The organism is Qipengyuania sphaerica, assembly GCF_019711595.1.
Classification (GTDB): Bacteria; Pseudomonadota; Alphaproteobacteria; order Sphingomonadales; family Sphingomonadaceae; genus Qipengyuania; species Qipengyuania sphaerica.
Genome location: NZ_JAIGNR010000001.1, coordinates 384,414 through 497,618, shown reverse-complemented (window position 1 = coordinate 497,618; position 113,205 = coordinate 384,414). Strand labels below are relative to the sequence as shown.

Genomic DNA, 113,205 nt, shown 5'->3' with positions numbered 1-113,205 from the left:
GAACGAACAGCGCGAGATCCGCCTGATCGACACCGCCGGCATGCGCAAACGCGCCAAGGTCACCGAGAAGCTGGAGAAGCTATCGGTCGCCGATGCGAAGCGCGCGATCGACTTCGCCGAAGTCGTGGTGCTGCTGCTCGATGCGACCAAGGGGCTCGAACACCAGGACCTCAAGATCGCTTCGCAGGTGCTGGAGGAAGGCCGCGCGCTGATGGTCGCCATCAACAAGTGGGACATCGCCGAGAACGCCTCCTCGCTTTTCAACGGCATCCGCGAAGCATTGAATGAAGGCCTCAGCCAGGTCCGCGGCGTGCCGCTGTTCGCCGTATCGGCCAAGACCGGCAAGGGCCTCGACACCATGCTGTCGGCCGCCTTCGAAATCCGCGAGGCGTGGAGCCGCCGCGTGCCGACCGCTGCGCTCAACCGCTGGTTCGACGACGCGCTTGCCGCCAACCCGCCGCCCGCGCCCGGCGGTCGCCGGATCAAGCTGCGCTACATCACGCAGGCGAGCACCCGCCCGCCGCGTTTCGTGGTCTTCGGCACGCGGCTGGACGACCTGCCCAAGAGCTACGAGCGCTATCTCGTCAACGGCATCCGCGCCAAGCTCGGCTTCGATGCCGTGCCGGTGCGCGTGGTGCTGAAAAGCCCGAAGAACCCCTATGACGCCAATCGCGGCGGCGGCGGCAAGTTCAGCGGCGGTCAGGGCCGTGATTGACCTGCTGCTGGTGATACCCGGTTTCGAGCTGCTCGAACGCACCAGCTCCTCGATCCGCGTGCAGAACGTGGTGCAATTGTCGATGGCTCCCGCCTTCCTGCTGGCGGGCATCGGCGCGGTCATGAACGTGATGACCAACCGGCTGATCTGGGTCGCAAACAAGATCGAGAAGATCCTCAAGGCGACCAAGGAAGACGAGGCCAACGAGCTGCTCGTCGAACTGCCCGCGCTGGAAAAGCGCCGCATCCATGCGCAGCGTGCGGTGATGCTGAGCACGGCGGCAGCTTTCACCATTAGCATCGTCATCATGCTGCTGTTCGTGAGCGCTTTCGTGAAAGCCCCCCTCGGCACGCTGGTGGCTTTCACCTGGGTCCTGACGATGGGCCTGCTGATGGCTGGCCTTGCCTCTTTCCTACTCGAAACGCGCGTGGCAGCACGGCGTAACCGTGAACGGATGGAAGAGCGCAAGTATGGCCCCTGATTTGGCCGACTCGTACACGGGCTGCTAAGACCAAAAGAAAACAGCCGTTTCATGGGTCGCCCACGGAGACCGACCATGAAAACCACAGCCACTCTGGGCCTTGCCCTTGCTACCCCCCTCGCCCTTTCAGGTTCGATGTCCACGCCGACATCCGCCGCGCTGAGCGATGCCCAGCTCGCGGCGCTCGATCCGACTCTGCCCGGCCGCAACGCCTGCCGCGGCTTCTTCACCGGGGCCGACGCGCTCGACAAGCGGCTCGCGCTCGCCGAAACCTATGGCGCAAGCCAGCTCGCCATGTCCGCCAGCATCGGCCTTATCGGCAATACCGGGCGCTTTGACATCCCCGCCACGGGCCTGACCGGCGAGGCACGAAGCTATTTCGACCAAGGCCTCGCTTTGACCTACGGCTTCAACCACAAGGCCGCCATCCGCAGCTTCCGCGAAGCCGCCCGCCTCGCTCCCGACTGCGCAATGTGCTGGTGGGGCGTGGCGCTTGCCAACGGGCCGAACATCAATGCCGGGATGGACGCGCAGGCCAACCGCGATGCGCTTGCCGCGCTCGACCGCGCGACCGAGCTTGCCGCCGATGCCAGCGCAACCGAGCGCGCCATCATCGCTGCGCAGCGCCAGCGCTACTCGGCAGATGGCAACCGTGCCGCACTCGACGCGCAATATGCCGATGCCATGGCCGCGCTCGCCAATGCCAATTCGGGTAACGACGATCTGCAAATCCTCGCAGCCGAAGCGGCGATGAACACCACGCCGTGGAACTACTGGACCGAGGATAAGCAACCCCAGCCACGCATCGGCGAGGCGGTCGGACGCATCGAGACGGTGCTGGCGCGCAATCCGCAGCATCCGCAGGCCTCGCACCTGCTCATCCACCTGCTCGAAAACGGACCCGACCCGAGCCGTGCCGAAGCAGCCGCCGACGAGCTCAACCGGAGCGGCCCTCGCGCACTTGGACACCTCGTCCATATGCCCGCACATATCTACTATCGGATCGGGCGCTATTCGGATTCGATGGAGGCGAACATCGCCGCCGCGCGTGCCGACGAGGCCTATCTCGCCAGCGCACCGCAGGATGCGCTCTATCGCTACGGCTACTATCCGCACAACGTCCACTTCCTGCTGACCAGCGCGCAGATGGTCGGAAATCTGGGCGCAGTGGCGAGCGAAACGGCGCGGCTCGAGGCCATCCTCGACGCCGATGTCGCCAAGGAGCTGGCCTGGGTGCAGGCGATCCATGCAGCGCCGCATTTCGCGCTGGCGCAAACGGGTTCGCCACAAGCCATCCTGGGGCTGACGCGCGAGAAATCGGAACTCGCCTATGTCGATGCTATGCGGCTCTATGCCCGCTCGGTCGGCCATGCACTGGCGGGCGACACAGCCAGCGCCGAGGCGACTATTGCCGAGATCGATGGAATGGTCGATGCGCCCGGCGTGGTCGCTATGACCGAGCAGTTTTTCCCCGCACCCGATCTCGTCAAGCTGGCTTCGGCCGCCGCGCGCGGACGACTCGCACTGGCCAATGGCGACGCAGCCTCCGCCGTTCGCTACTTCGAACTGGCGGAAAGCATTGAGGCGACCATCCCCTATTCCGAACCGCCTTTCTGGTATTACCCGATCGCGCAATCGCGTGGGGCTGCCCTCTACAAGCTTGGCCGGCACGAGGAGGCCGTGGCCGCCTTCCGCAAGGCGCTCTTTCAGGCGCCAAACAATGGCTGGGCGCTCTATGGATTGTCGAAGGCGCAGGCTGCAGCGGGCAACCGGATGGAGGCCCGGGCCGCCAAGGCGAAGCTGGAAGAAATCTGGCAGGGCGACACAGGCTGGCTGTCGATGGACAGGCTCTAGACGCTTGGCGGGGGCGATGAGCTACTCATCGCCCCCGCGTATTGCTCTCGGACGGATCAGTCGAGATCGATGGTCAGGCCGCGGAGCAGGTAGGTGCCCTTGATCTTGCGGATATTGTTATAGACCTCGCGAACGGTGCGGGTGCTGTTTTCTTGGTTGGCGTTGCCCCAGGCATCCATGAACCGGTCGTATTGCTCCTTGCTCGTATTGAGCGCGGCCATGTTCGGATATGTCACCCGGAGCACGAGGTTCACCTCGTTGGAGCCGTAAGGAACCGTATAGATGCCGTAGCTTTCCACGGTGCCGAGCGTCTTGTTGACCTCGTGTGCCTGCACCCACGTCTGTTTGAGGCCTTCGAGATAGGTGTCGAGCTGCCCCTCATCGACCTTGACGTAGGTCAGTTCGACAACGTTCTCCGCAGGTGTGTAATCTTCCCAAACGCGCAATTGCGCATTCGCCGAGGTGGAAGTGGTCATAACAGCAGCTGCCGCTGCCAGTCCGGCGTATTTCAGAATGGTCTTCATATGCAGTCCCCCAATTCGTTGGTGCTAACGACCCACGATACCGGGAAGGTGCGATCCATCTTGAAATCCCGCCCTGGTCCCCCTTGGCTGCGCCCTCGCGAACAGGGAGTCAATGGCAATTGCGTGTCGCGAAACGGGCGCGAGCGCGGTGAAAGGCAGTGTCGGACGACACGCTTTGCCGCAATATCTGGACCTTACCGCGACAAGACGACCCTACGGTAAGACCGCAGGAATGCGGTTATCTGGCGTTCAGATATCGCTGCGCACTTTGTTTCCAGGCATGAGGAGAACTTCGATGACGCGACTTCAGCTTGCTTTGGAACTGCGCCACTCGGTCCATGGGGATGTCGTGAGGATGGGCGCAATCGATGTCCACACGGCCCTCGCGATTGCTGACATCAATGTCGAAAGAGGAAGCGCCGAATTGTGGGATGGCGAACGCCGTCTTGGCCGCTTGACCAAGCACGGCGGCGATCACGCGACATTCTGGGAGATCGTACCCGACCAGCCCCGTGGCTAGCCCTCCTCGCCCTCGCCCGCCGGTTTCGACTGGAGCTGGACGTAATTCTGCAATCCCATCCGCTCGATCATGTCGAACTGCGTTTCGAGGAAATCGACATGCTCTTCCTCGCTTTCGAGGATGCGCTCGAAGATCTCGCGGCTGGTGTAGTCGCGGACCTCTTCGCAATGCGCGATCGCATCCTTCAATAGCGGGATAGCTTCCATCTCGACCGCCAGGTCGGCCCTGAGGATTTCCTCGACCGTTTCGCCCACCTTCAGCTTGTGGATCGCCTGAAAGTTGGGAAGTCCGCCAAGGAACAGCACACGTTCCGCCAGAACATCGGCATGCTTCATCTCATCGATGCTCTCGTGCCGCTCGTATTCGGCGAGCTTGGTAACACCCCAATCGTTGAGGACGCGGTAGTGCAGCCAGTACTGGTTGATCGCGGTCAGCTCGTTGGTGAGCGCCTTGTTGAGGAATTCGATGACCTTGGGATCGCCCTTCATGGCTTGCTGTCTCCGCTGCAATTCGAGTCGCCGCCTTATGCGCTCCGACACAGTAGGCGGCAAGGGCAGAGAGCGAGAAAAACCGCGGAATTCCGCCAGTTGCGAGCGATTTTCAGTAGCGAAAACTAGGCGGCGACGCTGGTCGGCTCGAACGCCATTTCACGCTCTTCGAAGATGATGTCCTCGGCGTCATCCAGGCAGGTGCCGCAGGAAGGGCGCTTGCCCAGCGCGGCATAGCAAGCCTCGGCATCGCCGGGGCACCGGCGCGCGACATTGCGCAGCTCGTTTTCCCTAATGGCGTTGCAGATGCAGACGTACATGCGCTTCTAGCTCCTTTGCGAGTGATTCGCAAAAGCAGATGTAATGCGAATTATTCTCAATAGCAAGGAATCAGCGACGGAGTTCGAACAGGCGGCCGTAGGTCAGGCACCGCCAAAGCCATTCGAGCGGGCCATAGCGGTAGCGATCTAGCCATGGCTTAGACCATCCGAGCATTACCGCCCATGTCGCAATCACGGTCATATAAAGCTCTGTCCGGCCAAACTGTCCGAACAGGTCGAGGCCCCAGTTGCCGAACACCAGCAGCATGATGAGCGAAGTCCCGAGATAGTTGGTAAAGGCGGCCCGTCCCGCTGCGGAAACCCGCGCGCCGAGCCATCCCCCGGCACGCGGCGCAAAGGCGACGAGGAGCGCGAGATAGCCCAGGGTCATCATCAATTGCGGTATCATGTTCCAGCCGACCAATGCGGCATAGGTCCCGTAATATGTGAGACCCGCAGCCTTCGTTGCGAGCCCGATCCAGAGGGTGAGCGCACCTCCGCCGAGTATTGCAAACAAACCGTACCGCAGCATCGTCCTTCGCTCAAAACCCCCGTTGAAGAACCCGGTTCGGTACAGGGCCATGCCGATGAGCATCAAAGGCAGTGTCTCGAATGGAAAATTGAGAATTTCGTAGAATGGGTCACGCCCGTGTTCCTTGAAGACATGCGCAACCAGTTCGCCATAGCTACCGTCTTGCCTGATCGCGGTCTCAAGCTGGCCGTCAGCGATGTCGGCCTCGGCCATTTCGACAAACGCGGCGCGCGTTTCGGCCTGCATCGCATTATCCGGTACGGGCCCGTCGGCCATCTGCTGCATGAATATGGTCGACAGGCCATAGAACAGCACCCCGCAGACATACCCGAGGAGCCCCAGGACGAGCTGCTGGCGCGGCGCCAGGTCGAGGCAGAACAGCACCGCGATCAGCCCGCTCACCGCATAGGCGAACAGGATGTCGCCCTGCCACAGCAGGTAATAGTGAAGCAGCCCGAAGAGGCCGAGCCACAGGAGCCGACGCACCTGCAGCAGGCGCGTGGCACCTTTCTCCCATACTTTCTCCATGAAGAGATAGAGCCCGGCACCGAACAGAATCGTGAAAAGTCCGCGCATCTTGCCGTCGATCAGCACCAGCTGGGACACCCACATCCAGTCCTCTGCCGGCGAATGGCCCGAAGTGAACGCGCCGGGATAGGGATAGGCGGTCTGCGGCTGGCCCATCGAAACGATATTGGCGACGAGGATGCCCATCACCGCGATACCGCGGACAAAATCGAGGCTCGCAATTCGGCCGCCCGCCAGTGCAACAGGCTGCGGGCCATCGGAAGTTCCCGCATTATCCTCGACGCCTGCGCTCATCGGCTCGTCCATACTTCCTTAGCTTTGTCGTGGCACACCTAGCGTCTCGAAAGCGAAGGCCCATAGCTGGCAATAAGAAACCAACAGCTTTGGACTTCGCAGTTGACGGGATCGCCAACCGCAAACGGGGCGTGGAAAACGGGCAATGAGGCCCCTTGCCCACTCACCTTAGGGTTCAAAAGTTTCGCGGTGTTAACCCTAAATTAGGGGTAGTCTGCGATCCCCCAGTTCGAGACCGCCGCGACAACAAGCGGCATGAGTATGGATACAGGCGCTAATAGGGGGACCTAGCCTTGCGTGTACTGGCTTTGGCATCGCAGAAGGGCGGATCGGGTAAAACCACGCTCTCCGGACATCTGGCCGTTCAGGCCCAGCGAGCGGGCGCTGGCCCGGTCGTCCTGATCGACATCGACCCGCAGGGGTCGCTCGCCGACTGGTGGAACGAACGTGAAGCGGAATTGCCCGCCTTCGCCCAGACCACCGTTGCACGGCTTGCGGCCGACCTTGCGATCCTGCGCCAGCAGGGCTTCAAGCTTGCGGTCATCGATACGCCGCCCGCAATCACCATGGCGATCCAGTCGGTCATCTCGGTTGCCGAGCTGATCGTGGTTCCGACCCGCCCGAGCCCGCACGATCTTCGTGCCGTCGGTGCGACGGTCGACCTGTGCGAACGCGCCGGCAAGTCGCTGATCTTCGTGGTCAACGCGGCAACACCCAAGGCCAAGATCACTTCGGAAGCCGCCGTCGCGCTCTCGCAGCACGGTACGGTCGCCCCGATCACGCTTCACCACCGCACCGATTTCGCCGCCTCGATGATCGACGGCCGCACGGTGATGGAGGTCGACCCGGAAAGCCGCTCGGCAGCCGAGGTCACAGCTCTCTGGAAATACATTTCGGACCGCCTGGAAAAGCAGTTCCGCCGCACTGTGTTCGCTGCGCCGAACCAGCAGGCCGCTACGCACCAGCAGCCCGGAATGCATCGCCCGGCCGGTGGCTTCGGTCGCCGCGTCGCACAGTAAGAGTAGCTTTTAGGACAGGCGAAAGGCCAGCCGGATGTCAGACGCCAATTTCGCATCTCTCTCCTCTACCCTGCTTGCACGCAAGGGCGGCGCGAAGCCTGCCATGCGTCCGCAGTCGGCAGTGCTCGGCCCCGTCGATGGCGTGGCTGCTGCGGCCAATCTCGAGGACCTGGGATGGAACGACATGGGCGAGGATGCTCCCGCCCAGCAGGCAGAGCAGGTGCAGGCGCCCGTACGCAGCGCCAACTCGGCCTCGCTTGCCGAATCGGGCCTGATCAAGAAGCCCGCCCTGCCCCCGATCGACGAGCGCGACGATTACGACGCGGAAGAAGAGGATGATACCTCGGCCCGCGTGGTTTCGATCAACCCGCTCCAGAGCAAGGACAGCACTGGCGGACAGAACCAAGTTCGCGAATCGCTCGACCGGATTGCCGATCGCCTCGAAGGTAAGGCCCCGTTCGCAGCCGATAACGAAGACGACGAGGAAGACTTCGAGGAATACGAAGCGCCGGTCGTCCTTCCCAAAGCCATCAAGCCTGCCCCGGCCCGCTCGAAAGCGGCGGCCAAGGGCAAGCGTGCAGCCTTCACGCTGCGTCTTGATCCGGAGCGTCACCTGATGCTGCGCCTGGCCTGCACCGTTCGCGGCAGCAGCGCCCAGCAGCTGGTTACCGATGCTCTCGACGGCCTGCTGGCCGAAATGCCGGAAATCGCCATGCTTGCTGCACAAGTGCAGAAGCGACCGAATTGAATCTTCAAGGACGTGGGATCGCCTTTTGAGGGGTAAGAAAATGAAGACCAGGAACACCACTCTGATCAGGCTGGCCGTTTCGACGGCGCTGGCGACCACGGCACTGGCGGGCTGCACCGGCAAGGTTGCACCCACCGCTGCCCACTCGGCAGGCAAGGCCGAAACCGCGCTCGCCAAGGGCAAGGCCGACAAGGCCGTGACCCATGCCGAAGCCGCCGTTCTCGCCACGCCTCGCGATGCTTATACGCGCACTCTGCTGGGCAATGCCTATCTCGAAGCGGGTCGTTTCGCGTCGGCCGCGCAGACCTTCGAAGATGCGATCCAGCTCGGCGACAATTCGCCGCGCACCGCAGTCAGCCTCGCACTTGCCTATACCGGCATGGGCGACCGCGCTGCCGCGATCTACACGCTCGAGAAGCATGAAGCCGCCATCGACGAAGCCGATTTCGGTCTCGCGATTGCGCTCGCCGGTCAGCCGCAGCGCGGCGTGCATGTCCTCTCGAATGCGATCCGCAGCGGCAACAACACCGCCAAGACCCGCCAGAACCTGGCCTATGCTTATGCGATGAGCGGCCAGTGGCGCGAAGCGCGCCTGATGGTTGCCGAAGACGTTCCGGCGGACAAGGTCGGCGAACGCATGTCCGAATGGGGTGCACTGGCACAGCCCGAACTGTACCGTCACCGTGTCGCCAACCTGCTCAAGGTCGACATCGTTGCCGACCAGGGCCAGCCTGCACAGCTCGCGCTGTCGAACAACCCGAGCACCCAAATGCTCGCGGCTGAAAATATCGACGAACTGCCGCAGGTTGAAGAACCGGTGGTCGAATTCGCCGTCGCAGACGAAGAGCCGAGCGCCCCGATCGAGCGCGTGGTTTTCGATGATCCGTTCATCAATGAGCGTGGCGATATTGCCGAAAGCGATGCACCGCGCGCGGTCATCGTGGCTGCCCTGCCCGAGGAAACCACACCTGCTGCCAAGCCGGCACCGCGTGTAGCACAGGCACCGGTGGCTGCTGCGAAGCCTGCCCCGAAGGCAGCTCCGGCTCCGCGCCTCAACCTCGCCAGCGGCGATTACAACATCCAGCTCGGCTCGTACTTCTCGATGGAAGACGCGCTCGAAGGCTGGCGCCAGTTCCAGGTCATGTATCCCGAACTCGCCGATGCAGAGCGCGTGATCAGCAAGGCCCGCGTGAACGGCAAGCTCTACTTCCGCGTCGCGGCAGCCAATTATGCCAAGGACAGTGCCAGTGCCATGTGCTCGAGCGTCAAGGGCAAGGGCGGCGGCTGCATCGCCTACGCCCAGAGCAACCCGCTTCCGGGTGCTCTTGAAAACGGTACCGTAAGGGTCGCAGCGCGCTAACAGGCGCGACAACCAATACCACCGAGCCTCGGGCCTCTTCCGGATCCGTCCGGAAGGGGCCTTTTCTTATCTGCTAGAGATCGACCGGCACCCCGCCCTTCCACAGGGCCAGGACGCGGCCTTGCGTGGGCTGCCCGTCGAAGGGTGTATTCCCGGCAGTGGCTGCCATCCTGGCGCTCTGGATGATCCAGGGCTTGTCGGGATCGATCAGAGCGAGGTCGGCCTCATATCCCTCGACCAGCGCGCCGGCCTCGACACCAAGCAGCTTGGCCGGATTGGTCGCGACCAGTTCGAACGCGCGCGGCAGGTCGATCACATCGTCGAGCACCAGCGCAAGCACCATGGCCAACAGCGTCTCCGCCCCCGCCATTCCAGGCTCGGCATCGGCGAATGGCAGGCGCTTGTCTTCAGGTCCGCGGGGATCGTGTCCGCTGGAAACCACGTCGATTGTTCCGTCGGCGATCGCTTCGCGTACGGCCTGCCGGTCATCTTCGCTGCGGAGCGGCGGCGAAAGCCGCGCGAAGGTACGGAAATCGGCGGTGGCGAGGTCCGAGAGCATGAAATGCGCAGGCGTCACGCCGGCGGTGACCTGCTGCCCCTGCGCTTTTGCGACGCGGATCATGGCGAGCCCGGCACGCGTCGTGACCTGCCGGAAATGAATGCGCGCGCCCGCCATGTCCGCCAGCGCGAGGTCGCGGGCGATAGCGATGGCTTCGGCTTCCGCCGGAGCGCTCGGCAAGCCGCGGCGGGTGGCGTATTCGCCCGCCGTCGCGACGGCATCGCCGACCAGCGCCGCGTCCTCGGCATGCGTAATGACCGGCATGTCGAGCATGGCGGCATATTGGAGAAGCCGCAGCATGACGCCGCTGTCGGAAATCCACTTGCGGCCTGTGGCGATGCCCCTGGCACCCGCTTCGCGCATGAGTGCGATCTCGGCAATCTCGCGGCCTTCCAGGCCGCGCGTCGCGGCCGCGAGCGGATGGACCCAGAAATCGGGCTTGCCGCTCTTGGAAATGTAGGAAACGCGGCTCGGCAGGTCGAGCGGGGGCGACTGGTCGGGCATCAGCGCGGCGCGGGTAATTCCGCCGAAGTGGAACGCCGGCTTGTCGACTGCAAAAACGCCCAGATCGACGAGACCGGGCGCAAGCAGCTTGCCCTTTGCATCGACGGTCTCACCCTCGCCTTGATCCCAACCGATGGAGCCGATGCGGCCGCCTTCCATCCGCAGCGAACTCTCGCGAACGCCTTCGGGGGTCACCAGTCGCGCGTTGGTTAGAGTGACGGGACTTGCCTGCTTCATGCCGCGTCTCCCCAACCCTCGACCCCGCGACCGCGACGGGTCAGCACATCGAGGCAGGCCATACGTATGGCCACTCCCATCTCGACCTGACGGGTAATGATCGAGCGGTCGATCATGTCGGCCACCTCGCTGTCGATCTCTACTCCTCGGTTCATCGGGCCGGGATGCATTACGAGCGTATCGTCACCCGCCTTGTCGAGCCGCGCCTTGGTCAGGCCGTAGAGGTGGTGGTATTCGCGCGCCGAGGGAATGAACTGGCCGCTCATCCGCTCGGTCTGCAGGCGCAGCATCATCACCACATCCGCCCCTTCGAGCGCGGCGTCGAAATCGTGGAAGACCTCTGCGCCCATGATCTCGATTCCCGTCGGCATCAGAGCGGGCGGTGCGCAAAGCCGCACGGTCGCCCCAAGCGCCTGTAGGCAGAGCAGGTTCGAGCGCGCCACCCGGCTGTGCAGGATATCTCCGCAGATTACGATGGTGCGGCCGGTGAAGTCGTCGCCATTCTCGCCGCGCTCACGCAGCGCATGGCGCAGCGCCAGCGCATCGAGCAGTGCCTGCGTGGGGTGTTCGTGCTGCCCGTCGCCCGCATTGAGCACGGGGCAATCGACCTTGTCCGCGATGAGGCCGGTCGCCCCGCTCGATCCGTGGCGGATCACGATGGCATCGGCGCGCATGGCATTGAGCGTTATGGCCGTATCGATCAGCGTCTCACCCTTCTTCACGCTCGAGGTGGCGGCGTGCATGTTGACCACGTCCGCGCCCAGCCGCTTGCCCGCGATCTCGAAGCTCAACAGCGTGCGGGTGGAGTTTTCGAAGAAGGCATTGATGATCGTGAGACCCGCCAGCGCATCGACATGCTTGGTCCGCTGGCGATTGAGGTCGACCCATTGTTCCGCCTCGTCGAGCAGGAACAGGATTTCGTGCCGCTCCAGCTGGCCGATGCCGAGCAGGTCGCGGTGCGGAAAGGCCTGCGCACCCGCTGGATAGCGGGCCGCATGGGGCGATGTGTCCGATCGTGTCATTAAAGCCACGCCCTTAGTCGAGACCTATCGCACCCTCAAGCATATTCCTGTGGCACTTCGCCCCGCGCTCGCCTAGGTCTGGAGGGAGACAGGATTAGGGGACGTATCCAAATGCATTTTGCGGGCAAGGTCTGGCGTTTGCTGGTCGGCATCAAGGACGGCCTCGTCCTTTTGTTCATGTTGCTGTTTTTCGCTCTGCTGTTCAGCATTCTTTCGGCCCGGCCCAGCCCGGCGCAGGTGCGCGACGGAGCGCTGTTGCTGGAACTCGACGGCGTGATCGTCGAGGAGCGTACACCGGTCGACCCCTTCGCGGCCCTGCTGTCGGGAACTGCGCCCATCGGCGAGTACCAGTCCCGCGATCTCGTGCGTGCGATCGACGCGGCCGCAAAGGACAAGCGGATCACCGCCGTCGTCCTCGATCTCGATCGCTTCCTTGGCGCAGGCCAGGTCCACCTCGCCGAAGTGGGTGAAGCGCTCGACCGCGTGCGCGCTGCAGACAAGCCGGTGCTGACCTATGCCACCGCCTATGCCGATGACGGCGTCTTCCTTGCCGCCCATGCGAGCGAGGTCTGGGTCGATCCGATGGGCGGCGCGTTTGTTGCTGGCCCCGGCGGCAATCGCCTCTATTTCGCCGGCCTCCTCGACAAGCTCAAGGTGAACGCCCGCGTCTACAAGGTCGGCACCTACAAGAGCGCCGTCGAACCCTTCACCGAAACCGGCATGTCGGATCCGGCACGCGAGAATGCGGCCGCACTTTACGGCGCGCTGTGGGAGGAATGGCAGGCCAATGTGAAGAAGGCCCGCCCGGCAGCCGACCTGGAATTGCTGATCAAGGACCCGGTCGGCTGGGTCGAAACGGCAAACGGCGATTTCGCCACGGCTGCCAGGAATGCAGGGCTCGTCGACAAGCTCGGCACTCGCACCCAGTTCGGCGAGCGGGTTGCCGAAATCGTCGGCGAGGACGACTGGGACGATGCGCCCGGCGCCTATCCCTCGACGCCGCTTACTGCCTGGCTGGAAGCCAATCCTTGGCCCACCGACGGCAAGAAGATCGGTGTCGTCACGATTGCCGGGAATATCGTGGACGGCGATGCCGGCCCCGGTACGGCCGGTGGTACGCGCATCGCCGACCTTCTGGACGAAGCCTTGGACGAAGAGTTCGCCGGCCTCGTGGTTCGCGTGGATTCGCCCGGCGGTTCGGCGCTCGCCTCGGAAGAAATCCGCAACGCCATCCTGCGACACAAGGCGCGCGATATTCCCGTGGCCGTGTCGATGGCCAATGTCGCGGCGAGCGGCGGTTACTGGGTCGCGACGCCAGCCGACCGTATCTTTGCCGAACCCGAAACGATCACCGGGTCGATCGGCATTTTCGCCATGATCCCGACCTTCGAGGATGCTGCCGCCAGCATAGGCGTGACGAGCGATGGCGTGCGCACGGGACCGCTTTCGGGTCAGCCCGACATGATCGGCGGTTTCACACCCGAAGTGGACCGGATCCTGCAGGCAAGCATCGAAAACGGCTATCGCGATTTCCTCAGCCGCGTCTCGAAGTCGCGCCAGATGACCATGGAGCAGGTCGACCGTGTCGGCCAAGGCCGTGTCTGGGACGGCGGAACCGCTCGTCAGTTGCGCCTGGTCGATGAATATGGCGGCATGGAAGAAGCCCTCGCCTGGGTCGCCGGTCAGGCAGAACTCGGTGAAGGCGAGTGGTCGGCCGCCTATCTCGGCGACGATGCCAGTACCGCCGACACGATCCTGCGCCAGCTGCTGATCGGTGACGAGGATGCGGGCGGCCGCGATGTCTTCGCCCGGATTGCCGGCGACCGTCAGGCGCTTACGCTTGCGATGTTCGCAGATGCCCGGCGGCTGCTCGGGTCCGAGGGCGTTCAGGCCTACTGCCTTGCTTGCCCAACGACGCAAAGCGCGAGCGTTCACCAAGGACGCAGCCTCGAAGGTTTCCTTGCTCGCATGGTCTCGTTCTTCGCCGACTGAGGCGCTTGCATTGACCCGATTCGCCGCGTAAAGGCGCGCCCCTGTCCGGCAGCAATGCCCCAAGGACGGGCGCGTAGCTCAGTGGTAGAGCACACCCTTCACACGGGTGGGGTCGCAAGTTCAATCCTTGCCGCGCCCACCATGGCACGAAGAAAAAGGGCCGCCCTCAAAGGCGGCCCTTTTCGTTTTCGAGAGCTTGTGATCAGGCTGCTGCGGCAGTCTTGGTCGGCTCCGAAGTTTCATTGACGATGGTCTGGGTGCCATCCTTCTTCGCTTCATTGCGCTCGTAGAGCTTCTTGGCGATGTATCCGCCAGCGCCCAGCACCAGCATAGCGGGCAGGCTAAGGCGGCGAAGTGCCGTTGCTGCCACCACGCCGAGTGCAGCGCCGCTGGCACCGCCGATGCCGCTGGTCTGTTTTGCGAGCTTGTCGCCTGCATAGGCGCCGATAATCTTGCCGATCATGTCAAATTCTCCTTTGCCGTATCAACGGTTTGGAGACGTAAGCGTTCCTATCTGCTGGCCGCACCGACACCCCGTTCCAACAGGATATTGGCCGCCTTGGCGACAGCGGCAGCATCGGGATCGCCATCACGGTGCCAGATTGCATAACGCAAACCCAGGAAGACGTTCATTCCCATCAGCGCCCATGCTTCGATCTCTCCGAGATCGTCCCGCATCTCGCCGCCTGCAGCGCCGCGCTGGAGACGCTCCACGATACGTTGCCCCACCGTCTCATAGTGCATGCGGTAACTGTCGGGATCGACGAATTCCGCCTCGTCGATGATCCGGTAGACTTCCTTGTGATCGGCAGCGAATTCGAGAAAGGCCTGAAGTGCCGCGCGCTCGATTTCCAGCGCGGGCATTTCCGGTTCGATTGCCTCGCGTGCGGCATGTTTCACCGCCTCGCTCATATCGGCAACCAGCGCGCGGAAGATTTCGTCCTTGCTGTCGAAATAGGTGTAGAAGGTCCCGAGCGCGACGCCTGCACGCCGGGTTATCGAGCTAATCGAAGCCTCGTGAAATCCCAGGTCGCCAAACTCCCCCGCAGCCGCATCGAGCAACTTGCGCAGGGTCCTGCGCCCCCTTTCGGTGCGTGGGCTCTTGCCGACTTCGGGTGCGTTCGTGGCCATCATTCTCCCCTCCACTGCTTATGGCTAGGCCAAGATTTCCACGCAATGCAAGAACAAACTTGAAAGGTGGTTCAGTTTTCAATATTGAGCGGTGCAGAGAGATATTTCGGGAGGGAGTTTGATGAAATTTCACGCCACGCGTACGCTTGCAGCACTGCTGGTCGGAACCGCATCCGTCTGCTGGGCACTGCCCGCCGCCGCGCAATCCACGCAGGAAACCGTCGCCGATAGCGACAGTGGAACACCTGCCGATCCGGACGCCGAAGAAAGCGATGTCATCATCGTGACGGCCCGCCGCCGGGAGGAGCGCCTGATCGACGTTCCTGTCGCGGTTACAGCACTGAGCGGAGAGCAGCTGGAACGCAGCGGCGCGCTGGACCTGACCGATGTCGGCCAGACGGTCCCGAACGTCACGCTTGAATCGAGCCGCGCGACCAATTCCACGCTTTCCGCCTTCATCCGCGGGATCGGCCAGCAGGATCCGGTCTCCGGGTTTGAACAGGGCGTCGGCATCTATCTCGACGATGTCTACCTCAACCGACCACAGGCCGCGGTCCTCGACATATACGATGTCGAGCGGGTCGAAGTCCTGCGCGGTCCGCAGGGTACGCTGTACGGTCGCAACACCATCGGCGGTGCGGTCAAATATGTGACCAAGCGCCTGCCGCTCGAACCCTCGTTCAAGGCCCGTGCGACCTATGGCACATACGACCAGGCCGAAGGTGTGGTCACCGCATCCCTGCCCTTGGGCGATATCGCCCGTGTCGGCGGATCGCTTGCCCGCCTTTCGCGCGGCGGTTTCGGCGACAATCTCACGACCGGCCTTGAAAACTACAACAAGGATATCTGGGCGGCCCGCCTGAGTCTGGAAGCTGGCGGATATGGCGAACCCGGCTTCATCCGGATCCAGGGCGACTACACAAAGGACAAGAGCAATCCCCGCGGTGGACACCGCCTCATTCCCGGACTCGTCTCGGGCGCTCCGATCCTCGACAACGAATTCGACACACGCGGCGGTATCAACGATCCCGCACAGTTCGTGGAGGCATACGGCCTTTCGCTGCATGCAGAGCTGGAAATCGGCGATGCCGTCACGCTTCGCTCGATCTCGGCATTCCGCAAGGATGACACCGAAACGCCGATCGATTTCGATGCCCTTCCAGCAATCGATCTCGACGTACCGGGCGCCTATTACAACGAGCAGCTAAGCCAGGAATTCCAGGTCCTCTGGGACAACGGCGGCCCGCTGACCGGCCTGCTCGGCTTCTATTATCTCGACGCCAAGGCAGACACGCTGTTCGAATCGCGTCTCTATACGACGCTGCCTGCACTCCTCCCGCAGCTTACCGGCTACACGGCGGCGCTGGTGGATACGGAGACTTCGGCGATCTTCGGCGACTTTACCTTCGACGTTACCGACCAACTCAGCCTCTCGGTCGGCGGTCGCTACACTTGGGACCAACGCTCGGCCGACATCACCAAGCAGAGCTACATCCTCGGCGGTCCGGGCACTTTTGGCGACGCAGGCTTCCTGATCGCGACCGACACCGATTTCAACGGTTCGGAAAAGTTCAAGAAATTTACCCCGCGCGCCTCGGTCAGCTTCAAGCCGACGCCGGACCAGAACATCTACGCGAGCTATTCCAAGGGCTTCAAGGGTGGCGGTTTCGACCCGCGCGGTGCCGGCTCCAATGCCCCCGACCTGAATTCGGACGGCATCCAGTCCGACGACGAAATTGCCGCCTTCCTGAGCTTCAACCCCGAAGAAGTCGACAGCTACGAACTCGGCTACAAGGGCGCGCTCGGACCGATCAACCTGGCCGCTGCGGCATTCTATTCCGATTACAAGGATGTGCAGATTCCGGGTTCGGTTGCCTGCACCGTGGGCGGAGCGCCCAACTTCTGCGGCGTCGTGTCCAACGCTGGTGCGGCCACCATCAAGGGACTGGAACTCGAAGCCAACACGCGTTTCGCCGGTGGTTTCAGCCTGTCCGGTTCGCTGGGCTACATCGATGCGCAATATGACGAATACGTCACCAATATCGGAGGCACGCCCACCGAGGTTTCGGACTCGAGGAAAATCCAGAATACGCCGGAACTCACCGGCAGCCTGACGGTCGGTTACGATACCATGCTGGGCGCTGGCGACCTCTACATCGGCTCGACGCTGTCCTATCGCAGCAAGACCAACCAGTTCGAGATCCCCAATCCCTATATCGACCAGGACGGTTATGCCCTGCTCGATGCCAATATAGTCTACACCGCGCCGGGCGGGCGATGGAGCTTCGGCATCCATGGCAAGAACCTGACCGACAAGCGCTACAAGACCAGCGGCTATACCTATGTCGTCGCCGATGCGGTTACGGGTGAAATCGCGCTGGACGCGAACGGACTTCCGATCCCGGCACTTGGGCCCGAAGGTGTGCTGACGGCTTTCTACGGCAACCCGCGCCAGGTCTTCGCGACCGTAACGCTGAATTTCTGATTGCGGCCATAAGAAGCGGGGCGGCAGCCGGGCGACCGGTTTGCCGCCCCTTTTCTATCCGGCGGCGATGCGCGGCCGGGTGACGCCTACCCGGTTATCGACCGGCACGTCGTAGGTGCGGATATAATCGGCGAAGCGTTCGTAGACCTCGCCCTCGGTCAGTCCGAACTCTTCCAGCGAATAGGCATGTGGAACCCGTTTCGATGCCGCCGTGCGCGCAAGATAATCCTCCATGCCCGGCAATGCAGGCGCGATATCGAAGCCGAGGAAATCGTAGACCTTCTGCATCGAGCCGCGCCAGTCGTTGTCCATGTCGTCATACTGGATGTCGATCATGCGATCTTTCGGGATGCTGTCGCGCGCGGTCCGCATCCGCTCGATCATCAGTTCGGTCTTGCGGAGCCACTCCCGCCCATGCGGCTCCGGACGAACATCATCCGAATAGATGATGGTCTGGTTCCAGGCGAGCGATGCAGCGCTTCCTACTACCGACTTGGGATCGCGGTGGGTGAAGATCAGGCGCGCATCGGGAAAGACTTCGAGCAATGCTGGTAGGTCGAGCATGTGCTGTGGTGTCTTCAGAATCCACGGACGCAGCGAGCTTTCCTGCTGCGACCAGCCGATCAACCGCAGCAAGTTCGCCATATGGCGGTATGCGGGCACCGCGATCTCCTGCTCGCACCAGCGCGTGAAGCTGGGAATGCGCCACTGCGCCTCGAACTTCATGCCGTAGAAACTGGCGGCGATAAGGCCGAGCTCCTCTTCCGGCTCGTAGGCTCCGGTCGGATGGATCGAAAGCGTACGCGGGTTGGCGAGGCGCGCGACCTTGAGGATGCGGGCTGCCAGCGTCGGCCGGAAATCCTCCTTTTCTCCAGCCATCACTTCCTCGAAGTCGGGCCGGGGAACCGGGCTGATTGTCTCGAAGCTGCGCAAGTGGGCAAAACGGCGGTCGGCCGACAGCAGGCGATGCAAGCGCGTCGTGCCCGAACGCATGGGCCCGACGATCACGACCGGGTTCTTGATCGGGCGCGCCAGGATTTCAGGATGCCGCTTGAACCACATCTGCGCATAAAGCCGGTCACGCAGGAGGTGATGAAAGGTCTTCATCGCCGAAAAATCGCCTGCGGCATTGAGATGCGCTTCGGTCTTGGCGGAATCGAGCAGCAGGTCGAGCGGGCCGGTGAACCACTCGTCGCCGAAATCATCGAGCCCGTAGGCCTGGGCCACCTCCGCCATCATCGCTTCGCGGCTCCACTGCGCCCTGTCGACGAGGCCGAGCTTGCGACCCGCCCTCACCCCGAGATCGACTGCATCGATAAAGCGGCTGCGACGGGGCGGCGTAAGTGTCTGTTCCGGCAAGTCTCTCGGCCTCATGTTCGTCATTGGCGGTCGGGAGGAGCGCCATAGTGGGTCAAATGATCGGTTGGCCAATCGGTGCCTGCCGCTTTTCCCCACTGGAAAAGCGCACCCGCAATCGGCATAGCGCGCCCCCATGCACGATATCGCTTTCATTCGAGCCAATCCCGAAGCCTTCGACGCCGCGATGAGGCGGCGCGGCGGCGAGCCTGTCGCCGACAAAATCGTCGCGCTCGACGCCAAGAAGCGCGAGGCGCAGACCCGCGTGCAGGAAGCGCAGAGCCGCCGTAACGAGGCTTCCAAGGCGATCGGCCAGGCCATGGGCCAGGGCGACAGCGACAAGGCCGAAGCGCTCAAGGCAGAGGTCGCCGAGATCAAGGCGAGCATGCCCGAATGGGAAGAGACCGAGCGCGCTGCCGGCGAAGAGTTGCAGGACATGCTCGCCCGGCTTCCGAATATTCCGGCGGACGACGTGCCCGAAGGCGCGGACGAAGACGACAATGTCGAAGTTGCAACCTGGGGCCAGAAACGCGAGTTTGCTTTCGAGCCGAAGGAGCATGCCGATATCGGCCCCGCGCTGGGGATGGATTTCGAGACCGGTACAGCGCTTTCGGGTGCCCGCTTCACCTTCCTGCGCGGCGACATCGCCCGCCTCCACCGCGCGCTCGCGCAGTTCATGCTCGACAGGCAGACGCGCGAAAACGGCTACACCGAGTGCAACCCGCCGGTGCTGGTGAACGATGGCGCCATGTACGGCACCGACAAGCTGCCCAAGTTCGCCGAGGATAGCTTCCAGACCACCGACGGTCGCTGGCTCGTGCCGACATCGGAAGTGCCCCTGACTGCCTCGGTAGCGGACCAGATCATCGACGAGCCGGTCGAACCCATTCGCCTCACCGCCCACACGCTCTGTTTTCGCAGCGAGGCAGGCTCGGCAGGCAAGGACACGCGCGGCTTCATTCGCCAGCACCAGTTCGAGAAGGTCGAGATGGTCAGCATTTGCCGTCCCGAAGACAGCGAGGCCGAACACGAGCGAATGACTGCCTGTGCGGAAGGCATCCTGCAGGCGCTCGAACTGCCTTATCGCAAGGTGCTGCTGTGCACCGGCGACATGGGCTTCGGCGCGCGCAAGACCTACGACCTCGAGGTGTGGCTGCCCGGACAGGGCGCCTACCGCGAAATCAGCTCCTGTTCGAACACGGGCGACTTTCAGGCGCGTCGGATGAACGCGCGTTACAAGCCCGAGGGCGAGAAAAAAACGCGCTTCGTCCACACGCTCAACGGCTCGGGCCTCGCCGTGGGCCGCACGCTGGTGGCGGTGATGGAGAATTACCAGGAAGAGGACGGCAGCGTGCGCGTCCCGCAATGCCTCGCCCCCTATATGGGCGGCGTGACCAAGCTCGAGCCTGCCAAGTGAAAATCCTCCTCACCAATGACGACGGCGTTCATGCCCCCGGCCTCGAAGTGCTCGAAGCCATTGCGCGGCAATTCTCGGACGATATCTGGATCTGCGCGCCCGACGAGGAGCAGTCGGGAATGGGCCACGCGCTCACGCTGACCAAGCCGGTACGTTTGCGCAAGCACGGCGAACGACGCTTCTCTGTTACCGGCACGCCGACCGATTCGGTGACCATGGGCCTGCGCCAGGTCATGGACGGTGCGCCCGATGTCATCCTGTCGGGCGTCAATCGCGGCGCCAACCTTGGCGACGACATCACCTATTCGGGCACCGTCTCGGCCGCCATCGAAGGCGCGCTGGCGGGCATCCGTTCGATCGCCTTGAGCCAGGTCATCGGCCGCGACGATGCGGGCCACGACATGTCCTTCGCCGCTGCGGAGGCATGGGGCGCGAAAGTCCTGGCCCCGCTCCTCGAAGCGCCCTTGCCCAACCGCACGCTGGTGAATGTGAATTTCCCGCCGCGCGCACCCGAGGACGTGAAAGGCATCCGCGCGGTGGCTCAGGGCTTCCATGACTATTCGCGCGGTACGGTGGTCGAGGGACGCGACCCGCGCGGGTTCAAATATTACTGGTTCGGCCTGCAGGCGATAGAGCACACGCCCGATCACGGCACCGATCTGGAAGCGATTGCAGACGGTTATGTATCGGTCACGCCATTGCAGCTCGACCTGACGCATCACGCCTCGCTGACGGCGCTCGGCGAGCGTTATACCGATTGAGAATGCTTGACCGCCGCCCTGCCCTCGCCCACTTGAGGAGCGGATGAGCGAAGCCAAGCAAATCGACCGGATCGTGCCCGACAAGCAGCCGCGCAGTTATCGGGGGCCGAAATTCCGCCCCCTGCGCCGGGCAACCAAGCTCCCCGTCTGGGGCGATCTGGGCATCAGGCTGGGCGCGGCGCTGTTCCTGATTTTCATCGTCATCATGGTCCACTGGTGGGACCGCGAGGGCCTTGTCGACAATCTCGACGGCGAGGTCAGCTTTCTCGACGTGATCTATTTCACCATGATTTCGATCACCACCACCGGCTTCGGCGACATCGCGCCGATCAGCGACCGGGCACGTCTGGTCGAAGCGGTTATCGTAACCCCGATCCGTTTTGCCGTCTTCTTCATCTTCGTCGGCACCGCCTACAACTTTATCATCAAGCGCAGTTGGGAGAAATTCCGCATGGCCCGTATCCAGGAAAAACTCTCAGGTCACATCGTGGTGCTGGGCTTTGGCATTTCAGGTTCCGAAGCGGTCGGCGAACTTGTCGAGCGCGGAACCGATCCTTCCTGCATCGTCGTGATCGACCCCAGCGAGGAACGGCTCGCCGATGCCGAGGCGCTTGGGTGTAACGTAATGGCCGCCGATGCCACGCGCGACGAAACGCTGAAGGCAGTGCGCATCAGCGAGGCGCAGAACGTGCTGATCTCCGCAGGCCGCGACGACACGACCATTCTCATCACGCTGACAGTCCGCGCACTTGCCCCGAATGTGCCGATCAGCGTGGTGGTCCGCGCAGACGACAACGAATCGCTGGCGCGGCAGGCTGGCGCGAACAACGTCATCAATCCGGTCCGCTTCACCGGCCTGCTTCTCGCGGGCAGCGCCAAGGGCGAGCATATTGCCGAATACCTCGCCGACCTTGCCAGCGTATCGGGCCGCGTCCAGCTGGTCGAACGCGAAGTGACCGACGAGGAATGCGGCTGCGCAATCAGCGAGCTCGAAAGCGGTGGGCGGGGCCTGCGTATCTACCGCAATGGTCGCGCGATCGGATTCTGGGAGGACGAGTGCCAGAACCTCCAAAAGGGAGATGTCATCGTCGAAATCGTCGCCACCCCGAATGGCACCACGAAGGGCGACGGCCATGTCAAGGACGACACCATCCGACAGGGAAGCTAGGCCCAGACCGTCAACTCATGAACGCGTGCACGGCCCCCATGGCGGTGTAGAATAACAGCCAGTAGCCGCCGTCGATCCAGTAGAGCGGCCGCTTGGCATCCTGGAAATTGTAGTTGGTCCAAAGAGCAGGCAGGATAAAGCCTAGCGCGACGCCAAAAGCTGTCAGGATCTTCACTGTAACGGACAGGTCCTGGGCGTAAGTCGCGTAGGTATGCGCCAGCGTCCAGCTGGCCAGCAAAGCAAGCAAGAAGGTGATGCCGTAGGTCTTTAACGGATTGATGTTCTTAAGATCGTCCTCGGTCTTGCCGACCGCAGCCATCCAGCTCTTGCCCATAATCGGACCGTACCAAAGCCCGCCGACCACAAAGCCCGCGAGCGCCGCCAGCACTACAGCCAGCCAGTTCACGTCCAGAATGTTCATTTCCCCTCTCCCCTCTTGCCGACCCAAGCGGGTGCTAGCGCAAATCGCAGAAGGGGTGTAGGGGCGCGCCCAAATCCACGGACATTGATATGAATAGCACCACCACCGCGATCCCCGACCAGAAGAAGGTCGGCATGGTTTCCCTCGGCTGCCCCAAGGCGCTGGTCGATAGTGAGCGCATCCTCACGCGCCTGCGCGCCGATGGCTATGCGATGAGCCCCGACTATGCCGGGGCCGACGTGGTGCTGGTGAATACCTGCGGCTTCCTCGACAGTGCGAAGGAGGAAAGCTTGCAGGCGATCGGCGAGGCTATCGCAGAGAACGGCCGCGTCATCGTGACCGGCTGCATGGGTGAAGAGGCCGATGCAATCCGAGCAGCGCACCCCAGCGTGCTGGCCGTGACGGGCGCGCACCAATACGAGGCGGTGGTCGAGGCCGTGCACGAGCATGCTCCCCCAAGCCAAGGCCCCTTCATCGACCTGATCCCCCAGCCCGACGTCAAGCTGACGCCCCGGCATTACAGCTACCTGAAGATTTCGGAGGGCTGCAACCACTCTTGCGCCTTCTGCATCATCCCAGACCTGCGCGGAAAACTTGCAAGCCGCCGGATCGACGCGGTGTTGCGCGAGGCGGAAAAGCTGGTCGAGGCGGGCACCAAGGAACTGCTTGTCATCAGCCAGGACACCAGCGCCTATGGCGTGGACACGCGCCACGAAAGCAAGCCTTGGAAAGGGCGCGAGGTGCGCGCGCACATGACCGACCTTGCCCGCGAACTCGGGCAGCTCGATATCGGTGGCGGCATGCCGCCATGGGTGCGGTTGCACTATGTATACCCCTACCCCCATGTCGACGCGGTCATCCCGCTGATGGCGGAAGGCCTGCTTACACCTTACCTCGACATCCCGTTCCAGCACGCCAGCCCGAAGGTGTTGCGCGCGATGAAACGCCCGGCGAACGAGGCGAAGGTGCTCGAACGCCTGAAGGGCTGGCGCGAAATTTGCCCCGAGATCGCCATCCGCTCCAGCTTCGTGGTCGGCTTTCCCGGAGAAGCGGAGGAGGACTTCCAGTATCTGCTCGACTGGCTCGAGGAAGCGCAATTGGACCGCGTAGGGGCTTTCCGCTTCGAACCTGTCGAAGGCGCACAGGCCAATGCCCTGCCCGATCCCGTTCCGGAGGAAATCAAGGAGGAGCGCTACGCCAGGATCATGGAAGTGACAGAGCGGATCAGCGCGGCGAAATTGCAGGCAAAGGTCGGCAGGACCATTTCCGTGATCATCGACGAAGTCGGTGAACCGGACGAGGATGGCGACATTGGTGCAACCGGCCGAAGCCAGGCCGATGCGCCCGAAATCGACGGCGCCGTCTACCTTCGCAACGTGCCCGAAAGCACCGGCCAGGGCGACATCGTCGAAGTCCGCATCGAGGATGCCGACGCCCACGATCTCTACGGTTTCATTGCCTGAAACAAGCAGGAAAGAACCTGCTAACCATTTTCATATACCGGCTTTCGGAACCGATAAGGAATTGTTTGGGAAGAGGAATTCTTTGCATCCTCGGCTTGCTGCCAAGAGTTTTCTGAACGGTTCTTCACCTAGAGTCCTACCGCGCTTTTAACCATCGGACTCCGCAGAAGCGCGCCTTTTCGGGAAAAAATCAGAGCCCGCGTCAAAACATTCTTAATCCTAATCTGAGCATACGGGTGCGCAATGAACGCAGTTCGCGCCCTGACCAGTGCCGGAACGCGGCTCAAGTCGCTCGTCGACTTGCCAGCCGAAGTCTTCGAGCGCCTCAAGAGCCTTTTTTGGGCGGGACTGCTCGCGTTCGTACTGTTCCTGATCGCACTGCTCGAACCGGTCGACCAGGTGGCATGGATGCTGCAGTCGCGGATTGTCGACCGGGCACCTTCCGGAGATATCGTCTTCGTCGCCGCCGAACGCGACATGGCCGATCCCAATTTGCCACAGCGCCGCGAAGAACTGGCCGAAGCGCTGACCGAGCTGGAGCGGCGGGGCGTCGGCAAGGTCTATCTCGACATCACCATCCCCAAGGCATCGTCATCGTCCGATGCCGATCGCGAACTCGGCGACGCAATCGCGGCACTGGGTCCGCGCGCTGCAGTCGTTAATCGCCTGGACTATGTCTACTCTGCCGATGGCGAGGTTTCCACGACCCTCCCGGAGATCGCAGGCTCCGCGCGCCAGGTCGTTTCAGAACGTCGGAGCAACTTCATGGGCTTCGCCTGGACCCGCGACTACGGACATGAGATCGACGGACGTCGATACCCGTCGCTGGCAGCTTCGCTTGGCGGTATCGAAGACAGCCCGCCCGGCGAATTCCAGATCGATTACGCAATACCGTTTGAAAAAATCGAAGTCATCGACCTCGCGGATGTCTCCCCTGACAGCGAGTTGACAGATCTTGCGGGCAAGACGGTCATCATCGGCGAAGGCGCGGTTCTCGGCGAGGGCCAGCAGCGAATTCCTGGCAAGTATTCCGTCCCGTACAGCTACGTGGCGATTTATGGCGCAGAGACCCTGAAGGCCGGACGCACGCGGCATTTGTCCGCCCTCCCGGCCCTGGTGATCTTCCTGCTGCTCCTGGCGGCAGGCATTGTCGCGGCGAAAACACCAAAGCGCCGCGAAGCCGCTTACCTGGTAATGGGGCTGAGTATCCCGGTAACGCTCTATGTGGGCGCCTATATCGGGGTTCGCATGGATCCCGCATATTGCGTTGCGACCTTGCTTGCATACATCGCGATCCGCTCGCGTGCGCGGTGGAAAAACCGTATCGCGCTGGTCGATAACGAAACGGGGCTGCCGAAACTACGCGCGCTCGAATTGAAAACGTCGCAGGATATCCATGCGCGCGGTCACCTGGTGGTCGCCCGCATCCATGGCTACGAGCATGTGCTCAAGACTTTGCCCCGCTCCGAGCGGGCGCAATATATCCTCAAGCTGGTCGACAGGCTTCGCGCCACCGATGGCAATTTGACGATCTACTCCGAAGGCCATCACCTTGCCTGGCATTCCAAGCAGGATGACAGCGCGATATTGGCAGAACATCTCGAAGGCTTGCGCGCGATGTTCGCCGCGCCGGTCAATGTTGCCGGATCCTCGGTCGACGTCGGTATCAGCTTCGGCGTCGCCAAGCTCGACGGCGATCCCGCAGCGCGCCTCGCAGCTGCCGTCGCTGCGGCCGAGGAAAGTTCAGAGGCACTGCAGCCTATCAAGATCGCAGAAAGCAGTTCGCGGTTCGACGAGCTATGGGACATTTCGCTTCGCGCCCGTATTGACGAAGCCATGTCGGCCGGCGAGATCTTCTGCGTCTACCAGCCCAAGATCGATACGCGCAGCGGCACAATGACCGGCGTCGAGGCTCTCGTACGCTGGCAGGACCCGGCGCGCGGTTTCATCCCGCCCATGCATTTCATCGCCCAGTGCGAAAAGGCCGGTCGCATGGAAGCGCTCACGGACTATGTGTTCGAACACGCACTGGCCGCAGGCCGCCTGATGCATTTCCGTGGCCGCTCGATTTCGATGTCGGTCAATATCTCGGCCACACTGCTGGCCGATATGCGTGTTGTTGGAATGGTCCGCAACGCGCTGCAGGCGACCGGCTTCGATCCGCGCTTCCTGATCCTCGAAGTCACCGAGACTTCGCGCATCGGCAATCTCGAGACGGCAGAGATGGTGTTGAACGAATTGCGCGGTCTGGGTGCACGCATTTCGATGGACGATTTCGGCGTCGGCGAAACGAACTTTGAAACGCTGTTCGAGCTACCTTTCGACGAGGTAAAGATCGACCGGCTGTTCATTGCGAACATGGCTAAGAGTGCGAAAGCAAAGGCAATTGTTTCCAGCATCGTGACCATGGGACGCGACGCGCGAATCGGGGTTGTGGCGGAAGGCGCCGAGGACAACGAAACGCTCAAAATGTTAACCGAAATTGGCTGCACACACGTCCAGGGCTATGTTTTGGCGCGACCGATGAGCTTGGATAATCTTATGGAATTCAATAACTTGAAGGACGGCGGCGCCCAGCAAGCATAGTTAACACTTTACAAACATACATGGTTAACAGATGGTTACCTCCTGTTCCGTCAACAGGAGGCGAATCATGTGGAAATTTTGGGATTGGCTGTTCGGCAGTGAAGGTGGCAAAAAGTAAGCCACACCGGACATAGTCCAAATAGATCAAGGGACCCCTCGCGGGGTCCCTTTTATTTTGTCTGAGACAGATTCCACGAAACACTGTGCGCGCTTTCTCGTTGGGCAGGTATGTCCATCCAGATCGACACCCGATTTTCCTTCAAGCTTCCACGCACCACCGACATCCTGCTGCAATTCGAAGCTGCCGCGATTCCGGAGCAACGGATTGTTTCGAGCAATACCGACCTGACGCAGTCCGAGCACTGCGCATGGGTGCCAGCACAGGACGAGATCGGCGAACGGATATGGGTCCGGGCGCAGGGCCAGTTCGAAGTCGCTTACAACGCCGAGATCGTGCTTGAGCGCCAGTTGGTCGAATTGGAGAAGCTGGAACGCCTTGCACCGCACGATATGCCAGGTGAGGCGGTCCAATATCTTTTCGACAGCCGCTATTGCGCTGCCGACCGTTTCCAGAGCTTCGTCGATGAACAGTTTGAGGGGACGGACGGCGGAGCGAGGATTGCCGCCATCCGCGACTGGATAGCGGGCAATTTCACCTACTCGCCCGGCGCCTCTGGGCCGCAGACCACGGCCGTCGACACGTTTATCGAACGCCACGGCATTTGCCGTGACTATGCCCATGTCCTTATCGCCCTCGCCCGGGCCAGCACTATCCCGGCCCGATATGTCGCCTGTTACGCTCCTGGGGTCGATCCGCCCGATTTTCATGCCGTAGCGGAGGTTTTCCTGACCGATCCCGAAACCGAAGGCGGCGGCACCTGGCAGCTGGTCGATGCGACCGGGATGGCGGACCCCGCTCATACCGTGAAGATCGGCGTTGGCCGGGATGCTGCGGACGTCAGCTTCCTTACCAGTTTCGGAATGAACGAGTTCGGAGACAAGCAAGTTACGGTCACCGCCGATTAGCGGTCGCGCAAGAATAGGAATGCGGCACACTGGCGTTGCCCGCACCCCGCTGATAACGCGCGACGCCAAGGGAGAAGATTTGCCGATGTACGGTGTATGCAAGAACTGAGTTTCAACGCCGACCGCCTGCTCCTTTTCGGGGCAACGGGGGACTTGTCGCAGCGAATGCTGCTGCCCTCGCTCTGCGCGCTGCATGCCGATGGACTGCTGGACGAGGACCTGAAAATCGTCGCCACGGCCCGTTCGCAGATGAGCACGAAGGAATTTCGCCAGTTCGCGCGCGAGGCACTGGAAAAATACCTCCCCAAGAACCGGCGAGGCCCGACGGCCGATTTTCTCAACCGGATCAGCTACGTCCCGGTCGATGCGACTACGCCCGAAGGCTATGACGAACTCGCCAAGGAGGTCGGCGACTACAAGGGTCTGGCCATCTTCCTGTCGACCGCTCCCAGCCTATTCGAGCCGACGATCGCGGGACTGGAAAGGGTCGGTCTGACCCAGGGCAACAGCCGCATCGCGCTGGAAAAGCCGCTCGGCGAAGACCTCGAGAGCAGCTGCGAGATCAACGACGCAGTTGCCAAGGCCTTCAGCGAGGACCGCATCTTCCGCATCGACCACTACCTCGGCAAGGAAACGGTGCAGAACCTACTGGCGCTGCGCTTTGCCAACATCCTGCTCGAGCCGGTGTGGAATTCGAACTATGTCGACCACGTCCAGATCACCGTTGCCGAAACGGTGGGGCTGGAAAGCCGCGTCGCCTATTACGACGACAGCGGCGCGCTGCGCGACATGGTGCAGAACCACATGCTCCAGCTGCTGGCGCTGGTCGCCATGGAGCCGCCGACCAGCTTCGACGCGACGGCAGTACGCGACGAGAAGGTCAAGGTGCTGCGCGCGCTACGCCCTGTTGATGCCAAGGAAGTCGTGACCGGTCAGTACCGTGCAGGCGCGGTCGATGGGCAAAGCGTGCCTGGCTATGACGAGGAACTGGGCAAGGAAAGTAACACCGAAACCTATGTCGCGCTTAAGGCGCATGTCGACAATTGGCGCTGGCGCGGGGTTCCCTTCTATCTGCGTCATGGCAAGCGGATGCCGCGCCGGGTGACCGAGATCGTCATCCAGTTCAAATGCATCCCGCATTCGATTTTCGAAGGCCGCGGCGCGAAGACCGTGCCAAACAGGCTGGCGATCGAAATCCAGCCTGAAGAAAATATCCAGCTCACCATGATGGCCAAGGTCCCGGGCCTAGGCAGCGACGGGTTGCGCCTACGCCCGGTCCCGCTCGATATTGCGATGCCCGATGCCTTTTCCGATGTCGTGCGCCGGATCGCCTACGAGCGGTTGCTGCTGGACCTCGTCCATGGCGACCAGACGCTGTTCGTTCGCCGCGACGAGGTAGAGGCGCAGTGGGATTTCATCGACCACATCCGCAAGCTGTGGGCGGAAAACGATACGCAGCCCAAAACCTATGCCGCCGGCACCTGGGGGCCGAGCTCGGCCATTGCGCTGGCCGAACGCGACGGGGTGACCTGGCACGATGACTAAGCTCAACGAAACAATCCACCGCGTGACAGAGCGCGTTATCGCGAATTCGCGAGATAGCCGCAGCGCCTATCTCGATCTCATGGATCGTGAAGGAGACCGGCAGGTCAACCGCGGCACCATGAGCTGCTCGAACCTCGCGCACGCCTATGCTGGCGCAGAAGAAGACCAGCAGGCCATCATGGCAGCGCGCGGGCCGAACCTCGGCGTGGTCACTGCCTATAACGACATGCTCTCGGCGCATCAGCCCTACTATCGTTATCCCGAACGGATGAAGATCTGGGCGCGCGAAGTCGGCGCAACGGTCCAGGTCGCAGGCGGCACGCCCGCCATGTGCGACGGGGTTACGCAAGGCGAAGACGGGATGGAACTCTCGCTCTTCAGCCGCGACACCATCGCTTTGTCGACCGTGGTCGCATTGAGCCATGCGATGTACGACGGCGTGGCGCTGCTCGGTATTTGCGACAAGATCGTGCCAGGCTTGCTGATGGGCGCGCTGCGCTTCGGACACCTGCCGGCGATTTTTGTGCCTTCCGGTCCCATGGGCACAGGCATTTCGAACAAGGAAAAGCAGAAGACCCGCCAGCTTTATGCCGAGGGCAAGGTCGGCCGCGAAGAATTGTTGGCGAGCGAGATGGGCAGCTACCATTCGCCCGGAACCTGCACTTTCTATGGCACGGCCAATTCGAACCAGATGATGATGGAGATGATGGGTCTCCATGTTCCCGGGGCAGCTTTTGTCCAGCCCGGCGCGAAGCTGCGACAGGAACTGAGCCGGAAGGCCACGCATCGACTGGCGGAAATGAACAAGGACGCTGATTTCCGTCCGTTGAGCAGGGTCGTCGACGAGAAGGCCATCATCAACGCGGCGGTCGGCCTGCTCGCCACGGGCGGTTCGACCAATCACGCCATCCACATCCCGGCCATGGCGCGCGCGGCGGGTATCAGGTTCGACTGGACCGACCTCGCCGAGCTTTCCAGCGCCGTGCCGCTGGTCGCGCGCGTCTATCCCAACGGCTCGGGCGACGTAAACCATTTCCACGAGGCCGGCGGCATGGGCTATGTCATCGGTACGCTGCTAGACGAGGGGCTGGCGCATGGCGACATCCTGACCGTCTGGGACGGCGGCTTCGAAGCCTATTCTAAGGAGCCGGGCTTGGATGGCGACGCGCTGACCTGGCGCGACCCCGGTCCCTCCGGCGATCCAGAAATGCTCCGTCCCGCTTCCGACCCGTTCCAGGCCGATGGCGGCATGCGGCTGGTGCAGGGAAATCTGGGGCGCGCCTGCTTCAAGTCCTCCGCAGTCGAACGCGAGCGCTGGACGATCGAGGCACCTTGCCGGATTTTCCAGACGCAGCACGATGTCGCCGAAGCGTTCAAGAAGGGCGAGCTCGACCGCGATGTGGTGGTGGTGGTCCGTTATCAGGGGCCGCGCGCAAACGGCATGCCCGAACTCCACAAGTTGACCCCTGCGCTCGGCGTTCTGCAGGATCGCGGTTATCGCGTCGCGCTCGTGACCGATGGGCGCATGTCCGGCGCTAGTGGAAAGGTGCCCGCTGCCATCCACTGCACGCCGGAAGCACTGGGCGGCGGCCCGCTCGCGAAATTGCGCGACGGCGATATTGTGAAGGTCTGCGCCGAAACCGGCACGCTTTCGACCACCGCCGATCTTGACACGCGCGAGCCTGCAGCAGAACCGGCTTCCGATGGCGGTATGGGCCGCGAAATTTTTGCCATGTTCCGTGCCAATGCAGACGGCGCCGAACAGGGCGCATCGTCGATGCTGGCGATGGCCGGACTGTAATGAATATCGAGGCTCAAAAGGGCCCGAGGGGAGGACAATGGAACTCGTAAGCGTCGATATCGGCGGCACACATGCACGTTTTTCGATCGCGACCATCAACGATGATGGCACGATCACGCTGGATGAACCCGAGACGATCCACACCAAGGATCACGCGAGCTTCCAGACTGCCTGGGAGGATTATAGCGACCGCAAGGGCGGTAGCCTGCCCCCTCGTGTCGCCATGGCCATTGCGGGGCCTGTCGGCGGCGAGGTCATCCGCTTCACCAACAACCCATGGATCATCCGGCCCGCGCTGGTGAAAGAAAAGCTGTCCGTCGACAGCTATTGCATCGTCAACGACTTCGAAGCGGTGGCACACGCCGTCGCGCGGGTCGGCGACGACCAGTTCATCCACCTGACCGGCCCGGACAAGCCGCTGGCACCGACCGGCCGCCTTTCCGTGCTCGGCCCAGGCACGGGCTTGGGCGTTGCCCATCTCTATCGCGAACCCGATGGCACCTATCGTGTCTCGGCCACCGAGGGCGGGCATATCGACTTCGCCCCGCTCGACCAGATCGACGATGCGATCCTCGCCCGTCTGCGCAAGCGGCACAATCGCGTGTCGGTCGAGCGCGTTGTGGCGGGCCCTGCGATCTCCGACATCTACCAGACCCTCGCCTCGCTCGAGGGCAAACCGGTGACGGAAGAAGACGACGTGGCGATCTGGACGCGCGGGCAGGACGGCAGCGACAGCCTTGCCGCCGCCGCAGTCGACCGCTTCTGCATGTCGCTCGGCAGCGTCGCGGGCGACATTGCTCTGGCGCAGGGCGGTTTTGGCGGCGTCGTGATTGCTGGTGGCCTCGGCTACCGTATCCGCGAAACGCTGGTGAAATCCGGCTTCGCCGAACGCTTCAAGGCCAAGGGGCGTTTCCAGGAGCTGATGGCAAGCATCCCCGTCAAGCTCATCACCCACCCGCAGCCGGGCCTGTACGGCGCGGCTGCCGCTTATGCGAGGGAATACGCATGACCCAAATCGCCGACATCATGCAAACCGCGCCGGTCATCCCGGTGATCGTGGTCGACGAGGTGGAACACGCCGTGCCCCTCGCCCGGGCGTTGGTGGCCGGCGGATTGCGCGTGCTCGAAGTGACCTTGCGCACGCCTGCCGCGCTCGATGCGATCAAGGCGATGAAACAAGTCGAAGGTGCCATCGTCGGCGCGGGCACTGTGGCCAACCAACAGGACCTTACCAATGCGATCGATGCGGGGAGCGAGTTCATCGTCTCGCCGGGCCTCACGGAGACGCTCGGCAAGGCGGCAATCAGCGAAGGCATCCCCTTTCTCCCCGGCATCGCCAATGCGGGCGATATCATGCGCGGCCTCGACCTTGGTCTGACGCATTTCAAGTTTTTCCCCGCCATGGCAGCAGGTGGACTGCCTGCCCTGAAAGCGTTGGCCGCGCCCTTCGGTCAATGCCGCTTCTGCCCGACTGGCGGGATTACGCTCGAGAATGCGCCCGACTGGCTCGCATTCGATCCCGTGCTGTGCGTCGGCGGAAGCTGGGTTGCTCCGCGCGGAGCGGTGGACGAGGCCGAGGTGGAGAAAATCGCGCGCGAAGCGGCGGCGCTGGGAAGCTAACCGGTCTTGCGCGGGTTCTCCGGCGCGAAGGTCCAGACCATTTCATCGTACTCATAGCTGGGGACTGCATGAACGCCGCCGATGTTCAGCGGCTGCTCGTCCATCAGGGTTTCGGCCATGCGCACCGCATCGCTCCGGGTGATCTTGCGACCCAAGTCGTCGAAGATCATGACGATGATCTCTCCCCAGACCGCGGGTCGATAAATTTGGGAGCGCTCCAGCGGTCGGTAGCAAGTCGTTTCACCGTCAAAGCTACCGGCCAGCTCCAGATCTTCAGCGGCGAGGCCAAGGATGCTGTCCTCCATCTCCGCAAGCACCTGGGCGGAGCGGGCGACCCCACCGCGGTCGATCCAGTCGGCATCGGCCAAAGCATCACGCATCCGAACGCGGTCATATTTGGGGTCGGTATTGGAAGAGTCCTGCACCGCGTCGAAACCGCTGCCGGCAAGGATCCGCTCCAACGAAGCACGGTCCCAGCCGAGCAGGGGACGGATCAGGATCACTTCGCTGTCCGGGACTAATCCGGCAGCACGAACCCCCGCGAGGCCCGACAGCCCGCTTCCCCGGTTGAGCCGCATCAGGAAAGTCTCGACCTGATCGTCGCGGTGGTGTGCAGTGCAAATCGTATCGATGTCGCGGCGCTCGGCCCAAGCCGAAAGCGCTGCGTAGCGCGCTTTCCTGGCCTCGCTTTGTGTATTTCCTTGCGGGACTTCGATCCGCAAACCTTCGTGCGGCACCTGCAATCGGGCGCATACGCCGGCCGCGTGTTCTACTTCGGCAGCGCTTTCTGGCCTCAATCCGTGGTCGACGCTCGCGGCCTCGACCCTTCCGGGCAAGGCCTCGGCGGCCAGAAGCAGCAGTGCGAGACTGTCGGGTCCGCCCGAAAAGGCGACACCGAGTTTCGCATCCGGCTCATCGAAATCGAGCCACAGCGCCTCAAGGTCCGCCCGGAACCGCTCTACCAGTTCCGGATCGAGCGCCATGTCAGCCGCAGGTGACTTTGCTGCGTGCTGTCGCGTATTGGCCGCTCAGCCGGCCCGTCGCGAGCGCGGGATAGGTCTCGGCGAATTCAGCGAGTGCAATGCAGGCCCTGTCGGTGTCTTTCAGGGCAATCATCGATTCCGCGAGGAAAAGCAGGCTGTCGCCCGCACGCGCTCCGGACTTGTCCGCCTGGTAGTTGCGCAGGAACCAAGGAGCCGCCTCGGTCGGCTTGCCATCGTCGAGATAGGCACGGCCGAGCAAATTGCGGCCAAAACTGGTGCGCGAATGGCTGGGGTATTTTTCGACGAACATCGTCAGTTGCTGCTGCGCTTCGGGATAGAAACCGGCCTCCCACAAGCGGAAGCCGTACGAATATTCGTCATCGCCAGCGTCGTCGGACTGCGGCTTGGTGATGGCCTGCACTGCGGCAAGGCGGGCAGGATCGGGCTGGGAGACAGGCTCGGGCTTCGCCGGCGAACCAGCGGCGGGCTGGACCGCGGCGGGCGGCGGCGCTCCAGCCGTTTCGAGCTTCTCGATCCGCTCTTCGAGCAGACGCATGGCGTTGGTCCCCACCTCGTACTGGGCGGTTAGCCGCTGGAGCTGGCTTTCGAGTGCATCGAGGCGTGCGAGGATGTCGGTGACCGCTGTGGTCGAGGGCGCGGCAGTGGTGGCGGGACGCGTGGCAGGCTGCCCGGTGATTTCGGGCTCGAAATAGCGCCCGTCGCCTCCCGGGAAGACCTTGCGCTGAAGGGCGCGAACCTCCGCCTCCAGCTTGCGGATGCGCGCTTCGTCATTGTCCTGCGCGGCGGCAGGCATGGAAGTGGCGGCAAGGGCCATGGCGATGGTTGCAAGTCCGAATGCGCGTGCGCTGCGTGCGGTCATGTGAAGTTTCAGCTCCTTGGCTGGAATGAATTTCGATCCGAAAAATGCCCTACCCCCGCAAAGCTGTCGAGGGCATGAAGGCGGATATCCGCCGTCGGATGAGAGCGCGATCAGGTGGAAGTTTGCGAAGGTGCAGCAGCGGGCGGGGTAGTTGGCGTCACAGCCGGAGCCTCGTCACGAGCGAGCAGCGCTTCGGCGGTCACCGGCACATCCTTCACCACCGTGTCTTCCTCGGTCAGCTTGGGGACCTCACGCCCACCGATCGTGATCGAAAGCGCGTAAGGCCTGCCGGTCCAGATCTGCGGGCCATCGGCATCTTCGGGGATGGTGTAGGTATCGCCCTTAGCCATCTGCGCTTCGTAGAGCCGCGTGCCGCTGGCATCGTAGAACTTGACCCAGGTATCGTCCATTTCGCTTGTGAAGACGACCGGGCCACCCGTCGGCTGAGGTGCGGGCGTCGCGGCTTGCTGCGGCGCCTCGTTTACCGCGACCTGCTCACTCGGATCCTCGAGCGGTGCGGGGCCCATCCCGGGTGCAAAATAGCTCGAATAGAACGCGTAGATACCGCCCAAGAGAAGGATCGCTGCGAGAACCGCGAACCAGGCTAGGCCGCGACCAGGCACACGGGCTGGATCGCCGGGCTCGAACTTGGCGGGCATTTCGCGAAGGGTCGGGTCGCTTTCGGACAGTTCCTCGCGGACCTGGTCGAGCACTTCCTTCTCGTCGAGGCCCAGCGTGCGTGCGTAGGTCCGGCTGAAGCCGATCGCATAGGTGCGCGCCGGAAGTCCGGCGAAATTGCCTGCCTCAAGGGTTTCCAAATGGCGTTGCGGAATGCGCGTTTCGGCGGCGACCTGTTCGATCGACAAACCCTTGGCCTCGCGAGCCTCGCGAAAGCGCTGTGCAACGCGCGGGCGCGCCGCGACATCCTGTTCGACGATTGCGTCTTCTTCTTCCATGCGTATCCCGAATTCCTGAAACCCCGCGGGCGTTCCCGCTCCCGTGTGCGCCGTAGAGAGAGCGCGGGGCGATTCATGTCAATGGCGCATCACCTGCCCCATCGCCGGGAAACCGACGAATTGCGCCGCACCAGCGACGAAATCAGTCGAGATCGATGTCGTTCGCCGCCGCCCATTCGGCCAATGCGACACGCATGCTTGGTGGCGGGCTCAGCATCCATTTCTGCATCTGGCTGGTTAGGTCGGGCAGGTAGACCTTGCGCACCAGTTCCTTGATCGGGCCCACGGCGGCCGGTGTGATCGAGAAACGCGTATATCCCAAACCCATCAGGGCCAGCGCCTCTAGCCTCCGGCCTCCCATCTCCCCGCAAACACCGATCCGCACTTGGCTGCCGACCATCTGGTTCGCAATCCGCCCAAGAAACCTCAGGATAGATGGGCTGAGCCAATCGTAGCGCTCTGCAAGTTTCGGATTGGCCCGATCAGCGGCAAACAGGAACTGGGTCAAATCGTTCGTGCCGATCGAGATGAATGACAGCTTGGGCAACAGAATATCGAGCACCTCGGCCAGCGAAGGCACCTCGAGCATGCAGCCGTATTCGATGGACTCGGGCATCAGCTTGCGGCGATCGCGCAGGAACTGGGCCTGTTCTTCGAAAATCTCTTTCGCCGCGTCGAATTCCCACGGTTCGGAAACCATCGGGAACATGACCGAGAGCTGGCGACCGGCCGCCGCTTCCAGCAGCGCTCTTGCCTGCGCCTTCAAAAGCCCTTCCCGTTCAAGGGAAAGTCGCAGCGCCCGCCAGCCCATGGCGGGGTTCTCGTCCTTCTCCGCGGTGTCGTTGTCGAGATAGGGCACCGCCTTGTCGCCGCCGATATCGACCGTCCGGAAGATTACCGGCTTGCCGTCGGCCGCATCGAGAACGTCGCGGTAGAGGCGCATCTGCCGCTCGCGCGCGGGCAGCGTCGAAGAGACAAGGAACTGGAACTCGGTACGGAACAGCCCGATCCCGTCCGCGCCCGTCAGTTGCAGCGCACTGACATCGTCGCGCAGCCCTGCGTTCATCATAACCGTGATGCGCGTGCCGTCGCGCGTGAACGGTTCGACATCGCGCAATTCGGCATAGGCTGCGGCGCGTTCCTTGCTCTTGGCGAAGCGCGCATCGAAAGCCTCGAGCAGCGGCTGAGAGGGGCGCAGGGTGACGGTGCCCTTGTCAGCGTCGACCAGCACCTCGTCGCCTTCGGAAACCTTGCCGCGCACGCGCGCCACGCGCCCGAGGACCGGAATGCCCATCGCCCGCGCGACGATCACGACGTGAGCAGTAAGCGAACCTTCCTCCAGCACGACACCTTTGAGGCGCCGTCGGTCGTATTCGAGCAGTTCGGCCGGACCGAGATTGCGCGCAAACAGGATCGTGTCCCGCCGCAGACCTTGCGATGCAGCGGTGCCGAGCTGGCCGGACACGATGCGCAGCAGCCGGTTCGACAGATCCTCCAGATCGTGCATCCGGTCGGCCAGCAGCGGATCGTCGATCTCGCGCATGCGCATGCGAGTGCGTTGCTGGACCCGCTCGATTGCCGCCTCTGCGGTCAGTCCGCTGTCGATCGCCTCGTTGATGCGGCGGCTCCAGCCCTCGTCATAGGCGAACATCTTGTAGGTCTCGAGCACCTCGACATGCTCGCCGCCCTTGCCGAATTCCGGTTCGCGGCCCATCGCATCGATCTGGTCCCGCATCTTGTCGAAGGCGCGATAGACGCGCTGGCGCTCGGCCTCGATATCCTCGGCCACGACCTGATCGATCTCCACGCGCGGCTGGTGGAACACCGCCTGCCCCGCCGCGAGGCCTTTCACTAGGGTCAGTCCTTCGAGCACCTCGGTTTCGGTAGAGACCTCCTCGAGATCGAGCGCCTCCGCATCGTCGACCAGTTCTTTGTGCGCGATGAGTTCAGACAGCACCATTGCAGTGGTCTGGAGCGCCTCGATTTCCACGTCCTCGTAGCGGCGAGGTTCGACATGCTGGACGCACAAGACGCCCACCGAACGCTCGCGGTAAACGATGGGTACGCCTGCGAAGGAATGGAACTTTTCCTCACCCGTTTCCGGGCGATAGAGAAAGTCGGGATGCGCCTTGGCCTCGGCCAGGTTGAGCGTCTCAATGTTTTTCGCGATCGTGCCTGTCAGCCCCTCGCCGATACCCATGCGGGTGACGTGGACGGCCTCTGGGTTGAGGCCATGCGTGGCGAAGAGCTCGAGCTCGCCGTCGCGCAGCAGGTAGATCGAGCAGACCTCGCTCGTCAGGCTGTCGGCGATGATATCGACAACGCGGTCGAGCTTGTGCTGGGCGTGGTGACGTCCGGCCATGACCTCGTGCAGCTGCGTGAGGATCTGGCGGGCGGATGCTGCGGCTGACATGGCCTGCAGCTATAGCAAGTTTAATCGAGTGCGAAAGCGGGGCGCGGAAGGGAAATCCTTCCAGCCCCGCAAGCTTTCACCCGGCCATCAGGCCATGGCGATTTCTTCCTTGATCTTCAGCTTCTGCTTCTTGAGCTGCTGGATCATCGCGATGTCGGGAGCGGGCCTCGTCTGTTCGGCATGAAGCTTGGCTTCCAGTCCTGCATGCTTGGCCTTGAGTGCTTCGACATGGGATGATTGCATAGGTTCGCTCCTTCTAGAGTTGGTGACCCCGGAAGCGACTCGCGCCAGGCGGCACGCGCCGCTTCGATCTTCATCAAACCACAAGTTTGCGAATTTACAAACACTCCATCGCGGGCCATGCGATAGGCCGAGATTCGGGAACGACGACCTTGAACGAGCAGGAACTTCGCAAGCGTTTGGAATCGCTGAAAAGCGAGCACCGCGACCTCGACGTCGCAATCGCCGCGCTGAGCGATGCGGGAGAGGGCGGCTATGTCGACCAGCTGCAGATCGCACGCCTCAAGAAGCGCAAGCTGCAATTGAAGGATCGAATCGCGGCGATCGAGGACAATCTCATTCCCGACATCATTGCCTGAGCGCGATTGCCCGCGTTTCATCGCGGGACAGGTGCACAGAATCGCATGGGACTTGCGGACCCCTGCGCCTATCCATCCATTGAGTATGGATATGGATCGCTCGATTCACGAACAGGTCGTCGAAGACCTTTATACCGAGGCGCTGGAACTCGCTGACGAGGCGCGCGCGGTGTTCGACCTGCGCGACGAAGCCGGTCGGGACAAAGCGCCAGACCAGCTGCGCATCGCCATGTCCATCGAAGGGCTGCGTACGACAACGCGCGTGATGCATATCCTCGCCTGGCTCCTCAACCAGCGCGCCTATCACGCGGGCGAACTGACCAGGCTCCAGCTCCTGCGCCACGGCACGCTGGGAGAAGAACGTCTCTCCGATCCCGATAACATGGCCATCCTCGAGCTTCCTACACGGGCGCTGATCCGCGATACCGAACGGCTGCATGCGCGGGTCAAGCGGCTCGACGAGGAGCTCCGCCACATCGAGCATCGCTCTTCCGACCCGGTGCGCAGCATGCAGGGCCGGATCGCGCAGGCCTTTGCCGGTCGCTAAGCCACCGACAGCGCGCGGGCATAGCGTGCCAGTCGGTCTTTCCTGACCTCTTCCGACATCGATGGACTGAAAGTGCGGGTTGCGCCGCGCATTGCGCTAGCCGCATCCTCCAGCGAGGGGTAGATGCCCACGCCGACACTCGCGCAAATCGCAGCGCCCAGAGCGGTCGTCTCGACAAAATCGGGCCTTTCGACCTTGAGGTCCAGGATGTCCGCAAGGTCCTGCGCCATCCAGTCGTTGGCGCTCATGCCCCCGTCGATTTTCAGGCTCGCCCAGGGCGCCCCATCAGCCGCAAAGGCCGAGGCTAGGTCATGCGTCTGGTGCGCCATGGCTTCGAGAGCTGCACGGGCGATCTGCGCCTTGCCGCTGGCGAAACTGAGGCCCGAGATGACCCCGCGTGCGTCGGGCTTCCAGTGCGGAGCGCCCAGCCCTGCGAGCGCAGGCACGATCACCACTTCGCCGCTGTCTTCGATCGAACGGGCGAGATCCTCGGTCTCTGCCGCGCTTCCGATCAGCCCGAGCTGGTCGCGCAGATACTGCACGAGGCTGCCCGCGACGAAACACGCGCCCTCGATGGCATAGGTTCGCTTGCCGCCCGACTGATGCAACACCGTGCCAAGAAGCCGGTTGTCGGAATGCGGGATGTCGTGTCCCTTGTTGGTGAGGACGAAGGCACCTGTCCCGTAGGTCGCCTTGGTCTCGCCGAAATACAGGCAACCTTGGCCGATCGTGGCCGATTGCTGGTCACCGACGAGCCCGCAGATCGGAATGGCGGTTCCGAGCCAATCCGCCGTGCAGCTCGCCAACTCGCCATGGGTGTCCACGACCTGCGGCAGGGCGCTTTTCGGAACACCGAGAAGCGCGCATAATTCCTCGTCGAACTGCTCGCCGTCGAGAGCAAGAAGCAGGGTGCGGCTGGCATTGCTGGCATCGGAGACATGGGTGCCGCCCGACAGCTTGTAGACCAGCCAGCTCTCGACCGTACCGAAGGCCAAAGTCCCGGCGTCGGCAGCAGCGCGCACCGCCTCGTCATTGTCGAGCATCCAGCGCATTTTCGTGCCCGAGAAATAGGGGTCGAGCAGCAGTCCGGTGCGCTTCTGGACTTCGGCCTCGTGCCCCGCTTCCTTCAGCTGAGCGCAGAAATCCGCCGTTCGCCGATCCTGCCAGACAATTGCGCGGGACAGCGGTTCGCCGGTCGTGCGATCCCAAGCCACCACTGTCTCTCGCTGGTTGGTGATGCCGATGGCAGCGATCTCGCCAGCGCCCTCGCCCACCGCTTCGCGCATGCAGCGAAGCGTCTTGTCCCATATTTCCGCCGCATCGTGCTCGACCCAGCCGGGCTTTGAATAATGCTGAGTGAGCTCCGCCTGCGCGACGCTAGCCATGCGTCCGTCGCGGCTGAAGACCATTGCTCTTGTCGAAGTCGTCCCCGCGTCGAGGACCAGAATTTTCTCTCCCATGCGCCCCTCCCTATCGACAAGCTGCAGTAATCGCTACAGGCTTGGCGCATGGCAGGCCCTCCTCCCAAACCATGGCCCACGGGCGAAGCGATGCAGCTTGAGCCGCTGGTGCGCCGCGTGCTCGCGCCCAACCCGTCGCCATACACATTTACGGGGACGCAATCCTACATCGTCGGCCTGGGTGACGGCTGCGCGGTCATCGATCCCGGCCCGGACGAAAAGGCCCACCTGCTCGCACTCGATGCCGCAATCGGCGAAGAACATGTCTGCGCGATCATGTGCACGCACACCCACCGCGACCATTCGCCAGCCGCCAAAACGTTGGCTCAGCGCACGGGAGCTCCTATCGTCGGCTGCGCGCCGCTGGTGCTCGACGACAGCGGGCCGCGCGCCGATGCGAGCTTCGACCGGACCTACGAACCCGACCGCGTGCTGGAAGACGGCGAGGCGATGACGGGGCCGGGCTGGACCCTGCGCGCTGTTGCGACGCCCGGGCATGTATCCAACCATTTGTGCTTCGCGCTGGAAGAAAGCGGTGCGGTCTTCACTGGCGACCATGTCATGGGCTGGTCGACCAGCGTGGTCGTGCCGCCCGATGGCGACATGGCCGATTACATGGCCAGCCTCGAGAAACTTTACGGGCGCGATCAGGACAAGATTTATTACCCTGCCCACGGGGAAGCCATTGATAAACCTCGCCAACTCGTGCGAGGAATGATCGGCCACCGCCGCCAGCGCGAGAACCAGATCCTGCGCCACCTGCGCGAAGGTCCGCACGAAGCTGCCGATTTCGTGCCCAAGATGTACAAGGGATTGGACGAGCGCTTGCACGGTGCAGCGCGAATGTCGGTGACTGCCCACCTCATCGATCTGGAACGCCGCGGACTGGTGCTGCGTTCAGGCGATGTATGGCAGATGACGTAAAACCCGACGCACAATTGATTCAACCCGAGGTTTCGAGCGAGAAGCCCCTCGCCCGCGTGCAGGCCATGCCTTGGCTCATCGTGATCGTGCTGCTCGCGGCGGTTGCCTGGCTGGTCTGGCGCGCTTTTATCTACAAGGAAGAGGGCGATCCTGTTGGAAGCGCGATGCTGGCGTTCGAAAAGCAGAATTCGCTCACCGTTTTCTCATCGCGCTTCGAGGTGGTTGCCGAAAGCGTCGACAAGCGCGGGGTGTTCAACATCGACCTGCTCGAAAGCCGGCAGGCGGCGATCATTCCGGCGACGGTCGAATACCGGCTGGACCTGAGCCAGATGGATCGCGACCGGTTCGCATGGGACGAGGAGACCGAAACGCTCGATGTCATCCTGCCCGTGCTCAAGATTTCGCGCCCCAATCTCGACGAGGCGGAATCGAAGACCTTTACCGAAGGCACCTATGTCAGCCGCGATGCGTCCTCCGACCTCGCCCGAAACAATTCGCGCCAGGCCGAACGCAAGGCGGCGGAGTTCGCGAAGAATCCCGAGGTGCTGAGGATGGCGCGCAGTGCCGCGAAGGAGGCGGTGCGCCAGAACCTCGCCATTCCGCTACAGGTGGCGGGCTATGGCGATGTCACGGTCAACGTCCGCTTCGATGGTGAGGCGGCGCCCGAAGCCTAGGCCAGCGCCGCGTCGTATTTTCCGGCGACGAAATCCTCTGCCAGCGCGAACTTCCTGATCTTGTTCGATCCGGTCATCGGCCACTCGGTGACCCATACCCAATGGGCGGGCGTTTTCTGCGGCGACATCCGCTCGCGCGCGAACTCGCGCAGATCCTGCTCGGTCGGCTTCGCAGTGCCCTCGCTGGCGCGCATGAAGCAGGCGACCACTTCGCCCCATTTCTCGTCCGGTATACCGGCCACTGCCACCTCGGCGATAGCAGGGTGTTCGAGCATGGCGTTCTCGATTTCTGCGGGGAAGAGGTTCTCGCCGCCGCGGATGATCATCTCCTTCACCCGGCCGGTGATCTTGAGATAGCCGCGTGCATCCATCGAGCCGAGATCGCCCGTGTGCAGCCAGCCGTCGGCATCGATAGTCTCCGCCGTAGCTTCGGGATTGTCGTTGTATCCCGCCATCAGATTGTAGCCCCGAACGCAAATTTCTCCCTGCGCATGGAGCGGACAGACAGCATGAGTGTGCGGATCGCGGATCGAGACCTCCATATGCGGCAAGGGCTGGCCGATCGTGCCGAGAATGTCATCCTCCGCATCGTCTGGCCATGCCGCGGTGATCCCGGGATAGGTCTCGGTCTGGCCGTAGATGATGAGAACCTGCGCACCGAAAACGGCTTGCGCGGCGCGGTTGAGTTCGGGCGCCACCATGGCCCCGCCGCTGAACAGCGATTCGACGCAGGTGACATCTGCGCCGGTCGCCCGTGCTGCCTCGATCAGGGCAAAAATCATCGTCGGCACGCCGCCGAACATGCGGATTTGCTCTCGCTCGATCACCTGTACAAGCATGGCCGGATCGAACAGGCTCACAAGCAATATGGTCGCCCCGTGGGATAGTCCGCCAAGGATCGCCAGCGCGCTGCCCGAAGTGTGGAACAGCGGCACGGCGCAGGGCAACTGGTCCCCCGGCCTGGCGCCATATCGCGCCAAAGCGTCCTTGTTGCACTGGAGCAGCCCGTGCTGGTGCAGGAGCACGCCCTTCGGAAATCCCGTGGTGCCGGAAGTGTACTGGATCATCACGACGTCCCACGGTTCGGTTTCGCGCAATTCGCCTCCGTCCTCGCCAGCGAATAGCGCCGCGTGATCCTCCATGTCGAAAAGACCTTGCACCACATCGAGGCCCGTTACTGCTTCCTCGACAATGGGGAGCAGCGAATTGCCGCGCACATGCGGCTGGTAATAGACCGCCTCCGCGCCCGATTGTTCGACCACATACCGCACCTCGCGCGCGATCAGCGCAGGATTGACCGTGACGATCACAAGGCCCGCCAGCGCAGCGCCGTACTGGATCAGTACCCATTCGGGGATATTGCCGCCCATGATCGCGATGCGCGCGCCACGCTTGTGCCGGCTGGCGAGCGCGCGGCCCATGCGTTCGGCATCGGCAAGCAGCTGGGAATAGGTCCATTCGCGCCCGATCGCGCCATCGGGCAGCAATTCGCGAAGCGCCAGCGTATCGGGCCGCACCGCCGCCTGTTCGCGAAGGACTTCCCCGATCGTCCGCTCGGCATAGGGCGTATCGTCCTGCGCCGGAAAATAGCTCTCGGTTAGCGTGACCTGGTACATGGCTCTCTCCCTGAAAGGAGAAATATCACAGCGTGCCTTCTCCTCCGAGTCCAAGGCAGATGCGCGCGATTTTCCCACAAGCGCGCGATTGACCGAGACCCGTCGGCGCGCTTAACTCCGCGCCATAACAAAAGAGATCCGGTCGCTCGTTCCTGAGGGGGAGATTACGAGAATGGCTACTGCCGCTGCTGCGCCAGAGGATACCGCGATCCGCGGAAACACGCGCTTCTTCACCATCATGGCCTTCGTGATGAGCTTCATCATCGTGGCCGGTTTTGTGGTCAATCTGGCCTTCGCACGCTCCACTTTCGACGTGCCATGGCCCTATCACGTCCACGGCGTGATCTTCATGTCGTGGCTCGGCATCTATTGCGGGCAGCATCTGACCGCCTCGCAGCAGAACTGGGCGCTCCACGCAAAGTTCGGCAAGATCGCCTATCTATGGGTCCCGCTTATGGTCATATTCGGGACGGTCATCATGGTGGTGGTCGCTCGCCGCACGGGCGGGCCCTTCTTCTTCCACGTCAGCGAATTCCTGTGGAGCAACACCATGCTGGTGTGGCTGTTCGGCGGGCTCACCTTCTGGGCGCTCTCGAGGCGCCGTTACACCGGCTGGCACCGCCGGCTGATGCTCTGCGGGATGGCGATCCTGACCGGGCCCGGCCTCGGTCGCCTGCTCCCGCTGCCGCTGATGATCCCCAATGCATGGCTGATCACCACTATTTGCACGATGATCTTTCCGGTGATCGGCATGATCGCCGACAAGCGCAAGCATGGCCGCGTGCATCCGGCATATTGGTGGGGTCTCGGCCTCTACATTGCCGTCTTCGCGATTTCCGTCCTGCTGGCGCACAGCTCGTTCGGAATGGGCATCACCGAGCAGGTGATTACCGGAACGCCGGGGGCCGAGCGACCGATGGAAGCGTTCCTGCCGCCGGGCTTTGCGATGTAATCCTTTAGCGAGGCGAGGAACCCCCTCGCCTCGCCACCCGTTCCGTCTATAAGCGCCGCAAAGCCATTAGACGGGACGATACATGACCGCCGAAACCACCAATCCGACAGGCGAAGACCTGCTCGCCGCCATCGACCGCCTCCGCAAGGAGAAGAACGCGGTAATCCTCGCGCATTACTACCAGACCGCGCAGATCCAGGACCTCGCCGATTTCGTGGGCGACAGCCTCGAACTCAGCCGCAAGGCGGCCGAAACCGATGCCGATGTGATCGCCTTCTGCGGCGTGAAGTTCATGGCGGATACGGCGAAGATCCTCAGCCCCGAAAAGATCGTCGTCCTGCCCGACATGGATGCAGGCTGCAGCCTCGAAGACAGCTGCCCGCCGGAGAAATTCAAGGCTTTCCGCGAGAAGCATCCCGACCATATCGCGCTGACCTACATCAACTGCTCGACCGAGGTGAAGGCATTGAGCGATATCATCGTCACCTCCTCCAGCGCCGAGACGATCATCAGCCAGATCCCGGAAGACCAGAAGATCATCTTCGGCCCCGACCGTCATCTGGGAAGCTACATGAGCCGCAAGTTCGGCCGCGAAATGCTGCTGTGGCCGGGCGTATGCATCGTGCACGAGGCCTTTAGCGAAACCGAGCTGCTGAAGCTGAAGGCGAAGCACCCCGGCGCACCGGTGGCTGCACACCCCGAATGCCCGCCGACCATCGTCGAACACGCCGATTACGTAGGCTCGACCAGCGGCATTTTGCAATTCGCCAGCACCTTCGAAGGCGATACGCTGATCGTCGCGACCGAACCGCACATCATCCACCAGATGGAAAAGGCGCTGCCCGAAAAGACCTTCATCGGCGCACCGGGTGCGGACGGCAACTGCAGCTGCAACATCTGCCCCTACATGGCGCTCAACACGCTGGAGAAGCTCTACAAGTGCCTCGACACGCTCGAGCCGCGCATCGAGATCGAGGAAGGGCTCAGGCTCAAGGCCAAGCAGAGCCTCGACCGGATGCTGGAAATGGCCAGCGGCACGATCGGAAAGGGCGACCTGGGCAAGGTCTAGGCAACCCTTCCGCCGCACGCGCGTTACCCCCCTGTCCGCAACGACAGGGGAAATGCGCGCTTTGGCTGCAACGGGGCCACTAAAGGGAATACGCGACTGGGTGATCCACCGGCTGGTGGCCAATTACTGGTCGCTGCCCGCGGTGGCCGTGCTGGCCGCGCCGCTTGTGGGCGCAGCTGTGCTGTGGGCCGACCATGCCTTTGCCTCCCGCCTGTTGCTCGATTGGGGCGTCACACCTGCCACGACGGGCGATGCGGCACAGGACGTCACCATAGCCATCGTCGGCATCAATGCCGCCTTCCTGACGCTCTACTGGTCGGTGACGCTGATCGTGCTGACGCTCGCCACGGGCAATCTCGGCGTGCGGCTGGTCGATCGCTGGCTCGACAAGGGGCTGGTGCGGCTGTCGATGGCGGGCCTGACCTTCTGCCTCGTTTTCTCGGTCATCGTTCTCATGCGTATCGATGCGGAGGCCAGTTTCGAACAGCTTCCCCACTTCACCATCGTTGCCATGCTTGCGCTCGAACTGGTCAATATCGGCATGCTGGGCGTGGCGATCCACGACCTGGGGCGCACCATGTTCGTCGACCGCTCGATCGCGCATCTCGGCACCGATGCGGGGAGCGTAGCGATCCCCGTCGTCACCGCCGATCCCTATGACGGCGAGTGGGGCTTTACCCTCCCCTCCAAACGCGAGGGGTATATCGAGGGCATCGATCTTGCGGCAATCGAGCAGGAACTGGCGATGGATGCGGGGGCGGTCCGCTTCTGCGCCGCGCCGGGCCAGCATGTCCTCGAAGGCGAGCCGCTGGTGCGGTTCCAGAACGCTCCGCCGCGCGAGGACACAATCTACAAGTCCATCCCCATCGGCGAGTTTCGCAGCTCGGTGCAGTCGACCGTATATCAGGTCCGCCTGCTGGTCGAGGTCGCCGCGCGTGCGCTGTCGCCCGGCATCAACGATTTCTATTCCGCCATGGCCTGCGCCGACCAGCTTGCCGCTGCGATATCGGGCAATGCCGATATTTGGGTGGACGAAGGCAAGGTCGCCGCCTGGAAGACCGCGCCGCGCTTCGAATTGCCGGGTCAGGATTTCCTCGGCCTGTTCGACGCGCCCCTGAAGGCCTTCCGGCAGGCGGCGGCCGACTATCCCTCGGTCAGTATTCGCATGATCGACAATTACGCACGCCTGTGCGCGCTCATGGCCACACAGGGCTGTCCGCCGGGCCTGCTGCGCTATCTCAGGAAATCTGCCGAGGAATTGCGCGACCACGCGCTCGCCAATGCCGAGCAGGACATCGACCGCCGCGATATCGCCGAAGCCTTTGCCCGTTTCGACCAGCCCTCCCCCACATTGAAGAGCGCCGCATGACCGCACGCCTGCGCAAATTCTGGCTCAGCGTGAATGCCAGCTACTGGTTCCTGCCCGCACTGTTCTCCATCGCGGCGCTGCTGCTGGCCAGTCTCACCATCTATCTCGACCGCAGCGGATGGGCCGATTTCCTGAACGATGTCACCTGGCTCCAGCCTGCACGGCCCGACGGGGCGAGCAACATGCTGACCGTCATCGCCGGCACGATGATCGGCGTCGCGTCGACCGTGTTCTCGATCACCATCGCCGCGGTCGCCTATGCCAGCGGCAACTACGGCCCGCGGCTGCTCACCAATTTCATGGAAGACCGCGGCAACCAGTTCAGCCTCGCCACTTTTATCGGCACCTTCGTCTATTCGATCACCGTGCTGCGGACGGTGCGCGGCGAGGACGAGCGCCCTTCGAATATCGAGGATGCGACTGCGAGCGTGCTTCCCGGCTTCGTGCCGCAGCTCTCGCTGCTGGTCGCCTTTGCGCTGATGCTGCTGAGCGTGGCGGTGCTGGTCTATTTCCTCAATCACATCCCCTCCTCGATCCGCGTGAACACGGTGCTAAAGGGCATAGGCGCGCGCTTGCTGGAGGAGATCAAGGAGCTCTTTCCGGATAAGAACAGGGGCGAGAAAACGCACGGCGCACCCAGCGGCACCCCCATAACCGCCTGTGACACCGGGTATGTCCAGGCCATCGCCTTCAAGCGACTGGAAGAGCTGGCACAACGCGAGAACGGCAAACTCAAGCTGGCCGTGAGAACCGGCGATTTCGTCCACCCGGAAGTCGCAATCGCCTATTGGGCCGATATGGACAGCATTGAGGATCCCCCCGACGACAAGGTGCGGGCGGCCTTCACCCTGGGCAGCATGCGCACGCCGAGCCAGGACATGCAGTTCCTGATCGACGAACTGGTCGAGATCGGCCTGCGCGCGCTATCTCCTGGCATCAACGATCCTTTCACGGCGGTGACTGCAGTTCACTGGCTCGGCGCGGCGACTGCGGAACTGGCGCGGCGCAATCTCACCCGCAGCTATGAGGACGATGGCGAGGAACCGCATCTCGTACTGCTGGAAGACGACTTCGAACATTTCGTCGCGCGCGGTTTCGGGGCGATGCGCAGCGGCGTGGCGACCAACCGGATTGCCGCGTTGGTGACTTTCGACGCGCTGGTCGATGCAGCCTCCACGCTTGACGACGAGGAGCGGCGGGCGGTCATCCGGAAGGAAGGCGACCAACTGGCGCGGCAGGCACGCGAGCATTTGACCGGCCCCGAACTGGAGGCAGTCGAGGCTCGCTACCAGCAGTTCAATGGTCGGATCGAGCGTTAGGCGCCCGCACGGGAGGGCTGCTGCGCGCCAATACCAGCGCCGCAGCCACGAGCGCCATGCCGAGGATATCCATCGGCACCAGCATTTCGCCGAAGACGAGCCAGCCGATCGTCGCCGCAAGCGCAGGCTGGGTCAGCAGCGCCATGCCGATGATCAGCGGCGGGAAATGCCTCAGCGCGAACACCAGCAGCCCCTGTCCGATCACCTGGCTCGACAGCGCGAGCAGCAACACCGGTGTCCACCCCGCTTCGCCCGGCCAGATCGGCTCGCCTGCCGCCAGCGCAATGCCGAGCAGCACGGGCGATGCCGCGAGGCAGACGAGCAGCAACACGCTCCACTGGCCGAGGCTGGCGCGCGCGCGTTGGGCAGGCAGCAGGTAGAATGCGTAGAACAGGCCCGCTGCCAGGCAGAACAGGTCGCCGACGAAATTGGTCGCGGAGATTTCGAGGCTGCGCCCGAGCAGGATTGCTGCGCCCACCAGCGCTGCCAGAACGCCCAGCCCCTCGCGCCAGCTCGGGGCGCGACGCAGGGCAACCAGGCCCCAGACCATCAGGATCAGGCTGCCCGCATTGCCGAACAGCGTCGCATTGCCCAGCCGCGTCCGCTCGATCCCTACGTGCCAGCTGGCGATATCGAGCGCAAAGAACACACCCGCCATCAGCACCAGCAGCGCCAGCTTGCGGTCGAGCGGTCCCGGCGAACGACCCCGCCAAGCGAGCAGCGCGATCAGCGGGATCGGCAGGAACAGCCGCCAGAAGCCCGCCGAAACCGGCCCCGTATCGGCCAGCCGCACCAGCCACGGCCCCAGCGCCAGCGCCGCATTCCCGCCGAGAAGCGCGGCAAAGTGCCATGCACCGGCTTGAAAGCCATTCTTGTCCGGCTGGGTGGTTGTCGCGGTCATCATCGCCCCCTAGCTCAAAGGCCACGTCGCGCCACCAAAAAGGACTTGCTCCCGCATGCACGAAAAACTGTTCGATCCGATCACCCTTGGTGCCATCGAAGCGAAGAACCGCATCTTCATGGCCCCGCTCACCCGCGGCCGCTCGACCCAGCCCGGCTCGGTCCCGAACGAGATGATGGCGACCTATTATCGCCAGCGTGCGAGCGCAGGACTGATCATTTCCGAAGCCACCGGCATCAGCGTCGAAGGCCTCGGCTGGCCGGCAGCGCCGGGCATCTGGAGCGATGAGCAGGTTGAAGGCTGGAAGTTCGTGACCGATGCTGTGCACGAGGAAGGCGGCCAGATCGTCCTCCAGCTGTGGCACATGGGCCGCCTCGTCCATCCCGATTTCCTCGGCGGCAATCCGCCTGTCTCGGCCAGCGCCACCAAGGCTCCGGGCCATGCGCATACCTTCGAAGGCCGCAAGGATTACGAACAGGCGCGAGAACTTTCGGTCGAGGAAATCGCCCGTGTGGTCGGCGACTATCGCCACGCGGCAGAGAACGCGAAGAAAGCCGGCTTCGACGGCGTTCAGCTGCACGGCGCAAATGGCTATCTCGTCGACCAGTTCCTGCGAGACAGCACGAACCTGCGCACCGACGAATATGGCGGCAGCCCCGAAAACCGCACCCGCTTCCTGCGCGAAGTGCTGGGCGCGCTGGTCGACGTCTGGGGCGAAACCCGTGTCGGCGTGCGCCTGTCGCCCAATGGCGAAACGCAGGGCTGCGACGACAGCGACCCGCCCGCAACCTTCGGTGCGGCAGCAAGGGTGGTCGAAGAACTCGGCCTCGCCTTCCTCGAATTGCGCGAGCCGGGACCCGACGGCACCTTCGGTGCGACCGAGGTGCCCAAGCAGAGCCCGCTCATCCGAAGCATCTATTCGGGCAAGCTTATCCTCAACAGCGATTACACGCCCGAACAGGCAGTGGCCGATATCGAGGCCGAACGCTGCGATGCGGTGAGCTGGGGCCGCGATTTCATCTCGAACCCCGATCTGCCCGCCCGTTTCGAGCTGGGCGCGCCGCTGCAGCCCAACGTGAACGTGCCGCTCAGCTGGTACCTGCCGGGGCCCGAGGGATACATCGATTACCCGATGCTAACCAAAACGAGCGAAACTGCCGCCTAGGTGATTCGCGCCTCCTTCGGGCGCGTATGCGCTCGATGGAGGGTATTATGCGCTCGTGGCTTCTGGTCCCGGCGGACAAGGACAAGGCTTTAGGCGAAGCTGCACGGAGCGGCGCGGACGTGATCGTGCTCGATCTCGCGCGGGCGGCGCCCAATGCCGAGGCCAAGCTGCCCACGCGCCTCGCGGCGCGCAACTGGCTGCTGTCCCACCGCGAACATGTCACCTCGGCGCGCCCCTTCGAGCGCTGGATTCGTGTCGGCCCGCTGTCGGGCGACCAGTGGCGCGGCGATCTCGAAGCCGCGCTCGAAGGCGCTCCCGACGGCGTCCTGCTGGCCGAATGTACCAATGCCGAGGAGCTGAAGAACCTCGCCGCTGCGCTGTACGAACTTGAAGGGGGCGCAGGGATGCGTGCCAATTCGACGCGTATCGTCCCCGAACTCGGATCCAATCCGGTCGCGGCTTTCCACCTGCGCCAGTTCGCCGACGAACTGCATCCGCGCGTCAGCGGGCTTGCATGGGATTCGGCGACGCTTGCCCGTTCGCTGGGTGCGAGGCGGATGCGCGGTCCGGGCGGGCTCTGGACCGATCCGCTCGCCATGGTGCGTGCGCAGGTCCTCCTGGCGGCCCATGCGCAGGGTCTCGAAGTGCTGGAAGCACCATTCCGCGACCGGCGCGACGAGGAAGGTGCCCGCAGGGCCTACTCCGCAGCGCGCGCAGACGGCTTTACCGGCATGCTGGCGATCCACCCTTCGCAGATCGACGGGATCAATGCAGCCTTCGCGCCCACGCCGGAAGAAATCGCCGAAGCGCGCGAGATGGCGGGCCTGTTCGAACTCAATCCGGGCGCCGAGAAGGTGGTCTTCCGTGGCCGCCAGGTCGGGCGCAAGCAATTGACGCAGGCCAAGGCACTGCTCGGCGCGGCCTAGCCTTCTTCGGCAGGTTCGGCGGCGGCCGCAGGCTGCGCTTCGGGTACCGGCTCGGGTGCCGGTGCCGCTTGCTGCGCGGGCGCAGGTTCGGCCGCTGGTGCCGGGTCACTTTCGCCATCCGCCGCACCGGCATCGTCCCCGGCCTGGCTGGGCGACTGCGAGGTCACCGTATCGAGCGGCAGCATGTCATCGGTGATCGTCCCTCCGAGCACCTCGCCGCGCGCGGTGGCATCGTCATCGGCCTGCTGGGCAGGAGCGGGATCGTCACCGCAACCGGCAAGGGCGCAGTATGCGATGGCGACAAATGCGAAACGCTTCATGGGAGCGAGCAGGCCTTTCCTTCGAGCGCGGCGAGGAAATCGCGCGCGCGGTTCTTGAGCGCCTTATCGAAATCTTGCGCGCCAATGTCGAGGCCCAGCTTTGCAAGGCTGGTGACGCCGAATTCCTCGATCCCGCACGGCACGATGCCGGTGAAATGCGAGAGGTCCGGATCGATGTTCACCGAAAAACCGTGCATCGTCACCCAGCGCCGCACGCGCACGCCGATCGCACCGATTTTCGCCTCACGCCCGTCCACGTCCCGCGTCCAAATGCCGATTCGTCCTTCCGATCGCCAGCATTCGACGCCGAGATCGCCGAGCGTTGCGATGACCCAGCCTTCGACCGAATGGACGAAGCAGCGCACGTCCCGCCCGCGGGTCTTGAGGTCGAGCATGAGATAGCCGACGCGCTGGCCGGGCCCGTGATAGGTATAGCGCCCCCCACGCCCCGCCTCGACCACCTCGAAACGCGGGTCGAGCAATTCGGCCCCGTCGGCGCTGGTCCCGGCGGTGTAGACCGGCGGATGTTCGAGCAGCCAGACGAGCTCGCCCGCATCGCCGGAAGCGATCGCCTCGTTGCGCGCCTGCATCGATTCGAGCGCTTCACGGTAGGGGATTTGCCCCTGCTCGGCGCGCCATTCGATATTTTCGGGGAGTTCACCGCTCATCGGCGATTGCGTGGCGATTGTCTTGGCGCTTATCAAGGGGGAAGACCTGAGGGGAATGAAGTATGAAATTCGATCTCGATACTGCGTGGAAGGATGCAACACAGCTCCTGCGCGACAATTTCGGCCTGCTCGCGGTGGTTGCGGGCGTCTTCTACTTCCTCCCCTATTTCGCCGCCATGCTGTGGGTGCCCGGGCTCGCCGAGCTGACCGCAGGCCAGTTCGATCCCAATAGCGACGCTTTCGAGGCAATGGCGAATGAACTCGTTTATGGCTACTGGTGGGTCATGTTGCTGGTGGCCATCGTGCAGGGCATCGGCTTGCTTGCCATGCTCGCCCTTTTGCGCCGCCGTGCCGCGCCTACGGTTGCCGAGGCCATCCAGGTCGGGGCGAAATCTGTCCTGAGCTACCTCGCCGCTTCGTTGTTGATGGGCTTCGCCATCAGCCTCGTCATAATCCTGCTGATCGCGATCCCTGCTGCTCTAGGCTCGACCACGCTTGCCGTGCTCGGCGGGATCGTGGCGATCGTGATCGCAATGTATCTCTTCACCAAGTTTTCGCTCGTCGGGCCGGTTATCGGGATCGAGGGCATGCTCAATCCGGTGGCCGCGCTCGGCCGGTCATGGAGGCTGACCAAGGGAAACAGCGTGCGGCTGTTCTTCTTCTATTTCCTTCTTTTTGTCGCCTATCTCGTCATCTCGGCGCTGGTCGGCATGGTTTTCTCGCTCATCTTCGCCCTGGGCGGGACGGAGACGCAGACCTTCGGCACGGCCTTTTCCAGCAGCCTGATGCAGGCAGTCTTCTCGGTAGTGTTTGCGGGCGTGCTCGCAGCGGTCCTGATGCAGCTGGTGAGGCTACATCGTAGCGGTGACGGCGGAGATTTGGAGCGGGCCGAACCTTAAGGTTTCGGCTGCTTCCAGCCCCAGAAGAGCTGGCACGGCAGGATATTGAGCGCTTCGAAGCCGCTGTCGATCCGCTCGAAATGGCGGGCCATGAAATCGCGCGCCTTGGCCGAGAACTGGTAGACGAGGAAGGCGCCGCCGGGGCGGATCACACGGTAGGTCGCGGCGGCAATGGCCGGTCCGACACCTTCGGGCAGGGTCGAGAACGGCAGGCCGGAAAGCACATAGTCGGCGTGGTCGTGGCCATGCGCCCGGACGATTTCCTCGACATGCTCGGCCGAGCCCAGCACGGCGGAGAAGCGGCTGTCGCGGAAATGCTTCTTCAGATAGTCGATATAGAGCGGGTTGGTATCGATCACGATCAGCTGGCCGTCGCGCGGCAGCCGGTCGAGCACTTCCTGGCAATAGGTGCCAACGCCCGGACCATATTCGACGAAGACCTTGCACTCGTCCCATTTCACGGGGCCGAGCATCTTGCGCACGGTAAAGCGTGAGGAAGGAATGATCGATCCGACCATCTTCGGCTCTTCGAGGAAGCCTTTAAAGAATACTCCCCACTGGCCGAACAGACGCGCCGCCCGGTCCTTCAACGTGCGGCGCTCGATTACGCCGATACCTTGTTGTCCGTCCAAGAAAATTCTCTCTCGCAACCCCGTTGGAAGCGACGGGGTTTGGCAGGGTGGAAGGGGCATTGCAAGCGCGCCGCGACGGGCGTAGCGGCTTATCCATGGCCGATGCCGATCCCAAACCTGCCGTTACGGCACCGCCTCCTCCCGCTCGCCCGCGCACGATTTCGCGTGAGAGGATGGCGCTGCTGTTTGCCGTGATGCTGACGACGGCGGCGGGCAATACCGCGATGCAGTCGGTGATGCCTTCGATCGGGACGGCTCTCGACATCGACGATGTGTGGATCAGTCTCGCCTACAGCTGGTCGGCGCTGCTCTGGGTGATCTGTGCCCCGATCTGGGCGGACCGCAGCGACCGGCGCGGGCGCAAGGCGATGATGGCGGTAGGCCTTGTGGGGTTCATTTCCTCGATGGCGCTGTGCGGCCTCGCTCTCTGGCTGGGACTGGCAGGCATCCTGGGAGGCACGGCGGCGCTTGTCGCTTTTGCCATAGCGCGCAGCCTTTACGGCGGCTTCGGAAGCGCGGCGCCGCCCGCAGTGCAAGCCTATGTCGCCAGCCGTACGCCGCGCGCCGAGCGGACGCAGGCCCTGTCGCTGATCGCCTCGAGTTTCGGCCTCGGCACGGTGATCGGCCCGGCGCTGGCGCCGCTCATGGTCCTGCCCTTCGTGGGCCTGACCGGGCCCTTTATCATCTTCGCACTGATCGGACTGGCGACGCTGATGGCGCTGCGTCTACGCCTGCCGAACGACGAGCCGCAGTTCGCCGCGAGAGGTCAAACCTACGATGCGCCCTATGCGGGTGGACCGACCTCGCAGCAGTCCGACGACGACGATGAGGACGAAGAAGAAGTCGAACCGCACAAGCTGCGCTGGTTCGAACCCCGGCTGCGCCCCTGGGTAACCGTCGGCCTACTCGGCGGACATGCGCAGGCGATGATCTTGGGCATTATCGGCTTCCTTGTACTCGACCGGCTCGGCCTGCGTGCCACCCCTGCAGAAGGGACGGGGCCGGTAGGCCTGGTGCTGATGTGCGGCGCGATCGCCACCCTGCTTGCCCAATGGGGCATCATCCCGCGCCTTAACCTTGGCCCGCGTGCGGCTACCCTGTCGGGGATCGCCATCGCCGCAGCGGGGGTCGCCTATCTCGGCGTGGCGGACGACCTGCATGCAATCGCGCTCGCCTATGCCGTGGCTTCGCTCGGCTTCGGCCTGTTCCGCCCCGGCAGCACGGCGGGCACTTCGCTCGCGGTCACGCGCGCCGAGCAGGGGCAGGCGTCGGGGGTCACGGCGAGCGTTGCCGGGGCGAGCTTCATCTACGCTCCTGCGCTCGGCGTATGGCTATACGGCCATTCCGACTGGCTTGGTTTCGGGTTGATCGTGGCGCTGTGCGCGATCGTCTTCGCCTATGGCTGGGCGAGCCTGCAGGCAGACAGCAAGCTCACCCGAGAGCGGCGCTAGAGGATTTCGAGCACCCGATCCTGTGGACGGCAGAGGCGCACGCCCTTGTCGGTTTCCACCAGCGGGCGTTCGATCAGGATGGGATCGGCCGCCATCGCCGCCAGCACTTCTTCCGCACTCGCATCGGGCAGGCCGCGCTCGGCCGCATCGGTGCCGCGAATGCGCAGCCCCTCGTTCGGCGTGATCCCGGCATCCCTGTAAAGTTGCGCCAGCTTCTCGGCGCTCGGCGGGTCCTTCAGATATTCGACCACCTCGACATCGACCTTCGACAGGTTCTCGAGGATGGCGAGCGTCTTGCGCGAGGTGCCGCACTTGGGGTTGTGCCAGATCGTGGCCTTCATGTCGGGTCTCCTTTGGCCCTCCCGCTAATCGACCCTTGCGATGAGAGAAAGCCACTCTTGCGATTTTTTCACGTGGCAAATGCACTTTCGGGGTTGAAACTGCGAATGGTTCTCAATAGCACGCACTCCGCAATTGACAATCATTCGCAAGAACAGAAAGAGCCTCATGAAGTCCCTATCCACGGTCGCAGTCCTGCTTGCAGGCACCGTTTTCGCTCCCGCTGCACTCGCTAACACCGCAGCGGCCGATGCCGAACGCGATTACCTTCCCAAGGAAATCGTAGTGAAGGGCCAGCGCGCCGACGATTACGGGACCGACGATGGCTCGAGTGCGACCAAGACCCCGACCCCGCTGATCGACGTGCCGCAGGCCGTCAGCTTCATCACCGAGGACCAGCTTGAAGACCAGGCCGTCCACCAGTTGGGTGACGCGCTGCGTTATGTCCCGGGGATCAGCATGGAAACCGGCGAAGGCCACCGCGACGAGGTCTTCATCCGCGGCCAGGAATCGACTGCCGATTTCTACATCGATGGTCTGCGCGACGATGCGCAGTACTATCGCTCGCTCTACAATATCGAGCGCATCGAGGTGCTGAAGGGCGCAAATGCGCTGATCTTCGGCCGCGGCGCGGGTGGCGGCGCGATCAACCGCGTGGCCAAGCGCGCAGAATTCCAGTCCGCCATCTCCGGCGAAGCGTCGGCCGACAGCTTCGGCGCCTTCGCGCTGCTTGCCGATGTGAACCAGCCGGTTTCGGACAGCCTCGCGATGCGCCTCAACGCGACTTACGAGGAATTCGACAACGACCGCGATTTCTACGAGGGCCGCTTCATCGGCATCTCGCCCACGCTGACCGCAGCGCTCGGCCCCGACACCACTCTCGTCGCAAGCTACACCTACGACAATGACGAACGCGTCACCGATCGCGGCGTACCTTCTCTGAACGGCGGCCCGCTGACCGGCTACGACAGCACCTTCTTCGGCGATCCGGATATCAACCGGTTCAAAGCCGAAGTGAACATCGCCCGCCTGCGGCTCGATCATGATTTCAACGGCGGGCTGTCCGCCAATGCCAGCGTGCAATTCGCCGATTACGACAAGATTTACGCCAACATCCTGCCCACCGGCACCAATGGCACCACGGTCTCGCTGTCGGGCTATGAGGACGCCCAACAGCGTCGCAACTGGATCGGTCAGGCCAACGGCATCTGGCAGGCAGGAAGCGGAAACATCGAATCGACCTTCCTCTTCGGGGTCGAGGCCAGCAGCCAGGATTCGCTCAACACGCGCCGCACTATCAGCTTCGACGATGGCGACGACACGACCGTCAATGACAACGTGACTGCGCTGGCGGAAACGATCTTCATTCCCGCTTACAGCTTCAACACGGTTTCGCGAGCGAACGACAGCCAGCTTTCGACGCTATCGTTCTACGTCCAGGAACAGCTCCAGATCGGCGATCATATCGAACTGGTCGGCGGCCTGCGCTGGGACCGCTTCGATCTCGAAACGCGCGATATCAACGCAGTTGCCGGCAATCGTATCGACGAGGAATTCAGCCCCCGCGCCGGCCTCATCGTCAAGCCGACGCCGGACCTGTCGATCTACGCCAGCTATGCCGAGAGCTTTTTGCCCCAAGCGGGTGACCAGTTCTTCCTGGTCTCTCCGGGCAACGCCCAGTTCGCTCCCGAAAAGTTCACCAATTACGAAATCGGTGCAAAGTGGGCGCCGCTCGACAATGTACTCGTAAGCGCAGCCATCTTCCGTCTCGAACGCAGCAACACCCGCTTCACCAACGAGCTTGGCATTACCGAGCTGACCGGCGAAAGCCGCACCGAAGGCTTCGAAATCGGCGCCGTCGGGGAAGTGACGAAGTTCTGGAAGGCGAACCTTGGCTACACCTATCTCGACGGCGAACTGACCAGCGACAGCACCTTCGGTGACGCAGGCCTGCGCCTGCAGCAGCTGCCGCGCCACTCGGTCAGCGCCTGGAACCGTTTCGACATCAGCGACCAGATCGGTTTCGGTCTCGGCGTGATCCACCAGTCCGACCAGTTCGCGAGCTTCTCGAACGAAGTCGTGCTGCCTGCCTACTGGCGCGTCGATGCGGCGGCCTACTACACCGTCAGCGAGCGCCTGAGCCTCCAGCTCAATATCGAGAACCTGTTCGACGAGGATTACTACCCGAGCGCGCACGGCGACAACAACATCCAGCCGGGCGAGCCTTTCCAGGCCCGCATCGGTGTGCGCTTCGAAATCTGACCTGTCGTTTGTTGCAGAAGGAAAGCGGCGGCCGGAAACGGTCGCCGTTTTTCGCGCCTACTCGGTTTCTTCGCGCCGCGTGACGGTGTCTTCCGGTGCGGTGAGCGCAGGAACCTGCGCGGCAGCATCTTCGGCGCTGATACCCGGTGCAGGGGCGGCGCTGATGCGTTCCTGCCTGTTCGCCACGCGGCCCGCGCGGCGAATGGCGCGGACCAGCCGCGGCTGTACGCCGCAGCGGCAGATATTGGGGATCGCCGCCTTGATCTCGTCCTCGCTCGCGCCCGGGTTGCGGTCGATCAATGCAGCAGCAGCCATGACGATGCCGGGCGTGCAAAAACCGCACTGGATCGCCTGTTCGGCCACCAGCGCCTGCTGCACCGGATGGCTACGATCGCCCGAGAGGCCTTCGATGGTCTTGATGAAGCGCCCCTCCGCCTCGGCGATGGTGACGAGGCAACTGCGCAGCGGCTCGCCGTCGATGTGGACGACACAGGCTCCGCAGTCACCATTGCCGCAGCCGTATTTCGTCCCCGTCAGGTTCGCGGCATCGCGCAGCGCCCAGAGCAGGGGCGTTTCGGGGTCCATCAGGAATTCGATGGGCCGGTCGTTGACCGTCATGCGCGACATGGCGGGGCCTTCGCCTCAATCCGAACGAATGTCGAGAGGCCTTAGGATTTCCAGCTGTCGTCGATCTTCGAGACGCGGCGCTTCCAGGCCTCGAAATCGAACAGCCCTGCCCCGCCCTGCGTCTGCATGGTGGACAGGTCGCGCTGGTGTACGTCGACCACCTCCTGCTTGACGATGTTAGGTTCCCCTTGGCTGAGGGTGGCGACCTGGATTTCGCAGGCGCGTTGCAGCGCCCACATCTTTACGAACATACCGGGGATGGTCTTGTCCATCACAACGGGGCCATGGTTGCGCAGCATGAGGATCGAATGATCGCCGAGGTTTTCGACCAGCCGGTCGCCTTCCTCGGGGCGCACGGTCACGCCCTCGAAATCGTGATAGCCGATCTGGCCCTGGAAATTGCAGGCGTAGAAATTGGTCGGCAGCAGGCCGTCCTTGTGGCTGCACACCGCCATCGTGGCTGTGGTATGGACATGGCAGATCGCGGTCGCCTTCTCGCCCAGGTGCTTGTGGAAATGCGCGTGCTGGGTGAAGCCGGCCTTGTTGACCATGTATTGCGACTGGCCGACATTGTTGCCCTCGACATCGATCTTCACGAGGTTCGAGGCAGTCACTTCGTCATAGAGCAGGCCGAAGGGGTTGATGAGGAATGTATCCTCCTCGCCCGGCACGGCGACCGAGATGTGGTTGTAGATGCTCTCGCCCCAGCCCAGGTGCTCGAAAATGCGATAGCAGGCGGCGAGATCCTGACGGACCTTCCATTCCGCTTCGCTGCATTCGAACTTCGGTCCGCTTTGGGGTTTCATCTGCGTTGCCATGGCGCGCTCTCCTTCGGTCTCTCTTTGAAACCTCTATCGCATGGCATCGTGCTATCGGGCAAGCGCCCGTGGCGTAAATCGGCGCTTCCCAACCGCGCCCCGCCCCGCTAGCGCCGCCAAGCAATGAGCGAGACGGCCAAACTGACCCGCGGCAGCATCGGCGGCCATCTCGTCACCCAGACCCTACCGATGGTGATCGGCGTGGCCGCAATCATGTCGGTCGGGTTGATCGATGCCTATTTCATCGGCCAGCTGGGCAGCGCCGAACTGGCCGCGGTCAGCTTCATTTTCCCGATCATCATCGCGCTCTCCAGCCTCGGCGTCGGCGTGATGGTCGGCATCAATTCGGTGATTGCCCGCGCGCTGGGCGAAGGCGACGTGGCGCGCGCCGAGCGCAGGGCGAATTTCGGCGCGGTCTTCGCATTGGGGATCGGCGTGATTTTGGGCCTCTTGCTATTCGCGCTGCTCGGTCCGCTTTTCCGGCTGATGCAGGCGAGCGATGCGCTCCTGCCGCTGATCCTCGACTATATGCAGCCCTTCGCGCTCGGCATGCCGGTGCTGCTGCTGCAGATGGGCCTGAACGGCGTCCTGCGTGGCCAGGGCGAGGCGCGCTATGTTTCCATGGTCTCGATCACCTATTCGGTGGTGAACTGGATCCTCGACCCGATCCTGATCACCGGCGCTTTCGGATTCGAGGGCTATGGCGTGGCAGGGGCCGCCTATGCCTCGATCATCGGTTATGGCGTGGCCTGCATCATGGCCCTGTGGTTCATCGGCAGGGCCCAGCTCCAGATCCATCCTACATTGATCATGCAGTGCGACTTTGCCAATTCGAGCAGCGCGATCCTGCGCGTGGCAGGCCCGGCGGCATTTTCCAATGCCATCAATCCCATCGGTCTTTCCGTCCTGACCGCGCTGCTCGCGGCACAGGGAGAGGCGGCAGTGGCAGGTTTCGGCGCGGCCGGAAGGCTCCAGAGTTTTGCAGTGGTCCCTCTGCTCGCACTTTCGGGTTCGATCGGCGCGATCGTGGGCCAGAACTGGGGTGCGAACCGCCCGGACCGGTCGCGCCGCGCGATGTATTGGGCCGGTATGTTCTGCGTCGGCTACGGGCTCGCCACCGCCATCGTCCTGTTCGCCTTCGGCAGGTGGTTCGCCGACTTCTTCACCGACGATCCGGCAGTGGTCGAGCAATTCGCACGCTATCTCGAAATCTCCGTATGGGGCTATGCTGGCTTCGGACTGCTCATCACCGCAAACGGCGCGCTCAACGCGGTCGACAAGGCACCGCTCGCCCTTGCCCAAAGCGCGGCGCGCGTGTTCCTCGTGATGCTACCGCTTGGCTGGATGCTGCGCGCAAGCCTTGGTGCGGACGCAATTTACGGCGCCGAACTCGCTGCCAACCTGCTTGGCGGCGCGCTCGCTTCCTTCGTGGTCTGGCGCGTGCTGCGCGCCGGCCCGAAAGCTCAAGAAACGGACCCAACGAAACGTTAACCATCTTGCGGCATAGCGGACCCTAACGAGAACTGGGGGTCCCGGACCAATGGATGAACTGCTGGCGGATTTTGTCGCCGAAACCCGTGAAATGCTTGAACAAAGCGGCTCCGAACTGGTCGCGTGGGAAGCCGATCCGTCCGACAAGGCACGAATCGACACCATTTTCCGCTTCGTCCACACGGTGAAGGGCAATTGCGGTTTCTTCGATTTCCCGCGCCTCGAAAAGCTCAGCCACGCTGCAGAAGATGCGCTCGCCGAATGCCGCGCGGGTCGCCGTGAACCCGACAGTGCGCTGGTCACTGCCGTCCTCGCCATCATCGACCGCATATCGGAAATGACCGACAGCATCGAAGCCGGTGAAGACCTCGGCGAAGGCGGCGACGAGGACCTAATCGCCGCTCTCGAACCGGGTGCCGAAGTCGAAGTCCAGAGCGATCTCGAAGTGACCGCCGAAGAAGTGGCACAGGTCGAAAAGGCCGAGACCGACAATCCTTCCGCCAAGGCTCCGCGCCAGGGCGTCCAGCGTTCGATCCGCCTGCCCGTCGACCTGCTCGACGAAGTGATGAAGGGCGTGTCCGACATGGTGCTGGCAAGGAACGACCTTGCCCGCCGCCTGCGCGAAGCGGGCGAACAGCCGACCATCGACGGCCCGTTCGAACGCCTCTCGGCCATCCTCGCCGACGTTCGCACTTCTATCACCCGCATGCGCATGCAGCGGCTCGAGCATCTCTTCTCCTCGCTCCCGCGCCTGGTGCGCGATCTGTCGACCGAGCTCGGCAAGCAGGTGATGGTCGATTTCGAAGGCGGCGAGGTCGAACTCGACCGCGAGATGATCGAGATGGTTCGCGACCCGCTGACCCACATCATCCGCAATGCCATCGATCACGGCATCGAAAGCCCGGCCACGCGCCTCAAGAACGACAAGCGCGAAATCGGCATGCTCAAGTTCGCCGCGCGCCAGTCGGGCAACCAGATCAGCCTCGTGATTACCGACGATGGCGGCGGCATCAATCTGGACAAGCTGACCGCCAAGGCGCTGGCAAACGGACTCTATTCGAAGTCCGAACTCGACAAGATGTCGGACAAGCAGAAGCAGGACCTGATCTTCGAACCGGGCCTCTCGACCGCAGAAGCCGTCAGCTCGGTTTCGGGCCGCGGCGTGGGAATGGACGTGGTGCGTTCGAACATCGAGCGCGTCGGCGGTTCGATCGAGGTCACCAGCAAGCTCGGCGAAGGCACCAGCTTCCACCTCCAGCTGCCGCTGACGCTTTCGATCATCGCGGCGCTGACCGTCGGCAGCGGCGACCAGCGCTACGCTATCCCGCGCAGCTATGTCGAAGAAATCGTGTTCGGTAATTCGAGCCATGTCGATTTCGCCCAGGCCGGCGATCGCCGCCTGATGACCTTCCGCGACCAGCGCGTGCCCTGCCTTGCCCTGTCCGAGATCCTCGGCGGCGAAGCGGGCGCGGACTGCAAGTGGGAAGACAAGACGCTCATCCTCGTCCGGCTCGCCAGCGACGATGTCTTCGCGCTCGCGGTCGACCGCGTGTTCGATCACGAGGACGTGGTGGTGAAGCCGATCGCGCCCGCGATCATGGACACCCGCCTCTACGCCGGGACCACCCTGCTCGACGACGGGCGCCCGATGATGCTCATCGACCTGCCCTCGATCGCGCAGATGCGCGGCATGTCAGGCAATGTCCGGGCCAAAGCAGCGGATGTCGAGAAGAAGGACAATGCCGATCGCACCAAGGCGGTGCCGGTCATGCTGTTTGCAGGGCTCGACGGTCGTCACCGTGCGGTTCGCCTCGAACTGGTTCGCCGGATCGACACGATTTCGCGCGATGCGATCGATATCGAGGGCGAACGCGCCCAGGCCGTCATCGACGGCGAGATCATGACGCTCGCCGGACACGATGTGGGGCCGCTCCCCGAAGAGCGCGTGCGCCTGCTGCGCCTGTCGGACGGCGAGCAGGAACTGGTCTATGCGGTCAAGGAAGTGCTCGATGCTGCAGACATTACCGACGATGTCGTACCGAGCGAAGCCGACAAGGCGATCGAGGGCGTCACGCTGATCGGCGGCAACCCGATTCCGCTGCTCGACGGCCATGCGGTCTTCTCGCGCTACCGTGCCAGCAAGAAACTCGAACACACGCTGACCTGCCGCATTCCGGAAGGCAGCGAATGGGCCAGGACCATCCTCGAGCCGCTTGTCCAGGCTGCAGGCTATCGTATCGCCCGGGAGGATGACGAGGTCGAAGCCGATCTTGCCATCGCGCTGGCCGAAGAAGGCGAGACGCCTGCCAGCGGCGCTCGCGAAACCATCCGCCTGCGTCCCGAACCCGAAGATGCGGGCGACGACACCATCTACCGCTACGACCGCGACGGGCTGCTCGCCGCGCTCAAGCGCATCCGCACCGGGAGGGCGGCATGAACGAACTGCTTTTGATGTGCACCATCGCGGGCCGCCGTGCGGCAATCCCCGCGATCGAAGTCCAGTCGGTGATCGAGGTGGAAAACATCACCCCCATCCCCGGCACGCCCGATTTCATCCTCGGCCTGACCGCGCTGCGCAGCCAGGCGCTGACGGTCATCGACTGCTCGCTCGCCCTGGGCCTCGATACCGCGTGCGAATCGGCCGACCGCCGTGCGGCTGTCGTCGAGATCGAAGGTCATCTCTACGCCCTGCTCGTCGACGAAGCGCATGACGTGGGCGAGGCAAACAGCGATCCGGTCGCCGTGCCGGGCGGCTTCGGCGAAGGCTGGCAGCGCGCCTCGAAGGGCATGGTGGAAACGGACGGAGGTCCGACCCTGCTGGTCGATATCGACCAGCTGGTCTCCGGACCCTTGCGCGAAGCAGCTTAAGCGATTGGTTACCGCTCGGTGCTAGGAAGGCCGGGCAAGTGAAGGGATCACACGAAATGAAAACCTGTCTCATCGTCGACGATTCGCGCGTTATCCGGAAGGTGTCGCGCCATATCCTCGAAACGCTCGGCTTCACTGTCGACGAAGCCGAAAACGGCCAGGAAGGCCTCAACAAGTGCCTCGAAAGCATGCCCGAAGTGGTGCTGCTCGACTGGAACATGCCGGTCATGACGGGCATCGAGTTCATCCACGAGCTGCGCAAGCACGAAGGCGGCGACAAGCCCAAGGTCGTGTTCTGCACCACCGAGAACGACGTCGCGCACATCCGCGAGGCGATCAGCGCCGGTGCCGACGAATACGTCATGAAGCCGTTCGACCACGAAACCCTGCAGATCAAGCTCCAGCTCGTCGGCATGGCCTGATCCGAAAGGATACGAGCCGTGGTGACCGCGCTCCGATCAACCAGGACCGCCTCCCACAGCGTGTCGCCCTCGCCTGCCACCGTGCGGGTGATGCTGGTCGACGATTCGCTGACCGTGCGGACAGTCTTCTCGCGCATGATCGAGCGCGAGAACGACATGACGATCGTCGCCAGCGCGAGCACGGCCGAACGCGGGCTCGAAGAGCTTTCCAGCCACCGGGTCGACGTGATCCTGCTCGACCTCGAGATGCCCGGCATGGGCGGGATCGAGGCGCTTCCTAAGATCCTCAAGGCATCGCCGCGCACCAAGGTGCTGGTGATCTCCTCGCTCACGGCCGAAGGCGCAGAGCATACGGTGAAGGCGCTCCAGATGGGCGCGGCCGACACCATGCTCAAGCCGCGCCCGGGCGGGTTCAACGAGGACTACCGGACCCAGCTGCTCGGCAAGATCCGCGCGCTCAAGGGCCTTGCGCCCTACGAGCAGCCCAGGCCCGTCCGCCCAAAGTGGAGCGAACGTCGTGCGGGCAAGAAACCACAGGTCCTTGCCATCGGCGCATCGACCGGGGGCATCCACGCGCTGAACCTGTTCCTGCGCCAGATCCCGCGCGAATTCGACCTGCCGATCCTGATCACGCAGCACCTTCCCGGCAGCTTTATCCCGGTCTTCGCCAAGCAGATGGAAATGGCCGCCGGTCGCAAGGCCGTGCTGGCGGGCGAAGGCACCGAAATCCAGCGCGGGACGATCGTGATCGCGCCGGGCCACGGACATATGGTCGTGCGCCAGAAGGGCACGCGCTTCGTCACCGATCTCGCCTTCCACGCGGTCAAGAGCGGCTGCACGCCATCGGTCGATCCGATGTTCGAAACGCTGGCCGAAGCCTTTGACGGCAAGGTCGCGGGCATCCTCCTGTCGGGCATGGGCCGCGACGGGAGCGAAGGGGCCGAGGCGATCATCAATGCGGGCGGCTCGATGTACGCCCAGAGCGCCGACACATGCGCCGTCTGGGGCATGCCGCGCGACGTCACCGAACGCGGGCTCGCATCCGCCGTTCTCCCCCCGGCAGAACTTGCCGACAAGATCCTCAAGACCGTGGGGGCCGATGCATGGCGCTAGAAGACGCTTCCCACACGATCATTGCCGATCTCCTCAATGCGCGCACCGGTCAGACGCTGACCGAGAGCCGTCGCTGGCGGATCTCGACCGCGCTTTCGGGACTGTTCCGCGAATTCGGGATCGAGAACGTCGACCAACTCGCCTGCATGCTGGAGCGACCGGGCGAACACCGCCTCGCCACGCGCGTGGTGGAAGCGCTGCTGAATAACGAAACCTATTTCTTCCGTGATCACGCATATTTCGCAACGCTCGCCAATACGGTCCTTCCGGAACTGGCGAAGAAACGTGCCAATACACGCAAGATTTCGATTTGGTCTGCTGGTTGCTCGACCGGGCAGGAAGTTCTCAGCCTCGCGATGACCTTCTGCGAACAGCCGGGCAGGTGGCAGGACTGGACGATCGAAATCCTCGGCACCGATGTTTCGGGCAAGGCGATCGAGCAGGCCAGGACGGGCACCTATTCGCAGTTCGAAATCCAGCGCGGCATTTCGGTGGCGCAGATGCTCAACTTCTTCACCGAGACGCCAAAGGGCTGGAAAGTCGCCGACAAGGTGCTTTCGATGACGAAGTTCGAACAGCGCAACATCCTCGATTACCCGCCCTCGCCCGGGCGGTTCGACCTGGTGCTGTGCCGCAACTGCCTGCTCTATTTCGATCCCGAAGTGCGTCGCAACGCCTTCGACCGGCTTTCCGGCGGTATCGCACCCGACGGCTTCCTGATGCTGGGCGCGGGCGAGACCGTGGTCGGCCAGACCGACAAGTTCGAGCCCGCTCCGTTCGGCTCTGCGATCTACGTGCCGAAAACCGCCGCGAGTTCGGTCGGTACGGTGCTTTCGGGTTCACTGCCGAAAGTCGCCAACGGCTGACATCGTCCGGTCCGCGCGAAAACGCGGATCGCGCTCCCACGCCCGCTGACCAAGGTAAATTTGGGGTTTACCGTTAATTAGCGAATGCGCGTTAGCGAGGGCGATAACGAAAGTTGGGTTGAGCCCAGGGGGAATCGCGTGCGTTCACATACCGACATGGCACAGCAAAGCACGCGCGTGATGATATTCGCGCCGCTGGCCTCGCTGGCTGGGATCGTCGGCGTTACCGCAGTGATGGCGGTATTCGGCACGCATTTCGGCGTCACTTCGATGGAAGCGGTTCTGAGCGGCGGCCTTGTCGCCTTCCTCGCCAGCATCGGCGGGTTTGCGGTCCTCGGCCTCAAGCACCTGCGCAAACTCGAACGCCTTTCGAACAGCGATGCCCTCACCCTTTTGCCCAACCGCCGCGCGCTGCACCGCGATGTTGCCGAGCACATGTCGGACCAGCACGAGGTCGCGCTGGCGATCGTCGATCTCGACGGGTTCAAGATCATCAACGACCACTACGGCCACCTCGTCGGCGACGAGACCATCAAGACCATCGGAAAGATCATCCGCGACATTTGCGGAGAGGAAGCCGATATCTATCGCCTCGGCGGTGACGAATTCGCTGTCCTGATGCACGGCGATCTTGCCGGAACGCTGCTCGAGGGTCACAGCCGCCGGATCATCGAACGGCTCGCCAAGTCGGTGAAGATCGGCGAGAAGCGACTGACGCTCGGTGCCAGCATCGGGCTTGCCCGCAACGCGCCCGGCCAGACCGTCAGCTCTTCGGAAATGCTGCGCCGCGCCGATGTGGCGATGTATGCTTCGAAGCGCGGCGGCAAGATGCGCTGCACCTGGTTCAACGAGGCCTTCGATCGCAGCCGCGAACAGATCAAGCAACTGGACGACGACCTGCGCCAGGCGCTGACCCTCGGCGAATTCCGCATGCATTACCAGCCGCTGGTCGATTCCAACACGCGCAGGATCGTGGCGGTCGAAAGCCTGATGCGCTGGGAGCGTCCCGACGGAAAGACCGTCGGTCCCAACACCTTTATCCCGGTCGCCGAGGAATCGGGCCTGATCAATCCGATCGGCCTGTGGGTCCTGCGCCAGGCTTGCGTCGATGCTCTCGAGTGGGAAGGCGTGACGCTGTCGGTCAACATCTCGGCCGCGCAGCTGCGCAATCCCGAATTCCCGATCCAGCTCGGCCACATCCTCGAGGAAACCGGCTTCGATCCCGAACGGCTAGAGCTGGAAATCACCGAGACCTGCCTTGTGCTCGACCCCGTGGTCGCCGAGCGCAGCCTCAACCTCATCCGCGGCTTCGGCGTCGGCGTCGCGCTCGACGATTTCGGCACGGGCTATGCCTCGATCGGCTTCCTGCGCCAGTTCCGCTTCGAGAAGCTGAAGATCGACCGCAGCCTGGTGGTCCAGGCGAGCGAGGACGAATCGAGCCGCGCGATGATGCTTTCCAGCATCACCATGGCGCAGGCGATGAACATGGCGGTTACCGCCGAAGGCGTCGAAACGCAGGCACAGGCCGACATGGTCCGCGCCGCCGGATGCGACCAGATCCAGGGCTGGCTCTACTTCAAGGCCATGCCCGCAGACGAAATCAAGCAGCACCTCGGAAAGACGATCACTGGCGTCGAAGCCGGGGGCACCAACACTGACCGGGGGGTCAAGGTAGCATGAATGCAGTGAGCCACGATTTCGGTGCCGCCGAAGTCGATACCAGCAAGTATTATTCCGACGAGATCGCCGAAGACCGCGCGATCCTCGCCGATATCGGTGCGGGCAGCGAAGGCCTGCGCGGCAAGTTTGCCGACATGTCGATCGGCGGCAAGCTGAGCCTTGTCGCTTTCGCAAACGTCGGCGCAGTCGTGGCGATCCTGATGGCGATCGTCCTCGGCGGCTGGTTCGCCATCGAACTGCGCAAGGAGCGCATGCAGATATCGGAGATGGTACTGCTGTCGACCGAACTTTCGGCCGGTTCGGACGCCGCCCAGCTGCAGATCCAGCGCTATGCACTTTACGGCGACAACAAGTCGCTGAACGGCGCTCGCAGTGCGCTGCAGGATGCCCGCCGCGATCTCAACGCGATCGAGCGTAACGTGGTCGCAGTGGTGCCGGAGCAGGCGGCCACCATCACCGAATTGCGTGCAGGCCTCAACACGCTGAACGGCCGTCTCGAGCAGCTCAAATCGGTGCGCGACATGACGACCCGGCTAGGTGTGGTCGAAGGCGCACTTGAAGAAGGGGCCGAGTTCAACGCTCTCACCAAGCAACTCAAGGCAGCCCTGTCGAGCACGGGACAGGCGAGCGATTCGGCGGGCGAAACAAACATCGTCTATCTCTTTGTCCTGTTCTTCACGGTCGCCCTCGCCGGCATCGTGCTGATCGTGCTGTCGACGCGCATTATCGCCCGCGACATTTCGGGCACGGTCAGCCAGCTGACCGATAGCGCGGAACGGCTGGCTACGGGCGACAAGTCGATCCAGATCCCCGGCCTCGAACGCCGCGACGAGCTGGGCGGCCTCGCCCGTTCGCTTCATGTATTCCTGCGTGCCGCTTTCCGCTTCGAGAAGATGGCATCCGAGAAGGAAGCCCTGCGCGCCGAACGCGGCCAGGATCTCCAGCGTCTCGCTCTGCAGTTCGAAAGCACGGTCGGCGAAGTCGTCAACGGGGTTGCGGCTGCGTCCAGCCAGCTGAATTCGACCGCCTCTGCAATGGCCGCCGCTGCCGAACAGGCAACGCACCAGAGCGAATCCGTCACCCATTCGATGGAACAGGCATCGGGCGGCGTCACCGCCGCAGCTGCCGCCTCGGACGAGTTCGCGATGTCGATCGGCGAGATCAGCCGCCAGGCCTCGCACTCCGCCGAACTGGCGCGCAAGGCCTCGGACGATGCCGAAGGTGCCGATGCGACCATCGGTGCGCTTGCATCCTCGGCAGAGCAGGTCGGCCAGATCGTCGAACTGATCCAGTCGATTGCCCAGCGCACCAACCTTCTTGCCCTCAACGCCAGCATCGAAGCGGCGCGTGGCGGCGAGGCAGGCCGCGGGTTTGCCGTGGTGGCAAGCGAAGTGAAGGAACTGGCAGCGCAAACCAGCCGCGCCACCGAGGAAGTGGCCGAACAGATCCAGGCCATGCAGGCCTCGACCGGCGCCAGCGTCAGCGCGCTGCGTTCGATCGGCGACCAGATCAAGCAACTCGAAACGACGGCTATCTCGATCGCCAGTGCAGTCGACCAGCAGTCGGTCGCGGGCCAGGATCTTGCGCGCAGCATCGACCTTGCCGCGCGTTCGACCGACGAGGTCTCCAGCAGCATCACGCAGGTACGCGAGGCCAGCGTCGCTACCGGTGCCGCGGCAAGCCAGGTCCTGGGTTCGGCTACCTCGCTCGAATCGCAGGCCGGAGTGCTTCGCCAGCAGGTGGACGACTTCCTGCGGCACGTACGCGAAGCCTAAATTGGTAACCATTATGCGCTAGCAAAAGCGCAAATCGGGAAGGGATGTGAGCCGTGAATGCGCAAGTAGGTTTCATCGAGGAAGAGCTGAGCCGCGAGATCGCCGAGGTCGAGGGACCGCTGCTCGAGGAAATCCGCCACACGGGCGGCCTGCACGGCTGGTTCATGGCGAAATCGATGTCTGCCAAGGCCAAGATCGCCTCGATCTTCACGCTTGGCGGCGTGCTGGCCATTTCGGCGATTGCCCTGGCCGGCTTGGGCGACCCCGCCTTCGCCTCTACCGCGACTGCGCTCATCATTGCGCTGGCCGCTGTTTCGGCAGTTGGAGCGCTCCTCAGCCTGCGTTTCATCCTACGCGACGTCATCGCTCCCTTCCAGCAGATCACGGTCGAAATGGCGCGGCTTGCTGGCGGTGCTCGCGATATCCAGGTGGGCGACACAAGCCGCCCCGATGAAATCGGCGACCTCTCCCGTTCGCTCGCCGTTTTCTCCCGTTCGGGCCACAAGCTCGACGAGCTGTTCGCCGGCCGCAAGGCCGCATCCGAGCAGCGGAAGCAGGAATTGATGCTGCTTGCCGACAGTTTCGAAAAGACAGTTGGCGATGTGGTTGGCGGCGTTGCTGCAGCTTCCAGCCAGCTCAACTCGACCGCCAGCGCCATGGCGGGTGCAGCCGAACAGGCCGCCGGCCAGGCAAGCCAGATCACGGGCGCCATGGAACAGGCATCGGGCGGCGTCACTGCAGCCGCTGCCGCCTCCGACGAGTTCGCCATGTCGATCGGCGAGATCAGCCGCCAGGCCGCCAATTCGGCCGAACTGGCGCGCAAGGCATCGGACGATGCCGAAGGCGCGGACGAGACGATCGGCGCGCTTGCTCACTCGGCGGAACAGGTCGGCCAGATCGTCGAGCTTATCCAGTCGATCGCCCAGCGCACCAATCTCCTCGCTCTCAACGCGAGCATCGAAGCCGCGCGCGGCGGCGAAGCAGGTCGCGGATTCGCGGTCGTCGCCAGCGAGGTGAAGGAACTCGCCGCGCAGACCAGCCGCGCGACCGAAGAAGTATCCGAGCAGATCCAGGCCATGCAGGCGTCGACCGGCGCCAGCGTCAATGCGCTGCGTTCGATCGGCGAGCAGATCAAGCAGCTGGAAACGACGGCGATCTCCATCGCCAGTGCAGTCGACCAGCAGTCGGTAGCCGGACAGGACCTTGCGCGCAGTATCGACCGCGCCGCGCAGGGCACCGACGAGGTGGCAAGCCATCTCGACGCGATGAAGGATACCAGCATCTCGGCCGGCGCTGCAGCAAGCCAGGTTCTGGCCTCGTCCAGCGACCTCGAAACGCAGGCAAGCACGCTGCGCGACAAGGTCGACGAATTCCTGTTCCAGATCCGCGCTTCCTAGTTCGCAGGACTGGAAACTCGAGAACGGCCCCGACCCTTAGCGGCCGGGGCCGTCCTTTATTCTATTCCCACCGATTACCGGACGGTGTTCTACCGGGCGCTTGAGCGCTCCACCAACCGCACCGGCACGCGGCGCTCGGCACGCTCGCCCTCGCCGGCCAGCGCCGTCTCCACCAGCAACCTGCCGGCCTCGGCAAAATCCGGTTCGACCGTGGTGAGAGGCGGATTGCTGAACTCGCCCGAGCCGAGGCCGTCGAAGCCGACCACGCCCACCTTTTCGGGTACGGCGACACCGCGGGAGGACAATTCCTCGAGTGCGCCCAGTGCCATCGCATCGCAGGCGAAGAAGAGGCCGTCGAATTTCTCGCCGTTGTCGCACATCGCGCCCACGGCGCTTCTTCCTTGCGTTACGCGGTCGGCACCCTGTTCTGGGGCAGCTGGATCGCGCGCAGTCAGGCCCGCCTTCTCCATCGCACTGCGATAGCCTTCATAGCGTTCGCGGAACTGCTTCTGCGAGGAATTGGGATCGCCGACGAAGACGATGTCCTTCGCGCCGCCCGACACCAGCTTTTCCACGGCCAGCCTGCCGCCTTCGAAATTGTCCGAGCGGACCCAGACCGCGTCGTCGAATGGCGAGCCCCAGAAGGCGATCGACTTGCTGTCGGCGGCCACTTTGCGGAAATAGTCCCAGGCCGGTCCGTTCGTAGCCGTTCCGATGACGACGACACCGTCTGCCTGTCGCCGCCCGACATAATGTCCGAACAATTCGTCTTCCTTGGCCTGGAATGACACCAGCGCCTCGTACCCGCGTTCGGCGGCTGCAGCACAGGTGCTGCCGAGCAGGCTGTAATAAAAAGGATTGATCGCGGCAGGTCCCTGCCCTTCGCGCCCGATGACCACGATGGCGATGGTTCCGGTCTCGCCCTTGCGCAGGCCCGCAGCGCGCATGTTGACGTGATAGCCGAGCTCCTCGGCCGCCTGCTCCACGCGGCGGCGGGTCGCTTCGGTAATAGTCTCGGAGCCCGAAAGCGCGCGGCTCACGGTGGACTGGCTGACCCCTGCGCGTTCCGCCACATCGATCGACGTGACGCGGTGCGGGCGCCCGTTACCCTCTCTGGTCATGCTCTCTCCTCAAACCATTGGCTTAGCCCCTAGCGCAGCATTTTTGGGAAAGCGAGAGTGCAGCCGCGCTTGCAGCGACGCGCAAGACATGGGAAAGCTGCGATCAAGGGATCACCGGGGGATCGCAATGCGAAACCAAGCAAAGCTGGATCGCGCGTCGGACGAATGAGCGAAGTTCAGATAACCAAGGGCGAGCGCATGCTCGACACCCCCGCTCCGGTGCGCTTCGTCCACAATGATCGGTTCGGTGCGCAAGAGGCGATCGCCAGCGAGGATTTTGGCAAGCTGCTAGAAGTTCGCCCCGATATCCTGCGCTCCTTTGCCGAGAACGGCGACCTGTGCTGGACGGTCCAGACCTGGTGCCGCCTGCGCGACATGGACGTGGGCGGGATCGAGATTGCGACCCGGCCCGCCGAAGGTCGCATCAACCTTGCAAAGTCAAAGACGCTTTCCCGCTCGGGGGCCAATCCCGCGCTGTTCCAGGTGTCGATCCAGGCGGACTATCCGCGCATCCTGTGGGCGCAGTTCCATATCCAGCAGAACGCCGACCAGTTATGCGAGGATTCCGCGCTCCAGTATCTCTGGCCGCAGGCGGGCATCATTCCGCGCGATCCCGATCGCCGGGGCGTGAAGCGCGTTGGCTTCCTCGGCAGTATAGAAGGCAATCTCGCCTCCAGCGTCGACGATTGGTCGCAGCTGCTGGCCCGGCGCGGGATCGAATTCGTCGCGCGCGACCCGTCACGCTGGCACGATTTCTCCGATCTCGATGTCGTGATCGGCCTGAGAAGTTTCGGCCATTCGCGCCATTCGCGCAAACCCGCAAACAAGCTGATCAATGCCTGGATCGCAGGCGTCCCATTCATAGGCGGCAGCGATTCCGCCTATTCGCAGGCGGGCACGGCAGGTGTCGACCACCTGCTGGCGCATAACCGCGAAGAAGTCGCCAGCCAAGTAGACCGCCTGTGCAACCATCCTGAACTTTACGACGAGCTGGTCGAGGCAGGACGGCACAAGACGCGCAAGTTCTCGATCGAGCGCCTCGCTTCGCAATGGGTCGGAATGCTCGAAGGCCCGATCGCAGCGCGTTACCGCGAGTGGGAGGCAAATCTTTCTCGCGAGAGGCGACGCACGCGGATCATGGGAACGGCGCAATCGGCGATCGATATCGGCAAGTCTGCCGCGCGCAAACTGCTGGGCCGGAACACCGAGGCGTGAGCATCGGGCAGAGGATCAAGCGCGGCATCCTTGCCAATATTGCCGCGCTGGGTACGCGCATCGCGGTCCAGTTCGCCACGCTTCCGATCCTCTTCGCCAGCTGGAGTGTCGAGGCGATAGGCACATGGCTGATCCTGTTCGCCATCCCCGCCTATGTGGCGCTGGTCGGCAACGGTTTCGCCGGGGCCGGCGGCACCGCGGCACTGGCGGCGGTACAGGAAGGGGAAATGCCCCGCGCGCGCCGGGATTTCCGCGCCGCATGGGCGATTTCGGCCGGGTCGACCGCGGCCCTCGCGCTGGTTTTTGCGACAACGGCAATGATCATCGTGCCCTCGGTCGTCGAAAACGGCGACGGGCTGGACATCTGGGATATCGCACAGGCCTCTGCATGGCTCGCGCTCTATGTCTTTGCCACCAGCCAGATGGCGGTATTCGATATCCCCTATCGGGCGGTCGGGCGGTATCCGGACCACATCTTTCTCTACAATGCGACAAGCCTGCTCGAAATCGTGGTGCTGGCGGCGGCGGTGACCTTTTCGCAAAGCCTTGCAGTGCTCGCCATGTCGCTGGCCCTGTTTCGCTGTCTCGCCGCTTTCGCGATCTACCTTTCGGCCCGCAAGGTCGCTCCGCAGATGTTCGAAAGCGGTCATGGTCCAATCGGCGAGAGCCTCGACGGGCTCTGGAAACCATCGCTCGCATTCATGCTCTCCCCGCTGATCTTCGGACTGAACCTGCAGGGATATCTCCTGCTCGTCGGCGCCGTTTTCGGCGCGGTGGTGCTTGCCGGTTTTGCGGCGACCCGGACGCTGGCGCGCCTGCTAGACCTGATTACCGGGCTCGTTTACGGAATGCAGTTCTACGAAAGCGGGTATATCTCGGGCGACCGCAGGGCGATCCAGAAACGGATGCTCGCGACGATGACGGTAATCTCGCTCGTGATGTCGACAGGCTTCGCCATCGTCCTGCTGGTCCTGGGTCCGCTGGTGCAGGATATCTACACGCTGGGCGAAACCCTGTTCGATCCGGCAGTCGCGATCGTATTGGTGCTGGCCGCCGCCGTCAGGGCCGTGTCGGCCAACGCCATCGCCCTCGTCGCCGCCGAGAATGCCCACGCCCGGATCATTCTGCTTTACCTCATCGGCTCGGCTCTCTCGCTCCTGGTGGCTATATTGATAGGCTGGGCGGGCGCTCCGCTGCCGGTTGTCCTCCTGCCGCTGATTGCGGCCGAGACCTCGCAATTGGTACCCACGATGCGCCGGGCGCTTGCGATGATCGAGATGACGCCGCGCGAATTCGCAACCTCGCTGGTCTCGCGCGAACGACTGGACGATGTGAAGGCGCTGTGGACTGTCCTTCGCAAGCCGAAATGAGCGCCTTGCAGCCCACATGCCGCGCGGGATAGGGATAGGGCGCCGTGTACGACTTTCTCCTCTTTGCCTCGGTTATCGTCTTTCTCGGCATTTCGCTGGCCTATCTGCGCCATCCGGCAGCTTCGCTTGCCCATCCGGCCAGCTTCTATCTCGCCTTTCACGGTTTCCTGTTCGTCTTCAGGCCGATCGTGGCGCGCTATTACGACTTCGATTTCGTTTACCGGCTCTACCAGTTCCAGCCATCGATGACGGACAAGATCACCGTAATCCTCGGCGCCAATCTGGCGATGATCGTTTTCGTGATCGCGAGCCTTGCAATTGCACCGCGAGCCTTCTCGCCGCCCGATCGCTCCATGATCGAGGAAGCGCGCCGGCGGATGTTCTGGCCGATCATGATCATGACCGGCCTGCTGACGCCCATCGCCCTGGTCGCGCAGATCGGCAACTGGCGCCTGCGGGTCAATGATTTCGAGACCATGGTGCGCGATGCTGCGACCGGCAACACGGTCAATTTGCATGGCAATGGCTGGTTTACCGATGCCGCCTTGATGATGGCACCGATGGCGGTCATGCTGATCTGGTTGGCGCGCTATCGCTGGTGGGGCTGGATCTACTTCGCCGTCTTCGCCTTCCTCCAGGCCGGAACCGGGACGCGCCATGCACTCATTTTCGCGATTGCCGCCATCGGCGTGACGCTGCTGATGGAGACGGGGCGCAAGTGGTTCGACTGGCGTGCAGTGATCCTCGCACTGGTGGCCGCCTTCGCGTTCAACCAGATCGTGATCGACCGCGGCGGTGCGGTCCGCCAGCTCGTCGCGGACGATATGGGAGAAGGCTATGTCGACGAGAATGCCCTCGACCCGCTCGAGCACATGGATTTCGCCAATCTCGAATATTTCGAATACCTCGTCTACGTCGTGCCGCAGCGATCGGGCAGCTATGACTATTTCGCCAATGTGCTGCAGGTATTTACCGAACCGATCCCGCGCCGGATGTGGCCAGACAAACCGGTAGGGTCGCCGATCAAGTTCTTCTCGCTGTGGGATTACGGCCAGCCGGTCGGCATGACCGCCTCTCTGCCGGGAGTGGGCTGGATGAGCCTCGGCTATCTCGGCATCATCATCAATGCGCTGATTTTCGCGCTGATATTCGCCGGCGCCTATCGCCTGTTGCTGGGCAGGTATGACGGGCCGATCGCGCGGCTTGCCTATGCTTTCGTCATCTGCACGAGCGTGCTCGTTTTCCGCGACGGGACGCTGGTGACGCTCTTCCGCAGCGTGCCCTTCTATTTTGGACCGCTGCTGCTGGCGCTTCTCATCGCGAGGGTTTCCGGACCAAGGCTGGTCTACACGCCGATCCCGGACAATCGTGCGCCCGCCGCGATGACACCGGCCGAACGCCGCAAGGCCCTCGCCGCGCGCGCAGGCGATACCCCGCGATAGGTTTCGCGCCGCAACTTACACTTTCCCTGTGATGCGGCTTGGGATAGGCTGCCTGCCATGGGTGAGAGACCGACAAGCAGCCGCGCAACCGATTTCGACGTGCTGATCGTAGGTGCCGGGATTTCCGGCATTGGCATGGCAGCGCATATGAAGGACAAGGTTCCCGACCTCAGCTTCGCGATCGTGGAACGGCGCGAGCAACTGGGCGGGACCTGGGACCTCTTCCGCTATCCCGGCATCCGCTCGGACAGCGACATGCACACGCTTGGTTTCGAGTTCGAGCCGTGGAAGCACGAGAAATCGATCGCCGATGGTCCGACCATCCTGGAATACCTCAATCGCATTGTCGACGAACGCGATATCCGCCGTCACATGCGCTTCGGCCACAAGGTCGTTTCCGCCGACTGGCGCGAGGCTGAGGCGCGCTGGCATATCACGTTGGAAACCGATGGTGGCGAACGCAAGCGGCTGACCGCCAACTGGCTGCACCTCGGATCGGGCTATTACGATTACGACAAGCCCTATGACGCAGGGTTCGATTTCAGCGCCTTCGACGGCGAAGTGGTCCACCCGCAGTTCTGGCCCGAAGACCTCGACTATTCGGGCAAGCGCGTGGTGGTCATCGGATCGGGCGCGACGGCGGTAACGCTCGTCCCCGCGATGACCGACAAGGCCGCGCATGTCACAATGCTGCAGCGCACGCCCACGTGGATGGTCAACCGTCCGGCCAAGGACAAGATCGCCAACACGCTGCGCAAGGTGCTGCCCGAAAAGCTCGCCTACCGGCTGACACGGTTCAAGAACATCACGCTGCAGCAGTTCTCCTATCGCAAGGCGCGCAGTTCGCCCGAAAAGGTGATCGACTACCTCAAGAAGGGCATCCGCAGCGCGCTGGGCGAGAAATACGACGATCCGACATTCACTCCGCCCTACAATCCGTGGGAACAGCGGCTCTGCCTCGTCCCCGACGCGGATTTGTTCGAAGCGATGAAGGCCGAAAAGGCCGAAATCGTGACCGGGCACATTGCCGGTTTCGAGCAGGGCGGCGTACGGCTGAAATCGGGTGAGTTACTGCCCGCCGACATCATCGTCACTGCAACGGGGCTGCAGGTGGTCTGGGGCGGCAAGATAGCGGTGTCGGTCGGCGGCCAACCGGTCGATTTCAGCGAGCACTATTTCTACAAGAACTGCATGCTCTCGAACCTGCCCAACACCAGCTTCATCTTCCCCTATCTGGCGGCGAGCTACACGCTGCGCGCGGATTTGGTTGCCGGCTTCGTCTGCCGCGTGCTCGACCACATGCGCAGCCGCGGCGATGCGATCGCCGTGCCAGTGCTCGATCATCCCGAATTGATGAAAGAGGAAGAAATAACCGATTTCTCCTCCGGCTATCTCCAGCGCTCGCTCCACCTCATGCCGAAGAATTCGGCTGGCGGGCCGCCCTGGTACCTGAGCCAGGACTATTATGCGGACCGCAAGGCAATGCGCGATGGCGAAGTGGAGGACGGGCTCCTGATCTTCCGCCGCAAGGGCGCGAATGCCCGGGCAGCCAACGAAACGCTCGAAACGGCGACGTAACGCATACATGACCGACCGCATCTATACCGCAGGCCTCGTCGTGATCGGCGACGAAATCCTCTCGGGCCGAACGCATGACAAGAACATCGCGCAGGTCGCCAGCTGGCTTCAGGTGCAGGGCATCCGCCTGTCCGAAGTGCGCGTGGTCCCCGATGTGATCGAACGGATCGTCGAGGCCGTCAACGCGCTGCGCGAGGCTTACGACTATCTCTTCACGACCGGCGGGATCGGCCCGACGCATGACGACATCAGCGTTGATGCGGTATCGCAGGCTCTGGGGGTCCCGGTAATTGTCCACCCGGAGGCGCGCGCAATCCTCGAGCGCTATTATGCCGACAAGGGCGGCGTGAACGAGGGCCGGTTGCGCATGGCGCGCACGCCCGAAGGCGCGGAGCTGATACCCAACCGCATGTCGGGCGCGCCGGGCATCCGCATCGGAAATGTCCACATGATGGCCGGCGTCCCGCATATCGCGGCGGGCATGCTCGATGCGCTGACCGGGACGCTCGAAGGCGGCGCGCCGCTGCTCTCCGAGACGGTCGGCGGCTTCATCCCGGAAAGCGAGGTTTCCACCCTCCTCCGCGACGTCGAGAAGGCGCATGAAAACTGCCAGATCGGCAGCTATCCCTTCTTCAAGGAGGGCAAAGTCGGCGCGAATTTCGTGATCCGCTCCACCGACCGCGCGGAACTCGACGCCTGTTTGGCGGACCTGTGCGCAGGGCTGGACAAGGCCGGTTTCGCCTACCAGCCGGGCGGTATCTGACGCGGCAATGAGAAAGGGCCGGAAGTTTCCTTCCGGCCCTCTCAAATCATTTCCAGGTAGGAAAGCGGTTTTACGCGCCTTCGACCTCGGCGAGGTCGACCTTGAGGCCCGGGCCCATCGAGGAGGTCAGGGTGACCTTCTTGACGTACTTGCCCTTGGCGCCCGACGGCTTCGACTTCACGATCGCGTCGGTGAGCGCCTTGAAGTTGGCCTTCAGGTCTTCGTCCTTGAACGATAGCTTGCCGATGCCCGAGTGGATGATGCCCATCTTCTCGACGCGGAATTCGACCTGGCCGCCCTTGGCGTCCTTAACGGCCTGTTCCACGTTCGGCGTGACGGTGCCGAGCTTCGGGTTCGGCATCAGGCCCTTGGGGCCGAGCACCTTACCGAGACGGCCGACGACACCCATCATGTCGGGGGTCGCGATCACGCGGTCGTAGTCGAGGTTGCCGTTCTGCATGTCTTCCATGAGATCTTCGGCACCGACCTTGTCCGCACCTGCGGCAAGAGCCTTCTCGGCGTTGTCGCCCTTGGCGAACACGGCGACCTTGACGTCCTTGCCGGTGCCGCTCGGGAGCGAGACCATGCCGCGGACCATCTGGTCGGCGTGGCGCGGATCGACGCCGAGGTTCATTGCGACTTCGACGGTCTCGTCGAACTTCGCCTTGTGCTCGCGCAGCGTGGCGAGTGCCTCGTCCACGGTGTACAGCTTTTCGCCGTCGAGCTTCGCGCGGACCTGCTGGTTCTTCGTCTGCTTTGCCATGTCCTTAGCCCTCCACCACTTCGAGGCCCATCGAACGCGCGCTGCCTTCGATGATTTTCATGGCCTGGTCGATATCGTTCGCATTGAGGTCGACCATCTTGGCTTCGGCGATTTCCTTCACCTGGCTCTGCTTGATGGTCCCGGCCGAAACCTTGCCCGGCTCCTTCGAGCCCGACTTCAGCTTGGCAGCCTTCTTGAGGTAGAACGATGCGGGCGGCGTCTTGGTGACGAAGCTGAACGAACGATCGGCATAGACCGTGATAACGGTCGGGATCGGAGCGTTCTTCTCGAGGTCCTGCGTGGCGGCGTTGAACGCCTTGCAGAATTCCATGATGTTCACGCCGCGCTGACCCAGTGCCGGGCCGATCGGGGGTGACGGGTTTGCAGTGCCCGCGGGCACCTGCAGCTTGATATAGCCTTCGATCTTCTTGGCCATCACTGGCCTCCTTTCACACTGTCGGCTGCCTCTTTCGAGAGAGCCTCATGTTGAGCGGTCGAGCGGCTTGCCGGGGCGAGCCTCCCGCGTGGAATCCCTAACTGTCGCTTGGGAAGGCGCGCACATAGCGATTCTGCGCGCAAATGCAAGCATTCGTGGCCGGTTGGAGTGGCCCTGCAGCTTCCCAACATGATGGAACGGATGAAACACAGCCCAAGGGAGAAATTCCCTGAAGAGTGGACGTGGCTGACAACACGGCGGCAAAGCAAATGCGGGTCACGAGGTAGGAAACCGTGGCCAGATAAGGAATTCGTCCGATCTGTCCTATCCCACTGGTTCCAAAGCCTTAAGACTTGCCCGCTAGGGACAACGGGACTTTCAAGGGGGACGCTTTCATGTTTCGTATCGCAATCCAGACCAGGGAGCTGATTTCTAGCAATGTGTCGAGCGCACTCGATGCCGCCTCGAACCCTGCCAAGCTGCTCGCCCGCCTCCAGCGCGAGATCGAGGAAGCGCTGATCGGTCTTCATGGCGAATTGTCGAAGGCCCGCCGCCAGCAGGAACGCCTGCACACCGAACTCACGCAGGCCGAACTGCGCGAAGCGGACTGGTCGGACAAGGCGAAAATCGCGATGGATGCCGATCGCGAGGACCTGGCGCGCCAGGCGCTGATCGCGCGCGAAGACTGCCGCGGCGGGATCGCCCGGCTGAAGCAGGATATCGGACGCCTCAATGTCGATATCGCGGAAATGCAGGCAGCAGAGCGCGAACTCGAGGCCAAGCGCGAAGATGTCCGCCAGCGGCATGCCGACCAGAAGGCCGCCGATGGTTACGCCAGCGGATCGGGCGGAGACAACAGCGGCTATGCCAAGCGCACCGAACGCCGGATGGACCGCATCGAAACGCTCGAAAAGCGCACCGATTTCGCCACCGAAACCGGAGGGAATTGCCGAGGCAATGCATCGGTCGAGCGCGAGATCGAGGAAATGCGCCGCGAGCGGCAAATCGAGGAAGAACTTGCCGCATTGCGGACCGGCACTCCTTTCAAGAAGACTCCCGCAAAGAAAGGCGGAAAACGCGGCAAGGCTGCGTGATTGCAAGCTGCTGAAATGCTAGGGCGGTGCCGCAAGGTGCCGCCCTTCTTCTTGGTGTGCGCGAAAAGGACAGGGAATCGGAAATGAACGAGGTTACGACACGCGAGCTTGGCTGGGGGCGCTTCATCCTCCAGTTCCTGACGGTGGCCGTGGTCTATTTCGCCGCTTCCATCCCCGCCGCGATCATCTGGGGCGAAGTCGACGCCGCCGGCGAACTGGTTGTCAGTTCCACCGGTGCGGCCGTATCGGTCGCCTCCAGCATGGCGGGCGCGCTGTTGATGGCGTGGTTCTGGCTTCGCCGCGACAATGCCGTCGCACAGGCCTGGAACCTTCGCTCGCCAACCGGCGGATGGCCGATAACTCTCGGCGTCGCAGCGCTTGCGACCATCGCCATCATCGGCTGGTTCACGCTCGGCGCCATGCTGGTACAGCAGATCGGCCTCGACACACCCGACGTGGTCGAAGTGCTGGGCTGGGTCACGCAGAGCCAGTTCCACTTCATCCTGTGGATCGTGCTGGTTGCGCTTTTCGCCGCCGGCCTCGGCGAAGAACTGCTCTGGCGCGGCTTCCTGATGGACCGGCTCGAACGCCTCCCCGGCCTTGGCGGAAAGGCCTGGCTGATCATCCTGATCCAGGGGATTTTGTTCGGCCTGCCTCATGCATACCAAGGCCTCGGCGGGGTTATCATAACCGGCGTGGTGGGCCTCGGCCTGGGCTGGCTGCGCTACAATCGCAAGGGCAATCTCTGGGCGCTCGTCATCGCGCATATGGCGGTTGACGTAATCATGATGAGCCTCGCCTATGCGGACAAACTCGGTGCGGTTCAAATCACTGGATGATTTGACCTTTTGCCTTACCTCTCAGGAAAGCTTAGGGCCGTGCGAACCCTGTATTCAATGCCGTGCTTGAAATTGCGCGGATCGGAGGAATGATGGATCCGTTCAGCGACTTCTGGCAATATATGCCCCATGGCATGTGCCTTTTGTGGCAACCATGGCTCGTCCTGCTCTGGGCGGGGTCGGACCTGCTGATCTTCCTTTCCTATTCCGCCATCCCGATCGCATTGATGACGGTTCTTCGCCAGCGTCAAGACGTGCCTCATTCAGGCATCGTCATCCTGTTCGCCTCGTTCATCCTGCTGTGCGGCCTGACCCACCTGCTGTCGATCGTGACGCTGTGGGTTCCGATCTATCCCTATGTCGCCATCGTGAAACTGGCCACCGGGATCGTTTCGGCCGTGACTGCCGTCACGCTGTTCCGCCTTATCCCGACGCTGGTGGACTTCCCCTCCCCGGCGCAGCTCGAAGAAACCAACACTCGCCTGCGCGAAGAGATCGAGGCGCATCAGGCCACGCTCCTAACACTGGAAGCAAAGGTGGATGAGCGCACTGCAGAGCTGAGCGAGGCCTCGGCCAGGCTTGCCGTGCTGACACGCGAGGCGGTCCATCGCAGCAGCAACCTGCTGAGCGTCGTCACCTCTCTGGCGCGGCAGAATGCCAGGGCTACCAAGAACCCCGACGAGTTCGTCGAAACCTTCATAGGCCGGCTCGGTGCGCTGAACGAGGCGACCGCATCGGTCATTGGCGGTGACGATGCGACTTCCCAGGAAATCGAAACCATTATTCGCAAGCAGCTCACCCCGCTGACCAGCACCGTGCAAGACCGCATAACCGTGTCGGGACCTTCCCTCAGGATCAGTTCGGAAGCGGCCCAGCAGATCAGCCTCGCCATCCATGAACTGGCGACCAACGCCCAGAAATACGGGATGCTCGACGACACCGATTCCAAGCTGGAAGTTTCGTGGCACACCGCGACCGGGGTCGACGGGATCGAATATTTCGACCTTGTCTGGAACGAGGAACTCGTCGGCAAGGCCCCGCTCAGTTTCGCGGTCGACCAGAAAGAGGGGTTTGGCACCAAGCTGTTGACCAGAATCGTGCCCACCGTCCTACGAGGCAGGGCCGACCGGCGCTTCGAGAAAGACCGCTTTTTCTATCACCTGCATGCCCCCCTGGCGGCGATCCTCGCCGTGCGCGACGAGAGCGACGAAAACGCGCTCGCCGCACGCATCCTGGACGATACATTCGGGCTCGACTGACCGGGAAGCCAGACGCAAGAAGGGGCGCAGCTCCATCCCGAGCCGCGCCCCTGCCGATGTCGGATTTTGCAGTCTTACTTGACCAGTTCGACCTGCTCGAATTCGAGTTCGACCGGCGTTGCTCGGCCGAAGATCGAGACCGAAACCTTGACCTTCTGCTTGTCGAAATCGAGTTCCTCGACGAGGCCGTTGAAGCTGGCGAAGGGGCCGTCGAGCACCTTGACCTGGTCGCCGATTTCGTAATCGACGCTGACCTGCTTCTTGGGCGCGGACTTGGCTTCTTCCACGCCGCCGAAATAGCGCGCCGCTTCCTTTTCGGAGATCGGCTGCGGCTTGTTATTGTTGCCGAGGAAGCCGGTGACCTTGGGCGTGTTCTTGACGAGGTGGTAGACGTCGTCGGTCATGTTGAGCTTGGCCAGCACGTAGCCGGGCATGAACTTGCGTTCGACCTGCACCTTCTTGCCGCGCTTCACTTCGGTGACCGTCTCGGTCGGGACTTCGACCTCTTCGACGCCTTCGGACAGGCCAAGGCGTTCGGCCTCGGCGATGATCGAATCGCGGACCTTGTTCTCGAAACCCGAATAGGCGTGGATGATGTACCAGCGTGCCATGTGTATTCCCGTTATTCCTTAAGTCCGATCAGGCCAGCGTCATGAGCCAGCCGACGAGGGCGCTGAATGCCGAATCGATGCCGAGGAAGAAGAGCGAGAGAATCAGCGTCATGATGAAAACGAAGATCGAAATGCGGATCGTTTCTTCGCGCGTCGGCCAGACGACCTTGCGGCCTTCGGTCTGGACCTGCCGGATGAATTCGGCGGGCGAAGTCTTGGTGCCTTTCGCAACCTTGGTCGTCTTGTCGGCTTTGTCGGCCATGATGAACCTGCTCTCGAACTAGAATTCTTGCGTCGCTTCCGGGATGGGGGTTTCGCCGCCCCGATACAAGGTCGGGAGGGGCTTTTCCTTCATCGATGTCGGAAGACGGGGAGGCATTTAGGCCGCGCGGCCGCAAAACGCAAGCGGTGGAGATGCACGCAATTGCGGCTTTCCAAGCAGCCCCGCGATAGCTAGCCTGCGCGCTTCAAATTCAAGGGACGCTTGAGGGGAATACCAGAATGGCAAATGCCGCACCGCCGAGCTTCGGCGAAAGGATGATCGAACCGGTCACCAATGTTTCCGACTTCATCTGGGGAGGCACGTGGAACGGCGAAGCCGTAATCCCCTTCCCGCCACTCGCGATCATCCTGCTGGGTGTCGGCCTGTGGTTCATGGTCGGGCTGCGGTTCTATCCGATCGTCAAGCTGTGGTCCTCGATCACCGGCCTGTTCGCCGGTCGCAAGGGGCAGGGCGCGGGCGAAATTTCTCCCTTCGCCGCGCTGTCGACCGCGCTTTCGGGCCAGGTCGGCACGGGTAACCTTGCCGGTGTCGCGACCGCAATCGCGCTGGGCGGCCCGGGTGCGATCTTCTGGATGTGGATCACCGCGCTGTTCGGAATGGCACTGGCCTTCGCCGAGGGTTCGCTGGCGATCCGCTACCGCGAAAGGACTTCGGACGGCGTTTATCGCGGCGGCCCGATGAGCTACATCATGATGGGTCTCGGCCCCAAGTTTACCTGGCTTGCGGTCGTATTCTGCCTCGGCACGCTGTTCAGCGCACTGGTCACGGGCAACTCGATCCAGGCGAATGCGGTGGCCGACGGCCTCAACGAACTGTTCGCCATTCCGGAATGGATGGGCGGGCTGATCGTGGCGATCCTCGTATTCATCGTCATCATCGGCGGTATCAAATCGATCGGTAACGTGGCCGAAAAGGTCGTTCCCTTCATGGCGGCCGCCTACATCGTGATGGCCGTGATTGCCCTGATCCTGAATTTCGGCGACCTCGGCGAAACCTTCGCTCTGATCTTCCATGGCGCCTTCAACCCGCAGAGCGCGGTCGGCGGCTTTACCGGTGCAGCGATCATCATGGCGATCCGTGCCGGTGTGGCGCGCGGCCTTTTCTCGAACGAGGCCGGCCAGGGTTCGACCCCGATCGCCCATGCCGTCGCACAGACCGACGATCCCGAACTGCAGGGACGTATGGCCATGCTCGGCACATTCATCGACACCATCGTGATCTGCACCATGACCGCACTCGTCATCCTGACGGTGCGCGGGGATTTCACGGCCGGCGGCGAAGCGGTTGTGCATGCCTGGCAATCGGACCGCGTCGGCTTCGAGATGACCAGCGGCGCGTTCGCGGCGGCTTTCCCGCTCGAAATCGCCTCGATCCCGATCGGTACGCTGATCGCCTCGGTCGCGCTGATCCTGTTCGTCTTCACCACCCTGCTGACCTGGAGCTATTACGGCGAGCGGGCGATCACCTTCATCTACGACCGCTTCAAGGGCTCGAACCGCGAAGGCGAGAAGAAGCTGCATATGGCATGGCGCGTGCTGTGGTGCGTGGTGATCTTCCTCGGCGCAGCCCAGCCGAGCGAACTGGTCTGGCGTCTTGGCGATATTTCCAACGCGGCCATGGCTCTGCCCAACCTGCTGGCACTGGCGCTGCTTTCGGGCGTGGTCTTCAAACTGGCCCGCGGCGATCGCAAGGCCGGGCCCACGCACACGGCAGACACGCCGGAAGAGCCCGAGGAATACTAGGTTCCTCCAGTTCGAGGAGCAAAAGCAAGGGGCCGGGAGTCATGCGACTCCCGGCCCCTGTCCATTTGACTGAACCTTAGTCTCAGCGTGCGCCGAACAGGCGTGCGAGGAAACCCGGTTCTTCCATCGGGATGATCTTCCCGTGGTGCTTATAGCGAAGGCTGGCATCGCTATAGCTCTTGGGCTTCACCCACCCGTCGGGGCGGCTGCTGCGATAGGACAAGCTCGACATGGGTAATCCTCCATGAAATCTTTTCCCTGCGTCCGATCCGTAAAACCGCCTAAGTACGCCTCCGGTTCCCGCTAAACCGTCATCGGCGGCGCCAGCTGTGGCAATCGGGCACCTTTAACCATCGCGATGCTCCGAATTCCGTAGCGTCACGAAGACCTCAAAAAATCGGCGGTGAATTCGGCCCCGGGGCCGCGGGCAGGTCAGCTTCCCGCAGCCACCCATGCATCGACCTTGGCTTCGAGCACCGGCAGCGGTATCACCCCAGTCCCCAGCACCTGGTGATGGAAGCCCTTGAGCACCTCGCGCGTGTCGCCCAGCGCAGCAACGCTTTCCGCGCGCAGTTCCTGCATTTTCAACTCGCCGATCTTGTATCCGAGCGCCTGGCTCGGCCAGCCGATATAGCGATCGATCTCGCCCGGCAGGCCATTGTTGTAGGGCGAATTGGCGGCGACATAGTTCAGCGCCTGTTGGCGGCTCCAGCCGAAATGGTGAATGCCGGTATCGACGACCAACCGCAAAGCGCGCAGCAATTCTTGCGTCAGGTGGCCGTATTCGACAAGTTCATCGTCATAGAATTTCATGTCGTAACCGAGCGTTTCGGCATAGAGCGCCCAGCCCTCGACATAGGCGATCAGGCCCGTGCCGTTCATGAAATCGGGCAGCCCCTCGTTTTCACGTGCAAGCATGATCTGGAAGTGGTGACCAGGCACGCCCTCGTGCATGAACAGGCTGGTGGAGGCGAGCTTGTGGCCGCCGAAACTGGAGGCATTGTAGCGGAAGATGCCCGGACGCGATCCGTCGGCCGTGCCCGGCAGGTAAGACGCGGCGAACATGAACTGCTCTTGCACCGCATCGTAGGGCTTGATCGAAAGCTGCGAGGTCGGCTGGTAGCGAAACAGGCCGTAAGCCTTGGGCACCACCCTGTCGCCGATGTCTTCGAACAGCTGCTGGTATGCCGCGCGCGACGAGACGCCATAGGCGGCGTTCTGGTGCAGGCTCTGGTCGAACTGGTCGAGCGTTCCGGAAAAGCCCTGGCTGCGGCGGATGGCATCCATGCGGCCCAGGATTCTCGCCACCTCGTCTTTGCCGGTCTGGTGGATGGCGGGTGCGGCCAGGTCGAGCGAGGTATTGGCCTCGATCAGGTGATCGTAATAGGCCTGCCCTCCTGCCAGCCCCGCAAGGCCCGGTGTCGTGCGTGCCTGGAGACGGTATTCGTTCTGAAGGTAATTGCGCAGGCGGCGGATGGCGGGCAGCACGTCGTTCGTAACCATGTCGGCATATTCTGTCTGGAGGCGCGACTGGTCGGCAGAAGATATAGAAGCGGGAAAATTCGTGACTGGCTTGTAAAAGGGCGAGCCGGTCACGCTATCGTCCGCCAGCGCGCCCAGCTGCGAAATTACGATGTCGATCGTATTGCGCGATTCCACCACGCCGAGGATTGCCCCGCGCCGAAAGGCGTCTGCCGTGGCATCGAGCGCTACGGCAAATTCCTTCGTACGCGAGATGTTGTTCTCGTAATCCTCGAGCGTTTCGAAGGGTATCGGGCCATCGCCGCTGGCATAGCTGGGATAGAAGGCCTGGATGCCCGTGATATGGTTCATCGGCAGCCCGCGTTCGAAGGGGAGGACCGCCGGATCGAACAGCGCCAGCGTCTGGCGTTCCTTGAAGGCGAAAGCGTCGTAGGCGATCTGGCTCGGGGTGTTCAGTTTCGAGCGGTCGATCCCCGCCAGCGCATCGAGATTGGCCTGTGCCTGCCGCTGCAATTCGGCATACCAGGCATCGCTAAGGTAATCGCCGAAGCGGCCTGCATATTCGCTCTTGCCGCGTAACTGCGCATTGAGGGGGAACATCTCGTCATACCCTGCCTCCGCAGCATCAAACACGGCAGTGAGCCGGGCGGAGAGGACCACCGGGGGCGCAGGTGTAGGCGTGGGGGTTGGCGCAGGAGACGGGTTCGATGATGGCGTGGGGGTCGGCGCAATCCCGGTGCCCCCTCCGCTCGATCCGTCACCGCCGCCGCAAGATGCGAGCGCCAGCGCCGTGCCGCATGCCATTACAGCGCGAAAGACTCGGGAATTTCCCATGACGACCCTCCCTTGCCGCCAGTCTAGCCCCTATCAGGCAAAGCGCAAAATCAGCCGCCGCCGCGCGCGATCCAGCGATCGATCTTCGTCTCCAGAACAGGCAGTGGCAGCGCCCCGGTATCGAGAACCTGCGCATGGAAATCGCGGATGTCGAACTTCTCGCCGAGCCGTTCCTCCGCCTTGGTGCGCAGTTCCTGTATCTTGAGCGCACCGACCTTGTAGGCCAGCGCCTGGCTCGGAATGGCGATGTAGCGCTCGACTTCGGCGATTACCTCGGTTTCGGTCATGCCGCTGTTCTGCAACATGAAGTCGATCGCCTGCTCGCGCGTCCAGCCCTTGGAGTGGAGACCGGTGTCGACCACCAGTCGCATGGCGCGCAACTGTTCGTCCTGCAGCGTCCCATAGCGGTTCCACGGATCGTCGTAGAAGCCCATTTCGTAGCCGAGGGTCTCGGCATAGAGCGCCCAGCCCTCGATATAGGCCGTGGTCCCGCCGAAGCGCATGAAGCTGGGCAGGTCCTCGTTCTCGCGCGCAAGACTGATCTGGAAGTGGTGTCCGGGCGACCCTTCATGCAGGTAGAGCGTGACATTGCCGGTCTTCAGGCGGCTCGGCAGGTCATAGGCGTTGAAATAGAAGATGCCGGGCCGCGATCCGTCGGGCGCACCGCTCTCGTAAGAACCGCCCGCTTCGAACTTCTCGCGATATTCCTCGTAGGGCTTGATCACGAGCGGGGTCTTGGGAACGAGCGAGAAATAGTCGCCGATCATGGCATCGACTTCGTGCCCGATGTCATAGAACCGCTGCGTCAGCGCCTGGCGGCTGGGGTGCTTGAACTGCGGATCGGTCCGCACGTAATCGAAGAATTCGTTGAGCGTGCCGGTGAAGCCGACCTCGTCCTTGATCTCTTCCATCCCCGTCTTGATGCGCGTCACTTCGGCAAGGCCGAGATCGTGCAAATAATCCGCGGTGAGCGGCAGCGTCGTCGTTTCTTCGATCAGGTGCTGGTAAAGCGCAGGCCCGCCCTTCATCTGGGCGAGGCCCACGCTGTCACGCGCCACTTCGTAATATTCGTCGCGCAGGAAATCGCGCAGCCGTCCGTGCGCTCCATAGACCGCAAGGATGGACTCGAGATATTCGAACTGGAGACGCTTCTTTTCCGCAGCCGAGAAGCTGTCGGGGAAGTTCGTGATCGGCATCCACAGCGGGGATTCGTGCACCTTCATGCCCAGCTGGGTGTCGAGCTGGGTGATCACATTGCCGATCGTCAGCTTGGTCTCGAGCACGCCGGACGCCATGCCCTCGCGCATCTTTGCGATCATCCGGTCGTTGAGCGCGATATAGTCGGCGTGGCGCTTGAGGTTGTTTTCGTAGTCCTCGACCGTGGCGAAAGGCGCCGCGCTCTGCCCGCTGGCGAAGTTGGGATAGAAAGTGTGGTAGCCGGCGAAATGGTTGACCGGTCGTACTTCGGTGAGCGCGAGGATGTCAGGGGCCAGGCTCCTTACCGCACGCGTCTGGTCATATTCGAAGACGTCATACGCCAGCTGGTCGGTCGGCGAGAGCACGCTGCGATCGATCTCGGCCAGCTTGCGCAGGTTCAATTCGGCATCGGCCCGGCTCGCATCGTTGTAGGCATCGGTGTAGTAGTCGCCGATCTTGTCGGGGCGCCGCATGTCGCCGCGGAACAGCGCGCTGATCGGATTGAGCTCGAGATTGCGCTCGTCGGCCTCGGCAAACAGGGCGAAAAGGTCTTCGTGCTCTGCCGCCGCTTCCATTGCCGCAGCAGTCGCTTCCACCTCGGCAGCTACAGACGACGCAGCGTCCATTCCGCCGGTGGTCGCACAGGCGGCCAGCGAAAGGGCGGATGCGCCGGTCAGCGCGATACGAACGAAATTCATTTGCGGCAATTTCCCCGGTTTGGACTTTGGCGCGGCTCTACGCCAAATTGCCGGAGAGGGAAGCCCCCTCCGACCGCCGCGCAACCATTCTCGACCAACGGCCGGGTGGGATCGTGCTAGCCTATTCGATCACGCGGCCGCGGATCATCACCCAGTCGACATCTTCCAGCACGGTCGCATCTTCCAGCGGATTGCCGTCGACCGCGATGATGTCGGCCGAATAGCCCGGTGCAATCCGGCCGATCTCTCCTTCCATGCCGATGATCTTTGCGGCGCCGGTCGTGGCGCTGGCAAGCGCATCGCGGTCGCTCATGCCATTGGCTTTGAGGAGCGCGAATTCACCTGCGTTCTCGCCATGCGGGAATACGCCCGCATCAGTGCCGAAGGCCACGTTCACGCCCCAGCGACGGGCGCGTTCGACGATCGTGCTGGCATATTCGCTGACGGCGCGGATCTTCCCCTCGACGACAGGAGTATAATAGCCCGTGCCGAGGTTCTTCTTGATGCCTTCGAATGCCATCAGGGTCGGGATCAGCGTCGTGCCGTTCTCGCGCATGGCCCTGGCTGCACGCTCGTCGAGATAGGTGCCGTGTTCGATCGTGTGGACACCCGCACGGGCCGCCGCCTCGATGCCGCGCGCGCCGTGCGCATGGGCCGCGACCTTCAAGCCGAGCGATTCCGCCGTGGTGACGATGCTTCGCATCTCTGCATCGGAGAAATGCGCTTCGAGGCCGCGTCCCTGCTGGCTGAGCACACCGCCGGTCGCGGTGATCTTGATCAGGTCAGCACCATATTTCGAGGCGAGGCGAACCTTTTCCGCGCACTCGACCTCGCCGGTGCAGTTGAAGCCGGTCGTCAGGACCGGGTCGAGTTCCTTGCGGAAGCCGTTGCCGTAATCGCCATGCCCGCCGACGATCGATATCGTGCGGCCCGAAGTGATGATCCGGGGGCCCGGCACCATGCCGATTTCGGTCGCCCGGCGGAGCGATTGCATGACCTGGTCGGTCCGCGAGCCAACATCGCGCACGGTGGTAAAACCGGCGAGCGCAGTGAGCCGCGCATTCTTGACCCCCTCGATAACCTTCCATTCGGGTGGGGTGGTGGCGGTGCGCCAGAACTCGCCGCTCGGATCGCCGGAGAGATGCGTGTGCAGGTCGATCAGGCCGGGCACCAGCGTCTTGCCTTCGAGATGCACCATGCTCGCGCCTTCGGGGACCGCCGACCAGCCTTCCTCGATGCTGACGATCCGGCCATCGGTGACGGTAACCGTCGCGCGGCCCATGGGCTTTGCATCGGCATCGGTAATGACGCCATCGGCATGGATGACGGTGGTTTCGGCAGCGGCAGTGGAAGCCATCAGCCCGGCAACCAGCCCGATTATGAGTGTGCGCATGCGGTCTCTCCCCTTTGACGGAGATGCGTGATGCCTTTTTGACCCTCAAGCGGCAAGCGCCGTTTCCGGCAAGCTGTTTGAAAGGGTTATCGGTGCTATGGGATAGCAGGCAGGGAGACAGGGAGGAAAACTTGCGGGCGATACTTTTCATCGTGGCCGGCTGCGCGATAATCGCTGCAGGCTTGCGCGTGTTCCCGGACACTAACGACATTCCGACGGCGATGTCGGTCATTCTGGTCGTTTTCGGGCTGCTCGTCATCCTGGCCGGCTTGCATCACCTCTGGCTGCGCATCCAGCGCCGACGCGCCTACGCCGGTGGTCGAGACCGCAAGGGAGAGATCATCGTCGAAGGGCTGCAGGGCGAGGAAGAGGATGTGGCTCAAATAGTTTTCGTGACGAAAACCCGAAAATGGCGACTGACCGTCGATACAAGGAGCCTCGCAAAAGATCATCGCACGAGCGGAGCGACGGCGAGCGCGAAGGCGTGGCTCGGTGATGACGACTTGATTTACGCGATCGATGTCGGCGACCGGAAACTGCTACCGATCTCGGCGGGCAAGGAAATCGCCCTTGATGACGAGCGCACGACCCTGCGCGGCTAGGCTCAGCCCAGCGCCTGCCATTCGCGGATGAATTCGAAGGGGTAGAGGAGCATGATCACGTTGAGCGTGAGATTGTCCCGCACCACCCATGCGGCGACCACTTCCATGATTATTGCCAGCACAACCGTCACCCGAACGGGCAGCTTCAGGGCGAGCCAGAAGCCGAAGCTCATCCAGCCGATGTCAGCCATGGAATTGATGATGCTGTCGCCCGAATAGCCCCAATTGACCGTGACCGAGCGATAACGGTCGATGATCCAGGAAGTATTCTCGAGGATTTCCCAGGCGGCCTCGATAAAGACGGCGAGAGTGAAGGAGTACTTCCCCGCCGACTTCCCGCCGATGCCCAGCTTGGAAAACAGCAGCCAGCCGAGCGCATAGAAGATCATGCCGTGGATGATGTGGCTCGGCGTGTACCAGTCCGACAGGTGCTGGCTGTTGCCCGAGGCGTTGATGTCGCCATACCACAGCGCCACATAGCCGCAGGTGCAGATCGGCGGGCGGCCCATCGCGAACAGGATCGCCAGCGTCACCGCCACGATTGCGAGGGCGGCGACAAAGGCCTTGCGGTGCGGACTGAGCTTGCGTGCAGACATGCCGCCTGATTGGGGCGGGCTTCAGCCGACGGCAAGCCGCCGCGCGAAACTATCCGCTAGAAAGTGTAGCCGACGCCCAACGCGATGAAATACTGGTCGTTATTGCCGCGGATGCTTGTGAAAGGCGTATCCGCAGCATCGTTCACCAGCTTGGACCAGCCTCCGATACCGACCAGCGAGAAGCCGCCGTCGGTCACATCGCCCGAAAGATCGTGCGCGAGGAGCAGGTTCACACCGTAGCTCTGCATTCCGCCCTCGGCCTGGAAACCGGGCAGGACATCGGGATCGGGCAGCAGCGCGTTTGCTGGCGGGACCGAGTAGTAATAATCGGCGAACTTGTCGTCGATGAAGGTGGTGCTGAAGGAGAGCGAGGCTGCCGTGGCGCGGCTGAAGGGCGTGAAATAGGTCACGCTCGGGCTCCAGTACATGCCGCCATGCGCGCCTGCGACATCCCAGGCCGCGTCCAGATTGACGCTGAGACTGTCGAAGGGATGGAGCAGCTTGGGAAAGCTCAGACCGACGCTGCCACCCAATTCGACCGCGCGGTCGAGCTCGCCGTAGGCCGCGACAACATCGTCCCTGATATCTTCGACATCGGTCCGGTCGTTCCGCAGGCGGATGAGCGGACCTGCGGATATGGCCACGCCTTCATCGGGATCGGGAACGAGGTCCACCGCAATCCCGGCCGGGCGCGGGTTGATCTTGATGCCCCCAACGCTCGCCTGGACGATCGGCAGTATGTTCACGCCATAATCGTCGCTGCCCGAATAACTGGCGTTGTAGCCAACGCCGATGCCAACGCTGAGGAAGTCGCCATCGAACACGGTTTCCGGCGGCCCGGCGGGTAGCGGGTCCTCCGCATCGACTTCCTGCGCAAGTGCCGGGAAAGCGGCACAGGACAGGGCAATTGCAGCAACGTGCGCGAAACGGATCATTCGGATTTCCCTCAATTTGTCTTTCGCCAGCAACGGATTGGCGGGTTCCTCGTTCCTGCACAAAACGAAAGGACGTTGCCCGCAATGCACCCTGCCCTTAAGCCGCATGCCGATGCAGGCTGAGAAAATCGATATCGCCATCGTCGGCGGGGGGCTTGCCGGAGGGCTGACCGCGCTGGCGATCAACCGGGCATGCCCGATGCTCCCGATCGGCCTGTTCGAGGCAGGCCAGAGCTTCGGTGGCAATCATCGCTGGAGCTGGTTCGAAGGCGATCTCGACGAGGCCGGGACCGCGCTGATGGAACCGTTCGAAAAGGCCCAGTGGCCGGGCGGCAACGAGGTGCGTTTCCCGTCGCATACACGCCGCCTGTCGAGCGATTACCGCTCGCTCGACAGCCGCAGCTTTGACGCTGCGCTACGTCGCCTCCTGCCGCAGGAGGCCATCCGCACCGGATCGAAGGTGATGGGGCTGGATGCGCAAGGCGTTACGCTCGAAGGCGGCAAACGGGTGAAGGCACGCTTGGTCATCGATTGCCGCGATGCCGGACCGAGCGAGCACCTGACCGGTGGCTGGCAGATCTTCCTCGGCCAGCAGCTGCGGAGCGAAAAGCCGCACGGGATAGATCGACCAATCATCATGGATGCGACCGTCGACCAGCCGGGGGCCTATCGCTTCGTCTATGTCCTGCCGCTCGGCCCTGATGAAGTTTTTATCGAAGATACTTACTACGCCAACAGCCCGGTGCTCGACGAAAAACTCCTGCGCGGCCGCATTGCGCACTACGCCGCAGCGCAAGGCTGGGAGGGCCAGCTCGTCCACGAGGAAACAGGCGTCCTGCCCGTCATCACCGGGGGCGATTTCGCCGCCTATCGCGCCTCGCTTGCTACAAAAGGTGTGGCCTTGTCCGGCGCGCGCGGCGGCTTCGTCCATCCGCTGACCAGCTACACCCTCCCCATCGCGGTCGAGAACGCGCTGGCAATCGCCGCGCAGGCGTCTGACAATTTGGAATCGCTGCCGGAGTTTCTCGAAGGCCGTGCCGAAATGCACTGGCGCCGAACCGCCTATTACCGGATGCTGGGCAAAATGCTTTTCGACGCTGCCGAGCCCAGCGAACGCTACCGGATTTTCGAACGCTTCTACCGCCTTCCCGAACCCTTGATCGAACGGTTTTATGCCGCACGATCCACTCCGCTCGACAAGTTGCGCATCCTTACCGGCAAGCCGCCCGTAGCTGTGGGACGCGCCGTCAAGGCTTTGCTTGGCAAGGGCGCCCCACTGGTCCAAGGAACCAACCCATGAACGCCGAAACGACGTACCCGCCGGTTCCCGCCGATCTTCCCGAAACACCGACCATTCCCGAGCCGACCGGCAGGACGGCCTGTGTCATCGGATCGGGCTTCGGCGGCCTTGCCCTGGCCATCCGGCTGCAATCGGCCGGCATTGCCACCACGGTAATCGAGGCGCGCGACAAGCCGGGTGGCCGCGCCTATTTCTGGGAGCGTGACGGCTTCACTTTCGATGCCGGTCCCACCGTCATCACCGATCCCGATTGCCTGCGCGAGCTATGGGCGCTGACCGGCCACGACATGGCCGAGGACATCGAGATCGTGCCGGTGATGCCCTTCTACCGGCTCAACTGGCCCGACGGCACCAACTTCGATTATTCGAACGACGAGGAGCAGCTCTTCCGCGAAATCGCAGAGCTCAATCCGGGCGATGTGGCAGGCTACCAGCGCTTCCTCGAATATTCCGAAGGCGTTTACGAGGAAGGCTACGTGAAGCTTGGCCACGTTCCCTTCCTCGATTTCAAGTCGATGATGAAGGCCGCGCCCGCGCTGGCCAAGAAGCAGGCCTGGCGCAGCGTCTATTCGATGGTCTCGAGCTATGTCGAGAACGAGAAACTGCGCGAGGCCTTGAGCTTCCACACGCTGCTCGTCGGCGGCAACCCGATGAAGACGTCGAGCATTTACGCGCTGATCCACAAGCTCGAAAAGGATGGCGGCGTGTGGTGGGCTAAGGGAGGCACCAACCGCCTGATCGCAGCGATGGTGAAACATTTCGAGCGGATCGGCGGCACGGTGCGCCTGCACGATCCGGTCACTCGCATCCACACGCTCGGCAACAAGGCAAGCGAGGTGGAGACCCACTCAGGCTTCAAACAGCGCTTCGACGCTGTCGCCAGCAATGCCGACATCATGCACAGTTACAAGGACCTGCTCGCAGGCACCAAGCGCGGTGAGAGCTATTCGAAGTCGCTCTCACGCAAGAGCTTCTCGCCCAGCCTGTTCGTGGTCCATTTCGGGATCGAGGGCACCTGGCCCGGCATCCCGCATCACATGATCCTGTTCGGGCCGCGCTACAAGGAACTGCTCGAGGACATCTACGATCACGGCGTGCTGCCGCAGGATTTCTCGATCTACCTGCACCACCCCAGCGTGACCGATCCCAGTGTCGCGCCGGAAGGGATGAGCACATTCTACGCCTTGGTACCGGTCGCGCACATGGGCAAGCTGTCGGTCGACTGGGAGCAGATGGGCCCCGTGCTCGAACAGCGCATCCTCGAAGAGGTCGAGCGGCGCCTGATCCCCGGCCTGTCAGAGCGGATCGTGACCAAGTTCCATTATGCCCCGCGCGATTTCGCGATGGATTTGAACGCGCATAAGGGCAGCGCCTTCAGCCTCGAGCCTCTGCTCACCCAAAGCGCCTTCTTCCGCGGGCACAATCGCGACGACGTGCTGGACAATTTCTACCTCGTCGGTGCAGGGACGCACCCCGGCGCGGGCATCCCCGGCGTCGTCGGCAGCGCCAAGGCGACTGCAGGATTGATGGTAGAGGATTTGGTTTTGTGAAGTTCGGATTTGCTGTCGCGTTGGCGGCATTCGTTATTGCAGGATGCGGTGAAACGGCGGCGCGTGAAGAAGCGCCGGTGCCTGCTGGCCTCGAGCCTGTCGAAATGCCGGCTGGCGAACGTGTCTATTTCGACCCAGCCTCGCGCGGCGAAGGCGAGATGAATGGCAATCCGGCGCGCACCGGAGTGTTCGTCGAGGTCTTCGAGACGACCGACGATCGCTGGGCCATTCGCCGCGAAAGATGGACCGCGCGCTGCGAGCCGCAGCATGCGACGAAGGAGGTCCTTTCAATTCAAACGTCGAGCGGCGAAACGGTGGCGGAAAGCTCCCTCGTCATTCCCGAGCGCGATTTCGCCGCCCGCAGCTATTACTTGCGCAGCATATCCGGCTATCTGTGCGGGCAGGAGGTGATGCCGTGAAGCGACTGGCAGTCTATTGCGGTTCGGCCTCCCCGGAGGACCCGCGTTATCTTGAACTGGCGCGCGAAGTGGGTGCAAGCCTGGCTGAGCGCGGAATCGGGGTCGTCTATGGCGGCGGTCGTCTCGGCCTCATGGGCGCGGTCGCCGCTGGCGCGCTCGACAAGGGCGGCGAAGTTATCGGGATCATTCCCGATGCACTCGCCAATAGCGAAGTCGCCAATCACGACTGCACCGAGCTCTACACCGTTTCGGGCATGCACGAGCGCAAGCAGCGCTTTACCGACCTGTCGGACGGGTTCGTCACCATTCCCGGCGGCGTGGGCACGATGGACGAGCTGTGGGAAGCGGTCAGCTGGGCGCAGCTGGGCTATCACCAGAATCCGGTCGGCCTTCTCAATGCTTTCGGCTTCTACGACCACCTCATCGCCTTCAACCGCCACATGGCCGATGTCGGTTTCGTGCGCCCCGCGCACCAGGGGATAATTCTGGCCGAAGAGACGTTAAGTGCGTTGCTGGACAAGATGGAAACCTATGTCCCGCACACTCCGATCTTCAAGATGAAGGCATCCGACCTCTGACGACGCAGCGCCCCCTGACCACGCAGAACCTGCGCCCGACACCGGCCCGCGCGGGCGGCGGGCGCGAGCGTGCGACACTCGTTGCCAAGGCACTGGAATCCATCGAAGTCGGTTCGCACAGCTTTTCGGCGGCCTCCAAGCTGTTCGACAAGGCCACGCGCGAGCGCAGCTGGCTGCTCTATGCATGGTGCCGCCGCTGCGACGACATTGCCGACAATCAGGACAAGGGCGGCCCGCTCGGCAACCAGGGCACGCCCAAGGAAGCCGAAGACCGGATCCAGGCGATCCGCGTCCTCACCCGCCGCGCGCTGGAGGGGCAGCCGACGGCGGATTTCGCCTTCGATGCGCTCGGCATGGTCGCTTCCGAATGCGGGCTGACCTACGAGATGTGCAACGATGTCATCGGCGGCTTCGCCATGGATGCGACCGGTTTTGCGCCCAAGAACGAGACCGACATGCTGCGCTATTCCTACCATGTCGCGGGAGCAGTCGGCATCATGATGGCCAAGATCATGGGCGTGCATGACGACGATGGCGAAACGCTCGACCGGGCGAATGACCTTGGCCTTGCCTTCCAGATCGCCAATATCAGCCGCGACGTGGTGGAAGATGCTGCTGCAGGGCGTGTCTACATTCCTGCCGACTGGCTGGCGGAGGCGGGCCTGACCCCGGGCGAACACGCGAAACCGGAAAACCGCTTCATCCTCGCAGGGGTCATGCCGCGTATGATAGGCCTTATGCAGAAGCACGAGGATGCCGCGCGTCTGGGCGCCAAGCGCCTGCGCTTCCGTTCGCGCTGGGCGGTACTGTCGGCGGCGAACATCTATGGCGCGATCGGGCGCAAGGTCCTCAATCGCGGCCAGAAGGCCTGGGACACGCGCACCCGCGTCAACGCTGCAGAGAAGATGTGGCATGTCACCACGGCTTTCTTCCAGGCCGTGTGGAACAGGCCCAGCGGACCGGTCGAGCCGATCATCTGGTCGCGCCACGATTTCCGCCCTGTTGCAGGCTGGTAGCTTGAAGCGCTGCCGTCTCGCGGCTAGCGCATTCGTATGATTTCGAAACTCCTCATCGCCAATCGTGGCGAAATCGCCTGTCGCATCATCCGAACCGCGCGCGAAATGGGGATCGCCACGGTGGCGGTCTATTCCGATGCCGATGCCAAGGCGCTCCATGTTCGCTCGGCTGACGAGGCGGTTCATATCGGTCCCTCGCCTGCTGCCGAGAGCTACCTCGTGGGCGAGAAAATTATCGCGGCGGCCAGGGAAACCGGCGCTGAGGCCATCCACCCCGGCTACGGCTTCCTCTCGGAAAACGCGGGCTTCGCGCAGGCGGTGATCGACGCGGGGTTGATCTGGGTCGGCCCCAAGCCTTCCAGCATCGAGGCGATGGGCCTCAAGGACGCGGCCAAGAAACTGATGCGCGAGGCGGGCGTACCCGTTACGCCGGGCTATGAGGGCGAGGACCAGTCGGTCGAGCGCCTCAAGTCCGAAGCCGACGCCATCGGCTACCCCGTGCTGATCAAGGCGGTCGCAGGGGGCGGCGGCAAGGGGATGCGCAAGGTCGATGCGGAGGCGGACTTCGAAGCCGCGCTCGAAAGCTGCCGGCGCGAGGCCAAGGCCAGCTTCTCCAACGACGAGGTGCTGCTCGAAAAGTGGATCACCTCGCCCCGCCATATCGAGGTTCAGGTGTTCGGCGATGCCCACGGCAATGTCGTCCACCTGTTCGAACGCGACTGCTCGCTTCAGCGCCGCCACCAGAAGGTGATCGAGGAAGCCCCCGCCCCCGGCATGGACGAGGCCACGCGCGAGGAAATCTGCGCCGCCGCCGTGCGCGCCGCCAAGGCCGTCGATTACGAGGGCGCCGGCACGATCGAATTCATCGCCGACGCCAGCGAAGGCCTGCGCGCCGACCGCATTTTCTTCATGGAAATGAACACGCGGCTTCAGGTCGAACACCCGGTGACCGAGGAGATCACCGGGGTGGACCTGGTGGAATGGCAGCTAAGAGTGGCTAGCGGCGAGCCGATTCCCTGCACGCAGGATGAGCTTTTCATAGACGGACATTCCATCGAAGCGCGCCTCTATGCCGAAGACCCCTCGGGCGGTTTCCTGCCCTCGACCGGGCGGCTCGACCATTTCGATCTTGGCGTGGAAGGACGGATCGAAACCGGGGTCGAGGAAGGCGACATGATCTCGCCATTCTACGACCCCATGGTTGCCAAGCTCGTCGTCTGGGGCGAAACGCGCGGCGAGGCGATCGACCAGCTCGCTGGGATCGCAGAGGGCGTGGAAATCTGGCCGGTGAAAACCAATGCTGCCTTCATCGCGAACTGCTTGCAGGACGAGGATTTCGAGGAAGCGCAAATCGATACCGGCTTTATCGCGGAAAAGCTCGACAGCCTTGTTTCCTCGGACGAGGCCGATGACGAAATCTGGCAGAGCGCTGCAGATTTCATCGCGCTCGCCGAAACCGAAGACCATTCGGACCTTCCGATAGGGCTTCGCCTGAATGCACCTGGCGTTCTGTCCGCCACCCTAACCCACAAGGGCCAGACGCGCACGGTGACTGCTGCAAACCAGACCGCAGAAACACACGCGACTGGCTTCGTCGATCCCGCGCGCGCGGTTGTGTTTGCCGACGGTCAGAGCTTCGTTTTCGAACGCCAGTCGCGCGGAACTGGCGCTGCGGCAGCAGGTGACGGCGCCATCCTCGCCCCCATGCCGGGCAAGGTCATCGCGGTCGATGTGGCCAAGGGCGACACAGTCACCGCGGGACAACGTCTGATGGTGCTCGAGGCGATGAAGATGGAACACGCGCTCACCGCACCCTTCGACGGCACCGTGACCGAGCTTTCCGCCAGCGAAGGCGGGCAGGTACAGGTCGAGGCGGTGCTGGCGGTTGTGGAGCCTAACGAAGAGTGAGCTGGCAAGGCGAACTCGAGGAACTGCGAAAGCGGCAAGAGTTCGCCGAAGCCATGGGCGGACCCGACAAGCTCGCTCGCCAGCATGGCCGCGGCAAGATGGATGCGCGGGCGAGGCTTGCCGCGCTGGTCGATCCCGGCTCCTTCCGCGAGATCGGCAAGATTGCGGGCAAGGGGCACTATGATGCGGACGGCAATCTTGGCCACGTTACCCCTGCCCCCTTCCTCTTCGGCAAGGCGGAAATTAACGGACGCCCCGTGGTCGCCACGGCAGACGATTTCACCATTCGCGGCGGGGCTGCCGATGCGGGGATCAGCCGCAAGATGGTGCAAGCCGAAAAGATGGCACATGAACTGCGCTTGCCGCTCATCCGCATGATCGACGGCACCGGCGGCGGGGGCAGCGTCAAGACGCTCGAGATGATCGGCGCGACCTACATTCCCGCCGTACCCGGCTGGTCGGACGTGGTGAAAAACCTCGACACCGTGCCCGTGGTCGCGCTGGCGCTTGGCCCCACCGCAGGCCTCGGAGCGGCGCGCACCGTGGCGAGCCATTATTCGATCATGGTGAAAGGCCTCAGCCAGATATTCGCCGCCGGACCCGCCGTGGTCGATGGACTTGGCGAAAGCTACAAGGGACCGGCCGATCACCAGCAGGCCAAGGAAGACCTGGGCGGCTCCGAAATCCACACGCGCAACGGCGTGGTCGACGACGAGGTCGGCTCGGAGGCGGAGGCCTTCGCCCGCGCGCGGCATTTCCTCTCCTTCATGCCCGAGCATGTCGGCCAGCTCGCAGCCCGCGCCGAATGCTCCGACCCGGCGGACCGCCGCGAGGAAGCGTTGCTCGACCTCGTCCCGCGTGAGGAAAAGCAGGTTTATTCAATGCGCCGCTGTCTCGACATGGTGCTCGATCAGGGCACAGTCTTCGAGATCGGCCGCATGTGGGGCCGTGCATGTATCACCGCACTCGCCCGATTGAACGGCTGGCCGGTGGCGGTACTCGCCAGCGACCCGTCCTATCTCGGCGGTTCGTGGGAGGCGAAGACGAGCGAGAAGGTCGAACGCTTCGTCAAGCTTGCCGACCAGTTCCGCCTGCCCATCGTCCACCTCGTCGACAATCCCGGCTTCATGATCGGGCGCGAGGCGGAGATGGCGGGCACGATCCGCTACGGCGTGCAGGCGATGAACGCGATCTACAAGGCCAGCGTCCCGCTCGCCTCGGTCGTGCTGCGCCGCGCCTATGGCATCGCCGGCAGCGCGATGAGCAATGCCGAGACCTATCAGTACCGTTTCTGCTGGCCCTCGGGCGACTGGGGTTCCTTGCCCATCGCGGGCGGGCTGGAGGTGGCCTACAAGTCCGAACTCGAAGCTGCCGAAGACCCGGCAGCCGAACTCGCCGCGATCCGCGAGCGGCTGGACAAAGTCACGTCCCCCTTCCGCAGCGCCGAGCGCTTCAATGTCGAGGATATTATCGACCCGCGTGATACGCGCCCGCTGCTGTGTGAGTTCGCCCAGCTTGCGTGGCGCAAGCTGGAGAGCGAGACCTAGATCGCCTCGTGCATGGCGAGGTACTTGCGCGCCTCGCCCGGACGGCGGAACAGCTTGCCGCGCTCGCTGAACAGCACCAGCAGCAGCGCGCACAGGCTGAAGCCGAACAGCGCCAGCGCGATGGGCTTGGCCGTGCCGTCATAGGCCTGCCCGATGGCGATGCCGATCAGCGCAGCGCCGCCCATACGGATGAAACCCTGCGCCGAACTCGCCGCCCCTGCGGTCTTTTCGAAGGGCTGCATCGCGATCGAACCGAAGTTCGCGCCCATGAAGCCGAGCAGGCACAAATTGCCCGCCATCAGCGGTACGAACCATACGAGGTTACCCGGCTGGAAGAAGGCGGCATAGACCTGCATTGCGGCAAGGCAGATGAAGGTGACGAGCGCCGTATGGCTCACCCGCCGCGCGCCGAACCGTTCGACGATGCGCGAATTGGCGAAGCTGGATACGGCCAGCGTCGATGCGGTCATGCCGAAGATGATCGGGAAATACTCGTCGGCATCGAAATGCTCGCCGATCAGCTGCTGTGCGCTGTTGATATAACCGAACAGCGCCCCGAAGGTGAGCGCGCTGCCGATGACGTATCCCGATGCCTCGCGCGTGGTCAGCGTGAGCGGGAGGTTGTGCGCCACCGTGCGGAAATCGAGGCGCGTGCGGTCTTCCCGCGCCAGCGTTTCGGGCAGGCGCGACCATGCCCAGACCCAAACCGCCGCGGCGATCAGCGCCATCACCACGAAGACCCATGGCCACTGGGCGAAGGCGAGCACTGCCTGCCCTACGCTGGGCGCGAGCACGGGCACGACCATGAAGACGATGAAGATGGTCGACATGATCCGCGCCATCGCATCGCCCTCAAACCGGTCGCGGATGATCGCGGCGGGCAGTACGCCGAGGCCCGCCGTGCAGAAGCCCTGGATCCCTCGCATCCACAAGAGGCTCTCGTATGTCGGCGCGAAGGCGCACAGGATCGAGGTCACCACGTAGAAGGCGAAGGCCACGAACAGCACGCGGCGGCGGCCAAAGGTATCGGCAAATGAACCTGGGACAAGGCAGCCCGCCCCTGCCGCCAGCAAGTAGATGCCGACGACCAGTTGCCGCCGGTTGGGCTCGGTCACTCCGAAGGAACCCGCAATCTCGTCGAGCGCGGGCAGCATTGCGTCGATCGCGAGCGCGCCAAGGCTCATCGTCGCCGCCATCAGCGCAACGAATTCGGCCCGGCCGATGCTACGACTTGTGCCGTCGCTGGAAGAGATGCGCGTGATCATGCGGGAAGGTCTTTGTCGAGGGATTGATACGCTGGAAAGTCATTGCGGGTCCTCACCCTCGAAATTTTCCCGCGCTGTGCTTCATTTGTCGCGCCCCCGCGTTTATCGCCTGATCATGGCCGAGGACGAAAAGGATGACGATGGGGAGGCAGTCGGCCTCCGCAAGATCATCCATGTCGACATGGACGCTTTTTTTGCCAGCGTCGAACAGCGCGACAACCCGGAATTGCAGGGCAAGCCCGTGGCCGTGGGCGGATCGAGCGGGCGCGGGGTGGTGGCCGCCGCCAGCTACGAGGCGCGCAAGTTCGGCGTGCGCAGCGCCATGCCGAGCGTCACCGCCAAGCGCCTCTGCCCCGACCTCATCTTCTGCAAGTCGCGCTTCGACGTCTACCGCGAGGTGAGCCAGCAAATCCGCGCGATTTTCCGCCACCACACCGACCTGGTCGAGCCGTTGAGCCTCGACGAGGCCTACCTCGATGTGACCGAGGACAAGCTCGGCATCGGCAGCGCGACGCGTATCGCCGAGCTGATCCGGCAGGAAATCCGGGCCAAGACGAAGCTGACCGCCAGCGCGGGGGTGAGCTACAACAAGTTCCTCGCCAAGCTGGCGAGCGACCAGAACAAGCCAGATGGGCTGTGCGTTATACGCCCGGGACAAGGTGCCGAATTCGTCCAGTCGCTCCCGGTCCGGCGGTTCCACGGTGTCGGACCAAAGGGCGCGGAGAAGATGGACCGGCTCGGCATCCAGACGGGTGCGGACCTGGCAGCAAAGGACATTGAGTGGCTGCGCGCCCACTTCGGCAGCTTTGCCGATTACCTCTACCGCGCGGCACGGGGCATCGATTTGCGTCCAGTCCGCTCGAGCCGCATCCGCAAGTCTGTGGGCGGCGAGCGGACCTTCAGCCGCGACCTCTCCTCGGGCAGCGAGCTGCGCGAGACGCTGGAGGACATCATCGATATTGTCTGGGGCTATATCCTTCGCGCCGAGGCCAAGGGGCGCACGGTGACGCTCAAGATGAAATACACCGATTTCCAGATCTTCAGCCGCGCAAAGACGGTCGACAGACCCATCACCGAACGGGCGGAATTCGAACGGATTTCACGCGAGCTGCTGGAGGAGGTCCTGCCGCTGCCCATGCCGATCAGGCTGATGGGACTGACATTGTCGAAACTGGAACACGACGGGCCGGAAGAACCCAAACGCCCCGACGCTCAGCTTTCGCTGCTCTAGCTCTTGCGCGCCTGCCACATCCTGAGGTGTTCGCGCGTGTAGCGGCTGAGCGGTTCGGGCAGCGAATGCGTGGGGAAGAACCGCGCTTCGATAACCTCGCGGCCATCTGCCTCGGGCATGTCGTGGACGACGCCTTCGAAAACGTGCCCCTTGTGGAGCGCGCCCGAAACCGTTTCCTCGATCACGCCGACCAGCTTCATGCCTTCGATTTCGCAGGCGGTCTCTTCCATCAACTCGCGCCTCGCGGCGTCTTCGGGGCTTTCGCCATTGGCGATGCCGCCGCCGGGGAAGAACCAGTCCTGCGGGCCATAGCTGTGCCGGACCAGCAATACCTGCCCGTCGAAATCGCGGCCGATGACCGTCACCCCGTCGCGTGCCTTGCCGGTTGCCGAACGCAGCCGGTTGCGCAGGCGATAGGCGATCTTGAGTGCGAACCGGTGAAGGGGAGCAGGGATCAGGTGAAGCATGTAACCGGCTGTTTAGCGCCCGAAAGCAGCCTCGCAACCGGTAAATCGCTCTTCCCCCCAACAGCATCCTCGAACACCGCCCGCTTGTCGTCTCCCCGAATGACGAAGGCGATCTCTTCGCTGTCGAGCAGCGCAGGCAGGGTCAGGCTGATGCGGTCGAAAGGTGCTTCGGGCGGCAAAGGGTCGGGGGTCAGCCGGATGATCCGGCGCTCTTCGTCGAGCTTGGGATCGGTATTTGGAAAAAGCGAGGCGATATGCCCGTCCGCACCCATTCCGAGCCAGGCGAGGTCGAAATGCGGGACCTGCTCCATGATCGTCAGCGTCACGACCTCGGCACCTGCAGGTTCGAACAGCGCGCGCAGCTTGCCGGTATTCGACGCCTCGTGATCTTCGGGGACGATCCGGTCGTCACCCGGCCAGACCACCAGCCGCGACCAGTCGAGGTCGGCTTCGAGCAGTTTCGCGATGATCGGGAACGGCGTGGAGCCGCCCGGCACGGTAATCGTTACTGGGCCCTCGCGCGCATCCAGTGCTGCGCCGAGTTTCGTTTCCAGCCACTGCGCGATCTGCGCATCGCCTGCATTTTCGATGATGTTCACGTCAGCCATGCATCCTCCGATACAGCAAACCCGCCTGCGGCCAAGCCGCAGACGGGTGAATTGCTATGCGAGCGCGGTCACTTGCTCGTCTGGTTGAGGAACCAGATGCGCTCTTCGCACTGGTCGATCCAGTCGTCGACGATCCCGCTAGTGGCGTTGTCGCCCACGCTTTCGGCCTCTTCCTTCACGGTTTCGAGGCGATCTTTCAGCTTGCGGTTGTCGTCGCGCAGCTCGGCGACCATCGCATCGGCGGTAAGGGTTACGTCATCCTGATCCGCGATCTTCGTCTCCGCGGCAATCGTGCCGATCGAGGTGAGCGTGTATTCGTCGTTCTTGCGCACGCGTTCGCCGATATCGTCGACGGTCGCGATCAATTGCGCGGCCTGTTCGTCGAACAGCAGGTGCAGGTCGCGAAAACGCGGACCGGCGACGTGCCAGTGGAAGTTCTTGGTCTTGAAATAGAGCGCCATCGTGTCCGCCAGCGCGCCGTTGAGCGCGGTAACGAGACCCGATTTCGCATTGTTGCCGAGTTCGGCCATCTGAATTCTCCTTTGTCCTGACAACGGACGCCGGAGATGCAGGTTTCCCGAATACTGGCGGTTCCAGTAATCGCCTCAGTCGATGAACCTCACGCGACCCATGGTCCCGTGATCGCCACCGTTCGCGTAGGAGCATAGGCGTTGACGAAGAACCACTTGCCGTCGGGCGAGAAGCACCCTCCCGCCAGTTCGGTCTGCATCCGCAGGCGGCCGAAGGCATAGGGCTCGCCAGCCGGTGTGATGCCGATCAGGCGGTTGTCCACCACCGGAGTGTATTGGTCTTCGCAGACGATCAGGTGTCCGTTGGGGCCGACGGTAAGATTGTCGCCATAATTGAACTGCGATCGGTTTTCACTTTCGAAAAACAGCTCGATCCTGTCTGCCGCACCGCTCCTTCCCGGGATGAACTTGAAAACCTGCCCCAGCTTCGCCGCGCCGCCGCTTGTCGAGCAAATGAAGAGTTCGTCCTCACCCATGTGCAGCCCTTCGCCGCGAGCGATCAGCGAGCCGCCCTGTGCGGCCGCACGCTTGCGCAGATCGTCTTGAGGCGCCTCGACATCGTCCATCGGTATCCACTCGACCGGATAGCGCGTGCCGACTTGCATCGAGGCCGCTTCCCAGTTGCGCGTGTCGGGCATGCCGACGATCCGCATCGCCTCCAGCTTCCCGCCCTTGGCCAGATCGCCCGGAACTTTGGGAATGAAGCGGTAAAATACCGAGTCGTTCCGGTCCTCGGTCTGGTAGACGATGCCTGTTTCGGGATCGACGCAAGCTGCCTCGTGATTGAAGCGGCCCATAGCCTTCAGCGGCTCGGGATTGACCTGCCCGGTGGCGCTTGCAGGCACTTCGAAGGTCCAGCCATGATCGCGAGCGAGCTTGTCGGGCGCGATATGCTGCGGCTCGGAGACGAATTCCTCACACGTAAGCCAGCTGCCCCATGGGGTTATCCCGCCCGAACAGTTGCGGATCGTTCCCGCTAGGGACCGGAACTCGCGCTTCTTTTCGAGCGTGGCGGCATCGAGCACGATCGTCGTGGTGCCGCCGGGCAGGACCATCTGCCCGGCCGCCTTGTCATATCCCGAGGCGAGCGTGGCACCAGCCCCATCGCCCGGTACCAGTTCATGATTGCGAATGAGTGCGATTTCGCCATTCGGCAACTGCAGGCAGCCCATGCCGTCCGCCTTGTCGGGCACTGTGCCGCCATCGCTCATCGCGTCGCCGAGGCTCGAAAGCAGCCGGTAGGAAAAGCCTTCGGGAAGGTCGAGCAGTCCGTCGGGGTCGGGGATGAGAGGCCCGTAACCTGCCAGCTTGGGCCAATCGGACTGCGGCGTCATGCAGCCGCTCAAACTCAGCGCGCCGAATGCGGTGGCGGTAGCGGACAGGAACTGGCGGCGGTGCATCTCTGCGGTCATGCGACTCTCCATTGGCTCTCTGGCTTCCCATGCGATAGCAGTGCGACGGGCAAATGACAGTGGGAGAGAGTGGATGCAGCTGACCCAAGGCATGGCGGCGGTGGTGACCGGCGGGGCGAGCGGCCTCGGCAAGGCAAGCGCGAAGGCACTGGCCGACCTCGGCCTCAAGGTGACGATCTTCGACGTCAACGAAGAGGCAGGCGAAGCGCATGCAAGCGCCATCGGCGGCACATTCGCAATGGTCGACATCACCGACGAGCAATCGGTGGTCGACGGTTTCGAAAAGGCGCGCACCGCGCACGGGCAGGAGCGGGTCACGGTCCACTGCGCCATGACCAGCCGCCGCGGCAAGACCCTGGGCTGGGACAAGGAAAAGGGCGGCTACAAGCGCCTCTCGACGGAAGATTATGCCTTCGGCGCAGAAGGGATCCTCGTTTCCTCCTACCGTATCGCCAGCCATTCGGCGCTCGGCATGGCGAACAGCGAGCCGCTGAACGTGGACGGTGAGCGCGGCTGCATCACGCTAACCGCAAGTGTCGCTGCGCAGGACGGGCAGATCGGGCAGGTCATCTACGGCAGCTGCAAGGCCGGCGTGAACGGCCTCGTCCTGCCCATGGCGCGCGACCTGATGGACCTCGGCATCCGGGTGAACTCGGTCATGCCCGGCATCTTTGCCACGCCGCTGATGCTCGGAATGAAGGATCGCAACCCGCAGATGTGGGACCAGCTAAATGCCAGCGTCCCCTTCCCCAAGCGCCTCGGCGAACCGGAAGAATTCGCCTCGCTGATCTGCGAGATTGCCCGCAACAGCTATATCAACGGCCACCAGTTCCGGCTCGACGGGGCAATCAGGATGCCGCCCAAATAGGGTGAGGAGAGGACAGACATGGAAATCGATTTCAGCCCCGAACTCGAGGCGTTTCGCGCGGAGGTCTGCGATTTCCTCGACACCGCGCCGACGCCCGAAATCCGCGAGGCGGGGCGCAAGCTCACCAGCGTCTTCGCGCCCTTCGAGCAGGTCATGGCCTGGCACAAGATCCTCTACGAGAAAGGCTGGGCCGCGCCCTCCTGGCCGAAGGAGCATGGCGGCACCGGCTGGACGGTCGAGCAGCGCTATATCTTTGCCGAGGAATACCGTCGCCGCGATCTGCCGCCGCTGCTGCCGCAAAGCCTCGGCATGGTCGGGCCGTTGCTGATCGATATCGGGACCGAGGAGCAGAAGGCGAAATATCTCCCGCCGATCCTCAAGGGCGAGGATTTCTGGGCTCAGGGCTATTCAGAGCCCAACTCCGGCTCCGACCTCGCTTCCTTGAGCTGCCGCGCGGACAAGGACGGCGACGATTACATCATCAACGGCTCCAAGATCTGGACCACCTACGCGCACCACGCCAACCGCATGTTCATGCTCGTGCGCACCGACAATACGGGCAAGAAACAGCAGGGCATCACTTTCCTCCTGCTCGACCGGGTGGATTATCCCGGCATGACCATCCGCCCGATTGTCGGTCTCGACGGCTTTCCCGAGCAATGCGAGGTCTTTTTCGAGGATGTCCGCGTGCCGCAATCGGGCCGCGTGGGCGAGGAGAACGACGGTTGGACGGTGGCCAAGCACCTGCTCAAGCACGAACGCGGCGGCGGCGCGCAAAGCCCGACACTGCACCGCGGGATCGAGCGCATCCGCGAGGCAGCGAAGGATACGCCCAGCGGCTTCGGGACCAGCCTGGCCGAGGACCCGGTGTTCCTGCGCGACCTCGGCGAACTGGAAGCCGATATCGCCAGCTATGAGGCGTTCGAGAAGCTGGGTGTGAGCGGGCATCCGATGGCGAACGATCCGTCCTGGCCCTCGATGAACAAGACGATGAATTCCGTGCTCACCCAGCGCATCAGTGTGATGATGACGCGAGTGACGGGCAACGAGGGGTTGCCGCTGCAGCACGAGGCCTTGCGCGTCGGTGCCAATGTCGAGCCGCTGGGGAGCGATCTCGAACTGGTGGCCATGCCCTATTACCTCAACAGCCGCGCGACCACGATCTACGCCGGGTCGAACGAAGTCCAGCGCGACCTTATCGCGCGCACTGCCGGACGGGGGGCCTGAGACATGGATTTCAGCTTCACCGACGAACAGCAAATGCTGCGCGACAGCGTCTCCTCATTCCTCCAGCGCAGCTACGATTTCGATGCACGTAGCAAGATCGTTCGCAGCGCCGAGGGCTGGTCGCGAGCCATTTGGGAGCAGATCGCCGAGATCGGCCTCCTCGCTCTTCCCGTAGCGGAAGATGCGGGGGGCCTCGGCGGGACGGCGCCGGACCTCGTCGCGGTCGCCGAGCCGTTCGGCGCGCATCTCCTTGCCGAGCCTTTCATCGCCACCCTGCTCGCCGCGCCGCTGCTGGCGAGCGTGGAAGACGAACGGCTCGAAGGGATCATGGAGGGCAGCAAACTCGCCGCCCTCGCCTATGAGGAAGGACACGGCACCGCCGACCCCTCGCACATCGCCATGACCGCGCACCGCGATGGCGAGCGCTTCATGCTCGACGGCGAAAAGCGGATGGTTCTCGCAGGCGGGGATGCCGACCTGCTGCTGGTGGTCGCGCGGCTGGAAGACCGGCTGGAAGACCGGCTGGCGCTGTTCTCCCTCTCGCCGGACAGCGACGGGATTACCATCAAAGGTTACCAGACGATCGACGGCCGCCGCGCGGCGAACATCCGGTTTTCCGGAGTCCAGGTCGAGAAGGATGACCTGCTCGCCAACGATATCGAGGATGCTCTGCGAAAGGCCCTCGACACCGCGATCCTGGCGCTATGTGCCGAGAGCGTCGGCGCGATGGGCGAGTTGCTGTCCCGCACCGCCGAATATGCCTCAACCCGCAAGCAGTTCGGTGTCCCCATCGCCACTTTCCAGGCGGTCGCGCACCGGCTTGCGGACATGAAGATCGCTTACACCAAGGCACGCGCAACGCTGCTCTACACCGCAGCGCTGATGGAAGCGGGCCATGCGACCGAGCGCGACATGGCCATCCTCAAGGGCCAGACCGGCAAGCTGGGCCGCGAAGTGGGCGAAGCCGCGATCCAGACGCATGGCGGCGTGGGCATGACCGACGAACTGGCTGTCAGCCACCTCCACAAGCGCATCCTCGCCAACGATGCCTTGCTCGGCAGCTCTGAATATCACCTGAGGAAAGTCGGCAACCTCAGCCGCAGCTGACTAGATACACCAGTCCTTCTGATGGCCCTTGGAAGCCTTGCCGTCGAATTTTTCGCGCCCGTGGATGATGCGCTTGTGCAAGCCGAGGATGGTCTTGCTTCCGGTCGACTTGCACCAGAAGGGGAACACGGCGTGGACGAAGCAGGCAAGCCCCGCCCCGACCATCTTCGCGCCGACCCCGGTGGCGACGAGGAAATGCTCGCCATAAGTTTCGCCGACGGAATTGGGGTGATCGGTGAAGATTTTCATCGTGTCCTCGCGCTCTGAGGTTGCGACTATAGACCTCGGAACACTGCGCTCAAGTAGCGCGCAGGGCGGTAGCGCAAAAAACCTCCAAATCGCTCCCAGCGATTTGGAGCGGGTGAAGGGAATCGAACCCTCGTCGTCAGCTTGGGAAGCTGCTGCTCTACCATTGAGCTACACCCGCCGGTGGGGCGCGAAATAGCCGCGCCGCGCGCAGGCGGTCAATTGCTTTCAACGCCCTGGCAACGATCTAAGGCGCCTTGGACGATTGGTATCGCGCCTTCGCGGTGACGCCGGACGACGACCTCTACCTTCCACCCGAGGACCGCGTGCGGATCTGGTGAGATCCTCGATGTCGAGCTTTGTGCGCCGCGTCGGGTGAACGTCGCGGCGCGACAAGGTTTCATCTGAAACCGGTTGATTTCGGACCCTGTGCTTGCCAAGGCCGTTGGCAAGGAAAGAGAGGAAACTCCCATGCGTCAGGTAGACCATTTCATCGCCGGCGGCGCCGGTGGCACCAGCAATCGCACTCACAAGATCTGGAACCCGTCGACGGGCGAGGTTCAGGCCGAAGTCGCACTTGGCGATGCCGCGCTGCTCCAGCGCGCAGTCGATGCAGCCAAAAAGGTCCAGCCCGAATGGGCGGCGACCAATCCGCAGAAGCGCGCGCGGATCATGTTTGCGTTCAAGGAGCTGGTCGAAAAGCACAAGCAGGAACTCGCCGAACTGCTGTCGAGCGAACACGGCAAGGTCGTCGACGACGCGCATGGCGACGTTCAACGCGGGCTCGAAGTCATCGAGTTTGCCTGCGGCATCCCGCAGGCGTTGAAGGGCGAGTTTACGCAGGGCGCCGGCCCCGGCATCGATGTCTATTCGATGCGCCAGCCGCTCGGCATCGGCGCAGGGATCACGCCGTTCAACTTCCCGGCCATGATCCCGATGTGGATGTTCGGCATGGCGATTGCGGCAGGCAATGCCTTCATCCTCAAGCCTTCCGAGCGCGATCCGAGCGTGCCGGTGCGCCTCGCCGAGCTGTTCCTCGAAGCGGGCGCGCCCGAGGGCCTCTTGCAGGTGGTCCACGGCGACAAGGAAATGGTCGACGCGATCCTCGACCATCCCGACATTCCGGCGATCAGCTTCGTCGGCTCCTCGGACATCGCTCAGTATATCTACTCGCGAGGGAGCGCGAATGCGAAGCGCGTGCAGGCCTTCGGCGGAGCGAAGAACCACGGCATCGTCATGCCCGACGCCGACCTCGACCAGGTCGTTAACGACCTTGCCGGGGCTGCATTCGGCTCGGCAGGCGAGCGCTGCATGGCGCTGCCAGTTGTCGTCCCCGTGGGCGAGGACACCGCGAACCGCCTGCGCGACAAGCTCATCCCCGCCATCAACGCGCTGCGCGTCGGCGTCTCGACCGACAAGGACGCGCATTACGGCCCGGTCGTCACGCCCGAACACAAGGCACGCGTCGAAGGCTGGATCGACACGGCAGAGAAGGAAGGCGCCGAAGTCGTCATCGACGGCCGCGGCTTTACGCTGCAGGGCTACGAGGACGGCTTCTTCGTCGGCCCCACGCTGCTCGACCGCGTCACCACCGACATGGACAGCTACAAGGAAGAAATCTTCGGCCCCGTGCTCCAGATCGTGCGCGCCAAGGATTTCGAGGAAGCGGTGAAGCTGCCGAGCGAGCACCAATACGGCAATGGCGTCGCCATCTTCACCCGCAACGGCCACGCAGCGCGCGAATTCGCCAGCCGCGTGAATGTCGGCATGGTCGGCATCAACGTGCCGATCCCGGTGCCGGTCAGCTATCACAGCTTCGGCGGCTGGAAGCGCTCGGGCTTCGGCGATATCGACCAGTACGGCATGGAAGGCCTGCGCTTCTGGACCAAGACGAAGAAGGTCACCCAGCGCTGGCCCGACGGCGGCGGCGATGGCTCGAACGCCTTCGTCATCCCCACCATGGGATAAATCAGGAAATCCCCTTCATTGGAGATTGTCGGGCAGCGGATTGTTCAATAATTCGCTGCCCGACGGATTCAATTCAAGGGGGTAATCCAGATGAGGTCGTTTATTACTGCTGCGCTGCTTGCAGCCACGTCCACTGCCGCCATGGCCCAGCCCGTCCAGGAAGTGGACGATACACCGGAAGAAATCGCCAAGGACGCCGCGCGCGACTTGAAGGACAGCCGGTTCTACAACAAGCCGGGTGCAACCCGCGCCGACTATGACAGCGACTGGCAGGAATGCCGGCTGATCGCGCGCGGTTCGCGCAATCCCGCCGGCACTACAACGGTCTACAATCCGGCGATGTACAATCCCGCGATCTCGCCGCTGGCAGGCGCGGTGGGTGGCGGGATCGGCGGCCTGATCGGCGCTGCCATCGTCGAGGGCCAGCAGCGCCGCGCCAATCGCCGCAGCTGCCTGATGATCCGCGGCTGGCGCCTTGTCGAACCGCCGCAGGCCCGGCAGGACGCAATCGCCGCGATGACCGACGAGGAGCGCGATGCCTTCTTCAACACCATCGTCGGCGCCGAGGAAGTCGAAGGCGAGATTACCACGCTCGACAGCTTCGAGCCGGTATCGGGCACCAAAGCCAGCATGACCGGTGCGCCGGCAGGCACGCCCACGCTCTACCTCGGCAAGAAAGTATCGCCCAGCGACCCCGTTCAGCTCGAAGAGGGCGAAGGAGCGATCATGGTGGTCTTCCGCCGCAATGACGAAGGCAGCATGGGCCGCTCCGGCTCGCTCGATGTAGCGCGTTACGACGCCGAAAACGGCGATCTCCACTACCAGCCGCGCAAGTGGAAGAAGATGG

General features: G+C 63.1%; 105 protein-coding genes and 2 tRNA genes (2 of these 107 running past the window's edge). 65 read left to right on the top strand and 42 right to left on the bottom strand.

All coding sequences use genetic code 11. From position 1 onward, the window contains the following. The 3 genes from der to K3178_RS02560 form a co-directional block, all read left to right on the top strand. Positions 1-715, top strand: partial view of a ribosome biogenesis GTPase Der gene (der, locus tag K3178_RS02570; protein WP_221569816.1) — the 3' end only. 725 nt of this gene lie to the left of the window's left edge; 715 of the gene's 1,440 nt are visible here — the last part of the coding sequence; its start codon lies beyond the left edge, outside the window; its stop codon occupies positions 713-715. Beyond that, positions 708-1,196, top strand: coding sequence for a DUF2721 domain-containing protein (locus tag K3178_RS02565; RefSeq protein WP_221569815.1), 489 nt, complete (start codon positions 708-710; stop codon positions 1,194-1,196). The genes der and K3178_RS02565 overlap by 8 nt, the downstream gene beginning before the upstream one ends. Before the next feature lie 75 nt (positions 1,197-1,271). Further along, positions 1,272-3,050, top strand: coding sequence for a tetratricopeptide repeat protein (locus K3178_RS02560; RefSeq protein ID WP_221569814.1), 1,779 nt, complete (start codon positions 1,272-1,274; stop codon positions 3,048-3,050). A gap of 56 nt (positions 3,051-3,106) precedes the next feature. Here K3178_RS02560 and K3178_RS02555 read toward each other — a convergent pair whose 3' ends face one another. Continuing rightward, positions 3,107-3,574: a hypothetical protein gene (locus K3178_RS02555; protein WP_221569813.1), complete on the bottom strand. Its 468-nt coding sequence runs from the start codon at positions 3,572-3,574 to the stop codon at positions 3,107-3,109. A 295-nt stretch (positions 3,575-3,869) separates the two neighbouring features. Between K3178_RS02555 and K3178_RS02550 the strand changes: the two genes are divergently transcribed. Then, positions 3,870-4,094 carry a hypothetical protein gene (locus K3178_RS02550; protein ID WP_221569812.1) on the top strand — a complete coding sequence of 75 codons (225 nt, stop codon included), beginning with the start codon at positions 3,870-3,872 and terminating at the stop codon, positions 4,092-4,094. On the opposite strand, the gene bfr is transcribed toward K3178_RS02550, so the two are convergent. From bfr to K3178_RS02535, 3 genes are all read right to left on the bottom strand, one after another. Further along, positions 4,091-4,582, bottom strand: a complete 492-nt coding sequence (bfr, locus tag K3178_RS02545) for a bacterioferritin (protein WP_221569811.1) — start codon at positions 4,580-4,582, stop codon at positions 4,091-4,093. The two genes, K3178_RS02550 and bfr, sit on opposite strands and share 4 nt — an antisense overlap. 125 nt (positions 4,583-4,707) lie before the next feature. Further along, positions 4,708-4,902 carry a (2Fe-2S)-binding protein gene (locus tag K3178_RS02540; protein WP_221569810.1) on the bottom strand — a complete coding sequence of 65 codons (195 nt, stop codon included), beginning with the start codon at positions 4,900-4,902 and terminating at the stop codon, positions 4,708-4,710. Positions 4,903-4,972: 70 nt separating this feature from the next. Next, complete coding sequence (locus K3178_RS02535; RefSeq protein WP_247713486.1) at positions 4,973-6,256, bottom strand: DUF418 domain-containing protein; 1,284 nt, start codon at positions 6,254-6,256, stop codon at positions 4,973-4,975. A gap of 293 nt (positions 6,257-6,549) precedes the next feature. Here K3178_RS02535 and K3178_RS02530 point away from each other — a divergent pair, with 293 nt between their 5' ends. The 3 genes from K3178_RS02530 to K3178_RS02520 are packed head-to-tail and all read left to right on the top strand — an operon-like array spanning position 6,550 to position 9,383. Then, positions 6,550-7,275: a ParA family protein gene (locus K3178_RS02530; RefSeq protein ID WP_221569809.1), complete on the top strand. Its 726-nt coding sequence runs from the start codon at positions 6,550-6,552 to the stop codon at positions 7,273-7,275. 34 nt (positions 7,276-7,309) lie between these two features. Next, positions 7,310-8,023 carry a hypothetical protein gene (locus tag K3178_RS02525; protein WP_221570826.1) on the top strand — a complete coding sequence of 238 codons (714 nt, stop codon included), beginning with the start codon at positions 7,310-7,312 and terminating at the stop codon, positions 8,021-8,023. A 40-nt stretch (positions 8,024-8,063) separates the two neighbouring features. Then, complete coding sequence (locus K3178_RS02520; RefSeq protein WP_221569808.1) at positions 8,064-9,383, top strand: tetratricopeptide repeat protein; 1,320 nt, start codon at positions 8,064-8,066, stop codon at positions 9,381-9,383. A 73-nt stretch (positions 9,384-9,456) separates the two neighbouring features. On the opposite strand, the gene K3178_RS02515 is transcribed toward K3178_RS02520, so the two are convergent. Together K3178_RS02515 and K3178_RS02510 are read right to left on the bottom strand one after the other, a co-directional pair. Next, positions 9,457-10,683 (bottom strand): dihydroorotase, encoded by a 1,227-nt coding sequence (locus K3178_RS02515; protein ID WP_221569807.1) that lies wholly within the window; start codon positions 10,681-10,683, stop codon positions 9,457-9,459. Then, on the bottom strand, positions 10,680-11,705 hold the full coding sequence (locus tag K3178_RS02510; RefSeq protein ID WP_221569806.1) for an aspartate carbamoyltransferase catalytic subunit: 1,026 nt from the start codon (positions 11,703-11,705) through the stop codon (positions 10,680-10,682). The genes K3178_RS02515 and K3178_RS02510 overlap by 4 nt, the downstream gene beginning before the upstream one ends. Positions 11,706-11,816: 111 nt before the next feature. On the opposite strand from K3178_RS02510, the gene sppA reads away from it, so the two are divergent. Together sppA and K3178_RS02500 are read left to right on the top strand one after the other, a co-directional pair. Next, positions 11,817-13,697: a signal peptide peptidase SppA gene (gene sppA, locus K3178_RS02505; RefSeq protein WP_221569805.1), complete on the top strand. Its 1,881-nt coding sequence runs from the start codon at positions 11,817-11,819 to the stop codon at positions 13,695-13,697. A 67-nt stretch (positions 13,698-13,764) separates the two neighbouring features. Beyond that, positions 13,765-13,839 (top strand) — tRNA-Val (locus tag K3178_RS02500). A 60-nt stretch (positions 13,840-13,899) separates the two neighbouring features. On the opposite strand, the gene K3178_RS02495 is transcribed toward K3178_RS02500, so the two are convergent. Together K3178_RS02495 and K3178_RS02490 are read right to left on the bottom strand one after the other, a co-directional pair. Next, positions 13,900-14,160: a hypothetical protein gene (locus tag K3178_RS02495; protein ID WP_221569804.1), complete on the bottom strand. Its 261-nt coding sequence runs from the start codon at positions 14,158-14,160 to the stop codon at positions 13,900-13,902. A 47-nt stretch (positions 14,161-14,207) separates the two neighbouring features. After that, complete coding sequence (locus K3178_RS02490) at positions 14,208-14,831, bottom strand: TetR/AcrR family transcriptional regulator (protein WP_221569803.1); 624 nt, start codon at positions 14,829-14,831, stop codon at positions 14,208-14,210. A 118-nt stretch (positions 14,832-14,949) separates the two neighbouring features. On the opposite strand from K3178_RS02490, the gene K3178_RS02485 reads away from it, so the two are divergent. Beyond that, positions 14,950-17,313, top strand: a complete 2,364-nt coding sequence (locus K3178_RS02485; protein WP_221569802.1) for a TonB-dependent receptor — start codon at positions 14,950-14,952, stop codon at positions 17,311-17,313. A 54-nt stretch (positions 17,314-17,367) separates the two neighbouring features. Here K3178_RS02485 and K3178_RS02480 read toward each other — a convergent pair whose 3' ends face one another. After that, entirely contained in the window at positions 17,368-18,672 is a 1,305-nt protein-coding gene (locus tag K3178_RS02480) for a sulfotransferase family protein (RefSeq protein WP_247713484.1), read from the bottom strand. Between the two features lie 133 nt (positions 18,673-18,805). On the opposite strand from K3178_RS02480, the gene serS reads away from it, so the two are divergent. Genes serS through K3178_RS02465 form a run of 3 tightly spaced genes read left to right on the top strand, consistent with a single transcriptional unit; the run spans position 18,806 to position 22,015 of the window. Further along, a complete protein-coding gene (serS, locus tag K3178_RS02475; protein ID WP_221569800.1) occupies positions 18,806-20,086 on the top strand; it encodes a serine--tRNA ligase in 1,281 nt (426 codons plus the stop codon). Then, positions 20,083-20,847, top strand: coding sequence for a 5'/3'-nucleotidase SurE (gene surE, locus K3178_RS02470; RefSeq protein WP_221569799.1), 765 nt, complete (start codon positions 20,083-20,085; stop codon positions 20,845-20,847). Before serS ends, surE begins: the two co-directional genes overlap by 4 nt. Positions 20,848-20,890: 43 nt before the next feature. Next, on the top strand, positions 20,891-22,015 hold the full coding sequence (locus K3178_RS02465; RefSeq protein ID WP_221569798.1) for a potassium channel family protein: 1,125 nt from the start codon (positions 20,891-20,893) through the stop codon (positions 22,013-22,015). 10 nt (positions 22,016-22,025) lie between these two features. Here K3178_RS02465 and K3178_RS02460 read toward each other — a convergent pair whose 3' ends face one another. Continuing rightward, positions 22,026-22,436, bottom strand: a complete 411-nt coding sequence (locus tag K3178_RS02460; RefSeq protein WP_221569797.1) for a DUF1761 domain-containing protein — start codon at positions 22,434-22,436, stop codon at positions 22,026-22,028. 89 nt (positions 22,437-22,525) lie between these two features. Between K3178_RS02460 and rimO the strand changes: the two genes are divergently transcribed. The 7 genes from rimO to eda all read left to right on the top strand — a co-directional run bounded on the left by rimO (position 22,526) and on the right by eda (position 32,477). Beyond that, positions 22,526-23,899 carry a 30S ribosomal protein S12 methylthiotransferase RimO gene (rimO, locus tag K3178_RS02455; RefSeq protein WP_221569796.1) on the top strand — a complete coding sequence of 458 codons (1,374 nt, stop codon included), beginning with the start codon at positions 22,526-22,528 and terminating at the stop codon, positions 23,897-23,899. Between the two features lie 243 nt (positions 23,900-24,142). After that, positions 24,143-26,485 carry an EAL domain-containing protein gene (locus K3178_RS02450; RefSeq protein WP_221569795.1) on the top strand — a complete coding sequence of 781 codons (2,343 nt, stop codon included), beginning with the start codon at positions 24,143-24,145 and terminating at the stop codon, positions 26,483-26,485. 228 nt (positions 26,486-26,713) lie between these two features. Further along, complete coding sequence (locus K3178_RS02445; protein ID WP_221569794.1) at positions 26,714-27,511, top strand: transglutaminase-like domain-containing protein; 798 nt, start codon at positions 26,714-26,716, stop codon at positions 27,509-27,511. Positions 27,512-27,607: 96 nt separating this feature from the next. After that, positions 27,608-29,056 carry a glucose-6-phosphate dehydrogenase gene (gene zwf / locus K3178_RS02440; protein ID WP_221569793.1) on the top strand — a complete coding sequence of 483 codons (1,449 nt, stop codon included), beginning with the start codon at positions 27,608-27,610 and terminating at the stop codon, positions 29,054-29,056. Next, a complete protein-coding gene (edd, locus tag K3178_RS02435) occupies positions 29,049-30,857 on the top strand; it encodes a phosphogluconate dehydratase (RefSeq protein WP_221569792.1) in 1,809 nt (602 codons plus the stop codon). The genes zwf and edd overlap by 8 nt, the downstream gene beginning before the upstream one ends. 37 nt (positions 30,858-30,894) lie before the next feature. After that, positions 30,895-31,866 carry a glucokinase gene (gene glk / locus K3178_RS02430; protein ID WP_221569791.1) on the top strand — a complete coding sequence of 324 codons (972 nt, stop codon included), beginning with the start codon at positions 30,895-30,897 and terminating at the stop codon, positions 31,864-31,866. Then, positions 31,863-32,477, top strand: coding sequence for a bifunctional 4-hydroxy-2-oxoglutarate aldolase/2-dehydro-3-deoxy-phosphogluconate aldolase (gene eda / locus K3178_RS02425; RefSeq protein ID WP_221569790.1), 615 nt, complete (start codon positions 31,863-31,865; stop codon positions 32,475-32,477). Before glk ends, eda begins: the two co-directional genes overlap by 4 nt. Here eda and tilS read toward each other — a convergent pair. From tilS to K3178_RS02400, 5 genes are all read right to left on the bottom strand, one after another. After that, positions 32,474-33,460, bottom strand: coding sequence for a tRNA lysidine(34) synthetase TilS (gene tilS / locus K3178_RS02420; RefSeq protein WP_221569789.1), 987 nt, complete (start codon positions 33,458-33,460; stop codon positions 32,474-32,476). The genes eda and tilS overlap by 4 nt on opposite strands. Position 33,461: 1 nt before the next feature. Next, positions 33,462-34,340: a tetratricopeptide repeat protein gene (locus K3178_RS02415; protein ID WP_221569788.1), complete on the bottom strand. Its 879-nt coding sequence runs from the start codon at positions 34,338-34,340 to the stop codon at positions 33,462-33,464. Between the two features lie 110 nt (positions 34,341-34,450). Next, positions 34,451-35,296 carry a helix-turn-helix domain-containing protein gene (locus K3178_RS02410; protein ID WP_221569787.1) on the bottom strand — a complete coding sequence of 282 codons (846 nt, stop codon included), beginning with the start codon at positions 35,294-35,296 and terminating at the stop codon, positions 34,451-34,453. A 142-nt stretch (positions 35,297-35,438) separates the two neighbouring features. After that, complete coding sequence (gene ptsP / locus K3178_RS02405; protein WP_221569786.1) at positions 35,439-37,709, bottom strand: phosphoenolpyruvate--protein phosphotransferase; 2,271 nt, start codon at positions 37,707-37,709, stop codon at positions 35,439-35,441. A gap of 87 nt (positions 37,710-37,796) precedes the next feature. Beyond that, the gene (locus K3178_RS02400; RefSeq protein WP_221569785.1) at positions 37,797-37,952 is read right to left on the bottom strand and encodes a DUF465 domain-containing protein; all 156 of its coding nucleotides are present in this window, start codon (positions 37,950-37,952) and stop codon (positions 37,797-37,799) included. A gap of 149 nt (positions 37,953-38,101) precedes the next feature. On the opposite strand from K3178_RS02400, the gene K3178_RS02395 reads away from it, so the two are divergent. Then, positions 38,102-38,308 (top strand): YdcH family protein, encoded by a 207-nt coding sequence (locus tag K3178_RS02395; protein ID WP_221569784.1) that lies wholly within the window; start codon positions 38,102-38,104, stop codon positions 38,306-38,308. A gap of 91 nt (positions 38,309-38,399) precedes the next feature. After that, positions 38,400-38,855, top strand: coding sequence for a DUF1465 family protein (locus K3178_RS02390; protein ID WP_247713483.1), 456 nt, complete (start codon positions 38,400-38,402; stop codon positions 38,853-38,855). Here K3178_RS02390 and glpK read toward each other — a convergent pair. After that, on the bottom strand, positions 38,852-40,315 hold the full coding sequence (gene glpK, locus K3178_RS02385; protein WP_221569782.1) for a glycerol kinase GlpK: 1,464 nt from the start codon (positions 40,313-40,315) through the stop codon (positions 38,852-38,854). The two genes, K3178_RS02390 and glpK, sit on opposite strands and share 4 nt — an antisense overlap. A 48-nt stretch (positions 40,316-40,363) precedes the next feature. Here glpK and K3178_RS02380 point away from each other — a divergent pair, with 48 nt between their 5' ends. Continuing rightward, the gene (locus K3178_RS02380; RefSeq protein WP_221569781.1) at positions 40,364-41,239 is read left to right on the top strand and encodes an MBL fold metallo-hydrolase; all 876 of its coding nucleotides are present in this window, start codon (positions 40,364-40,366) and stop codon (positions 41,237-41,239) included. Continuing rightward, on the top strand, positions 41,224-41,913 hold the full coding sequence (locus K3178_RS02375) for a DUF4230 domain-containing protein (RefSeq protein WP_221569780.1): 690 nt from the start codon (positions 41,224-41,226) through the stop codon (positions 41,911-41,913). The genes K3178_RS02380 and K3178_RS02375 overlap by 16 nt, the downstream gene beginning before the upstream one ends. On the opposite strand, the gene K3178_RS02370 is transcribed toward K3178_RS02375, so the two are convergent. Next, positions 41,910-43,529, bottom strand: coding sequence for a class I adenylate-forming enzyme family protein (locus tag K3178_RS02370; RefSeq protein WP_221569779.1), 1,620 nt, complete (start codon positions 43,527-43,529; stop codon positions 41,910-41,912). The genes K3178_RS02375 and K3178_RS02370 overlap by 4 nt on opposite strands. A gap of 172 nt (positions 43,530-43,701) precedes the next feature. On the opposite strand from K3178_RS02370, the gene K3178_RS02365 reads away from it, so the two are divergent. The 4 genes from K3178_RS02365 (at position 43,702) to K3178_RS02350 (ending at position 48,238) form a co-directional block, all read left to right on the top strand. After that, entirely contained in the window at positions 43,702-44,481 is a 780-nt protein-coding gene (locus tag K3178_RS02365) for a hypothetical protein (RefSeq protein ID WP_221569778.1), read from the top strand. A gap of 82 nt (positions 44,482-44,563) precedes the next feature. Beyond that, on the top strand, positions 44,564-45,550 hold the full coding sequence (gene nadA / locus K3178_RS02360) for a quinolinate synthase NadA (protein ID WP_221569777.1): 987 nt from the start codon (positions 44,564-44,566) through the stop codon (positions 45,548-45,550). Positions 45,551-45,602: 52 nt separating this feature from the next. Continuing rightward, positions 45,603-46,919: a DUF2254 family protein gene (locus K3178_RS02355; RefSeq protein WP_221569776.1), complete on the top strand. Its 1,317-nt coding sequence runs from the start codon at positions 45,603-45,605 to the stop codon at positions 46,917-46,919. Continuing rightward, on the top strand, positions 46,916-48,238 hold the full coding sequence (locus K3178_RS02350) for a DUF2254 domain-containing protein (RefSeq protein ID WP_221569775.1): 1,323 nt from the start codon (positions 46,916-46,918) through the stop codon (positions 48,236-48,238). The genes K3178_RS02355 and K3178_RS02350 overlap by 4 nt, the downstream gene beginning before the upstream one ends. On the opposite strand, the gene K3178_RS02345 is transcribed toward K3178_RS02350, so the two are convergent. Then, positions 48,216-49,139 carry a DMT family transporter gene (locus tag K3178_RS02345; RefSeq protein ID WP_221569774.1) on the bottom strand — a complete coding sequence of 308 codons (924 nt, stop codon included), beginning with the start codon at positions 49,137-49,139 and terminating at the stop codon, positions 48,216-48,218. The two genes, K3178_RS02350 and K3178_RS02345, sit on opposite strands and share 23 nt — an antisense overlap. A gap of 55 nt (positions 49,140-49,194) precedes the next feature. On the opposite strand from K3178_RS02345, the gene K3178_RS02340 reads away from it, so the two are divergent. Both K3178_RS02340 and K3178_RS02335 read left to right on the top strand, forming a co-directional pair. Next, positions 49,195-50,304 carry an alkene reductase gene (locus K3178_RS02340; RefSeq protein ID WP_221569773.1) on the top strand — a complete coding sequence of 370 codons (1,110 nt, stop codon included), beginning with the start codon at positions 49,195-49,197 and terminating at the stop codon, positions 50,302-50,304. A 47-nt stretch (positions 50,305-50,351) separates the two neighbouring features. Then, on the top strand, positions 50,352-51,230 hold the full coding sequence (locus K3178_RS02335) for an HpcH/HpaI aldolase/citrate lyase family protein (protein ID WP_221569772.1): 879 nt from the start codon (positions 50,352-50,354) through the stop codon (positions 51,228-51,230). Here the strand turns inward: K3178_RS02335 and K3178_RS02330 are convergent. Further along, the gene (locus tag K3178_RS02330) at positions 51,227-51,550 is read right to left on the bottom strand and encodes a hypothetical protein (protein WP_221569771.1); all 324 of its coding nucleotides are present in this window, start codon (positions 51,548-51,550) and stop codon (positions 51,227-51,229) included. The two genes, K3178_RS02335 and K3178_RS02330, sit on opposite strands and share 4 nt — an antisense overlap. Then, a complete protein-coding gene (gene lipB, locus K3178_RS02325; protein WP_221569770.1) occupies positions 51,547-52,218 on the bottom strand; it encodes a lipoyl(octanoyl) transferase LipB in 672 nt (223 codons plus the stop codon). Before lipB ends, K3178_RS02330 begins: the two co-directional genes overlap by 4 nt. A gap of 62 nt (positions 52,219-52,280) precedes the next feature. Here lipB and K3178_RS02320 point away from each other — a divergent pair, with 62 nt between their 5' ends. Then, complete coding sequence (locus K3178_RS02320) at positions 52,281-53,117, top strand: DUF7847 domain-containing protein (protein WP_221569769.1); 837 nt, start codon at positions 52,281-52,283, stop codon at positions 53,115-53,117. On the opposite strand, the gene K3178_RS02315 is transcribed toward K3178_RS02320, so the two are convergent. Then, complete coding sequence (locus K3178_RS02315) at positions 53,114-53,731, bottom strand: class I SAM-dependent methyltransferase (protein ID WP_345719867.1); 618 nt, start codon at positions 53,729-53,731, stop codon at positions 53,114-53,116. The two genes, K3178_RS02320 and K3178_RS02315, sit on opposite strands and share 4 nt — an antisense overlap. Before the next feature lie 113 nt (positions 53,732-53,844). Here K3178_RS02315 and K3178_RS02310 point away from each other — a divergent pair, with 113 nt between their 5' ends. Further along, a complete protein-coding gene (locus K3178_RS02310; RefSeq protein WP_221569767.1) occupies positions 53,845-55,200 on the top strand; it encodes an MFS transporter in 1,356 nt (451 codons plus the stop codon). Here K3178_RS02310 and arsC read toward each other — a convergent pair. Then, positions 55,197-55,541: an arsenate reductase (glutaredoxin) gene (gene arsC / locus K3178_RS02305; protein ID WP_221569766.1), complete on the bottom strand. Its 345-nt coding sequence runs from the start codon at positions 55,539-55,541 to the stop codon at positions 55,197-55,199. The genes K3178_RS02310 and arsC overlap by 4 nt on opposite strands. 166 nt (positions 55,542-55,707) lie before the next feature. On the opposite strand from arsC, the gene K3178_RS02300 reads away from it, so the two are divergent. Then, positions 55,708-57,801 carry a TonB-dependent receptor gene (locus K3178_RS02300; RefSeq protein WP_221569765.1) on the top strand — a complete coding sequence of 698 codons (2,094 nt, stop codon included), beginning with the start codon at positions 55,708-55,710 and terminating at the stop codon, positions 57,799-57,801. Positions 57,802-57,858: 57 nt separating this feature from the next. On the opposite strand, the gene K3178_RS02295 is transcribed toward K3178_RS02300, so the two are convergent. Together K3178_RS02295 and K3178_RS02290 are read right to left on the bottom strand one after the other, a co-directional pair. After that, entirely contained in the window at positions 57,859-58,428 is a 570-nt protein-coding gene (locus K3178_RS02295) for a (2Fe-2S)-binding protein (RefSeq protein ID WP_221569764.1), read from the bottom strand. Between the two features lie 41 nt (positions 58,429-58,469). Then, entirely contained in the window at positions 58,470-59,246 is a 777-nt protein-coding gene (locus K3178_RS02290) for a class II aldolase/adducin family protein (RefSeq protein ID WP_221569763.1), read from the bottom strand. 123 nt (positions 59,247-59,369) lie between these two features. On the opposite strand from K3178_RS02290, the gene K3178_RS02285 reads away from it, so the two are divergent. The 9 genes from K3178_RS02285 (at position 59,370) to K3178_RS02245 (ending at position 70,858) form a co-directional block, all read left to right on the top strand. Beyond that, on the top strand, positions 59,370-60,737 hold the full coding sequence (locus K3178_RS02285) for an MATE family efflux transporter (protein WP_221569762.1): 1,368 nt from the start codon (positions 59,370-59,372) through the stop codon (positions 60,735-60,737). A 49-nt stretch (positions 60,738-60,786) separates the two neighbouring features. Then, positions 60,787-63,174: a chemotaxis protein CheA gene (locus K3178_RS02280; RefSeq protein WP_221569761.1), complete on the top strand. Its 2,388-nt coding sequence runs from the start codon at positions 60,787-60,789 to the stop codon at positions 63,172-63,174. Further along, a complete protein-coding gene (locus K3178_RS02275; RefSeq protein WP_221569760.1) occupies positions 63,171-63,605 on the top strand; it encodes a chemotaxis protein CheW in 435 nt (144 codons plus the stop codon). The genes K3178_RS02280 and K3178_RS02275 overlap by 4 nt, the downstream gene beginning before the upstream one ends. 56 nt (positions 63,606-63,661) lie before the next feature. Beyond that, complete coding sequence (locus tag K3178_RS02270; protein ID WP_006834477.1) at positions 63,662-64,027, top strand: response regulator; 366 nt, start codon at positions 63,662-63,664, stop codon at positions 64,025-64,027. A gap of 18 nt (positions 64,028-64,045) precedes the next feature. Beyond that, entirely contained in the window at positions 64,046-65,140 is a 1,095-nt protein-coding gene (gene cheB / locus K3178_RS02265) for a chemotaxis-specific protein-glutamate methyltransferase CheB (RefSeq protein ID WP_345719839.1), read from the top strand. After that, positions 65,131-66,006 (top strand): CheR family methyltransferase, encoded by an 876-nt coding sequence (locus K3178_RS02260; RefSeq protein ID WP_221569759.1) that lies wholly within the window; start codon positions 65,131-65,133, stop codon positions 66,004-66,006. Before cheB ends, K3178_RS02260 begins: the two co-directional genes overlap by 10 nt. Before the next feature lie 138 nt (positions 66,007-66,144). Continuing rightward, entirely contained in the window at positions 66,145-67,686 is a 1,542-nt protein-coding gene (locus tag K3178_RS02255) for a putative bifunctional diguanylate cyclase/phosphodiesterase (protein ID WP_345719838.1), read from the top strand. Beyond that, entirely contained in the window at positions 67,683-69,461 is a 1,779-nt protein-coding gene (locus K3178_RS02250) for a methyl-accepting chemotaxis protein (RefSeq protein ID WP_247713482.1), read from the top strand. Before K3178_RS02255 ends, K3178_RS02250 begins: the two co-directional genes overlap by 4 nt. 53 nt (positions 69,462-69,514) lie before the next feature. Next, complete coding sequence (locus K3178_RS02245) at positions 69,515-70,858, top strand: methyl-accepting chemotaxis protein (RefSeq protein WP_221569758.1); 1,344 nt, start codon at positions 69,515-69,517, stop codon at positions 70,856-70,858. An 89-nt stretch (positions 70,859-70,947) separates the two neighbouring features. Here the strand turns inward: K3178_RS02245 and K3178_RS02240 are convergent, their stop codons facing one another. Next, on the bottom strand, positions 70,948-71,979 hold the full coding sequence (locus K3178_RS02240) for a LacI family DNA-binding transcriptional regulator (RefSeq protein ID WP_221569757.1): 1,032 nt from the start codon (positions 71,977-71,979) through the stop codon (positions 70,948-70,950). A 165-nt stretch (positions 71,980-72,144) separates the two neighbouring features. Here K3178_RS02240 and K3178_RS02235 point away from each other — a divergent pair, with 165 nt between their 5' ends. From K3178_RS02235 to K3178_RS02215, 5 genes are read left to right on the top strand one after another with little or no spacing between them, the layout of a single operon-like run. Then, positions 72,145-73,194, top strand: a complete 1,050-nt coding sequence (locus K3178_RS02235; RefSeq protein ID WP_221569756.1) for a glycosyltransferase family protein — start codon at positions 72,145-72,147, stop codon at positions 73,192-73,194. After that, positions 73,191-74,564: a polysaccharide biosynthesis protein gene (locus K3178_RS02230; RefSeq protein ID WP_221569755.1), complete on the top strand. Its 1,374-nt coding sequence runs from the start codon at positions 73,191-73,193 to the stop codon at positions 74,562-74,564. Before K3178_RS02235 ends, K3178_RS02230 begins: the two co-directional genes overlap by 4 nt. 44 nt (positions 74,565-74,608) lie before the next feature. Beyond that, entirely contained in the window at positions 74,609-76,006 is a 1,398-nt protein-coding gene (locus K3178_RS02225; RefSeq protein WP_221569754.1) for an O-antigen polymerase, read from the top strand. 57 nt (positions 76,007-76,063) lie between these two features. After that, positions 76,064-77,584, top strand: coding sequence for a flavin-containing monooxygenase (locus tag K3178_RS02220; protein WP_221569753.1), 1,521 nt, complete (start codon positions 76,064-76,066; stop codon positions 77,582-77,584). Positions 77,585-77,591: 7 nt separating this feature from the next. Beyond that, positions 77,592-78,347 (top strand): competence/damage-inducible protein A, encoded by a 756-nt coding sequence (locus tag K3178_RS02215; RefSeq protein WP_221569752.1) that lies wholly within the window; start codon positions 77,592-77,594, stop codon positions 78,345-78,347. A 70-nt stretch (positions 78,348-78,417) separates the two neighbouring features. Here the strand turns inward: K3178_RS02215 and rplA are convergent, their stop codons facing one another. Together rplA and rplK are read right to left on the bottom strand one after the other, a co-directional pair. Next, positions 78,418-79,110: a 50S ribosomal protein L1 gene (gene rplA, locus K3178_RS02210; RefSeq protein ID WP_221569751.1), complete on the bottom strand. Its 693-nt coding sequence runs from the start codon at positions 79,108-79,110 to the stop codon at positions 78,418-78,420. Positions 79,111-79,114: 4 nt separating this feature from the next. After that, complete coding sequence (gene rplK / locus K3178_RS02205; protein ID WP_221569750.1) at positions 79,115-79,546, bottom strand: 50S ribosomal protein L11; 432 nt, start codon at positions 79,544-79,546, stop codon at positions 79,115-79,117. Between the two features lie 395 nt (positions 79,547-79,941). Here rplK and K3178_RS02200 point away from each other — a divergent pair, with 395 nt between their 5' ends. From K3178_RS02200 to K3178_RS02190, 3 genes are all read left to right on the top strand, one after another. Next, positions 79,942-80,640, top strand: a complete 699-nt coding sequence (locus K3178_RS02200) for a PspA/IM30 family protein (protein WP_221569749.1) — start codon at positions 79,942-79,944, stop codon at positions 80,638-80,640. A gap of 83 nt (positions 80,641-80,723) precedes the next feature. Beyond that, positions 80,724-81,479, top strand: coding sequence for a CPBP family intramembrane glutamic endopeptidase (locus tag K3178_RS02195; RefSeq protein WP_221569748.1), 756 nt, complete (start codon positions 80,724-80,726; stop codon positions 81,477-81,479). A 92-nt stretch (positions 81,480-81,571) separates the two neighbouring features. Beyond that, entirely contained in the window at positions 81,572-82,738 is a 1,167-nt protein-coding gene (locus K3178_RS02190) for a sensor histidine kinase (RefSeq protein WP_221569747.1), read from the top strand. 74 nt (positions 82,739-82,812) lie between these two features. Here K3178_RS02190 and nusG read toward each other — a convergent pair whose 3' ends face one another. Together nusG and secE are read right to left on the bottom strand one after the other, a co-directional pair. Further along, complete coding sequence (gene nusG / locus K3178_RS02185; RefSeq protein WP_040965140.1) at positions 82,813-83,349, bottom strand: transcription termination/antitermination protein NusG; 537 nt, start codon at positions 83,347-83,349, stop codon at positions 82,813-82,815. A gap of 28 nt (positions 83,350-83,377) precedes the next feature. Beyond that, complete coding sequence (secE, locus tag K3178_RS02180; RefSeq protein WP_221569746.1) at positions 83,378-83,611, bottom strand: preprotein translocase subunit SecE; 234 nt, start codon at positions 83,609-83,611, stop codon at positions 83,378-83,380. A gap of 239 nt (positions 83,612-83,850) precedes the next feature. Between secE and K3178_RS02175 the strand changes: the two genes are divergently transcribed. Continuing rightward, positions 83,851-85,374 (top strand): alanine/glycine:cation symporter family protein, encoded by a 1,524-nt coding sequence (locus tag K3178_RS02175; RefSeq protein ID WP_221569745.1) that lies wholly within the window; start codon positions 83,851-83,853, stop codon positions 85,372-85,374. Between the two features lie 82 nt (positions 85,375-85,456). Here K3178_RS02175 and K3178_RS02170 read toward each other — a convergent pair whose 3' ends face one another. From K3178_RS02170 to K3178_RS02155, 4 genes are all read right to left on the bottom strand, one after another. Beyond that, on the bottom strand, positions 85,457-85,606 hold the full coding sequence (locus K3178_RS02170; RefSeq protein ID WP_221569744.1) for a hypothetical protein: 150 nt from the start codon (positions 85,604-85,606) through the stop codon (positions 85,457-85,459). Positions 85,607-85,806: 200 nt separating this feature from the next. Beyond that, complete coding sequence (locus K3178_RS02165; protein ID WP_221569743.1) at positions 85,807-87,690, bottom strand: DUF885 domain-containing protein; 1,884 nt, start codon at positions 87,688-87,690, stop codon at positions 85,807-85,809. 50 nt (positions 87,691-87,740) lie between these two features. Then, complete coding sequence (locus tag K3178_RS02160) at positions 87,741-89,585, bottom strand: DUF885 domain-containing protein (RefSeq protein ID WP_221569742.1); 1,845 nt, start codon at positions 89,583-89,585, stop codon at positions 87,741-87,743. Between the two features lie 121 nt (positions 89,586-89,706). After that, on the bottom strand, positions 89,707-90,978 hold the full coding sequence (locus K3178_RS02155) for a metal-dependent hydrolase family protein (RefSeq protein WP_221569741.1): 1,272 nt from the start codon (positions 90,976-90,978) through the stop codon (positions 89,707-89,709). Positions 90,979-90,992: 14 nt separating this feature from the next. Between K3178_RS02155 and K3178_RS02150 the strand changes: the two genes are divergently transcribed. Continuing rightward, the gene (locus K3178_RS02150) at positions 90,993-91,580 is read left to right on the top strand and encodes a DUF308 domain-containing protein (RefSeq protein ID WP_221569740.1); all 588 of its coding nucleotides are present in this window, start codon (positions 90,993-90,995) and stop codon (positions 91,578-91,580) included. A 2-nt stretch (positions 91,581-91,582) separates the two neighbouring features. Here K3178_RS02150 and K3178_RS02145 read toward each other — a convergent pair whose 3' ends face one another. Together K3178_RS02145 and K3178_RS02140 are read right to left on the bottom strand one after the other, a co-directional pair. Next, positions 91,583-92,176, bottom strand: a complete 594-nt coding sequence (locus K3178_RS02145; protein WP_221569739.1) for a DUF2585 domain-containing protein — start codon at positions 92,174-92,176, stop codon at positions 91,583-91,585. Between the two features lie 56 nt (positions 92,177-92,232). Next, on the bottom strand, positions 92,233-93,111 hold the full coding sequence (locus K3178_RS02140) for a MipA/OmpV family protein (RefSeq protein ID WP_247713481.1): 879 nt from the start codon (positions 93,109-93,111) through the stop codon (positions 92,233-92,235). A 112-nt stretch (positions 93,112-93,223) separates the two neighbouring features. Here K3178_RS02140 and crtY point away from each other — a divergent pair, with 112 nt between their 5' ends. Genes crtY through K3178_RS02105 form a run of 7 tightly spaced genes read left to right on the top strand, consistent with a single transcriptional unit; the run spans position 93,224 to position 101,429 of the window. Continuing rightward, positions 93,224-94,411, top strand: a complete 1,188-nt coding sequence (gene crtY / locus K3178_RS02135) for a lycopene beta-cyclase CrtY (RefSeq protein ID WP_221569737.1) — start codon at positions 93,224-93,226, stop codon at positions 94,409-94,411. After that, positions 94,408-95,961 carry a phytoene desaturase gene (locus K3178_RS02130; protein WP_247713480.1) on the top strand — a complete coding sequence of 518 codons (1,554 nt, stop codon included), beginning with the start codon at positions 94,408-94,410 and terminating at the stop codon, positions 95,959-95,961. Before crtY ends, K3178_RS02130 begins: the two co-directional genes overlap by 4 nt. Beyond that, the gene (locus tag K3178_RS02125) at positions 95,958-96,380 is read left to right on the top strand and encodes a hypothetical protein (protein WP_221569736.1); all 423 of its coding nucleotides are present in this window, start codon (positions 95,958-95,960) and stop codon (positions 96,378-96,380) included. Before K3178_RS02130 ends, K3178_RS02125 begins: the two co-directional genes overlap by 4 nt. Continuing rightward, positions 96,377-96,958 carry an LOG family protein gene (locus K3178_RS02120; RefSeq protein WP_221569735.1) on the top strand — a complete coding sequence of 194 codons (582 nt, stop codon included), beginning with the start codon at positions 96,377-96,379 and terminating at the stop codon, positions 96,956-96,958. The genes K3178_RS02125 and K3178_RS02120 overlap by 4 nt, the downstream gene beginning before the upstream one ends. Then, positions 96,946-97,974, top strand: coding sequence for a phytoene/squalene synthase family protein (locus K3178_RS02115; RefSeq protein ID WP_345719866.1), 1,029 nt, complete (start codon positions 96,946-96,948; stop codon positions 97,972-97,974). The genes K3178_RS02120 and K3178_RS02115 overlap by 13 nt, the downstream gene beginning before the upstream one ends. Positions 97,975-98,010: 36 nt before the next feature. After that, entirely contained in the window at positions 98,011-99,882 is a 1,872-nt protein-coding gene (locus tag K3178_RS02110; RefSeq protein ID WP_221569734.1) for an acetyl/propionyl/methylcrotonyl-CoA carboxylase subunit alpha, read from the top strand. Continuing rightward, a complete protein-coding gene (locus K3178_RS02105; RefSeq protein ID WP_221569733.1) occupies positions 99,879-101,429 on the top strand; it encodes an acyl-CoA carboxylase subunit beta in 1,551 nt (516 codons plus the stop codon). The genes K3178_RS02110 and K3178_RS02105 overlap by 4 nt, the downstream gene beginning before the upstream one ends. Here K3178_RS02105 and K3178_RS02100 read toward each other — a convergent pair. Continuing rightward, complete coding sequence (locus tag K3178_RS02100) at positions 101,426-102,694, bottom strand: multidrug effflux MFS transporter (RefSeq protein ID WP_221569732.1); 1,269 nt, start codon at positions 102,692-102,694, stop codon at positions 101,426-101,428. The genes K3178_RS02105 and K3178_RS02100 overlap by 4 nt on opposite strands. Positions 102,695-102,809: 115 nt before the next feature. Here K3178_RS02100 and dinB point away from each other — a divergent pair, with 115 nt between their 5' ends. After that, positions 102,810-103,925, top strand: coding sequence for a DNA polymerase IV (dinB, locus tag K3178_RS02095; RefSeq protein WP_221569731.1), 1,116 nt, complete (start codon positions 102,810-102,812; stop codon positions 103,923-103,925). Here dinB and K3178_RS02090 read toward each other — a convergent pair. The 4 genes from K3178_RS02090 to K3178_RS02075 all read right to left on the bottom strand — a co-directional run bounded on the left by K3178_RS02090 (position 103,922) and on the right by K3178_RS02075 (position 106,942). Continuing rightward, on the bottom strand, positions 103,922-104,392 hold the full coding sequence (locus tag K3178_RS02090) for an NUDIX domain-containing protein (protein ID WP_221569730.1): 471 nt from the start codon (positions 104,390-104,392) through the stop codon (positions 103,922-103,924). The genes dinB and K3178_RS02090 overlap by 4 nt on opposite strands. Beyond that, entirely contained in the window at positions 104,380-105,000 is a 621-nt protein-coding gene (locus K3178_RS02085; protein WP_221569729.1) for a 6-phosphogluconolactonase, read from the bottom strand. Before K3178_RS02085 ends, K3178_RS02090 begins: the two co-directional genes overlap by 13 nt. Before the next feature lie 68 nt (positions 105,001-105,068). Beyond that, entirely contained in the window at positions 105,069-105,530 is a 462-nt protein-coding gene (locus tag K3178_RS02080) for a Dps family protein (protein WP_221569728.1), read from the bottom strand. A gap of 89 nt (positions 105,531-105,619) precedes the next feature. Beyond that, complete coding sequence (locus tag K3178_RS02075; RefSeq protein WP_221569727.1) at positions 105,620-106,942, bottom strand: alkaline phosphatase PhoX; 1,323 nt, start codon at positions 106,940-106,942, stop codon at positions 105,620-105,622. A 73-nt stretch (positions 106,943-107,015) separates the two neighbouring features. On the opposite strand from K3178_RS02075, the gene K3178_RS02070 reads away from it, so the two are divergent. The 3 genes from K3178_RS02070 to K3178_RS02060 are packed head-to-tail and all read left to right on the top strand — an operon-like array spanning position 107,016 to position 110,144. Next, a complete protein-coding gene (locus tag K3178_RS02070) occupies positions 107,016-107,810 on the top strand; it encodes an SDR family oxidoreductase (RefSeq protein WP_221569726.1) in 795 nt (264 codons plus the stop codon). A gap of 18 nt (positions 107,811-107,828) precedes the next feature. After that, positions 107,829-109,037: an acyl-CoA dehydrogenase family protein gene (locus K3178_RS02065; RefSeq protein ID WP_221569725.1), complete on the top strand. Its 1,209-nt coding sequence runs from the start codon at positions 107,829-107,831 to the stop codon at positions 109,035-109,037. Positions 109,038-109,040: 3 nt separating this feature from the next. Further along, a complete protein-coding gene (locus tag K3178_RS02060; RefSeq protein WP_221569724.1) occupies positions 109,041-110,144 on the top strand; it encodes an acyl-CoA dehydrogenase family protein in 1,104 nt (367 codons plus the stop codon). Here K3178_RS02060 and K3178_RS02055 read toward each other — a convergent pair whose 3' ends face one another. Together K3178_RS02055 and K3178_RS02050 are read right to left on the bottom strand one after the other, a co-directional pair. Further along, entirely contained in the window at positions 110,145-110,393 is a 249-nt protein-coding gene (locus K3178_RS02055) for a DUF6356 family protein (protein ID WP_221569723.1), read from the bottom strand. 104 nt (positions 110,394-110,497) lie between these two features. Further along, a tRNA-Gly gene (locus K3178_RS02050) sits at positions 110,498-110,571 on the bottom strand. Between the two features lie 290 nt (positions 110,572-110,861). On the opposite strand from K3178_RS02050, the gene K3178_RS02045 reads away from it, so the two are divergent. Next, positions 110,862-112,358 (top strand): CoA-acylating methylmalonate-semialdehyde dehydrogenase, encoded by a 1,497-nt coding sequence (locus K3178_RS02045; RefSeq protein WP_221569722.1) that lies wholly within the window; start codon positions 110,862-110,864, stop codon positions 112,356-112,358. Between the two features lie 90 nt (positions 112,359-112,448). Then, positions 112,449-113,205, top strand: the 5' portion of a protein-coding gene (locus K3178_RS02040; protein WP_221569721.1) for a hypothetical protein. 479 nt of this gene lie beyond the right edge of the window; 757 of the gene's 1,236 nt are visible here — the first part of the coding sequence; the start codon lies at positions 112,449-112,451; its stop codon lies off the right edge, out of view.

What these genes read in the sequence shown, in the direction of transcription:
- K3178_RS02090 (WP_221569730.1), bottom strand. Translation starts at nt 104,392, where the DNA reads ATGCTTCACCTGATCCCTGCTCCCCTTCACCGGTTCGCACTCAAGATC.
- K3178_RS02170 (WP_221569744.1), bottom strand. Translation starts at nt 85,606, where the DNA reads ATGTCGAGCTTGTCCTATCGCAGCAGCCGCCCCGACGGGTGGGTGAAG.
- ptsP (WP_221569786.1), bottom strand. Translation starts at nt 37,709, where the DNA reads ATGTCAGCCGCAGCATCCGCCCGCCAGATCCTCACGCAGCTGCACGAG.
- K3178_RS02445 (WP_221569794.1), top strand. Translation starts at nt 26,714, where the DNA reads ATGTCCATCCAGATCGACACCCGATTTTCCTTCAAGCTTCCACGCACC.
- arsC (WP_221569766.1), bottom strand. Translation starts at nt 55,541, where the DNA reads ATGAAGGCCACGATCTGGCACAACCCCAAGTGCGGCACCTCGCGCAAG.
- serS (WP_221569800.1), top strand. Translation starts at nt 18,806, where the DNA reads ATGCACGATATCGCTTTCATTCGAGCCAATCCCGAAGCCTTCGACGCC.
- rimO (WP_221569796.1), top strand. Translation starts at nt 22,526, where the DNA reads ATGAATAGCACCACCACCGCGATCCCCGACCAGAAGAAGGTCGGCATG.
- secE (WP_221569746.1), bottom strand. Translation starts at nt 83,611, where the DNA reads ATGGCCGACAAAGCCGACAAGACGACCAAGGTTGCGAAAGGCACCAAG.
- K3178_RS02055 (WP_221569723.1), bottom strand. Translation starts at nt 110,393, where the DNA reads ATGAAAATCTTCACCGATCACCCCAATTCCGTCGGCGAAACTTATGGC.
- K3178_RS02215 (WP_221569752.1), top strand. Translation starts at nt 77,592, where the DNA reads ATGACCGACCGCATCTATACCGCAGGCCTCGTCGTGATCGGCGACGAA.
- K3178_RS02365 (WP_221569778.1), top strand. Translation starts at nt 43,702, where the DNA reads ATGGCTACTGCCGCTGCTGCGCCAGAGGATACCGCGATCCGCGGAAAC.
- K3178_RS02380 (WP_221569781.1), top strand. Translation starts at nt 40,364, where the DNA reads ATGGCAGGCCCTCCTCCCAAACCATGGCCCACGGGCGAAGCGATGCAG.
- K3178_RS02465 (WP_221569798.1), top strand. Translation starts at nt 20,891, where the DNA reads ATGAGCGAAGCCAAGCAAATCGACCGGATCGTGCCCGACAAGCAGCCG.
- K3178_RS02515 (WP_221569807.1), bottom strand. Translation starts at nt 10,683, where the DNA reads ATGAAGCAGGCAAGTCCCGTCACTCTAACCAACGCGCGACTGGTGACC.
- K3178_RS02345 (WP_221569774.1), bottom strand. Translation starts at nt 49,139, where the DNA reads ATGACCGCGACAACCACCCAGCCGGACAAGAATGGCTTTCAAGCCGGT.
- edd (WP_221569792.1), top strand. Translation starts at nt 29,049, where the DNA reads ATGACTAAGCTCAACGAAACAATCCACCGCGTGACAGAGCGCGTTATC.
- K3178_RS02330 (WP_221569771.1), bottom strand. Translation starts at nt 51,550, where the DNA reads ATGAAGCGTTTCGCATTTGTCGCCATCGCATACTGCGCCCTTGCCGGT.
- K3178_RS02490 (WP_221569803.1), bottom strand. Translation starts at nt 14,831, where the DNA reads ATGATGGCCACGAACGCACCCGAAGTCGGCAAGAGCCCACGCACCGAA.
- K3178_RS02535 (WP_247713486.1), bottom strand. Translation starts at nt 6,256, where the DNA reads ATGAGCGCAGGCGTCGAGGATAATGCGGGAACTTCCGATGGCCCGCAG.
- K3178_RS02495 (WP_221569804.1), bottom strand. Translation starts at nt 14,160, where the DNA reads ATGATCGGCAAGATTATCGGCGCCTATGCAGGCGACAAGCTCGCAAAA.
- K3178_RS02195 (WP_221569748.1), top strand. Translation starts at nt 80,724, where the DNA reads ATGAACGAGGTTACGACACGCGAGCTTGGCTGGGGGCGCTTCATCCTC.
- crtY (WP_221569737.1), top strand. Translation starts at nt 93,224, where the DNA reads ATGCAGGCTGAGAAAATCGATATCGCCATCGTCGGCGGGGGGCTTGCC.
- K3178_RS02510 (WP_221569806.1), bottom strand. Translation starts at nt 11,705, where the DNA reads ATGACACGATCGGACACATCGCCCCATGCGGCCCGCTATCCAGCGGGT.
- K3178_RS02260 (WP_221569759.1), top strand. Translation starts at nt 65,131, where the DNA reads ATGGCGCTAGAAGACGCTTCCCACACGATCATTGCCGATCTCCTCAAT.
- K3178_RS02130 (WP_247713480.1), top strand. Translation starts at nt 94,408, where the DNA reads ATGAACGCCGAAACGACGTACCCGCCGGTTCCCGCCGATCTTCCCGAA.
- glpK (WP_221569782.1), bottom strand. Translation starts at nt 40,315, where the DNA reads ATGGGAGAGAAAATTCTGGTCCTCGACGCGGGGACGACTTCGACAAGA.
- K3178_RS02100 (WP_221569732.1), bottom strand. Translation starts at nt 102,694, where the DNA reads ATGATCACGCGCATCTCTTCCAGCGACGGCACAAGTCGTAGCATCGGC.
- K3178_RS02070 (WP_221569726.1), top strand. Translation starts at nt 107,016, where the DNA reads ATGCAGCTGACCCAAGGCATGGCGGCGGTGGTGACCGGCGGGGCGAGC.
- K3178_RS02200 (WP_221569749.1), top strand. Translation starts at nt 79,942, where the DNA reads ATGTTTCGTATCGCAATCCAGACCAGGGAGCTGATTTCTAGCAATGTG.
- K3178_RS02310 (WP_221569767.1), top strand. Translation starts at nt 53,845, where the DNA reads ATGGCCGATGCCGATCCCAAACCTGCCGTTACGGCACCGCCTCCTCCC.
- K3178_RS02290 (WP_221569763.1), bottom strand. Translation starts at nt 59,246, where the DNA reads ATGGCAACGCAGATGAAACCCCAAAGCGGACCGAAGTTCGAATGCAGC.
- rplA (WP_221569751.1), bottom strand. Translation starts at nt 79,110, where the DNA reads ATGGCAAAGCAGACGAAGAACCAGCAGGTCCGCGCGAAGCTCGACGGC.
- K3178_RS02355 (WP_221569776.1), top strand. Translation starts at nt 45,603, where the DNA reads ATGCGCGCTTTGGCTGCAACGGGGCCACTAAAGGGAATACGCGACTGG.
- K3178_RS02415 (WP_221569788.1), bottom strand. Translation starts at nt 34,340, where the DNA reads ATGACCGCACGCAGCGCACGCGCATTCGGACTTGCAACCATCGCCATG.
- bfr (WP_221569811.1), bottom strand. Translation starts at nt 4,582, where the DNA reads ATGAAGGGCGATCCCAAGGTCATCGAATTCCTCAACAAGGCGCTCACC.
- K3178_RS02390 (WP_247713483.1), top strand. Translation starts at nt 38,400, where the DNA reads ATGGATCGCTCGATTCACGAACAGGTCGTCGAAGACCTTTATACCGAG.
- dinB (WP_221569731.1), top strand. Translation starts at nt 102,810, where the DNA reads ATGGCCGAGGACGAAAAGGATGACGATGGGGAGGCAGTCGGCCTCCGC.
- K3178_RS02295 (WP_221569764.1), bottom strand. Translation starts at nt 58,428, where the DNA reads ATGTCGCGCATGACGGTCAACGACCGGCCCATCGAATTCCTGATGGAC.
- K3178_RS02060 (WP_221569724.1), top strand. Translation starts at nt 109,041, where the DNA reads ATGGATTTCAGCTTCACCGACGAACAGCAAATGCTGCGCGACAGCGTC.
- K3178_RS02285 (WP_221569762.1), top strand. Translation starts at nt 59,370, where the DNA reads ATGAGCGAGACGGCCAAACTGACCCGCGGCAGCATCGGCGGCCATCTC.
- lipB (WP_221569770.1), bottom strand. Translation starts at nt 52,218, where the DNA reads ATGAGCGGTGAACTCCCCGAAAATATCGAATGGCGCGCCGAGCAGGGG.
- zwf (WP_221569793.1), top strand. Translation starts at nt 27,608, where the DNA reads ATGCAAGAACTGAGTTTCAACGCCGACCGCCTGCTCCTTTTCGGGGCA.
- K3178_RS02460 (WP_221569797.1), bottom strand. Translation starts at nt 22,436, where the DNA reads ATGAACATTCTGGACGTGAACTGGCTGGCTGTAGTGCTGGCGGCGCTC.
- K3178_RS02340 (WP_221569773.1), top strand. Translation starts at nt 49,195, where the DNA reads ATGCACGAAAAACTGTTCGATCCGATCACCCTTGGTGCCATCGAAGCG.
- glk (WP_221569791.1), top strand. Translation starts at nt 30,895, where the DNA reads ATGGAACTCGTAAGCGTCGATATCGGCGGCACACATGCACGTTTTTCG.
- K3178_RS02220 (WP_221569753.1), top strand. Translation starts at nt 76,064, where the DNA reads ATGGGTGAGAGACCGACAAGCAGCCGCGCAACCGATTTCGACGTGCTG.
- K3178_RS02300 (WP_221569765.1), top strand. Translation starts at nt 55,708, where the DNA reads ATGAAGTCCCTATCCACGGTCGCAGTCCTGCTTGCAGGCACCGTTTTC.
- K3178_RS02275 (WP_221569760.1), top strand. Translation starts at nt 63,171, where the DNA reads ATGAACGAACTGCTTTTGATGTGCACCATCGCGGGCCGCCGTGCGGCA.
- K3178_RS02400 (WP_221569785.1), bottom strand. Translation starts at nt 37,952, where the DNA reads ATGCAATCATCCCATGTCGAAGCACTCAAGGCCAAGCATGCAGGACTG.
- K3178_RS02525 (WP_221570826.1), top strand. Translation starts at nt 7,310, where the DNA reads ATGTCAGACGCCAATTTCGCATCTCTCTCCTCTACCCTGCTTGCACGC.
- K3178_RS02045 (WP_221569722.1), top strand. Translation starts at nt 110,862, where the DNA reads ATGCGTCAGGTAGACCATTTCATCGCCGGCGGCGCCGGTGGCACCAGC.
- nusG (WP_040965140.1), bottom strand. Translation starts at nt 83,349, where the DNA reads ATGGCACGCTGGTACATCATCCACGCCTATTCGGGTTTCGAGAACAAG.
- K3178_RS02075 (WP_221569727.1), bottom strand. Translation starts at nt 106,942, where the DNA reads ATGACCGCAGAGATGCACCGCCGCCAGTTCCTGTCCGCTACCGCCACC.
- K3178_RS02110 (WP_221569734.1), top strand. Translation starts at nt 98,011, where the DNA reads ATGATTTCGAAACTCCTCATCGCCAATCGTGGCGAAATCGCCTGTCGC.
- tilS (WP_221569789.1), bottom strand. Translation starts at nt 33,460, where the DNA reads ATGGCGCTCGATCCGGAACTGGTAGAGCGGTTCCGGGCGGACCTTGAG.
- eda (WP_221569790.1), top strand. Translation starts at nt 31,863, where the DNA reads ATGACCCAAATCGCCGACATCATGCAAACCGCGCCGGTCATCCCGGTG.
- K3178_RS02240 (WP_221569757.1), bottom strand. Translation starts at nt 71,979, where the DNA reads ATGACCAGAGAGGGTAACGGGCGCCCGCACCGCGTCACGTCGATCGAT.
- K3178_RS02320 (WP_221569769.1), top strand. Translation starts at nt 52,281, where the DNA reads ATGAAATTCGATCTCGATACTGCGTGGAAGGATGCAACACAGCTCCTG.
- K3178_RS02520 (WP_221569808.1), top strand. Translation starts at nt 8,064, where the DNA reads ATGAAGACCAGGAACACCACTCTGATCAGGCTGGCCGTTTCGACGGCG.
- K3178_RS02085 (WP_221569729.1), bottom strand. Translation starts at nt 105,000, where the DNA reads ATGGCTGACGTGAACATCATCGAAAATGCAGGCGATGCGCAGATCGCG.
- K3178_RS02370 (WP_221569779.1), bottom strand. Translation starts at nt 43,529, where the DNA reads ATGTACCAGGTCACGCTAACCGAGAGCTATTTTCCGGCGCAGGACGAT.
- K3178_RS02270 (WP_006834477.1), top strand. Translation starts at nt 63,662, where the DNA reads ATGAAAACCTGTCTCATCGTCGACGATTCGCGCGTTATCCGGAAGGTG.
- K3178_RS02280 (WP_221569761.1), top strand. Translation starts at nt 60,787, where the DNA reads ATGGATGAACTGCTGGCGGATTTTGTCGCCGAAACCCGTGAAATGCTT.
- K3178_RS02555 (WP_221569813.1), bottom strand. Translation starts at nt 3,574, where the DNA reads ATGAAGACCATTCTGAAATACGCCGGACTGGCAGCGGCAGCTGCTGTT.
- K3178_RS02145 (WP_221569739.1), bottom strand. Translation starts at nt 92,176, where the DNA reads ATGTCTGCACGCAAGCTCAGTCCGCACCGCAAGGCCTTTGTCGCCGCC.
- K3178_RS02175 (WP_221569745.1), top strand. Translation starts at nt 83,851, where the DNA reads ATGGCAAATGCCGCACCGCCGAGCTTCGGCGAAAGGATGATCGAACCG.
- K3178_RS02155 (WP_221569741.1), bottom strand. Translation starts at nt 90,978, where the DNA reads ATGCGCACACTCATAATCGGGCTGGTTGCCGGGCTGATGGCTTCCACT.
- K3178_RS02375 (WP_221569780.1), top strand. Translation starts at nt 41,224, where the DNA reads ATGGCAGATGACGTAAAACCCGACGCACAATTGATTCAACCCGAGGTT.
- K3178_RS02140 (WP_247713481.1), bottom strand. Translation starts at nt 93,111, where the DNA reads ATGATCCGTTTCGCGCACGTTGCTGCAATTGCCCTGTCCTGTGCCGCT.
- K3178_RS02540 (WP_221569810.1), bottom strand. Translation starts at nt 4,902, where the DNA reads ATGTACGTCTGCATCTGCAACGCCATTAGGGAAAACGAGCTGCGCAAT.
- K3178_RS02410 (WP_221569787.1), bottom strand. Translation starts at nt 35,296, where the DNA reads ATGGAAGAAGAAGACGCAATCGTCGAACAGGATGTCGCGGCGCGCCCG.
- K3178_RS02080 (WP_221569728.1), bottom strand. Translation starts at nt 105,530, where the DNA reads ATGGCCGAACTCGGCAACAATGCGAAATCGGGTCTCGTTACCGCGCTC.
- K3178_RS02560 (WP_221569814.1), top strand. Translation starts at nt 1,272, where the DNA reads ATGAAAACCACAGCCACTCTGGGCCTTGCCCTTGCTACCCCCCTCGCC.
- rplK (WP_221569750.1), bottom strand. Translation starts at nt 79,546, where the DNA reads ATGGCCAAGAAGATCGAAGGCTATATCAAGCTGCAGGTGCCCGCGGGC.
- K3178_RS02485 (WP_221569802.1), top strand. Translation starts at nt 14,950, where the DNA reads ATGAAATTTCACGCCACGCGTACGCTTGCAGCACTGCTGGTCGGAACC.
- K3178_RS02235 (WP_221569756.1), top strand. Translation starts at nt 72,145, where the DNA reads ATGAGCGAAGTTCAGATAACCAAGGGCGAGCGCATGCTCGACACCCCC.
- K3178_RS02350 (WP_221569775.1), top strand. Translation starts at nt 46,916, where the DNA reads ATGACCGCACGCCTGCGCAAATTCTGGCTCAGCGTGAATGCCAGCTAC.
- K3178_RS02065 (WP_221569725.1), top strand. Translation starts at nt 107,829, where the DNA reads ATGGAAATCGATTTCAGCCCCGAACTCGAGGCGTTTCGCGCGGAGGTC.
- K3178_RS02550 (WP_221569812.1), top strand. Translation starts at nt 3,870, where the DNA reads ATGACGCGACTTCAGCTTGCTTTGGAACTGCGCCACTCGGTCCATGGG.
- K3178_RS02160 (WP_221569742.1), bottom strand. Translation starts at nt 89,585, where the DNA reads ATGAATTTCGTTCGTATCGCGCTGACCGGCGCATCCGCCCTTTCGCTG.
- sppA (WP_221569805.1), top strand. Translation starts at nt 11,817, where the DNA reads ATGCATTTTGCGGGCAAGGTCTGGCGTTTGCTGGTCGGCATCAAGGAC.
- K3178_RS02165 (WP_221569743.1), bottom strand. Translation starts at nt 87,690, where the DNA reads ATGGGAAATTCCCGAGTCTTTCGCGCTGTAATGGCATGCGGCACGGCG.
- nadA (WP_221569777.1), top strand. Translation starts at nt 44,564, where the DNA reads ATGACCGCCGAAACCACCAATCCGACAGGCGAAGACCTGCTCGCCGCC.
- K3178_RS02450 (WP_221569795.1), top strand. Translation starts at nt 24,143, where the DNA reads ATGAACGCAGTTCGCGCCCTGACCAGTGCCGGAACGCGGCTCAAGTCG.
- K3178_RS02335 (WP_221569772.1), top strand. Translation starts at nt 50,352, where the DNA reads ATGCGCTCGTGGCTTCTGGTCCCGGCGGACAAGGACAAGGCTTTAGGC.
- K3178_RS02250 (WP_247713482.1), top strand. Translation starts at nt 67,683, where the DNA reads ATGAATGCAGTGAGCCACGATTTCGGTGCCGCCGAAGTCGATACCAGC.
- K3178_RS02190 (WP_221569747.1), top strand. Translation starts at nt 81,572, where the DNA reads ATGGATCCGTTCAGCGACTTCTGGCAATATATGCCCCATGGCATGTGC.